The 115343-nt window shown below is 39.2% G+C and carries 92 protein-coding genes and 3 tRNA genes (2 of these 95 cut by a window edge); 53 read left to right on the forward strand and 42 right to left on the reverse strand.

What is annotated here, in order from left to right:
• On the forward strand, nucleotides 1–1463 hold the 3' portion of the coding sequence (hrpA, locus tag B6K83_RS06735) for an ATP-dependent RNA helicase HrpA (RefSeq protein WP_085284325.1). The gene continues 2527 nt to the left of window position 1, outside the view; only the last 1463 of its 3990 coding nucleotides appear in the window; its start codon lies beyond the left edge, outside the window; it ends in the stop codon at nucleotides 1461–1463.
• Between the two features lie 80 nt (nucleotides 1464–1543).
• Nucleotides 1544–1843, forward strand: a complete 300-nt coding sequence (locus B6K83_RS06740) for a PilZ domain-containing protein (RefSeq protein ID WP_085284185.1) — start codon at nucleotides 1544–1546, stop codon at nucleotides 1841–1843.
• Between the two features lie 47 nt (nucleotides 1844–1890).
• Here B6K83_RS06740 and B6K83_RS06745 read toward each other — a convergent pair whose 3' ends face one another.
• Nucleotides 1891–3081 (reverse strand): class I SAM-dependent methyltransferase, encoded by a 1191-nt coding sequence (locus tag B6K83_RS06745; RefSeq protein ID WP_085284186.1) that lies wholly within the window; start codon nucleotides 3079–3081, stop codon nucleotides 1891–1893.
• Nucleotides 3082–3238: 157 nt separating this feature from the next.
• Between B6K83_RS06745 and B6K83_RS06750 the strand changes: the two genes are divergently transcribed.
• On the forward strand, nucleotides 3239–3508 hold the full coding sequence (locus B6K83_RS06750; protein WP_085284187.1) for an acylphosphatase: 270 nt from the start codon (nucleotides 3239–3241) through the stop codon (nucleotides 3506–3508).
• A 76-nt stretch (nucleotides 3509–3584) separates the two neighbouring features.
• A complete protein-coding gene (locus tag B6K83_RS06755) occupies nucleotides 3585–4565 on the forward strand; it encodes an NAD(P)H-quinone oxidoreductase (RefSeq protein ID WP_085284188.1) in 981 nt (326 codons plus the stop codon).
• Between the two features lie 83 nt (nucleotides 4566–4648).
• Here B6K83_RS06755 and B6K83_RS06760 read toward each other — a convergent pair whose 3' ends face one another.
• The gene (locus tag B6K83_RS06760) at nucleotides 4649–5389 is read right to left on the reverse strand and encodes a PEP-CTERM sorting domain-containing protein (protein WP_139175509.1); all 741 of its coding nucleotides are present in this window, start codon (nucleotides 5387–5389) and stop codon (nucleotides 4649–4651) included.
• Nucleotides 5390–5650: 261 nt separating this feature from the next.
• Between B6K83_RS06760 and prsT the strand changes: the two genes are divergently transcribed.
• Entirely contained in the window at nucleotides 5651–8431 is a 2781-nt protein-coding gene (gene prsT, locus B6K83_RS06770) for an XrtA/PEP-CTERM system TPR-repeat protein PrsT (RefSeq protein ID WP_085284191.1), read from the forward strand.
• A gap of 141 nt (nucleotides 8432–8572) precedes the next feature.
• On the opposite strand, the gene B6K83_RS06775 is transcribed toward prsT, so the two are convergent.
• From B6K83_RS06775 to B6K83_RS06805, 7 genes are all read right to left on the reverse strand, one after another.
• Complete coding sequence (locus tag B6K83_RS06775) at nucleotides 8573–9157, reverse strand: GNAT family N-acetyltransferase (RefSeq protein WP_158088326.1); 585 nt, start codon at nucleotides 9155–9157, stop codon at nucleotides 8573–8575.
• 26 nt (nucleotides 9158–9183) lie between these two features.
• Nucleotides 9184–9663 carry a DUF6265 family protein gene (locus B6K83_RS06780; protein ID WP_085284193.1) on the reverse strand — a complete coding sequence of 160 codons (480 nt, stop codon included), beginning with the start codon at nucleotides 9661–9663 and terminating at the stop codon, nucleotides 9184–9186.
• Entirely contained in the window at nucleotides 9663–9899 is a 237-nt protein-coding gene (locus B6K83_RS06785; protein WP_085284194.1) for a DUF1653 domain-containing protein, read from the reverse strand. Before B6K83_RS06785 ends, B6K83_RS06780 begins: the two co-directional genes overlap by 1 nt.
• 20 nt (nucleotides 9900–9919) lie before the next feature.
• A complete protein-coding gene (moaE, locus tag B6K83_RS06790) occupies nucleotides 9920–10378 on the reverse strand; it encodes a molybdopterin synthase catalytic subunit MoaE (RefSeq protein WP_085284195.1) in 459 nt (152 codons plus the stop codon).
• Nucleotides 10379–10627: a molybdopterin synthase sulfur carrier subunit gene (gene moaD / locus B6K83_RS06795; protein WP_085284196.1), complete on the reverse strand. Its 249-nt coding sequence runs from the start codon at nucleotides 10625–10627 to the stop codon at nucleotides 10379–10381.
• Nucleotides 10628–10641: 14 nt separating this feature from the next.
• Nucleotides 10642–11130 (reverse strand): cyclic pyranopterin monophosphate synthase MoaC, encoded by a 489-nt coding sequence (moaC, locus tag B6K83_RS06800; RefSeq protein WP_085284197.1) that lies wholly within the window; start codon nucleotides 11128–11130, stop codon nucleotides 10642–10644.
• 226 nt (nucleotides 11131–11356) lie between these two features.
• The gene (locus B6K83_RS06805) at nucleotides 11357–11854 is read right to left on the reverse strand and encodes an META domain-containing protein (RefSeq protein ID WP_085284198.1); all 498 of its coding nucleotides are present in this window, start codon (nucleotides 11852–11854) and stop codon (nucleotides 11357–11359) included.
• Nucleotides 11855–12632: 778 nt separating this feature from the next.
• Here B6K83_RS06805 and B6K83_RS18405 point away from each other — a divergent pair.
• Both B6K83_RS18405 and B6K83_RS18410 read left to right on the forward strand, forming a co-directional pair.
• Nucleotides 12633–13349, forward strand: a complete 717-nt coding sequence (locus tag B6K83_RS18405; RefSeq protein WP_198951666.1) for an MFS transporter — start codon at nucleotides 12633–12635, stop codon at nucleotides 13347–13349.
• Entirely contained in the window at nucleotides 13250–13816 is a 567-nt protein-coding gene (locus B6K83_RS18410; RefSeq protein WP_198951667.1) for an MFS transporter, read from the forward strand. The genes B6K83_RS18405 and B6K83_RS18410 overlap by 100 nt, the downstream gene beginning before the upstream one ends.
• Before the next feature lie 288 nt (nucleotides 13817–14104).
• On the opposite strand, the gene B6K83_RS06815 is transcribed toward B6K83_RS18410, so the two are convergent.
• From B6K83_RS06815 to B6K83_RS06825, 3 genes are all read right to left on the reverse strand, one after another.
• A tRNA-Met gene (locus B6K83_RS06815) sits at nucleotides 14105–14181 on the reverse strand.
• Between the two features lie 56 nt (nucleotides 14182–14237).
• Nucleotides 14238–14314: transfer RNA gene (locus B6K83_RS06820), tRNA-Met, on the reverse strand.
• Between the two features lie 56 nt (nucleotides 14315–14370).
• Nucleotides 14371–14447: transfer RNA gene (locus B6K83_RS06825), tRNA-Met, on the reverse strand.
• A gap of 362 nt (nucleotides 14448–14809) precedes the next feature.
• Here B6K83_RS06825 and rlmKL point away from each other — a divergent pair.
• From rlmKL to B6K83_RS06860, 7 genes are all read left to right on the forward strand, one after another.
• The gene (rlmKL, locus tag B6K83_RS06830) at nucleotides 14810–16936 is read left to right on the forward strand and encodes a bifunctional 23S rRNA (guanine(2069)-N(7))-methyltransferase RlmK/23S rRNA (guanine(2445)-N(2))-methyltransferase RlmL (protein ID WP_085284199.1); all 2127 of its coding nucleotides are present in this window, start codon (nucleotides 14810–14812) and stop codon (nucleotides 16934–16936) included.
• A 4-nt stretch (nucleotides 16937–16940) separates the two neighbouring features.
• Complete coding sequence (locus B6K83_RS06835) at nucleotides 16941–17171, forward strand: glutaredoxin family protein (RefSeq protein ID WP_085284200.1); 231 nt, start codon at nucleotides 16941–16943, stop codon at nucleotides 17169–17171.
• A 3-nt stretch (nucleotides 17172–17174) separates the two neighbouring features.
• On the forward strand, nucleotides 17175–19085 hold the full coding sequence (gene uup, locus B6K83_RS06840) for an ATP-binding cassette ATPase Uup (RefSeq protein ID WP_085284201.1): 1911 nt from the start codon (nucleotides 17175–17177) through the stop codon (nucleotides 19083–19085).
• Between the two features lie 25 nt (nucleotides 19086–19110).
• Complete coding sequence (locus B6K83_RS06845) at nucleotides 19111–20877, forward strand: DUF3466 family protein (protein ID WP_085284202.1); 1767 nt, start codon at nucleotides 19111–19113, stop codon at nucleotides 20875–20877.
• A gap of 392 nt (nucleotides 20878–21269) precedes the next feature.
• Nucleotides 21270–23231, forward strand: a complete 1962-nt coding sequence (htpG, locus tag B6K83_RS06850) for a molecular chaperone HtpG (RefSeq protein ID WP_085284203.1) — start codon at nucleotides 21270–21272, stop codon at nucleotides 23229–23231.
• Nucleotides 23232–23448: 217 nt separating this feature from the next.
• Nucleotides 23449–24093, forward strand: coding sequence for an adenylate kinase (gene adk, locus B6K83_RS06855; protein WP_085284204.1), 645 nt, complete (start codon nucleotides 23449–23451; stop codon nucleotides 24091–24093).
• Between the two features lie 368 nt (nucleotides 24094–24461).
• On the forward strand, nucleotides 24462–24857 hold the full coding sequence (locus tag B6K83_RS06860; RefSeq protein WP_085284205.1) for an MAPEG family protein: 396 nt from the start codon (nucleotides 24462–24464) through the stop codon (nucleotides 24855–24857).
• A 61-nt stretch (nucleotides 24858–24918) separates the two neighbouring features.
• Here B6K83_RS06860 and B6K83_RS06865 read toward each other — a convergent pair whose 3' ends face one another.
• The 5 genes from B6K83_RS06865 to B6K83_RS06885 form a co-directional block, all read right to left on the reverse strand.
• On the reverse strand, nucleotides 24919–25395 hold the full coding sequence (locus B6K83_RS06865; RefSeq protein WP_233143841.1) for a GNAT family N-acetyltransferase: 477 nt from the start codon (nucleotides 25393–25395) through the stop codon (nucleotides 24919–24921).
• On the reverse strand, nucleotides 25396–27720 hold the full coding sequence (locus B6K83_RS06870; RefSeq protein ID WP_085284206.1) for a sensor domain-containing phosphodiesterase: 2325 nt from the start codon (nucleotides 27718–27720) through the stop codon (nucleotides 25396–25398).
• A 349-nt stretch (nucleotides 27721–28069) separates the two neighbouring features.
• A complete protein-coding gene (hisIE, locus tag B6K83_RS06875; protein ID WP_085284207.1) occupies nucleotides 28070–28690 on the reverse strand; it encodes a bifunctional phosphoribosyl-AMP cyclohydrolase/phosphoribosyl-ATP diphosphatase HisIE in 621 nt (206 codons plus the stop codon).
• Nucleotides 28684–29472: an imidazole glycerol phosphate synthase subunit HisF gene (gene hisF, locus B6K83_RS06880; RefSeq protein ID WP_085284208.1), complete on the reverse strand. Its 789-nt coding sequence runs from the start codon at nucleotides 29470–29472 to the stop codon at nucleotides 28684–28686. Before hisF ends, hisIE begins: the two co-directional genes overlap by 7 nt.
• Nucleotides 29473–29908: 436 nt before the next feature.
• On the reverse strand, nucleotides 29909–31009 hold the full coding sequence (locus B6K83_RS06885) for a WYL domain-containing protein (RefSeq protein WP_005492649.1): 1101 nt from the start codon (nucleotides 31007–31009) through the stop codon (nucleotides 29909–29911).
• 82 nt (nucleotides 31010–31091) lie between these two features.
• Between B6K83_RS06885 and B6K83_RS06890 the strand changes: the two genes are divergently transcribed.
• The 3 genes from B6K83_RS06890 (at nucleotide 31092) to B6K83_RS06900 (ending at nucleotide 32195) form a co-directional block, all read left to right on the forward strand.
• Nucleotides 31092–31388: a hypothetical protein gene (locus B6K83_RS06890; RefSeq protein ID WP_085284209.1), complete on the forward strand. Its 297-nt coding sequence runs from the start codon at nucleotides 31092–31094 to the stop codon at nucleotides 31386–31388.
• Nucleotides 31389–31490: 102 nt separating this feature from the next.
• Nucleotides 31491–31904 carry a hypothetical protein gene (locus B6K83_RS06895; RefSeq protein WP_005492647.1) on the forward strand — a complete coding sequence of 138 codons (414 nt, stop codon included), beginning with the start codon at nucleotides 31491–31493 and terminating at the stop codon, nucleotides 31902–31904.
• A 57-nt stretch (nucleotides 31905–31961) separates the two neighbouring features.
• Nucleotides 31962–32195, forward strand: coding sequence for a hypothetical protein (locus B6K83_RS06900; protein ID WP_005492646.1), 234 nt, complete (start codon nucleotides 31962–31964; stop codon nucleotides 32193–32195).
• Nucleotides 32196–32619: 424 nt separating this feature from the next.
• On the opposite strand, the gene B6K83_RS06910 is transcribed toward B6K83_RS06900, so the two are convergent.
• Nucleotides 32620–32976 carry a hypothetical protein gene (locus B6K83_RS06910; RefSeq protein WP_005492643.1) on the reverse strand — a complete coding sequence of 119 codons (357 nt, stop codon included), beginning with the start codon at nucleotides 32974–32976 and terminating at the stop codon, nucleotides 32620–32622.
• A 456-nt stretch (nucleotides 32977–33432) separates the two neighbouring features.
• Here B6K83_RS06910 and B6K83_RS06920 point away from each other — a divergent pair, with 456 nt between their 5' ends.
• Nucleotides 33433–35412, forward strand: coding sequence for a DUF2779 domain-containing protein (locus B6K83_RS06920; RefSeq protein WP_005492640.1), 1980 nt, complete (start codon nucleotides 33433–33435; stop codon nucleotides 35410–35412).
• Between the two features lie 176 nt (nucleotides 35413–35588).
• Entirely contained in the window at nucleotides 35589–36755 is a 1167-nt protein-coding gene (locus B6K83_RS06925) for a hypothetical protein (protein WP_005492639.1), read from the forward strand.
• Nucleotides 36756–36993: 238 nt separating this feature from the next.
• Here the strand turns inward: B6K83_RS06925 and B6K83_RS06930 are convergent, their stop codons facing one another.
• From B6K83_RS06930 to B6K83_RS06940, 3 genes are read right to left on the reverse strand one after another with little or no spacing between them, the layout of a single operon-like run.
• Entirely contained in the window at nucleotides 36994–37755 is a 762-nt protein-coding gene (locus B6K83_RS06930) for a metallophosphoesterase (RefSeq protein WP_085284210.1), read from the reverse strand.
• Entirely contained in the window at nucleotides 37752–38432 is a 681-nt protein-coding gene (locus tag B6K83_RS06935; RefSeq protein WP_005492635.1) for a hypothetical protein, read from the reverse strand. Before B6K83_RS06935 ends, B6K83_RS06930 begins: the two co-directional genes overlap by 4 nt.
• A gap of 22 nt (nucleotides 38433–38454) precedes the next feature.
• The gene (locus B6K83_RS06940) at nucleotides 38455–39180 is read right to left on the reverse strand and encodes an AAA family ATPase (RefSeq protein ID WP_005492634.1); all 726 of its coding nucleotides are present in this window, start codon (nucleotides 39178–39180) and stop codon (nucleotides 38455–38457) included.
• 155 nt (nucleotides 39181–39335) lie between these two features.
• On the opposite strand from B6K83_RS06940, the gene B6K83_RS06945 reads away from it, so the two are divergent.
• The 17 genes from B6K83_RS06945 (at nucleotide 39336) to B6K83_RS07025 (ending at nucleotide 71468) form a co-directional block, all read left to right on the forward strand.
• On the forward strand, nucleotides 39336–42641 hold the full coding sequence (locus B6K83_RS06945) for a serine/threonine-protein kinase (RefSeq protein WP_005492633.1): 3306 nt from the start codon (nucleotides 39336–39338) through the stop codon (nucleotides 42639–42641).
• Nucleotides 42642–42738: 97 nt separating this feature from the next.
• Nucleotides 42739–45057 carry an AAA family ATPase gene (locus B6K83_RS06950; RefSeq protein ID WP_005492632.1) on the forward strand — a complete coding sequence of 773 codons (2319 nt, stop codon included), beginning with the start codon at nucleotides 42739–42741 and terminating at the stop codon, nucleotides 45055–45057.
• 11 nt (nucleotides 45058–45068) lie between these two features.
• Entirely contained in the window at nucleotides 45069–45629 is a 561-nt protein-coding gene (locus B6K83_RS06955) for a 3'-5' exonuclease family protein (RefSeq protein WP_005492629.1), read from the forward strand.
• Nucleotides 45630–46052: 423 nt separating this feature from the next.
• The gene (locus B6K83_RS06960) at nucleotides 46053–48494 is read left to right on the forward strand and encodes a hypothetical protein (RefSeq protein ID WP_139175507.1); all 2442 of its coding nucleotides are present in this window, start codon (nucleotides 46053–46055) and stop codon (nucleotides 48492–48494) included.
• Nucleotides 48495–48610: 116 nt separating this feature from the next.
• Nucleotides 48611–49528 (forward strand): WYL domain-containing protein, encoded by a 918-nt coding sequence (locus B6K83_RS06965; protein WP_064663370.1) that lies wholly within the window; start codon nucleotides 48611–48613, stop codon nucleotides 49526–49528.
• Entirely contained in the window at nucleotides 49529–50164 is a 636-nt protein-coding gene (locus tag B6K83_RS06970) for a DUF1819 family protein (protein WP_085284212.1), read from the forward strand.
• Nucleotides 50165–50180: 16 nt separating this feature from the next.
• A complete protein-coding gene (locus B6K83_RS06975) occupies nucleotides 50181–50789 on the forward strand; it encodes a DUF1788 domain-containing protein (protein ID WP_064663368.1) in 609 nt (202 codons plus the stop codon).
• Nucleotides 50790–50822: 33 nt separating this feature from the next.
• Nucleotides 50823–54554, forward strand: a complete 3732-nt coding sequence (gene brxC, locus B6K83_RS06980; protein ID WP_085284213.1) for a BREX system P-loop protein BrxC — start codon at nucleotides 50823–50825, stop codon at nucleotides 54552–54554.
• Between the two features lie 26 nt (nucleotides 54555–54580).
• Complete coding sequence (gene pglX, locus B6K83_RS06985; RefSeq protein WP_085284214.1) at nucleotides 54581–58255, forward strand: BREX-1 system adenine-specific DNA-methyltransferase PglX; 3675 nt, start codon at nucleotides 54581–54583, stop codon at nucleotides 58253–58255.
• Between the two features lies 1 nt (nucleotide 58256).
• Nucleotides 58257–60182 (forward strand): DUF262 domain-containing protein, encoded by a 1926-nt coding sequence (locus tag B6K83_RS06990; RefSeq protein ID WP_085284215.1) that lies wholly within the window; start codon nucleotides 58257–58259, stop codon nucleotides 60180–60182.
• 70 nt (nucleotides 60183–60252) lie between these two features.
• Complete coding sequence (locus B6K83_RS06995; RefSeq protein ID WP_064663364.1) at nucleotides 60253–60549, forward strand: type II toxin-antitoxin system HicA family toxin; 297 nt, start codon at nucleotides 60253–60255, stop codon at nucleotides 60547–60549.
• Nucleotides 60542–61072, forward strand: coding sequence for a toxin-antitoxin system HicB family antitoxin (locus tag B6K83_RS07000; protein ID WP_064663363.1), 531 nt, complete (start codon nucleotides 60542–60544; stop codon nucleotides 61070–61072). Before B6K83_RS06995 ends, B6K83_RS07000 begins: the two co-directional genes overlap by 8 nt.
• Nucleotides 61062–61553 (forward strand): hypothetical protein, encoded by a 492-nt coding sequence (locus B6K83_RS07005; RefSeq protein ID WP_064663362.1) that lies wholly within the window; start codon nucleotides 61062–61064, stop codon nucleotides 61551–61553. Before B6K83_RS07000 ends, B6K83_RS07005 begins: the two co-directional genes overlap by 11 nt.
• A gap of 213 nt (nucleotides 61554–61766) precedes the next feature.
• A complete protein-coding gene (gene pglZ, locus B6K83_RS07010; protein WP_085284216.1) occupies nucleotides 61767–64493 on the forward strand; it encodes a BREX-1 system phosphatase PglZ type A in 2727 nt (908 codons plus the stop codon).
• Nucleotides 64494–64505: 12 nt separating this feature from the next.
• Nucleotides 64506–66590 (forward strand): protease Lon-related BREX system protein BrxL, encoded by a 2085-nt coding sequence (gene brxL, locus B6K83_RS07015; protein WP_074988796.1) that lies wholly within the window; start codon nucleotides 64506–64508, stop codon nucleotides 66588–66590.
• Between the two features lie 40 nt (nucleotides 66591–66630).
• Complete coding sequence (locus tag B6K83_RS07020; RefSeq protein WP_085284217.1) at nucleotides 66631–68847, forward strand: McrB family protein; 2217 nt, start codon at nucleotides 66631–66633, stop codon at nucleotides 68845–68847.
• A 2-nt stretch (nucleotides 68848–68849) separates the two neighbouring features.
• Nucleotides 68850–71468 (forward strand): hypothetical protein, encoded by a 2619-nt coding sequence (locus tag B6K83_RS07025; RefSeq protein ID WP_233143842.1) that lies wholly within the window; start codon nucleotides 68850–68852, stop codon nucleotides 71466–71468.
• 9 nt (nucleotides 71469–71477) lie between these two features.
• Here B6K83_RS07025 and B6K83_RS07030 read toward each other — a convergent pair whose 3' ends face one another.
• Together B6K83_RS07030 and B6K83_RS07035 are read right to left on the reverse strand one after the other, a co-directional pair.
• Nucleotides 71478–71933 (reverse strand): 3'-5' exonuclease, encoded by a 456-nt coding sequence (locus B6K83_RS07030; RefSeq protein ID WP_085284219.1) that lies wholly within the window; start codon nucleotides 71931–71933, stop codon nucleotides 71478–71480.
• A gap of 15 nt (nucleotides 71934–71948) precedes the next feature.
• Entirely contained in the window at nucleotides 71949–72854 is a 906-nt protein-coding gene (locus tag B6K83_RS07035) for a LysR substrate-binding domain-containing protein (RefSeq protein WP_005492610.1), read from the reverse strand.
• Nucleotides 72855–72999: 145 nt separating this feature from the next.
• On the opposite strand from B6K83_RS07035, the gene B6K83_RS07040 reads away from it, so the two are divergent.
• Both B6K83_RS07040 and B6K83_RS18415 read left to right on the forward strand, forming a co-directional pair.
• Nucleotides 73000–73866, forward strand: a complete 867-nt coding sequence (locus B6K83_RS07040) for a DMT family transporter (protein ID WP_085284220.1) — start codon at nucleotides 73000–73002, stop codon at nucleotides 73864–73866.
• 281 nt (nucleotides 73867–74147) lie between these two features.
• Nucleotides 74148–74423 (forward strand): GNAT family N-acetyltransferase, encoded by a 276-nt coding sequence (locus B6K83_RS18415; RefSeq protein ID WP_198951668.1) that lies wholly within the window; start codon nucleotides 74148–74150, stop codon nucleotides 74421–74423.
• A gap of 255 nt (nucleotides 74424–74678) precedes the next feature.
• Here the strand turns inward: B6K83_RS18415 and B6K83_RS07050 are convergent, their stop codons facing one another.
• The 10 genes from B6K83_RS07050 to B6K83_RS07095 all read right to left on the reverse strand — a co-directional run bounded on the left by B6K83_RS07050 (nucleotide 74679) and on the right by B6K83_RS07095 (nucleotide 86234).
• Nucleotides 74679–75266, reverse strand: coding sequence for a 3'-5' exonuclease (locus B6K83_RS07050; protein ID WP_085284221.1), 588 nt, complete (start codon nucleotides 75264–75266; stop codon nucleotides 74679–74681).
• 84 nt (nucleotides 75267–75350) lie between these two features.
• Nucleotides 75351–76610, reverse strand: coding sequence for a relaxase/mobilization nuclease domain-containing protein (locus B6K83_RS07055; RefSeq protein ID WP_005492374.1), 1260 nt, complete (start codon nucleotides 76608–76610; stop codon nucleotides 75351–75353).
• A 14-nt stretch (nucleotides 76611–76624) separates the two neighbouring features.
• Nucleotides 76625–77098 carry a hypothetical protein gene (locus B6K83_RS07060; protein WP_005492373.1) on the reverse strand — a complete coding sequence of 158 codons (474 nt, stop codon included), beginning with the start codon at nucleotides 77096–77098 and terminating at the stop codon, nucleotides 76625–76627.
• 696 nt (nucleotides 77099–77794) lie between these two features.
• Entirely contained in the window at nucleotides 77795–79765 is a 1971-nt protein-coding gene (locus B6K83_RS07065; protein WP_010558012.1) for an LTA synthase family protein, read from the reverse strand.
• A gap of 84 nt (nucleotides 79766–79849) precedes the next feature.
• Complete coding sequence (locus B6K83_RS07070) at nucleotides 79850–80608, reverse strand: COG4705 family protein (RefSeq protein WP_010558013.1); 759 nt, start codon at nucleotides 80606–80608, stop codon at nucleotides 79850–79852.
• 27 nt (nucleotides 80609–80635) lie between these two features.
• On the reverse strand, nucleotides 80636–81001 hold the full coding sequence (locus B6K83_RS07075; RefSeq protein WP_010558014.1) for a diacylglycerol kinase: 366 nt from the start codon (nucleotides 80999–81001) through the stop codon (nucleotides 80636–80638).
• Between the two features lie 3 nt (nucleotides 81002–81004).
• On the reverse strand, nucleotides 81005–82687 hold the full coding sequence (locus B6K83_RS07080) for a phosphoethanolamine transferase (RefSeq protein ID WP_016899341.1): 1683 nt from the start codon (nucleotides 82685–82687) through the stop codon (nucleotides 81005–81007).
• 96 nt (nucleotides 82688–82783) lie between these two features.
• Nucleotides 82784–84142 carry a DUF5916 domain-containing protein gene (locus B6K83_RS07085; RefSeq protein WP_233143843.1) on the reverse strand — a complete coding sequence of 453 codons (1359 nt, stop codon included), beginning with the start codon at nucleotides 84140–84142 and terminating at the stop codon, nucleotides 82784–82786.
• Nucleotides 84142–85560 (reverse strand): sensor histidine kinase, encoded by a 1419-nt coding sequence (locus B6K83_RS07090; protein ID WP_036953850.1) that lies wholly within the window; start codon nucleotides 85558–85560, stop codon nucleotides 84142–84144. The genes B6K83_RS07085 and B6K83_RS07090 overlap by 1 nt, the downstream gene beginning before the upstream one ends.
• Nucleotides 85560–86234: a response regulator transcription factor gene (locus tag B6K83_RS07095; protein ID WP_036953853.1), complete on the reverse strand. Its 675-nt coding sequence runs from the start codon at nucleotides 86232–86234 to the stop codon at nucleotides 85560–85562. Before B6K83_RS07095 ends, B6K83_RS07090 begins: the two co-directional genes overlap by 1 nt.
• 869 nt (nucleotides 86235–87103) lie before the next feature.
• Between B6K83_RS07095 and ltrA the strand changes: the two genes are divergently transcribed.
• The 3 genes from ltrA to B6K83_RS07115 all read left to right on the forward strand — a co-directional run bounded on the left by ltrA (nucleotide 87104) and on the right by B6K83_RS07115 (nucleotide 91462).
• Nucleotides 87104–88576, forward strand: coding sequence for a group II intron reverse transcriptase/maturase (gene ltrA / locus B6K83_RS07100; protein ID WP_085284222.1), 1473 nt, complete (start codon nucleotides 87104–87106; stop codon nucleotides 88574–88576).
• Nucleotides 88577–88889: 313 nt separating this feature from the next.
• On the forward strand, nucleotides 88890–90455 hold the full coding sequence (locus B6K83_RS07110; RefSeq protein WP_085284327.1) for an ATP-dependent nuclease: 1566 nt from the start codon (nucleotides 88890–88892) through the stop codon (nucleotides 90453–90455).
• The gene (locus B6K83_RS07115) at nucleotides 90440–91462 is read left to right on the forward strand and encodes a DEAD/DEAH box helicase family protein (protein ID WP_085284223.1); all 1023 of its coding nucleotides are present in this window, start codon (nucleotides 90440–90442) and stop codon (nucleotides 91460–91462) included. Before B6K83_RS07110 ends, B6K83_RS07115 begins: the two co-directional genes overlap by 16 nt.
• Before the next feature lie 407 nt (nucleotides 91463–91869).
• Here B6K83_RS07115 and B6K83_RS07120 read toward each other — a convergent pair whose 3' ends face one another.
• From B6K83_RS07120 to hisG, 7 genes are all read right to left on the reverse strand, one after another.
• Nucleotides 91870–93660 carry an integrase family protein gene (locus tag B6K83_RS07120; protein WP_085284224.1) on the reverse strand — a complete coding sequence of 597 codons (1791 nt, stop codon included), beginning with the start codon at nucleotides 93658–93660 and terminating at the stop codon, nucleotides 91870–91872.
• 389 nt (nucleotides 93661–94049) lie between these two features.
• The gene (gene hisA / locus B6K83_RS07125) at nucleotides 94050–94787 is read right to left on the reverse strand and encodes a 1-(5-phosphoribosyl)-5-[(5-phosphoribosylamino)methylideneamino]imidazole-4-carboxamide isomerase (RefSeq protein WP_085284328.1); all 738 of its coding nucleotides are present in this window, start codon (nucleotides 94785–94787) and stop codon (nucleotides 94050–94052) included.
• 3 nt (nucleotides 94788–94790) lie between these two features.
• Nucleotides 94791–95411: an imidazole glycerol phosphate synthase subunit HisH gene (hisH, locus tag B6K83_RS07130; RefSeq protein ID WP_085284225.1), complete on the reverse strand. Its 621-nt coding sequence runs from the start codon at nucleotides 95409–95411 to the stop codon at nucleotides 94791–94793.
• A 1-nt stretch (nucleotide 95412) separates the two neighbouring features.
• Complete coding sequence (gene hisB / locus B6K83_RS07135) at nucleotides 95413–96483, reverse strand: bifunctional histidinol-phosphatase/imidazoleglycerol-phosphate dehydratase HisB (protein ID WP_085284226.1); 1071 nt, start codon at nucleotides 96481–96483, stop codon at nucleotides 95413–95415.
• 1 nt (nucleotide 96484) lies between these two features.
• On the reverse strand, nucleotides 96485–97606 hold the full coding sequence (hisC, locus tag B6K83_RS07140) for a histidinol-phosphate transaminase (protein ID WP_085284227.1): 1122 nt from the start codon (nucleotides 97604–97606) through the stop codon (nucleotides 96485–96487).
• Nucleotides 97606–98940 (reverse strand): histidinol dehydrogenase, encoded by a 1335-nt coding sequence (gene hisD / locus B6K83_RS07145; protein WP_085284228.1) that lies wholly within the window; start codon nucleotides 98938–98940, stop codon nucleotides 97606–97608. The genes hisC and hisD overlap by 1 nt, the downstream gene beginning before the upstream one ends.
• A gap of 84 nt (nucleotides 98941–99024) precedes the next feature.
• Nucleotides 99025–99924, reverse strand: coding sequence for an ATP phosphoribosyltransferase (hisG, locus tag B6K83_RS07150; protein ID WP_085284229.1), 900 nt, complete (start codon nucleotides 99922–99924; stop codon nucleotides 99025–99027).
• Nucleotides 99925–100502: 578 nt separating this feature from the next.
• Between hisG and B6K83_RS07155 the strand changes: the two genes are divergently transcribed.
• The 7 genes from B6K83_RS07155 to fadD all read left to right on the forward strand — a co-directional run bounded on the left by B6K83_RS07155 (nucleotide 100503) and on the right by fadD (nucleotide 107671).
• On the forward strand, nucleotides 100503–100835 hold the full coding sequence (locus tag B6K83_RS07155) for a hypothetical protein (RefSeq protein WP_085284230.1): 333 nt from the start codon (nucleotides 100503–100505) through the stop codon (nucleotides 100833–100835).
• 148 nt (nucleotides 100836–100983) lie between these two features.
• On the forward strand, nucleotides 100984–102936 hold the full coding sequence (locus tag B6K83_RS07160; protein ID WP_085284231.1) for an ATP-dependent DNA helicase: 1953 nt from the start codon (nucleotides 100984–100986) through the stop codon (nucleotides 102934–102936).
• Between the two features lie 125 nt (nucleotides 102937–103061).
• Nucleotides 103062–103751 (forward strand): tRNA (adenosine(37)-N6)-threonylcarbamoyltransferase complex dimerization subunit type 1 TsaB, encoded by a 690-nt coding sequence (tsaB, locus tag B6K83_RS07165; RefSeq protein WP_085284232.1) that lies wholly within the window; start codon nucleotides 103062–103064, stop codon nucleotides 103749–103751.
• 108 nt (nucleotides 103752–103859) lie between these two features.
• Complete coding sequence (locus B6K83_RS07170) at nucleotides 103860–104240, forward strand: hypothetical protein (RefSeq protein ID WP_139175505.1); 381 nt, start codon at nucleotides 103860–103862, stop codon at nucleotides 104238–104240.
• Between the two features lie 42 nt (nucleotides 104241–104282).
• Nucleotides 104283–104933, forward strand: a complete 651-nt coding sequence (locus B6K83_RS07175) for a M50 family metallopeptidase (RefSeq protein ID WP_085284234.1) — start codon at nucleotides 104283–104285, stop codon at nucleotides 104931–104933.
• A gap of 60 nt (nucleotides 104934–104993) precedes the next feature.
• Nucleotides 104994–105848: an alpha/beta fold hydrolase gene (locus tag B6K83_RS07180; RefSeq protein WP_085284235.1), complete on the forward strand. Its 855-nt coding sequence runs from the start codon at nucleotides 104994–104996 to the stop codon at nucleotides 105846–105848.
• Nucleotides 105849–106015: 167 nt separating this feature from the next.
• The gene (fadD, locus tag B6K83_RS07185) at nucleotides 106016–107671 is read left to right on the forward strand and encodes a long-chain-fatty-acid--CoA ligase FadD (RefSeq protein ID WP_085284236.1); all 1656 of its coding nucleotides are present in this window, start codon (nucleotides 106016–106018) and stop codon (nucleotides 107669–107671) included.
• Between the two features lie 58 nt (nucleotides 107672–107729).
• Here fadD and B6K83_RS07190 read toward each other — a convergent pair whose 3' ends face one another.
• Nucleotides 107730–108467, reverse strand: coding sequence for a YciK family oxidoreductase (locus B6K83_RS07190; RefSeq protein ID WP_085284329.1), 738 nt, complete (start codon nucleotides 108465–108467; stop codon nucleotides 107730–107732).
• Between the two features lie 281 nt (nucleotides 108468–108748).
• Here B6K83_RS07190 and B6K83_RS07195 point away from each other — a divergent pair, with 281 nt between their 5' ends.
• The 3 genes from B6K83_RS07195 to tmpT all read left to right on the forward strand — a co-directional run bounded on the left by B6K83_RS07195 (nucleotide 108749) and on the right by tmpT (nucleotide 113288).
• Nucleotides 108749–111154: a VolA/Pla-1 family phospholipase gene (locus B6K83_RS07195; protein ID WP_085284237.1), complete on the forward strand. Its 2406-nt coding sequence runs from the start codon at nucleotides 108749–108751 to the stop codon at nucleotides 111152–111154.
• 394 nt (nucleotides 111155–111548) lie between these two features.
• Nucleotides 111549–112598 carry a protease SohB gene (sohB, locus tag B6K83_RS07200; protein WP_085284238.1) on the forward strand — a complete coding sequence of 350 codons (1050 nt, stop codon included), beginning with the start codon at nucleotides 111549–111551 and terminating at the stop codon, nucleotides 112596–112598.
• Between the two features lie 36 nt (nucleotides 112599–112634).
• Entirely contained in the window at nucleotides 112635–113288 is a 654-nt protein-coding gene (tmpT, locus tag B6K83_RS07205; RefSeq protein WP_085284239.1) for a thiopurine S-methyltransferase, read from the forward strand.
• A 130-nt stretch (nucleotides 113289–113418) separates the two neighbouring features.
• Here tmpT and B6K83_RS07210 read toward each other — a convergent pair whose 3' ends face one another.
• Nucleotides 113419–113685: a hypothetical protein gene (locus tag B6K83_RS07210; protein ID WP_085284240.1), complete on the reverse strand. Its 267-nt coding sequence runs from the start codon at nucleotides 113683–113685 to the stop codon at nucleotides 113419–113421.
• Between the two features lie 282 nt (nucleotides 113686–113967).
• Between B6K83_RS07210 and B6K83_RS07215 the strand changes: the two genes are divergently transcribed.
• A complete protein-coding gene (locus B6K83_RS07215) occupies nucleotides 113968–114885 on the forward strand; it encodes a transcriptional regulator GcvA (RefSeq protein ID WP_085284241.1) in 918 nt (305 codons plus the stop codon).
• Nucleotides 114882–115343 carry the 5' portion of an alpha/beta family hydrolase gene (locus B6K83_RS07220; RefSeq protein WP_085284242.1) on the forward strand. Its footprint extends 204 nt past the window's final position, so 462 of the gene's 666 nt are visible here — the first part of the coding sequence; it begins with the start codon at nucleotides 114882–114884; its stop codon lies beyond the right edge, outside the window. The genes B6K83_RS07215 and B6K83_RS07220 overlap by 4 nt, the downstream gene beginning before the upstream one ends.

Genomic DNA, 115343 nt, shown 5'->3' on the forward strand with positions numbered 1-115343 from the left:
TTTTGGCATGGTGGAAAAAGCAAAAACAAAGCAACGGCAAGTACTTAAACTTTAGCAAAGCGTTTTTATTAAAAGAAAGCGCGGTGATGTTATCGGCTAATGAATACCCTGAAACTTGGCAGCAGGGCAGTTTAACCTTGCCACTGAGTTATCATTTTAGCCCCGGTGATGTCGATGATGGTATCAGTGTTATGATCCCCGTTGGCATTTTAAATCAAATCGACAATCTTGGCTTTGATTGGTTGATTCCGGCATTAAGATTGGAGCTGATCACCGCTTTAATTCGCGGTTTACCTAAGTCGTTACGGCGCAATTTTGTCCCCGCACCTAACTATGCCCAAGCCTGTTTAGCGGCCTTGCCAAACACTGAGGAGCCTCTTACCTTAGCACTGGCCAAGCAATTATTGCGCATGACTGGCGTACGCTTGCCTGATGATGTTTGGCAAGGGGTTGAGTTAGTACCGCATCTTAGAATGAATTTTAAAGTTGTTAACGAGCAAGGCAAATTACTCAAGCATGGTCGTGATCTTGATGCTTTAAAAGACAGTTTACAAGGCAAAGTACAAGCATCAATTAAAAAGGTTGCCGATAAAGGCATTGAGCGCAGCAATATTGCTCAGTGGGACTTTGCGCATTTACCAAAAAGTTATGAGAAAAAAGTCGCGAATATCACCATAAAAGCATTCCCTGCACTAGTGGATAAAAATAAATCGGTGGCAATTGAGCTTTTCGAACATGAAAGTTTAGCGCAGCAAGCCATGTTAGATGGCGTCAGTCGCTTAATATTATTGAATATTCCGTCGCCGCTAAAATACTTGCAAGAAAAGCTGCCCAATAAAGCAAAGTTAGGTTTATATTTTAATCCCTTTGGTTCAATTAGTGATTTATTAGCAGATTGTATTGTGGCTGGATGTCAGTTTTTAGTTAAGGACTATGGCGAATTGCCACGCACTGAAGCAGAGTTTAATGCTTGTAAAGAACACGTGCGAGCAGAAATTGCCGATTGTGTGTTGAATGCGGCGATAAAAGTTGAACGGGTGTTGAGTTTAACACACCAGATTCAGAAAAAAATGAAAGGTAAAATGTCGCTTCAAGTTGTGCAATCTTATGGTGATATAAAAAGCCAATTAGAGGCGTTAGTTTTTAAAGGCTTTATTACCAAGGCAGGTTATCAACGCCTAGATGATATAGCGCGTTATTTAACAGCGATACAACGACGTTTAGAAAAACTCAATATTGATCCAAACCAAGATCGCCTGAAAATGTTAGAGCTAGAAAAAGTACAAACAGCATTAGATAAGGCGGTTTCGCAACAGCCAAAAGGGCAACCGCTTGCTGATGCTTTGGCACAAGGTTACTGGATGATAGAAGAGCTACGGGTATCACTTTTTGCCCAAAACTTAAAAACACCGTATCCAATTTCAGCCAAGCGCATACTGAATTATTTAAAAGAAAACAGTTGAACACAGACAATGATTTGACAGCATGGGTTACGGTGAGTATAAGTAAAAGAGGATAATTATAAAAACACTCTGGAGTAGCAATGGTTAATTACGATGATAAACGCAACTTTTATCGCATGATGTTAAACAGTGAAGTTACTGTGACCATTATTGACGACGAAGCTAATAGTAAAATTACAGCCACCTGTCGAGATTTAAGTGCTACTGGAATTGCAATTGAGATGGAGCATCCGTTAGAGATGAACACTGCGGTGCACATTAGTGTTCAGTCGGCTAATAGCGCCGTTCAGCCGCTGGACGTAAAAGGTAAAGTGGTTCGTGTTAAAGAAGAGAGTAGTAACTGCTATCTGATTGGTATTAACATTTCAGAGATAGATTAAAAGCGATAGTCGTAGCGAACCATGGCATTCGCTACGACTAGATAGTGTTATTCTACTTGGCAAACTAATCCTTTGAGGTAGTAACCTTCAGGATAATAAGACGCCACTGGGTGATCGGCAGCTTGATGTAAGCGATCAACGAAGTAGACATTTCTTTGCGCGTCTAGTGCCGCATCTGCCACCACTTTTTGGAATAAGTTACTCTCCATTAAGCCAGAACAAGAAAAGGTCAACAAGGTGCCATTGGGTTTAAGTAGTTGCATAGCGAGCATATTAATATCTTTATAGCCACGACAAGCACCGGTTAACTGCGCCTTTGACTCGACAAATTTTGGCGGGTCGAGAATGATCATATCAAACGTGCGCTTTTCATCACGGTATTGGCGTAACAGTTTGAATACGTCTGCTTTAATAAACTCGATATTTTTATCTGTTAACTGGTTTAGTTCAACGTTTTGCTTAGCTAGTGCTAAAGCCGTGTCAGATACATCAACATTTATCACTTCTTTTGCGCCATTTGCCGCACAATGTAAGGCAAAGGTGCCGGTATACGAAAAACAATTTAGTACGCTTTTATTGTTGGCATATTTGCCTGCGGCAAGGCGCGAGTCTCGCTGATCTAAATAAAAGCCGGTTTTATGACCTTGAGCCACATCAACATGAATTTTAATGCCATGCTCTTCAATAATGCACTCGGTCGACGCTTGTGGCTCGGTTAACCAACCTGTTACGGGTGTTAAGCCTTCTTTTTTACGCACATCAACGTCAGAACGTTCATAAATATGACAATTAGGATAGAGCTCTTTAAGGCAATTAACTAAGGTGTAACGGTGAAAATCAGCACCAGCACTGAGTAACTGACAGACAATAAAATTGTCATATTTATCTATGGTAATACCGGGTAAGCCATCTGATTCACCAGCGATTAGACGATAGCCGGTTAATTTACCTTGCGCAATAAACCAATCGCGTCTTTGCTGGGCGCTGAGCAGTTTTTTGCGAAAAAAGTCATGATCAATATTTTCATCAACATCATAACTCCAAACGCGAATACTAATTTGTGATTCAGGTGAGTATGCGCCCTTAGCGAGCCAATTGCCTTTACTATCAAAGATATCGACCGTTTCACCCAATAAGGGCTTTCCTTTAATTTTATTGATAGCTTGAGAAAAAATCCAAGGGTGTTTTCTACGTAATGATTTCTCACGAGCAACTTTTAAATAAATTCTTGCTGACATATGGCTATACTTGTATTTAACAATAAGAATTGCGCGAGTTTAGTCAAAGCTTGGCTGAGGTGCAATGTTCAATTTTAACTATTTTTCATTTTAGGCGCAGCTTGCCAATGAGAATGCCAAATAATAAAAGTAAACGGCTTTTGCTAAGGTGAATGAGATGAATGTTAGCTACATAGCACAGGTGCAAGGTAAAGTGCAGGGCGTTTATTTTCGCGCCTCTAGCCAACAAATGGCAATAGAATACGGACTTAGCGGTTATGCGCGTAATTTACCCAATGGTGATGTTGAAGTCCTGATGTGCGGTACACAAGAAAATATCGACAAAATGCTTAACTGGCTTCAACACGGACCACCGCAAGCCGAAGTTAGCCAAGTTGACGTGGAGCAAGTGCCATGGCAAGAGCATCACTTTTTTGCCATCAACTGATTTAAAGCATTGGGTTTAAGGGCAGGTTCAGGCAAAATAAAGTCGAAACCTTTAACCTTAAAAAACAGGAGCTAACTTGCGTTATTTTGCTATTAATGACCAACAGCAATTACAGCTTGTTGAAACCAGTACGCCAGAAATTGCCAATGACGAATGTTTAATTCAAGTGAAGGCAATTGGTGTTAATCGCGCTGATATTTTGCAAAAGCAAGGGAAATATCCACCGCCGCCTGGTGAGTCAACTATTCTGGGGATTGAAGTTTGTGGCGACATAGTGGCAATAGGCCAAGGTGAGAGTACAAGTCACAATGGCCTGACCCTTGGTGATAGCGTAATGGCGATTGTACCCGGCGGTGCTTATGCCGAGTTTGTGAAAGTAAAAATTGCCCATGTGATAAAAAAGCCCGATCACTTTAGTTATGCTGAAGGTGCGGCGATTGCAGAAGCGTTTTTAACGGCTTATCAATGTTTATTTACCATAGCTGATCTACAAGCAAACAGTAAAGTGCTGATCCATGCGGGTGCCAGTGGCGTTGGTACTGCAGCAATTCAATTGGCAAAACAGCGTGGTTGTCATGTTAGTGTGACGGTAGGTAGTGACGAAAAAGTAGCCGCCTGCAAAGCCTTAGGCGCTGATGAGGCGATAAACTACCAAGATACTGATTTTGCACTATGGGCAAAGCAGCATAAGTATCATTATGACGTCATTCTAGATGTAGTGGCTGGTGATTATGTAAATAAAAATATCAGTGTCTGTGCGCTAGATGGCCATATAGTTATTTTGTCTATGTTAGCCGGGCGATTCGCTGACAACATTGACGTTGCGCGAATGCTCGCTAAGCGCATAAATATCCATGCCACCACTTTGCGCAGTCGCAGTGATGACTATAAAGCAAAGTTAATCAAGGCTTTTAATCGAGACTTTAAAGCAGCGCTTGAACAAGGGCATATAAAGCCAGTGATTTATCAGCAGTTTCCATGGCAAGATGTTGAACAGGCGCACCAAGTTATGGAAAACAATGCTAATACGGGCAAGTTAATTCTTATCGTTGACTAAAGTTTACTAGTTAAGTGGTAATAAAAAAGCCCTAGCATTTGTATAAAAGCTAGGGCTATTTTTTGAAAATCGGAAAAGTTAAATTAAGACTTTTTTACTTTGGTTGTTGAGCGCTTTTGACGAGCAACGAGTCCTAACAAAGCTAAAGCCAATAGCACCATAGTTTGTGGCTCTGGTACCGTTGTTGATCCACAGTTAGATGTACAAGGCTGAGTTGTTCCACCAAAAAATGTTATATGTGATAGACCTCTCGGATTACCTTTTTTATTGAGTGGTGTTGTCCAGCTGCCACTAGTCACTGTTTTAGCTAAATTTAAGCACGCCAGTGTGAAAGTAGAGGGTTGACATGCATTACTTGCCTCTGGTGTGTTATCGACTAGCCAAAAAAGGTTGAAACCATTGCCCGCTTTTGCCGTCCAAAATTTAATCCCTGGAGAGCCACCAGTATAAGTCCATGTACCGGTTTTGTAGTTTTTCCCGACGTTACCAAAACTCCAATCGCTTTGTTGGATATCAGCTGCAAACTGGCCACTTTCTGTATAGCTAGGAGAGCTTCCATTCGTATCAAATTTAGCGATAACATCGGCTAAATATACCGTATTTCCTAAATTATCATCGATCGCTATTCTACATGCATTAAAACCATTGTAACCATTGTATCCAGCTTCGTGAAATACGGCATTTTTTTTACTACTACAATCGTTTCCGCTGAAACTCGCACTTTGTAACGAGGTAAAGGTAGCCATACTTGGCATTGCTATTAATACGCAAACGCAGGCAAGCAGAGCCTTAGACCATGTTTTAATTCGCTTATTAATGTTCACTGGCTGTCCTTTTATTTAAACTGTTTTAATAATGCTTTGTTAGTTGATGTTAACAGATTGCAATAATTGTACCCAAATAATTTTTTTATTTTAAAGCAATAGCTTATAAATTCATAGCAAGCAGAGCAATTCATTATTGTAAAATAAACTGACACTTTTTTACCACACAAGGCAATTGTTAACTTATCAGCGTTTTTAAATTGCATTTTATGGTCATTAATGCGGATAATGTCATGATACATTAGCGAACATGATTGTGATATGACAAAACTAACTAGACGTTTTATTTTTTTAGTCTCTATTTGCTTAGCTATTGGCAGTAATGCCGCTGAACTTTATGAATTAGCAAACAAAAAGTTTAATGAACACCAATACGCTGAAGCTAAAATACATATAAAAAATTTATTAAAACAAGACCCGAGCAATATTGCCGCACGCTTTTTGTTAGTTGAGTTATTACTTGCTGATGAGCAAGCCGCGTTAGCGGAAACAGAATTAAACATCATTGCAGGCTTAGGGGGAGATCACAAACAAATCACGTTGCACCGCAGCAAAACTCTGCTCATGCAAAATAAGTACAATGAAGTGCTCAGCTTATTTGACGATAATTATATTGATCAAATCTTTGCTGCAAAAATGTATGTACTTAAAGGTTTAGCCCACATAGGTTTAAGGCAACTTATTCTAGCCGAAGAAGCCTTTAATCAAGCCCTGCGCATTAATGCCAGTAACTTTGATGCTCAATTAGGTTTGGCGCAAATAAAAGTTAATCGTTTTCAATATGATGAAGCGAAAGCTATTGTCGAACAAGTGTTAGCAACGCCTTTTCCTCCGGAAAAAGCATGGTTTTTAAAAGCCACCATAGATCAGCATTTAGGTAATGTAGATAAAGCGTTAACAAGCATCAATAGTATTTTGATCAATAATCCGGAAAATGTTGAAGCATTGATCCTTAGGGCAACGTTATTATACGAGTTGAAAGATTATCCTGCGGCATTAAAAGATGCAGAATTGGTGCTAGCTAATGTTGCTAATGAACCAAGAGCGAAATTTATCCAAGCGGCTATTGCGGTGCAAAATGATGATATTGCCAGTAGTAATGCCCTTGTTGAAGAAATAGCGCAAACCTTAGCTAAAATATCTCCGTCCGATTTACAGGCTAACCCGTCGTATTTGTATTTAGCCGGTGTTATTTTTTATCAGCAAGGTCAATACACAGTCGCGCAAGACTATTTTAATCAATACTTAGCAATTGATAACTTTAATGTTAATGCCAAACTTTTGTTGGCACGAATATTAATGGAACAAGGAGACTTTGAGAGCGCTAAAAGTCTGCTGGTTAAAGCGGCGGTACAACATGGTGATAATAGTAACATACTGACGCTACTAGGAGTTTGTTACCTTGAGTTGCAGCAATTTGAATCAGCAATTGTTTACTTTCAACAAGTTAAAAGGCTAAATCCATCGGGCAGTGTAGATTTACAATTAGCGAAAAGTTACTTATCGCTTAATGAAAACCGTAAAGCAATTAAGCTGTTAAATGCAGGTGACTTTACTAACTCACAACAAGTGATTGCGAGCTTTTTGTTAGTTGAGGCTTATTTAAAAGAACAGAACGCTGATTCGGCAATAAAAATAGCCAAAAAACTCACACAACTAGAGCCGAAAAATCCAGAGTATCAACATCATTTAGGCTTTGTTTATCAGCGTGTTGGAGATTTTACAAACGCAAAGTTACACTTCCAAAAAGCATTGGAGTTAAATGATTTACATGTCAAATCCATCATTAGTCTCGCGCAAGTTACCAGCGCAATGGGCGCGCCAGAGCAGGGCTTTAGTCAACTGCAAAAGGCGTTAAGTAAACAGCCGAACGAAGTTGAACTACTAAAGGCAATTGCCAATCACTATGAACGTATGGGGCAAGATTTAGATGCCGCTAACATTTACCAAAAAGCGTTACTACAACAGCCGAATAGTGAAGCTTTGTTGTTAAGTTATGCTGCGAGTCTAGGGCGACAAGATAAATTTAAGGAAGCCATTGAAACGATTAATAGCTTTTTATTGTCTCAGCAAAAAACCGGCAAAATTTATGTGTTATTAGGGCACTTATATCTGAAGAATAAACAAGTTGCCTTAGCGATTGATAGCTATCGTGACGCTCTGAAGTTTGGGGCAACGAAATCTCGGGTTTACTTCTATATCGCGAAAGCTTTTCAAAGCGATAGAAAATTTTCCGAGGCCGTAGCGGCCTATCAAAAATCCATTGCTTGGGCGCCAACCGCATTAGAGCCGGTGCTGGCTTTCGCTAATTATTTAAATCAGCAATCTCGTTATAACGACGCCATAACTGCCTTGCTCGCCTTTGAAGGTGCCGCGAAAACTTCGCATAACTATATAGCAACCCTAGCCCACGCTTATTATCTTAATAAGCAGTATCAACAAGCAGAGCAACATTATTTAAAAATTATTCAATCTGGAGCAATCAGCACCATATCTGGTTTGGCTATGGTTTATCATGCCCAGCAACAAACTGAAAAGGCGCTAGCTTTAATTAACGCTGGCTTAAAAAGTCACCCGAATAATTTAGTCTTGCTAAGTACGCAAGCTGAAATTCATATTAAAAATCAACAATGGGCGCAGGCAGAGAATATTTATAGCCAATTAATTAGTTTAAACGATAACCAACCTATGTTATTGAATAACGCAGCCTATGTGGCTATGGTGCAAGCTAAGTATGAGCTTGCTAAAGCATATGCTACTCGCTCGGTTGAGATTCTAGACAATGTGCCAGACTCGCTCGATACCTTAGGTTGGATATATTATTTAACCCAAGATTACGCAAAAGCGTTGCCTATACTGCGCAAAGCGTTAGCCATTGATTATTCAAATGTTGAAATAAAATACCATCTGGCGATGACATTAAAAGCACTAGGACAAGAGCGAGAAGCATTTAATTTATTGCGTGAAGTGGTCAATAGCCAGTTTGAATTTACTGACAAGGCCAAAGCTAAGCAAGTACTTGATGACTGGCTTAAGTCGTAATGATTGTTAATAAAACAACCCTGCGAAACTGATTGAGCGGCGCTTGGCATCGCAGTTGGCCTAGCGCAGGGTATCTTGCCTAAGTTATGGTTAGAAACAGCGCTTTATCGCAGCAAAAACAAGCGCTGCGCTTACTATATGTTATGACAGTAACGTTTGCTTGTTTTGCCAATTAGCACGCAGTAAACCGTAATCAACCTGATCTGTCCATTGCGTACCGTTTAAATAATGCTGCTTAAAAAATGCTTCGCGGACAAAACCTAGTTTTTCCATCACCCGATAAGACGCAATATTTCTAGGATCACACTTTGCGACGATTTTAAAAAAGCCTAACTCGTTGAATAAATAATGAATTAACAGATGTGCCGCTTTAGTGCATATCCCTTGGCCTGTGACGGTTTCACTTAACCGATAACCTAATTCAGCACGTTGATTTTGCCAATCTTCAATGCGAAACACTATTTCACCCACCACGCTGTCATCTGCTTGTAAGCAAATGACTAAGCCATTCCAGTGACCGAGCGTAAATTGCCAAGGTGCAGATAATTGCTGCACCACCTTTAATACATCGCTATCACTTTCCGGTGGGCGTATGTAACGACAGTTTTCTGGGTTTTGCCGAAAAGCTTTAATAGCACTGTAGTCAGCCATAGTTGCTGGCCTAAGGTAAATATTGTCAGCTTTGAGCGTGGGTGCTAATTGTTGAGCGTCTAAGTTTACTTTCATCGTCATCGCGCTATGTATAAGACTTTTTAATTATTAATAGCACTATTTTTGACACGATATAATTGAATTGTAAAGGCTTTTTCTGATTTTCCGCTGACGGTGATGGTTACGCTATTATCGTTGTGCAACTGGTATTTAATGGTATGAGGAAAGTCATGCGCTGGGTTTTCAAAACTGAAACTTTGGCCTTGGCTTGTTTGCTGACATTGGTTGAGTTTAAAGGCAATAGGCATAGGGTTATGGGCAACTTTTGCTAAGTAAAATAGCTCACCAGACATGGCCAGTAAGCGCAGCGACTCGTGTTTATTGCTGGTGACGCCAGTGCCTGCAAAAGTATCTTCACTTAATTTTGTCCAATGCTCCTTAGTGGCCGGCTGTTGATTGTGCGTTTGCCAGTGACCCAGTAGCCAGTCTAGATCAGCTAAACTCGCGCAACTGGCCGCATAAACATTGGCACTAGTGAGCAACCATGCAGTGATAACTGCCTTGCCAATTAATTTAAGCATCAAATCAGCTGTTTGTGAGGCGAGTTGTTATCACAGACATACTTAAAACGCTTAATAACCTTGCCATCACGCTCAATGGTTTCGTCAAACATGGCCAGTGGTCTAACCCAAATGGCTCGATCGCCGTATTCGGGTTGGTAAACCACCATTAGCTCTTCGGTTTCACTGTGTTTGGCAATATGGAGCACTTGGTAATAGTTGCCTTTAAAGTGTTGGTAACGTCCGGTTTTTAACATTGCAGCTCTCGTTTGGTTATTTATTTGGGCAGTTTTTCTGACCACTGCTGAGCATGATCGTCATCGCTGGCTTTGGCATCTAACCATTTACTGCCTGCATTGGTGCGCTCTTTTTTCCAAAATGGTGCTCGGGTTTTTAAAAAGTCGATCAAAAACTCACAGGCGGCAAAAGCGGCTTTACGGTGCGGGCTAGTGACGCCGATAAAAACAATTTGCTCGCCTAAGCTTAAGTCGCCAAAGCGATGAATAATGGTCACTTTATTAAGCGGCCAGTGCTGTCGCGCTTGAGCTTCAATATCGTTTAATACCTTTTCTGTCATGCCAGGGTAGTGCTCTAACGATAAGCCTTGTATGCCAAGCCCTTCGTTAAAGTCTCTAACCTTACCAACAAAAGTGACGATAGCGCCATCTTGGTTGTCACTGGCAAGCCGTTGATATTCATCAGCCACGACAAAATCTTCAGATTGTACGAAAATCATTTAACCTCCAGTGACAGGCGGAAAAAATGCTACTTCATCACCGCTGTTTACGCTGTGTGACCAATCGGTAATTTCTTGATTTACCGCCACTAATAGGGTATCAGCGCTCATCACTTGCGCCCATGTTGCCCCCTTTTGTGCTAATTGTTGGCGAATATGCTCAGTGGTCATATTTTCCGTTACAGCTAATTGTAAGCTATCGGTTGCAAGTTGCTCGCGTAAACGCGCAAAAAATAATACCTTTATCATGAGTTAAACCTCTATCAATTGGCTTGGTTATGCAAGTAGTTACCTGATTTGCCGCCTTGCTTTTCTACTAAGTGAATATTGCTAATGATCATATCCTTTTGTACAGCTTTACACATGTCATATATGGTTAATGCTGCAGTAGAGGCAGCGGTTAAGGCTTCCATTTCTACCCCCGTTTTACCGGCAAGTTTACAAAGCGCGGTGATTTGCACGCGATTGTGCTGTGGTTGTGCAACTATGTCGACTTCTATTTTAGTCAACATCAAGGGATGACATAGCGGAATAAGTTCACTGGTTTTTTTTGCGGCCATAATGCCGGCAATTCTGGCGGTAGCAAACACATCACCCTTGTGGTGCTTGCCCTCGACAATCATAGTTAAAGTTTGCGCTGACATTTCAATGTAGGCTTGGGCGATGGCGGTACGCTCTGTGGTGTTTTTTTCTGTAACGTCAACCATATGCGCATTACCGTCGGCATTGATATGGGTAAATTTCTCGCTCATTTAATTATCTCTAAACTGTTCGCTATTTTGCGTGTTTTTCATTTGCCGCCTATCTTACCTTATCTTAGGGGGAGAGTATTAAGATAAGTCATTATTTTACTTTTTCGCTATGTTTTGTTTGTTGTTTTGCTGACGTTAAACTAAAAAACCAACTCAGTTATAATTTGATGGCAGTGATGTTAATCACCAGCTAAAGTGCAGGCACTATTGGTTACCTTGCTAACAATTAAAAATATACCGCATGAAACTGCGCTAAGCGTTTATGGTTTTTATCGTGTAATGTTAAACCCTGCGCTGAAATATCAAAATGCAGTTTGCCTTGAAAAAGTGATAAAAACTGTTGCTCATTTTGGTGAAGGTCTGGGCATGCCATTTGCGTTGTTGCCACAGCGTTAAATACTAAACTGCCGGTATTACGGCTTTGCTCAACGCTGGAATAATGGCCAAAAAAATGATTACAACCGCTAAAGCCGGTGATGCGTTGATCTTTTTGATGAAAAATTAAATGGCTTTCCCGCGCTTGGTTATCAGCCATCTTGATTTTAATACCGTCGAGCTCGACTAATCGCCAATAAGTTTCTGTGAGCGTGGCATTAGCGGCTGCTGTGCTTGCTGTATTATGGTTGTTTGTGTTGTTGCGCTCTGTAATCGTGCCACTACAGCCGAGTAAAGTCAGTGTTGCACAGGTTAAGAATACGCGTGTGAGTGTTTGACGGTTGCTCATATTTTCTCGCTATTATTGCTATGTTTAGCCTTTATCAGCAGACATTTTATCAACTTAATTACTAGCGAGCGAGAATAAGTACTAACAGGCATACAAAGCTAGAGCATTAAGTGTTTAAACGCTTGATAGCATACTGTGAATAAATACGGGCAACTATAAATTAAAGCACTTAAATTTCACTGCGGCTGCATCACTAGCAATGCTGGTATTGGCGATGTTCATAATGAGTAATATTAGTACTGGTTTGGCAAAATTTTGCGGGCTAACTATTTACAGGCACACCATATATTCAACCTCGTTATCACTCATGTTGTAGTACTTTCTTGTTGCAGCCATTGGTAGCACAAGTAGCGCGCCAAGGTGCTGACTTTGGCAAAGGTACAATTATTTACCGAATAACGGCGCTAAGTTTGCAACAATATACCGTTAAGTAATTCAGCGGGGCATTTTTAACCTTATGCTTAAGTTGCAACGGGGAAGAGATTGACTTGCTTTATGAGCTAAATTTTAGCAATCATCAATTAAAAACCTAACGTATGCGGTTATAGCGCATAGATAGCAAATCGGCGTTGAGGGGCTTTACAAGCAGCGGTTATTTGTCGCAGTTGGCTAGATAATATGAGTTTTCATTCATAGCCAATAGAGGGGAGCCGTCAGCCCAATATGTTAAATCCATTGAAGTTTACTATCATAAAACCACAACCGTTAGTGATTAGTTGCTTAAAACGCTAGTATTTGTAAGCCTTTATATCAAAATTTTATATAACAGGAGTGAGTCTTGAGCGTATCCAAGCCTGTAGTTAACGGTACAAATTATGCCACCTGGTTTTTGTTTTCTCTTATGGCCAGTGTTACCTTTATCGGAATTTTATCTGAACTTGTACCTTCGGGTATTCTCCCGCAAATGACCGAGGGTTTAGCGATAGCAGAAGCGCAAGTTGGTTTTTTAGTGGGGGTGTATGCGCTGGCCTCGGCCATTTTTGCGATTCCGCTTATCAGTATGACCTTGGCGGTGAATCGAAAAACCTTATTATTGTTTTTGTTAGTGGGCTTTACAGTTTCAAACATTGTGGTTGGGCTTAGCTCTTGGTATCAACTCATTGTAGTTATGCGTATTGTTGGTGGTATTTGCGCTGGCATTATGTGGCCAATGATTGCTGCGTATGGCGCAGCGCTAGTGCCTAAAGAGCAACAGGGCAAGGCCATCACCATCATAATGTCGGGTAATACCTTTGGTGTCAGCCTAGGTTTGCCCTTGATGACCTTGATAGGCACTGAGCTAGGTTGGCGTACCACCTTTATCGTGTTAGGTGCGCTGGGGGCAACCATAGCGCTGTTATCAGCAAAATATTTGCCCTCCATCAAGGGCGAAAAACTTACTAAAAGCAACTCACCATGGGTGGTGTTAAAAACACCCTCAGTTTTGCTAGTGCTGGTGCTAACCTTTTTATCTGTTTTGGCTCATTACGGCAGCTATACCACATCACATTATTAGTTGAAACTATTGATTTTCACGGTGGTATTAGCCTAGCGCTATTAATTTTTGGTATTGGCTCAGTGGTGTCTGTGTTGTTATCGGCAAAAGTTATCGACACACACTTGCGTGGCTTAATTGTCAGTATGTTGGCCTGTGGTGTACTGGCAATGAGCTTATTAGTGTTTCTTGGCGGAATTAATGGCCTGTCACATTTGGCGTTTTTTCTCTGGGGCTTGGCGTTTGGCCCGCTTGTGACTATGTATCAAACGGCCGTTAGCAAACAAGTGACTGATGCTAAAGCGGTGGCAACCTCAGTGCAATCGAGTGTATTTAACCTGTCTATAATGGTGGCAACATGGCTTGGCGGTTTAATTTTAGTTCACCTGCCTCATATAGGAGTGCTTGGTATTGGTTACCTATCCATTATTTGTTTCCTACCCGCTCTGGTTATTGCCTTTTTGGCAAAGCGAACGTTAACAAAATAGCAAGAATAGCACTGACAAGGTTAGCGGCTAATTTGCTTGAGGAAATGTAAAGTGCCACTAGCTTTTGGTAAAATCCGAACTCTAAACAGGGGCGAGATGTGAACTTTGAACTGTTGTACTTTTGAGTTAATGAATTTTTATTAATAGTGCAAGAGGGGACAATTTTAATGCGGTAAAAACAGCCGAATTTAGGTATTGAAGTTTTAAGTCAAAGTATGATTAATAACGCATACAGAAATAACTTTAGCTAGGGTTTTATTTAAAAGCGTGAGCATTGCAAGGGGAAATTGGTTGCGGGAGCAGGATTTGAACCTACGACCTTCGGGTTATGAGCCCGACGAGCTACCAGGCTGCTCCATCCCGCGTCCGAATGACCTAATAAATTAGGAAAGCCAAGTTATTTTAATTCCAACTTAAGAATTGGTTGCGGGAGCAGGATTTGAACCTACGACCTTCGGGTTATGAGCCCGACGAGCTACCAGGCTGCTCCATCCCGCGTCCGAATGACCTAATAAATTAGGTAAGCCAAGTTATTTTAATTCCAACTTAAGAATTGGTTGCGGGAGCAGGATTTGAACCTACGACCTTCGGGTTATGAGCCCGACGAGCTACCAGGCTGCTCCATCCCGCGTCCGAATGACCTAATTAATTAGGTAAGCCAAGTTGTTTTAATTCCAACTTAAGAATATTTAGCTTTGCATGGTTACCCGCTAAGCGAGCTTCCTTGAAAGCGAGGCGTATGATAAGGATACCTTTGCCTATTTGCAACCCGTTTTAAGATTAATTTTAGCATTTTTTTTAACTATTTTTACTTTGTTGTATTTTTGCTCTGCTTTGGTGGGAATTTTAAACGATTCGTCGTTGCTTTGGCGTTAGCGGGAAAATAACGGAGAGAAAATAATGACCAGATAGTGGTGCTAATTTGTAAAATGGCTATAAGTAAGACCTGTCTTTGTTTATAATCGCCGGCATAAATTAGATTGGAAAACCTTTATGCAGCAATTTTTAGCATTAACCTCGCCAGGTATAGAAATATTACTAGCACAAGAACTTAAAGACTTGAACGCTGAACAAGTGGTTCAAAAGCCTGAAGGTGTTTATTTTAGTGCCTCAATTGAACATAGCTACCATATTTGTTTGCATTTACGGTTAGCAACGCGAGTGTTGTTAAAAATAGCAGAAGGTGCTGCGAGTAACAAAGAGCAGCTATATGCGAGTGCCAAGGCGGTAGATTGGTCAACATTATTTTCGGTGGAAAGTACCTTTGCCATTGATTTTGTCGGTACCAGCGATGAGATCAGAAATAGCCAATTTGGCGCGTTAACGGTTAAAGATGCCGTTGTAGATCATTTTCGTGACTTAAACCAACAACGTCCGACGGTAGATAAAGCTAACCCACACATTAGCTTTCAAGCGCGGCTTTTACGCGATCAAGTATCTTTGTACCTTGATTTTTCAGGTCGGAGCTTGTTTAAGCGTGGTTATCGTGAAAATACCGGCGCTGCACCTTTAAAAGAGCATTTAGCTGCTGCCATTATTACCCGTTCAGGTTGGTTAGCCGACACTTCAAAACCATTGGTTGACCCTATGTGTGGCTCGGGCACTATCGTGATTGAAGCTGTGCTTATGGCTGCAGGGTATGCGCCAGGTATCGACAGAGCTTCGTGGGGCTTTGAACATTGGCTTGGGCATCAAGGTGATGCTTGGCAGACGGCCAAGTCAGCTGCTATTGAACACTCGCATATCGGCTTAACACAATTAAAAACCAAAGTGTTTGGTATTGACCTTGATAGCCGAGTGCTAAGAACCGCACAACAAAATGCGAAAAATGCGGGCATACAAAAATTTATCGAGTTCTCTTGTAAAAGTGCCAATGAGATAAAAAATGCCTTTGGCTCGTCGGGGACTATCTTATTTAATCCGCCGTACGGTGAACGTATCGGTGAATTACCTGAACTCGTTGAAACTTTTGCCTTATTAGGGCAAAAATTTAAGTCACACTTTGTTAATTGGCGGGTGGCAGTTTTAACCGCCAATGTCGAGCTATTGGGCATGATGAAAATGGCGAGCTTTAAACGTTACAAGTTTAAAAACGGCCCTTTAGACTGCCAATTTGCGCTGTACAACCTAGACGATAAACAAGTAGCGAGTAGTAAGGTTAATGCAGAGTTTGAAGAAAAAGATTCTGCCTTTGCTAATCGATTATTAAAAAACAAGAAAAACTTAAAAACTTGGCTAAAGCGCGAACAAATCAGCTGTTATCGCTTATATGATGCCGATATTCCTGAGTACAATGTTGCAGTGGATGTTTATGATGACCACCTTGTAATTCATGAATATGCAGCGCCAAAAAATATCGATGCTGATAAAGTAGCGAAACGATTACAAGAGGTGGTGTATTTTGCGCCGAAAGTGCTTGGCGTAGCCACTGATAAAGCGATCATTAAAACCCGAGCCAAGCAAAAAGGCAAAGAGCAATATCAGCGGGTTGAACAAACCAAGAAATCACTGATTGTTGATGAATATGGTGCCAAGTTAAAAGTGAACCTGTGGGACTATTTAGATACGGGCTTATTTCTTGATCATCGCAAAACGCGACAAATTGTTGCCAAAAAAGCGCAAGGAAAGTCACTATTAAATCTGTTTGCTTATACTGGCTCAGTGTCGGTACAGGCAGCGTTGCATGGCGCAAGCGCAGTGACCACAGTTGATATGTCAAATACCTATTTAAATTGGGCGCAAGATAATTTTCAATTGAATAACTTAAGCGGTCATAAATATCAATTTATTCAGGCCGACTGTTTACAGTGGTTGAAGAAGAATGAACAAAAGTTTGATTTAGTGTTTATCGACCCACCGACATTTTCCAACTCAAAGCGTATGGGAGAAAGTTTCGATGTGCAGCGTGATCATGTCAGCTTAATTAGCGACGGAATCAAAGCACTAGCCACGGGCGGAGAGCTCATTTTTACCAATAACAAGCGCAATTTTAAAATGGATTTTGCCGGTGTAGCCGCGCTAGGGCTAGAGGTAAAAGCGCTGAGCGAGCAAACGCTAGATAAAGACTTTCAGCGTAATAAACACATACATAACAGTTGGTTAATCACAGTTAAGGGTTAGCATTATGTCAGTTAAATTTAATCTTTATGGTAGTGAAGGTTGTCACTTATGCGAGCAGGCGTTGGCGCTGTGTTTGGCGGTAATGCCGGCAACTGCACTAGCAGAAGTTGATATCTTAGATGATGAGCAGTTACTTGAACTCTATCGTATTAGTATTCCTGTACTGGAACGTTTGTCAGACGGCAAGAAACTGTTTTGGCCATTTGAGCAAGCACAAATTTTGGAGTTGTTGTAATTTATGGAATTAGTTCGTATTTCTCAAGGCGAATTAGCCTTTGGTGAAGACAAGATTCTAGATAAGGCGGATCTTAGTATACAAACCGGCGAGCGCATTTGTTTGGTGGGCCGAAACGGCGCTGGTAAGTCTACATTAATGAAAGTATTAATGGGGCTGCAAACGTTAGATGATGGTCAAGTGCTCAAGTCGAGTACTATGCAAGTGGCGATGTTAGAGCAAGATCCCCCTGAGTCGTCTGATATCAGTGTTTTTGACTATATTGCCCAAGGGGTAAAAGAGAATGCGGATTTAATTAAACGTTATCACGCTATTGCCCATGCAGTAACCGAAGACCCCTCTGAACAAAACTTAATGAAATTAGCCAATATTCAAGAGCAGCTTGAAGTGGCGAATGCCTGGCAAGACGAACAGTTGATTGAACAAGTAATGACCACCTTGGCGCTAAATGCTGATGATAAAATTTGTGATTTATCAGGTGGTTGGCTGCGTAAACTTGCCTTGGCTAAAGCCTTAGTTACCGCGCCAGACATTTTATTGCTTGATGAGCCAACTAACCACTTGGATATAAAAAGTGTTTTGTGGTTGGAGAACTTTTTAAAAGACTTTGCCGGTACTATCTTGTTTATTAGTCACGACCGAGCATTTATTCGTGGTGTTTCAACACGCATTATTGACCTTGATCGCGGGATATTAAAAAGCTACCCCGGCGACTATGATCGCTACATTGAGCAAAAAGCTCATGACTTACAAGTAGAAACCCAACAAAATGCATTGTTTGATAAACGCTTAGCTGAAGAAGAAGTGTGGATCAGACAAGGTATAAAAGCCCGTCGTACCCGTAATGAAGGTCGTGTTAGGGCATTAGAAAAACTGCGAAAAGAGCGACAAGCTCGCCGCGAAGTGCGTAATCAAAGCAGCATGAAAATCAGCCAAGGTGAGCGCTCAGGTAAGTTAGTATTTGAGGCGGAAAACCTCACAATGGCTTTTGATGATAAAGCGATAATAAAAAACTTAGACTTATTGATCACTCGTAATGATCGCATCGCTTTTATAGGTGCCAATGGCACGGGTAAATCAACCTTAATCAAGCTGATCATGGGCAATTTAGTGCCAAGCAGTGGGAAAATGCGCTCAGGGGTTAATTTAGATATTGCCTACTTTGATCAACATCGTGACGCTTTAGACTTAAATAAAACCGTACAAGAAATCGTTGGTGAAGGTAAACAAGAAGTTGTGGTTAATGGCAAGCCTCGCCATGTACTAGGCTATTTACAAGACTTTTTGTTTAGTCCAAAACGTGCTCGTACCCCTGTACGCGCCTTGTCTGGCGGTGAAAAAAACCGTTTGTTGCTCGCAAGGCTATTTTTACGCCCCAGTAATTTACTGATTTTAGATGAGCCTACTAACGATCTCGACATTGAAACTTTAGAGTTATTGGAAGAAGTCGTTGCAAATTACGCTGGAACCGTTATTTTAGTCAGCCATGATCGTGATTTTGTTAACAATTGTGTGAGCAGTTGTTTATATTTTGATGGTACAGGGCATATCAGCCAAATAGTGGGTGGTTATGATGATGTTGATAGTTATCTCGAACTTAAAGATAAACAACGTCAAGCCATGAAACCGGAAACGGAAAAAAGCAAACCAGTAGAAAAAAAACCGCTTGTTAGCGAAAAAGTTGAACTAACCAGCAAGAAAAAGCTCTCTTATAAAGAGCAGCGAGAGTTAGCATCACTACCGCAAGTAATTGACGAGCTTGAAAGCCTGATCGCTGATTATCAACAACAAGTAAATAGTGCTGACTTTTTTAGTCAAAGCACAGAGCACACCAGCACCATATTGAACCAGCTAGCCGAAAGCGAGTCGAAACTCGAGCTTGCATACGCTAGATGGCAAGAATTAGATGATTAATAACGAAAGTGAGTTTAGTAGTTAGATGAGAAAATTTGTAAAAACAATATTAGCATTAGGTATGACTAGTGCATTAGGATTGCCCGCCGCTAATGCTGCGACATACCAAGTGATTGATAAAGGTAATGTCTCCTCATTAAAATATACCTACTCCCAACAAGAAAATAACAATGGTGAAGCTGCTATTTCAGGCACTGGCATATATAATTTTCCCGTGCAGTTTCAGTATTTTGATGAAGACGACTATGACACGATTGTCGCCTTAGCAAATCGAGATCATGAAGCAGTACATGACTTAAATGATATTGAAGACGAAGCCGCACTGCGAGCGGGTACGCCAACGGCTAACGACTTATCTTGGGTATTACGATTTTTGCAAGCGCGAGCAGGTAATTCGTTGTATCAGCAGTTTGGTGATATTTTTGCCATGACTAATTTTAATGGTCAAACTGAATTATTTAATGTTTTTGATACAAACCTGCCGGGCACAGAGCTGTTTACTCGCTCAACCAAAGAATATATTGAAGGTATTACCAATGAAGGTTGGGTGTATGGTAGTGCATCTGCGCCATATTTACCGCTCGACTTTACCGAAAGCGATGGAGAGCAAGTGACGCATTGGGTACGCAGTTTTACCACCCGAGGTTTTTTCTCGCCCGATGGTGGTAATACCATTATCGAAATTGTACCACCGAGTGAAACTGAGTTGCCAGAAGATCAACGTTTTGGTGGCGAGTCGGCTATTTTAGATATTAGTGATTCACATTATGCGGTTGGCTATGCCAGTACCAGTATTGATAAAAATGGCATTGACTTTATTACCGATGAAAGCGGTGGTTGTGCTGATCCAGAGCGATTGAAAGATGTTCCGTTTGAGGTTTGTGTGCAAGGTGTGGTGGAAAATATTTACAACACTGAGGCCTTTAAATGGACCATTGATGAGCAAGGCGTTGTGACCTCGGAAGCACTAGGGCAATTAGTAACTCCACACCCTGATGATGAACGTGAATATATCAACTATGCGCAAGCGGTAAATAATCATGGCGTGGCTGTTGGTTTTGCTTATGGTTGGTGGGATGAAAACGAAACAGAGCCAAGTGTTAACGAACGTCGTGAACTCTACGCTGTGGTTTATAAAGATGGTGAGGTTAAAGACTTTACTGATGATCACAGCGAGTATTTTCGCTCAAAAGCCTATGATATTAATGACGGCGGTATCGCGGTAGGGCATGTAACCACTTATATTAATGGTAATTTACGCACTAAGTTTTACCATGTTGACACCAATGCTGACACCATGGCTATGGTGTTACCGACCGACTTTTTCACAGGCAGCTCCAGTACGGCTCGTGCTATTAATGAGGCAGGGAAAATTGTTGGCGAGGGCGAAGTAGAAACGCATAACGACAATGCCAGTACACCGCGAAGAACCCACGGCTTCTTGTATGATATCAGCACTGAAACCTTTACAGATTTAAATAACTTTTTGAGCTGTGATAGCCCCTATACCATTATAGAAGCTCGCGATATTAATGATGCCGACGAGATTTCAGCGACTGCCTTGGTACGGGTACCACGTCATGATGCCAAAGGTGAATTAATGTTTGATGAACAAGGTGAGCAACTATTTGAAGATGTGGTTCGCGCTGTTAGCCTTAAACCCATTGCAGGTGAGATTGAAAACTGCAGTGAAGTTGAAGAAAAAACAGAAAGAAAGGGCGCAGGTTTAGGCTTAAGCAGCTTGTTTTTGTTGGTACTAGTGGCGTTGCGTCGTCGATTTCATTTAGCATAAGTACTGATTAAGTACATTTAATAGTCATTGGCCTGATCGCGCTGTTCCAATTTGCGGTCAGGCCTTTTGTTTTTTTGTCTTTTATCCTCACCAAAGTCGCCACCCAATAGCGTTATAAATCCTACCTTAGCGCTTTCAGTAATACTAAGCGTTAATGCTCAATAGCTAGCACAGCACACCAGCTGAGCCAAGTTTAAAAAGTGTACCTAGCCTAAGCACAGAATTTTTAGTCAGCAGAGGTAAGCTTGGCTATTAAGCCAGATTTTTTTTAATTTTTTGCTTGAAATTATTTTCCCTACCCCCACATGTTTACTATCGAGTGAGTATTGAATGATATTTAATACTGACAATAAACCATCATTTTTATGTTCGTTAGAGTAGGAAATATTCAGATGTCTGAGACAGGTCAAAAAGAAGTTCATGGTTTTCAAACAGAGGTGAAGCAGTTGCTTCAGCTTATGATCCATTCACTTTATTCTAATAAAGAAATATTTTTGCGTGAGTTAGTATCTAATGCTGCTGATGCATCAGACAAGTTACGTTTTAAAGCCTTGTCCAATGCAGACCTTTATGAAGGTGACGGTGAACTGCGCGTGCGTGTTAGTGCCGACAAAGAAGCGAATACTGTGACCATTTCTGATAATGGTATTGGTATGACGCATGATCAAATTATTGAGCACTTAGGCACGATTGCTAAATCCGGTACAGCAGAGTTTTTCTCTCAACTGTCTGGCGACCAAGCGGCTGATTCTCAATTAATCGGTCAATTTGGTGTCGGTTTTTACTCAGCATTTATCGTTGCAGATAAAGTTACTGTACGTTCACGCGCTGCTGGTGTTGATGCCTCTGAAGGTGTTGAATGGACATCTGAAGGTGAAGGGGAGTTTACTACCGCCAAAATTGAAAAAGCCAATCGCGGTACCGACATTATTTTACACCTAAAAGAAGATGAAAAAGAGTTTGCTGATGAATGGCGCTTAAAGTCGATTGTTACTAAATATTCTGATCATATTTCAGTATCGGTTGAAATGTTAACGCCAGAAGTGCCTGCGGTTGAAGCAGTTGCTGAAGTTAAAGATGAAGACGGCAATGTAACTACACCTGCGGTTGAAGCGCGTGATGCGATTCCTGCGAAATGGGAAGCGGTTAACAAAGCAACAGCACTGTGGACGCGTGAAAAAGCAGACGTAAGTGATGACGAATATAAAGAGTTCTACAAACATGTTTCACATGATTTTGCTGATCCTATGTTGTGGGAGCACAACAAAGTAGAAGGTAAAACTGAATATACTTCGTTGCTTTATATTCCATCAAAAGCACCGTTTGATATGTACAACCGTGAAAAGCAACATGGCTTAAAGCTTTATGTACAGCGCGTATTTATTATGGACGATGCTGAGCAGTTTATGCCAACTTACCTGCGTTTTGTTAAAGGTTTATTAGACTCAAATGACTTGCCGTTAAACGTTTCGCGTGAAATTTTACAAGACAGTAAAATCACCCAAGCGATCCGTAAAGGCTGTACTAAACGCGTATTAAAAATGTTAGAAAAACTCGGCAAAAAAGACGCTGAGCAATACCAACTGTTTTGGAATGAGTTTGGTCAAGTACTAAAAGAAGGCCCAGCAGAAGATATGGCTAACAAAGATGCCATCGCAGGGTTATTACGTTTTGCCTCAACACATGCTGATACCAGTGTCCAAAGTGCATCATTAGCGCAGTATGTTGAGCGCATGAAAGAAGGTCAGGATAAGATTTACTATGTGGTTGCAGATAGCTTTGAAGCGGCAAAAAACAGCCCACATTTAGAAGTGTTCCGCAAGAAAGGCATTGAAGTCTTGTTAATGTCAGATCGCATTGACGAGTGGTTAGTGAGCCACCTAACTGAGTTTGATGGTAAGCAACTGCAATCTGTGACCCGTGGTGGTTTAGACCTAGGCGATATGGATGATGCAGAGACGAAGGAAGCACAAGAAAAACTTGCACAAGAGTTTGACTCTGTGATCACGCGCATCAAAACCGCACTCGAAGGTAAAGCCAAAGACGTTAAAATTTCACAACGCTTAACGGATTCTCCTGCCTGTATTGTTGCAGACGAGCATGACATGAGCAGCCAAATGATGAAGTTAATGCAGTCGGTAGGTCAAGAAGTACCTGACGCCTTACCGATTTTTGAGATTAACGCTGAGCACGAATTGATCAAGCATGTTGCAGATCAGCAAGACGATACGCAGTTTAATCAGTGGGTTGAAGTGTTATTTGAACAAGCCATGTTAGCAGAGCGCGGTAGTTTAAAAGATCCAGCAAGCTTTGTGGCGCGATTAAACAAACTGATGCTAAGTTTGACTCAGTAATTAGTGCGTAAAAAAGCAGTCAATCTCTAGGCAAGAGCTGGGCTATTGGCTGCAATATAGAAAATCGCTAGGGTCGTTAGACTTTAGTCAAAAAAAGGAGCTTTTTAGCTCCTTTTTTGTCTTTTTACTTCGCTTGCTACTTGTTTGCAACCCTTTGAATATGTATAGTGTTTGCTCTTCGCAAAACCAATTCATTAATTAAATAGGGTTATACTCAATGCGCATTATTTTATTAGGTGCACCTGGCGCTGGTAAAGGTACTCAAGCACAATTCTTAATGGCTAAATTTGGCATTCCGCAAATCTCAACCGGTGATATGCTGCGCGCGGCAATTAAGGCTGGCACTGAGCTCGGTAAGCAAGCCAAAGCCGTAATGGACGCAGGGCAACTCGTTTCTGATGAATTAATTATTGGCTTGGTCAAAGAGCGCGTCACACAAGATGATTGTAAAGCGGGTTTCTTATTAGACGGTTTTCCTCGTACAATTCCGCAAGCGGATGCCATGAAAGAAAATGGCATTGATGTCGATTATGTGATTGAATTTGATGTGCCTGATGAAGTTATTGTTGAACGCATGTCAGGTCGCCGTGTACATGCAGGCTCAGGTCGTGTTTACCACATTGTTTACAACCCACCTAAAGAACAAGGTAAAGATGATGAAACTGGCGATGAGCTGCTAGTACGCCCTGATGATGAAGAAGCGACAGTGCGTAAGCGTTTAAGCATTTACCACGAACAAACTAAGCCGCTAGTTAACTACTACCAAGCTGAAGCTAAAGCCGGCGCATGTGCTTATATCACTATTGATGGTACACAAGCGGTAGAAAAAGTTAACGCCTTACTTGATGAAAAGCTAAGTTAACTTAACGCTAACCGCCAACGCGCATATTTCATACTAGCAAGCGTTTAGTGCTTAACAATAAAAAGGGATCGCTGAGATCCCTTTTTGTGTTTCTAAGCTGGTAAAACTTGTTATCGTCTGCAAGTGTTATGTTGCAATAGCAACCTTGCTAATTTTCTAAGTCGTTATCCACTCATAATGGCAAGTGTTTTCTTGAATTGCTGCTATCAATAGCTTGTCATTGTGGGTATGATTTATTTCTATAATATTGATATCGAAACTAAAATCTCTAATTATTAAAAGTATAACCAATACAACATTGTCATTGTTTTGCATTCAGTTGAATGCTTGCAAAGCGCTTACACGCCATAAAAACATGAGGGACAACTATGCTACAACTTTCAATTACCGGCTTTTACGCAAGCTTATTAGCACTATTATATTTAGGTTTAACCATTAATATCATTCGTTTACGCTTGAGTTTACAAATAGGAATTGGCTCGGGTGGCAACAAAGTACTGGCAGCAGCCATTCGTATCCACGGCAATTTTGCCGAATATGTGCCATTAGCACTCATTTTATTAGCTTGTTATGAGCTCAATAATGGTGACGCTACTATCTTGCATGCTATTGGCGCATTGTTGATCATTTCGCGCGTTTTTCACGCGATAGGATTGAGTAAATCAATCGGAGCATCATTACAACGCCAAATCGCCATGTTGTCTACGTTTGTAGTGCTGATTGTCTTGGCGGTAGTTAATATTCGCTTATTTATTGTTGCCTAAAGACGCAGCCACTTTAGTGTCACCGCCATGCTGATATTTTAATGTTGGCATGGTCGGCTTGTTAATTTTTCAGCATTGCAATGTGCGGAATATCATCTTCTAAATACATCTCACTAACGCGGGTAAAACCATGTTGATTATAAAACGTTTCTAAGTGCTCTTGCGCTGATATTTTTAACTGTTCTTGCGGAAAATTTTGCGCGCAAATGCTTAAACCGGCGCTGATTAGTGCATGGCCAAGTCCTGTGCCTCGTGCGCTTTGAGCAGTAACAACACGGCCGATACTGACATAATGCTCATAGGTTACGCCTTTAGGTAAGATACGCAAATACGCCACCATAACACCATTTTGATAGCAAAATACATGACGGGTTTGTGGATGGCGGTCGTACTCGTCGATGTCGGCGTAAAAACAGCACTGTTCAACAACAAAAACGTCAATACGCAATTTTAGCAAGTCGTATAACTCATTGGTGTTAAGCTCGGAGAATGTTTTGTTTTGCCAATGTATTGTGGGCTTGCTGGTGTCTCTCATCATTTAAGTTTTGCTCTGCTCTTGAATTAATAGTTGCTCAAACTCTTGTTGCTTCATCGGCTTAGCTAATAAATATCCTTGTCCTAAATGGCAGCCCGCCTGCATAAGTAATTGCTTTTGTTGCTCGGTTTCTATGCCTTCTGCGATCACATCAATGCCAAGTTTATTGGCCATTACAATGATCGCCTGACAGAGTGCGGCATCTTTATTGTCAGTAGCCATGTTTTGTACGAAGCTTTTGTCAATTTTTAAATAATCAATAGTGTAATTTTTAAGGTAAGAGAAAGAGCAATAGCCAGTGCCAAAATCATCAATGGCTATGGCAACGCCCTGTTGACGCACTTGATCTAGTACTGAGATCACTTGACTTTGATTTTCCATTAACAAATTTTCAGTGATTTCTATGGCGATTGCTTGCTGCTCAAGGCCCTGTTTTTTCAATAACTCGGCCCAGTTGGTTATTTGTCGGCCTTGGTTGCGATATTGTACCGGCGAGGTATTGATACTGATCATTAACTCGGGACAATAATGCTCGCGCCAGTGTTTTACTTGTTGTGAAACTTGGTTAAATATCCAGTCGCTAATGTCACATATTAGACCGGTTTCTTCAGCTAATGGTATGAAGTCTAGTGGTGAAATAGCACCAATTTCAGGGTGCTGCCAACGAATTAACGCTTCCGCTTTAATAATTTTATTGTTGGTTAAGTCCACGATGGGCTGATAAACCATATGGAATTGTTGTTTGTTCAGGGCCGAGCGTAAATTTTGTATGATTTCCATACGCTTTAAAAAGTCTGTGCGCATTTGCTCGGTAAAGTAATGAATACTATTGCGTCCTCGTGCTTTTGCTCCATACATAGCTTGGTCGGCATTTCGCAACAAGGCGTCAATATTGTCGGCATCGTTAGGGTAAAGTGCAATGCCTAAACTCGCCGCGCAGTAAACACTTTTTTGCTCTATTTGATATGGTTGCGACAAGCTACTTAGCAGTTTTTGCCCTATGTTATCAATATCGGCAGTGCTATTAGTGCCCACTAGAATGATGACAAACTCATCGCCACCTAAACGCGCAACGATGTCATTTTTTCTCAAACAGCTTTTAATGCGTCTTGAGGTTTGAATTAATAATTTATCGCCGGTGCTATGGCCTAACGAGTCATTAACATCTTTAAAATTATCAAGGTCTAGCATGACAACGGCGAGCTGACTTTTGTCGCGTTGTGCATTGGCGATAGCCGTCATTAAATGTTCGTGCATTAAGTTGCGATTTGGTAGCAAGGTTAAATTATCATAATTGGCTTGTTGCCATATGATGTTATCTGCGCGTTCGCGTTCAATCGCTATGCGGGCAATATTGGTAATTTGCTCTATAGCAATAAAGTCACGCTTAGTGGGGGTGGCCACTTTCTCATGATATAAGGCAAAAGTGCCGAGCAATGTGCCATTGCTGTCAATAATGGGTTCAGACCAACACGCTGCGATATTGGCTTTTTTAGCGAGATCTTTCCAAGCGCTCCAGTATGGATGGTTGGCGATGTCGCTAACTATAACGCGTTTTTTGGTGAAGGCCGCAGTGCCACAAGAGCCGGCACCATGACCGATAGTCATGCCATCTACTGCCTGGTTAAAAAAGTCCGGCAAACTTGGCGCTGCGCCAAGTGTTAAGTGTTTACCTGAGCCATCAAGTAATAAAATACTGCCTCTTACATTGGGAAATTCATACTCAATTTCTTTGACAATAGCGGATAATATTGTTGTTAGCTTATTGGAACTGGCAATTAACTCTAGCAGTTTATTGCGGCTTTGGCTTAAGGTGACATTATCACTAAGCAGGCGGTTTTTTTTCTGCATAAACATTGAAAATGCCAAGGCAAATAAGTTTGTCAGTACTAAGGTGATCAGTATGCGATAGAGGTTGACGGTATCAAGCTGTTGATTTGCGATAAAAAAAACATTGACGATCATGATGCTGTTAAAAGCACCACCAAGCAATGCGGGTAGCAGATAAAAGCTTGCCACAACGGCGGGAAAAGCCCAGTAGATGAGGTTCGCGCCTTTTAAATATATCGCTGCCAAAATAATGATTTGAGTAAATATGGCTAACAAGGCACTAAAAATGGTGGTTTTGCGGCTAAACAACAAACCAATAAAAATACATGATAGGCCGAATATGGCGGTCGCGGCTATGAGTTTAGCGAGTTGATCTTGTAATTGAAAACCGAAAATTAAAAACGGTAGTAGCCCTAACGTTGCCGTTGCGGTCAAAGTCAGGAGAATTTTATCTTCAAGAGAACGATTGATGAATTTAGCTTTCAACTTAGCTTTCATATCAGCTTAACTTCTTATTCATAGGGGAAGTTACTCGGCACATAAGACATAATTATAAGTTACTAGGCTAACATAAGAAAATTTACCTTTCATGTAGTAATAATAGCAAGCGAGACAAAAAACAGAGTCATAATATTGATGTAATTGCACGATATTAGCGGGTCATTGCTACAACCCAAGTTGGCCTTTATCCGTTCTATTGCATCATTTTACATGCTAGAACCGATAGACGTTAGTTTTGCAAGCTAACGGTGTCGAGTTATGTTAGGTGAGAAACGCACATCGTTATTTAGTTTTAATGATGTGCGTTTTGTGTCAACACTCAGCTAGAACTGGCTAGGGTTAGCTGTTATTTTTGGTGCCGAGTTTGTAGCACCGCCATGACTTCACTTAAATTAATGTTTTGATCTTGCAGTAACACTAAGGTGTGGTAAAACAAGTCCGCACATTCACCGAGTAAGTCTTCTTTAGTTTCAGCAACCGCCGCTAATGCCACCTCAACGCCTTCTTCGCCGACTTTTTGGGCTATTTTAGTGGTGCCACGAGAAAATAACTGCGCAGTGTAACTCTCTGCTGGCGCGTCATTTTTGCGACTGGCAATCACTTGCTCAAGTTGACTAAGAAAGTTTTGTTGGCTGATAGTTTGCTCAGCAAAACAAGACTCAGTGCCTAAATGACATGTAGGGCCTTGCGGCCTGCAGGCAATCAGTAAGCTGTCTTGATCGCAATCAGTAAGCACTTGGCTAACCAGCAAGTAATTGCCGCTGGTTTCCCCTTTACACCATAGTGCTTGTTTAGCGCGACTATAAAAAGTGGCGCGGCCAGTAGCTAAGGTTTGCGTTAAGGCGTCAATATTCATATAGCCTTGCATTAACACGGCGCCAGTATCTTGATGTTGAATAATGGCGGGGATCATGCCGGCCATTTTATCCCAAGCCAGTTGCGCGATATTGTCGGGTGTAATTAGCATAATCTGATCTCAACTTTTTCATTTTTAAGGGTTTGCTTTAATTCATTAATGGCGATGATGCCTTTATGAAAAACACTAGCGGCTAACGCGCCATCAACGTCAGTTTGTTGAAAAACATCAACAAAGTGTGATATTTCACCGGCGCCACCTGAAGCAATTAATGGCACATGACATAGCGCTCTGACTTGGCTTAGTTGGGGAAGATCATAGCCTTGGCGAACACCGTCTTGGTTCATGCAATTAAGCACTATTTCACCGGCGCCGAGTTTTTGTACTTCTTGTAGCCAATCAAGCGTGCGCCACTTTGTTTTTTGCGTGCGCGCTTCATCGCCGGTAAATTGATAAACTTGGTATTCACCAACGCCGTTATTGGCGTCTTGATTAAAAAAGCTATCAATGCCGACCACAATACATTGCTGGCCGAAAACATCAGCTAAACGTGATATTAAACTCGGATCTCGTAACGCAGGCGAATTAATGGAAATTTTATCCGCCCCCATCATCAATATTTGCTTAGCATCGGCTTCAGTTTTTATGCCGCCGGCGACACAAAATGGGATATCGATCACTTGGGCGATACGACTAACCCAGCTTTTATCCACCACGCGATCATCTGAGCTAGCAGTAATATCATAAAAAACCAATTCATCAGCACCCGCTTGTGCGTACTGCTGTGCAAGCGGTACTATATCGCCGATAATTTCGTGATTGCGAAATTGCACGCCTTTGACCACTTTACCGTCGCGAACATCTAAACAAGGAATAATACGTTTAGCTAACATAGTGTCACCATTAGTTTAATCTTTTGATATTTAAGGGGTATTTCTTTTTCGGTTTTTGATTTTGATTTAAAATGGATACACATAGGCTACACTTAATATATTATTTATCTAATAATGTTTGAATAACAATTCAACGTCGCATTGCTGAAATCGTCACATTTATTGAGTTTGACTAGGAATATAACGCATAAGAAGCAGTTAGTTAATACATAAGTGTAATAACTGTTATCATTATTCTTAATAACAAAACTCAGCTAATTATAAGGGGAGTGGGCTTATGTTTTCTCGACGGTTTGAATCCTTAAGTCAGTAAATCTTTAGGCTAGTTATTTCTGGCTGACAGATGTACCTTCGCAATTAAAAGTTGATAGTTCTTAAATTCACGAAAGTGTAGATTCGAATCAAGTAATAATTGTTCAAAAAATTCAAGTTAAGACTAATTTCTAGTCATGGCTTTCGGGCTAGCAGATACTATTAATTCAGAGTTGGTTTGGACAGTGTAGGCTTGCACTAAGCTAGCGGCTCTTCGCAGCATTTCTCGTCGCAAGAATTCAGGCTCCAAAACAACGATGGAATCTGAAAATCCACTTAAATAATTTGCAATAAAGAAAGGATCTGGCTCTTTTCTATTGAAGTGAATTGGAAAACTTAACTCCATTTCAATTAGCCAACAGTCATCAGTCTTTAATTTAGTAAAAGTCGCTTTATCAGCTATAGAGGTGGCTTCAAAATTACTTTTAACCCATGTATGGCAAATAGCTGAGATCTTTTCTCTTGTTTCATATTCTGTTTTTTTGACTTCAATAAACTGCTCTTTTGACGCAGTTAAATCATGCAATTTGCCTATTTCAAAATATCTCGTCGTATTAGTATTATGCTCATGAGCCAGTACTTTTAAGTGTTGGTTTAACAGTACAATTCTTTGAGGCGATAAGATTAATTCTTTTGCATCAAAACTCTTGTGAATTGATTGGTAATTAGCAGAAAAGCACTGTTCTTCAAATGTACAATCAAATACAAACTGCCAAGATTTTCTTTCTTCAATTGTGGCTGACTCGTGATCTAATACGCTATGCATGTCATAACCCATCGGATTGAAATCTATTTTAGACAAATATTTTGTAAGCTCTGAATGGTCTAATACTTCTTCAGCTCTTTTGAATTCAGTTTGTAACGCTGAAAAAATATGAGGAGGAATTAGCTCCGGCAGATATTCTTTAATAAACGCAAATGCAAACGCTCTTTCTTCTGACATTTCAAACTGTTCAACAGCATCATCTTTGTCTTTTTGTGAGGTCCAGTAATATAAATAAGCATTTCCCTTTTTTACTCTACAGAGTCCTTCTCCTTCATCATCTAGTATAGAAGTGATAATTCGAGATGCGTTTTTCTTGAAAGAATCAAAAGAGTCTTGGCTTTCTTTTCTAAAGCTAGACAGTCGGTTTTCAATTAAATCTTTTATTTTAATTGCCTTATCTTCACCGACACCAATGCTTCGCACGATCGCGTTTCTAAATTCTGAATTCGATGACTTCATACAAGTGAGTAAACCCTATAGGACAAGTGTTGTCTCGATATTCTTTTAAAATGCCACTAATGTCAATCGAGGAGTAACTTTTATGCTGTCTGAACAACTATTAAATGTCATGAAAATGTTTTGTGAACTCTCGCTTTATCAAGACTTTTCAACGAGTACAGAAATTACAAATGTGATTAATCAACTTTCATTAGGGCAACTAAATACTAATAGAGAAAAGTACGTTATTTCATGCCTGATCCTCTCAGTTCAAGAAGCTTTAGAATCAAGTATACAAAAAGCAGCTGACTCAGCAGTCATGTCTGACCTGACGAAACTGGTCGATGAACTCAAGCAATTTCAATCAACATTACTTTCTGAAGAAAGGGTGATGCACTAATGAAAACTTCCAATCAAGACCTTATTAGATTATTTCACATTAAACGATGTGGACACACCCAGATTGACAATGATCAACATTTAAATATTTAGGAGTGCTTTTATGCAGTATCAACCAAAAGAAGTCTATATTGGGGGCTTTAACCCTGTTTATGAGTGTGTTCAAAACGGCTTTTTCCTAATTGGTGCGGGTAAACTTGGCGTTATGTTTTCTATTGTAGTGATGAGAGGAGATACTCTATTTTGGGTTAGTGCTTTTATCGGAACCATTACACTGCTGAGAGCAAAGCGCTGGTATGATAAATGGCAGGATCGAGAGCTTCGAATCAAGTGTATCGATATTAACTATATCGAAAGATTAAGTGACGAAACTGCGCCTAAATACAAAAAACAACAAGCCATCACAGCTATAACGAATAGAGCTTCGAAAGTATGGTGGAGTTATTTGCTTTTCTTTACTCCTCACATTGCTTTATTAGGCTTTTGTTGGTGGCTGCTTGATGCTTGGGGAGCTTAAGGGTAGTAGCATTTTCTCTTTTGCTGAGAAAATACTCAAATAACGATAGGGTGAATTATGGCGAATCTATTAATTATAGAGTTTAGTGAAGAGGCGACTGAAAATTACTTAAGACTAGTAAGTCGAAAATCTGAAGCCGAAGTTGAAATGGATATGGAGCCATCTGGTGTTAAGCTAGAAATTGATATTGGACCTGCACATTACGGTTATGAGGCTGAAGTTGCAGGTAAGTCTATAGGTGAAGTCTTTGTGAAGCTTGAACATACAGGTTCACCTAAATTAAAATCATAAGATTTCCCACTTTTGGGTAGCAAAATTCCGGCAGGCTTGGCCTGCTCCCGAACCTAGTTTTTGGCCTGTTGGGTTAGTCACTGAATAAGTAAATTTTCTGCATGTTTGGTATAAAATACCTCGTTTAGAATCTTCAAAGTAATCTTCTACATTCACGTTAAATACGTAGCATGTATCTATGTTCGTCCAAATATATTCTTGATCTGGTTCGCCTGATTGGAAAACTCTTGAGAGCTGTTCGAAATCCTAATGCCCAAAAGCTTCATATTGGTCTATTTTGCCGTCGAGATTGTCATCAATGGCGCCATTTATTGGGCCTCTGTTGTATTGTTTAACCTTGCTATATACATCGGCAGGTAAGCCACAGTTAGAGTTGGTAATTGCACAGCCAGAAATGTTTAGAGCAAGTATTATATAGAGGCATTTATGCATCCTTTTCCTCCTGAAATACTACTATGTTTAACCCTTTCTGAATCAAAAACAGTTCAAACTGAGTAACTAAATAGTGATAAATTTGAGACAAGCTACCAACAGCGGCTATTGATTCAACGAAGTTTGAGTCGTTTCCTGAAATGTCATGTATTTCTGCTTGTGCTCTAAAGAATAGATAAGATTTTTGACTTTTAGCCTTATCAATTTGAATATCTGAAATAGCTAACCTGTAACTTAAATCTTCAGAGAATAAGACTCCTGTTTGGGCTATTAACAGATAAGCTGAAGCAACCGTGCTTGGCTCAATGCTAATTAAAAAGTGTTCTTCATTAACTGTTTCGCGATTCATTGATTCACTCATTTATAATTTAACTGTTTAAATAAGCCTACGGAAAAGTTAGGACGCTTTTTGTCCCAATAGCCAGCTAATCTTTTGTTTTGGGAGGTCGCTATGACTAATTTAGAGTTATGTTTAATTTGGGCTGGAGATCACGTAATTCACAGTAAAGTTGAATACGATTTTCATATAGAACAAATCAAACTTTCACTATTAGATAAACAAAAAGATAACGAATACAGTTTTCTCTTTTGGACTTCTGCCTGTGAAGCATTCGAGATCAAAAATGACTTACCACGACGGATTCATGAAGTGTATTCAAATGCATGGTGCTGAATGTCACATATAACTTTATGAAGAAGTTGTAGTTTCACTGTAAATATTCAAATTTTTATGGTTAATTGGGACGTTGCGTGTCCTAAGCTAAAAGTACACTTATGGAAAGACTTGATTTAAGGAAGTATAAAAATGAGCCAACCAAGGTATTTGACCAAATCACGATTTAAGTTAGCTACTGAGTGTCCAACTAAACTGTTTTATACGGGCAAAAAAGAATACTTGGATAACAAGCTTGATGACCCTTTTCTTGCCTCATTAGCTGATGGCGGTTTTCAGGTGGGTGAATTAGCTAAGTGCTATTACCCAGACGGTCATGACATAACTTCTTTAGATTATGAAGAGTCGATTCAGCAAACTAATGAGCTATTAAAGCAAGAAAACGTCGTCATTTTTGAGCCAGCCATTCGCTTTGGCAACTTATTTGTTCGTGTCGATATTTTAGTTAAGCAAGGCAATGAGTATCAGCTTATTGAAGTTAAAGCCAAGTCATACTCTGCTAAAAAAGATAAAGACTTTCTGAATAAGTCTGGAAAGTTAGACTCAAAGTGGAAACCATACATTTTTGATGTGGCGTTTCAAAAATACGTTTTAAAACAGGCCATACCCGGTGCGCTAGTTAGCAGCTATTTAATGGTTGTGGATAAAGACATGCCTTGTCCAGTTGATGGTTTAAATCAGAAGTTTAAATTAACTCGTGATGACAGAAACAGACGCGGTGTGTCTGTTTCTCATTCGTTATCTGCCTCGGATTTATCAGTAAAAATTCTCAAAAAGGTCAATACCGACAAAGCAGTTCAAATTGCTTATGAAACCGAATTGCAAACTGGTATGCCAGTAGAAGGCTTCATCCCTAATATCGAAGTACTAGCAGAGCAGTATTCTAACGATGAAAAGGTGATGCCAGTCATCGGCTCAAAGTGCAAAAGTTGTGAGTTCAAATGCTCGGAAGAAGATGAAGCGAATGGCTTTAAAAGTGGCTTTAAGGAATGCTGGAAAGAGCAACTTCATTGGAGTGATGAAGACTTTAATGAGCCTACGGTATTAAGTATCTCAAACTTTAGAAGTTCAAACCGCTGTATCGAAAATGGCAAAGTAAAGCTAAAAGACCTTTCTCCAGAAGACATCAACTACGAAGAGTCATCAACACCTGCACTTACATTAAAAGAAAGGCAGTGGCTTCAAATAGAGAAAGTACAAGAAAATGATTCAAGTGTGTATGTTGATGTCGATAGCATGCGAAATGAAATGGCCTCTTGGACTTACCCTCTTCACTTTATTGACTTTGAAACTTGTGCCGTTGCCATTCCTTTTTATAAAGGAATGTCGCCATACGAAGGCATAGCGTTCCAGTTTTCCCACCACATATTACATGAAGACGGTCGTGTGGAGCATGCAGGTGAATTTCTTAGTTCTCAGGTTGGTGAGTTCCCAAACTTTAATTTTGTAAGAGAGCTAAAAGCTCAATTAGAAAAAGACAACGGCACCATCTTTAGGTACTCAAACCACGAGAATGCTTATCTTAATATGGTTTATCAGCAATTAAAGTTGTCTGCTGAATTAGATAAGGACAAGCTTTGTGACTTTATTAAGTCAATCACTAAGTCTTCCAACAATAGCAAAGACAATTGGTTGGGTGACAGAAACATGGTCGATCAATGGGAGCTGGTAAAGAAATATTATTATGACCCTGCCACAGGTGGCTCAAACTCTATTAAGGCAGTACTACCTGCGATTTTAAATAGTTCTAAATTTTTACAAGAAAAATACGAACAACCTATTTATGGGACTCATGAGTTGCCTAGCTTAAACTTTAAAAATAAAGCTTGGATTGAACTTGATGACAACGGAAAAGTGAAAGACCCATACAAATCACTGCCAAAAATGTTTGCAGAAGCGTCTGAGCATGACATAGAGCTACTATCAGAATCTGATGAACTGAATAATGGCGGTTTGGCTTTAACTGCATATGCAAGGCTCCAGTTCACTGAAATGTCTGATTATGAAAGAAAGGAACTTGAACGCGGACTATTGATGTACTGTGAGCTAGATACTTTGGCTATGGTGATGATCCAAGAGGCTTGGAGGGAGATGATTAATGAAAACAAATAGAGTCAGAAAGAAGATACTGGCTTAACTATAAAACCGTGGCCAATATTAGTTGACCACTACAGTAACGTTTACCAACTAGTTAGATGTGTATAGTATGGGACATTGTATGTCCTATTAGCTTTGTACTATGCAGACAAATAGATTAGTTAGCCAACACAAGTTGGCAGGAAGTAATAATGAATAAAAAAGAGTACTTAAATCAACCTGTGGTAAAAGAGTTTACATCTTACCTGTCTAATTTAATTGATGGGAACGAGTATTTTAAGCATGAGTATTATTGGTATGATGAAAAAAAAGACATATATTTCGATTCTTTTCTAGATGCATTATATAAATATGAATGGCCATTTAGGTATACAGATCGATTTATTAACGAAGTTAAAACTGGCAAATCGTTACATGATAATAAAACTTGCTTAGAAAGCTTTAGCAAAGGTTTGGTTTCAGCTATAGGCAATGGAGATCTTAAAGCATGCCAAAATTATTGTTTAATGATTTTAGATTGGGGAGGCGTCCTCTATCAGAATGAAGATAAAATATTATCTTTAGGCTCTATACTTCCAGAGTATCTAGCATGTTGCATAAGACTGTTTAATGGTCCAGATACTACTTGTAATGATAAATATAAAGTATCTGTTAATGGTGAATCCATTGATGTAATCATGAATGCAGGGTTTACAAAAATATATTCGCTAATCTGTTCGAGTTTTATTATTTATGATGGTCGAGTAGGCGGGGCGCTGGGATACCTAGAAACGAATTTTTATAAAAAAACAGGTAATGCACAAAGTAAATTATTAAGCTTTCATTATGGCTCTGCGAGAGGCAAACAAATTCGTAACCCGTCAGTAAATAATTTTAAATTCTCAATTCTTTCAGCTGGCAATGTTCATACTAGAGATAACTTAAAGGCCAACTGGCTTTTGGCTGAGGCACTTGAAAATCAAACTAGCTTGAAAGGTGATAAGGCTACGTTAATACGAGATATTGAGTGTGCACTATTTATGATCGGATATGATTTTCCTGAATTAAAACCCAAAGATGAAAGTAAAGACAAGGTAGAGAACTATAGTACTCGCTCAAGCTCTAAAGATTCAAAAGTAACAGCAGATTTAGTTAGAACATTTGCGTTACAACTCATTAAGGAAGGATTAAAAACACGAGCATCTATTGAGTTTACTTCCAGTGACATTAAAAAGGAGCTAGGTGGCGACTTAACTGCAATATGTAGCGCTCTAAAAAAGCCAACGTTCTTCTACCAATCTGGAGTTACTCTTGAAATAATTGACACTCCCCCTTCCGGCTTAGGAAAAGTAACCTATAGGGCCAAAAAGGCAGCTTAAATATTAGGATTCCCCCATGCAATAACGCAATTTATAAAATGAGTAAATTCAAGTTGGGACAATGTTTGTCCCATTTTTTTTATTGTTCTGTATTGGTTTTACAAATCGAGGTTAACGACATGTCTAAAAAAATTAATACTTTTATTGCACTTTTAGCAGGTTATTTGATGAAGAAGATACGTACTGGATTTCTGTATTCACAATCTATCTAATTTTTATTCAATTAGCAGTTACTAAATCAAATCTCAACAACGTAACCACAATCGAAATTATAGTTTTCTAGACTGGAGTAACCGCGTTGATTTGAAATTATTCTCGTATCAGCAATTTGATAGTTTACATTGTGATGAGTGTGACCATGTGCCCATATATCAATTCTATCTGTATATTTTTTAATAAACTCTTCTAAATTAGAAGAGAATGCGGCCGAAAGTAGGTCGCTTTGGTATTGTGTTGGCGTTGATTGAGGAGAAGGAGCGTGATGCGTAATCACGATATTTCTACCTGTATTGCTATTTTTTAATTCGTTTTCTATGTAATTTATTGAATTATTAAAAAATGCGATGGTATCAGATACCTTAAGTTTTTTGTATTTACCGTTATCATTTATTGTAATGTGCTGAAAGTCATTCATTTTAGCACCCGCATCAAATATGCATTCTTGTTTCTTCGACTCACCAAAGAGTTTGAAATCGGTCCATAAGGTAGAGCCAATAAATGTAACGCCATCTATTTCGACACTATCGTTGATTAATACATGAACATTTGAGTTTTTAGATTGTTCTTTTAGTTTTCTATTAATCGATTGGATATTTGAACCATAATATTCATGATTCCCCGGAATGTAGACTACCGGCAACTCAAAGAAATCTTTAGCCCACTGTATGCCATGGTGTTTTGAGTGTATATCACCCGCTAAAATGACCACGTCTGCGTCAATTTTAGGTGGGGTCCAAACCTCAAATTCATTATGAATGTCTGAAAATAATGACAACTTCATAGTATAATTCCTTTAATTAGTTCTGCTGTGCTATTAATAAGAAGAGGATCTAGTGTAAATATTGCTGTAAACCAATAGGTTGCAAGTAATGAAAATAGGTAATTAAATACATTTGCAAGCTTTCTATCAGATAATGTTGCCTCAGAGGTTATTTGGGCAAACACAGCTGTCACAAACCAAAGAGCAAAATGGTAGCCATGCACCTCAAGGTTGAAGACATTAAACTCCCAATAATATGCCGTTCCCAAGGCCAATAGAGAAATGCTACTCAAGAATTGAGTAGTGGCTATAATATCCGGTGATTTTTGCAAATCACCATTGTCGTCTATTTCTCCCAACAAATGCATAGATGAGGCAGTCAATATAAGTAAAAAGTATAGCGCAAGTGCCAACCAGCTTGGCCAATCCCAGTGCGAAGCAGCCCAATAAACACCAGAGATAATAATCGCTAAACCTAATAAATTAGGTACTAGGGCTAGAGCAAAGAAAAGTGTAAGGCCTGATCCAACTAAAAGAACTGGATCAGCACCTAAACCTGTTAATAGCATGACAGCAGCAACAAATAACTTTCCAGCGATTGATAGACCCATGAAGCCATTAATTGCCACTGCACCGATTATGTTTCCAGCGGCAGCCCCTGCGTTTTCTAGCTGATTAATTTCTCTGTTGTATTTCATCCTGACTCCTAGTCAAACCTTATTACATCAATACAACATAGAGGTTGTGGTGTTTCATAGTTAATGCGGACAAATCGTGAACGGCACAAAGAATTGAATACTCATTTTCTTTAAACACGTCGTCATAACCATCCAAGTCACTGATGTAGGGAAAATAAGAATCAAGAAATTCCTTTAACGACTTCACATGTTCTGCTGCATTGAGGTGTGGGGCATGAATATCAAAATCTTCATCGTCTAAAATCAAAACGGAAGCAGGTAACGCTTCTTCTCGTGAAATTGTGTCAAAACCTTCAAGTCTTGATACTGGTTCATATTTATCAAACATGGCTTTAAGAGTATCTTCAGGAATAAATTTACCTGTTTCTTGATAACGCTCGCGACACGTTTTTAAAATGAAGTATTCCTTGTTTTTAAATACAAACTCAATCGCATGAAATTCAGCGTTAGGGTAATGTTTAAAAATCTTTTGCCGATTTGCTTTAGTAAGGTTGGTAAGATCCCAAACAATGTTTTTATATTTTTTTGACTCTTGAACCGACTTAAAAAACAATGATCTTTGCTCGCGGCGGATAGGGTGGTTGAATTCGAGTTCAAAGAACTCTCTGTAAGTTAAATTATGGTCGTTAATTATTTTTTCTACGATGTCATCCGAAGATACGACATAATCAAACTTACTCCGTTGAACAAAGGTAGATTTACCTGTGCATGCCGGCCCAATTAGAACTGTTACTTGTTGTTTAGTCATTTATAAATTTCCTCTTTAAGTTTCTAATTAGTAGCTTACCTTTGGTAGCTGATACACCCGTCGTTGGAAAATTAAATTTATATTTACTCATTGTTTATAAAGACAAAAACGTAAAAATATGATAAGTTGATAACTTAAATTATGGAGTCGCTTTTATGAATGAATTAGCTAGAATCGCGTATGAATATGAGAACTGGCAGAAGGGGTATTTACATGAAAGCGGCGAATCAATTTCCATTGTTCAAGCGCAAATTTTAAAAGACGTTTGGATATCCATTACTCAGGCTGAATTAAGTCACAAAACAGATAGCAGAGACTACAAAAGGGATCGATCAAAAGGTGTTGAGTTATTTACTGCGCTGTTACTTCAATCTCTTGAAGCAAATCAAACATCATATTCAAAAGAGTTAGCTGAGCAGGTTATTAAGTTTATCGATCACCTTATGCGTGAAAAGCTTGATAAGCGATTTCAATTCAATAAATTTATCAACGAACTTAATAAAAACCTAAAGCAAGACAAAACCACTGCTGAGCTAATTATTTCTATCATTGTTAATAATGCCAAAGGAGATCATAAACTTACGGCTGTCAATGTAACCAACACAATAGATTTAACCTTTGTTCATGAGTGTATGAAGCTATCAAGTATTGCATCTTACTCAAGTGCTAAAACCAGTAACAAAGTACGAGACTTAACAACAGATGAACTGGTATTTGAGACTCAAATACGGCAGTTAATATTTAGCTTTCTTGATACTTTAAACTTTTCCAAAGTAGTATTATTACCTAAAGCACTATTGTTTTATCATCACAGAGATTTAACGTCACAGCAAAGAAATAAAATTGAAGGTTGGCTAAGTAGTAGCGAGTGCCAAATTTTGAAACAGGTGTCTTACGCAGACTTACTGAATTTAACTAGCGTTATTAACCTAAAAGATAAAATTAACCAATTACTTAACGATGGCAATTCTCAAAATAAGCCATATACTGAAATCCTTAATGCGTGCCTCACTTGTTTGCCAGCTCAAATAGTGAATAGCCAGAGCTTCACTGCTAATAAAACACAATTCGAAGCTGAGTTTACTCAGCTAATCAACGTTCAGCTATACAGTGTACTCACACTCAACCCAAATACTATTGTAAATGTTGATCTGATTGCACGTCGTGCATTGTATTTATCATCACTGATAAATCTATTGGAATATACTCAAGTAAAATCCGGTTTTGACTACATTTTTAACAAAATTGAGCATAACTTTAACTCATTTAAAGCGGGAACATTTAAAGTGGCTAAAGTCTGGATTTTATATTTGTTGGAGCGTAATGAATATACTTGCAATGGCTTTGCACTAGAGGATTGGTTAGAAGCTCGGTTTAGATATTTTGTGCAAAAGAACCAGCTCATATTTAAGCTCAGTGAACTAAAAAGTAATAAGGCGCAATTCAAGAACTTATCAGAAGACAATATTCGCTCGAAAAGAATTCAAGACAGCTTGTCTGGCAAAATAAATGAAGATTTTGTTAATTGGGTTGAGAGCCATGGTGGTGATGATATTTTCGACAATCGAAACATAGAGGCTATTACTCAGCAACTAGCTAGCCAGTTAAATTTAAGTAACGTTGACAAATTATCTTTAGAACAAGCCGTTACGCATGATGATAGTTATTTCGAATATTGGTGGAATTCAGTTTTTCAAGGACAAGATAAAAATATCTTTGTGACAGAGACAATTATTGATGCATTTCAAACTTTTCCTAAAACGGATAAAAGTGAGGACGGCTTTAAAATGCAACGCACTCGCTGGAATCGAATAGTGTCACAAGTTGGTGGCGCTAGTCCCAAAGTGTATAAACGATTTAATACTGTTTTTTGCAATAGCATTGACCCTTTAGAAAAGCATAAAGTCGTGACCAGTCGAAATAATTCACTTGCGTTAATTAATATGGATAAACGTTTAAATGGCCGTTACAAAGTTATTAATAAACTCGGCTCAGGTGGTAATGGTTATGTAGTTAAAGCCGCGGATAATAATCTATACCGTGAGGTTGCTATTAAGCTCAATGCCACTTCAGAGTTCACTCACCCAGAAGTGTTTAAACGAGAAGCCAGAATACTTGCTACTCTTAAACATGAAAATATTATTCAGGTCTATGATTTTATTAGTGTTGAAAAGTCCATTTTTTCAAGGCATATAAATGCTGATGTTTATGGTTTAGTCACTGAATACCATTTTGGTGCAATGACTCTGGACAAGTATTTGGCCAACAACACTCTGAGCAATGATCAAAAAATTACGTTATTTCAACAAATTTGTAATGGTGTAGCAGCGGCTCATGCAAACAATCTTATCCACGGGGATTTAAAGCCAGAAAACATTATCGTCACCAATGAAGGCGTCGCTAAGTTGATCGATTTTGGTTCAGCGAGTTATGAACATTTGTCTAAAGCAAGCTCAGGCTCACTGGAATGGTTAAACCCGGATGTATTGATTGGAAAACCGCTCCAAAAGTCCTCTGATATATATGCTTTAACTTTACTGTTATTATTTATCTTAGAGATTGATTTTACGGGAGTTGCGGAGGCTGATGAAATCAAAGACCCATTTCTATTTGGGAGTAATGAACAGCAGCAAAACGAAAGCACAGCAGATGAAATAGAAAGCATTGTTACTCAGAAAGCTGAGAAGCATAACGCTAACCACGGTACTTTGTTTAAATTGATACTAGCTAGCCATTATTTACTTGAACAAGGCTGGCACTTTTCTGATGCTGAGTGGCAAAAGTACAACTTAGATAACGGTAAGCCTGAAGAAGCTGAAAAAGAATACTTTATGATTAATGGAATTGGTAGTAAGGCAAATCAATTCCTAAATGCGCTTCACGCAAATGTTTACAAAGGATTTGCTTCGGAACAAAGAGTTAAAAGTTTGATAGAAACTCTGCTCAAAGGGCTGCTGACTTCAGCTTTAAACCAAGAGCTTAGTTATCAAGTTCAACAACAAAGTTGTAAAAAGAGCAAAGGTGTAAAGTTTAACAGTAACTATTTAGATCATGCTTTAATAAAATTAGCAGAGCAAAGTAATAATAAACCACTTGAAACCATCGAAACGGTTGAACAATTAAGTGTAGCTAGTTACGTCTTACTAGACGCCTCGGCAAGTCATGTTAATAATGAAGTTGTGTTAAAACCACAGCTTTTTATCAATGGCCGCCTGTTAACTAAACCTTATTTACAAAGCATACCAGAAGTTTACTCTGTTGATGATCCGCGAATTCAAAAAGTAATTTGCAAATTCAATTCTGTTGGAATGGATTACCTTTTTACTGATGTTATTGTTCAGTTGCATGATGGTTCACCCGCCAGATTATGTATCTATAATGACGGCGTATATATTGATAAGCAGTTCCATCGATTGTTAGATGCTATTGAGCATGCCAAAACTATCGATCTAGTTGCTTAGTGTCAAAATATGATAATCGGATGTATTATACAGTTTCCAACGGTGGGTGCGTAATGGTGAAGTGGTTAAATAATCCTATTAATACAGAGGATTATTTATGCAAAATACTTCATCAAACAAGATCACGATTAAATTAGATAAAGAAATAACGTCATTAGACTTTATTAGAAACTATCACCCTGTTGTAATTAGGCATGCACTCTCAAATTTCCCAAATTTAGATCTCGACACCTGTCTGGCTTACGTTAGCAATAAGACTGTTATCCGATATCTACTGTTATGCGATGTTAACGATGTCTATTCGTTAAAAGATAAATACAAACGAAATTTAACAACTGCGACACCTTCAAGTTGTAAGTTAGAAGTCAGTAAATTAAAGAAAGCACTTCGAAAGTCCAAAAACATTTTATTATCGCGAGGACAAAAGCTAGCGGTAGGTTTAAATTGTAGATCATTCTCTGACATACGAGATCTAGCGGAATATGGGTACGAAAATTTAAAAAATGTCTTACCCTCAATTCCTGATTCGGCATTAGCAGACCTTATCGGCTTTCAAGACAACACTGATTTGTTGTTAGAATGTTTACCAGCTAGCCGAATTAAGACGATTAAGCAGTTATCGCAAAAGCAAATGGGGATAAATAAAGACACGCATTCAACCTTAACATTGATAGCATTTGAGTTGAAACAATATTTGTTAAAGCCAGATTTATATGGTTCAGATCCTTACACTTTTACTTTGAAAACCTACCAAGAAAAAGTCCTTGAATTTTTATACATGATGCCTGAAGAAGTTAGGAGACTTGGAATTTCATCAGTAAGGGATGAATGGGTTGTTGCTGCATTAAAGGTGTTAGAGCCATTCGAGCAATTTAGGTTTTTGTCCATTTTTGAAAACGAAACCGCCAATCGAGTCTTTGATTTATATAAAACTAAGCCAAGTTTTCATGAAGTGGGTTTCAAGTATTTAAATAAAATAGTTAAGGCGATTTGTGTCGGTGCTAAAGCATACAAGCTTAAACAAGAATCGGTACCGATAGACTTAGAGGAATCCAAAATACCATTTAACTTCCATAGGTTGAATGACTATAGCTGGCAAGTTTGGGAAGAATTAATTGACGACGTAACCGAGAAACTAATTTATTGTGCGACTTGTTTTTGTCGCAATGATGTATCGATGAACAATTTTAACGACTTCTTAAAAGCAAAAGATCGTCAGATAAATTACCAGAAATTCGATAACACGATTGAAGTCACTGAGATTGAAGCACTGGATTTCCAAGATAAGATTATTGGTGAGTGTGAGCGTATAAAAGCGTTTATTGATGACGTAAACTTTTCGGCATTAGAAAATGAAATCATGAAATTTCATGGCATTTCAGATGAATCTTTGGAGCGAGTTCCCGTAACACAAGAACCAGTACTATACCCCGATGAAGAATGCTCTGAGCCAGAGACAATCGAAGTCTATAATCACGATGATCTAATGACAAATATTATGTTGGGATTAAAAGAGCATGACGAAAAAATTTTTAATCAGATCCAAGCTAAAGGCAATAAAAAACGCATAGTTAAAGTTCCGTCTGACTTTATAGTTCGATTAAACGACCTAGCGACTAGTTTTCCAAATTGCGCTCATATTGTTGAATATTTAAGAGGGGTCATGACAGAAGCGTTTCTAACATCAAAACCGATCAATTTGCCCGTAATCAATCTTGATGGCGAGCCGGGGTGTGGAAAATCACAATTTGTCTTGGAGTTTGCTAAATTATTTGAACTTGAATCTACCTCTCTGCCGGTCACATCAATGGGGGATAAATTTGAGTTAATTGGTGCGCATCGTACTTGGAATAACGCTTCTATTGGAGCTTTCGCTAAGGCAATGTTGCTTGACGGTGAAACTTATAATCAATGTTTTTTGATTGATGAACTCTGCCAAGTTAAAAATTCCGGCGAGCGTAATTTAGTGCCAACGTTGCTTGGCTTTTTTGAATCAGAACAACGAAAGAGCTTATTGGAGAATTATTTAGATGTGGAAGTTGATTTTTCAGGCTTTATTATTTTTACAACAACAAACAATATCGAGAACTTAACACCTGCTTTAAAATCCAGAATCGTTTCTTTTACAGTAGAGAAACCTTCGCCAGAGCAAATGAAAATCATTGGCCAGAATATATACCAAAAACATATTCAAGAACGTGGTCTTCAAGATATTCTATCCAGTGAAATTCCTGAAAAATGCCAGCACCATTATCTAGGCGTTGTACCAAGGCAAGCGAAGCAAATTATTGAATCTGCGATTAGAAAAGCCATTCAGCGCTATGATGTAAACAATCCTAGAACTATTTGCTTGAGCATTCATGACTTTGTATCAATTATGAATAACCAGTCAAATCCTATTGGCTTTATTCATTAAAGGTGGCTGTTATGAAAATTTTTGATCCTAGATTTTATGGCAACTTAAACTCGTCAAATTTTGATGTGACTGGAAAACTGATCACTATTGATATTGAATCATCTGGCATTAGTAAAAACGGATACCCAATTGAAGTTGGTTGGTACAGTAAGGATTCCACAGGCTCATTTCTCATTAAGCCCGAGCCAGATTGGTTAGAGAATGGATTTTGGTGTAAATACGCAGAAAGTCATGTGCACGGTATTACAAAAAAAATGTTGTTGCGAAAGGGGATTGATGTCGTCTCTGCGGCTAATATGTTAAATGAAGTTTTAGGGGATAGTGTCGTCGTATGTGATGTCGTTGAATTCGATGGAACATGGTTAACACAGCTGTTTGCTAAGGCGAATGTTAACCCTAGCTTTAAACTGATAGGTCATATTGAATTAATCGATTTTAAAAAGCGTACCGGATGCCATTTAATAAAATCATTTTCGGAACTACAGAATACAGTTAATAAGACGCACAGAGCACAAGATGACGCTAAGCAATTACATGAAAACATGCTCAAAGTCACGGAACATATTGCCTAAATAGTTCAATTCATTCACGTCGGAGTTATAAAGTGTTTATTAATATACTAATTAAAACTCCGACGCTTCTATAACCTTTTAATACTAAGCTCACCAAGAACCCAAAACCAGCAATAAGGCAACACAACGCACAAAAACAGTAGCAATTGCGCACACCGTGCGGGGATTAATTTATTTTATGGAATCCTAGTGCTAACGCACTTTATAGTCCTATCTTGCTTAGATAAATCCTAATTCTAAAACTGATATTATTTTCCAACGATGGGTGCCCTGTCGCGACAGTTCAAAATACAGCAACTTGAAGTTGGATAATTCATTTAAATCACGTCAGAGTTTTAATTTAGTTATTTATACAGAAAAAAAACTCTGACGCGGGACGAGTTACTTTCAGCTTCATTAATAACAAATTATTGGAGATGTGTTTTGAAGCAAGTTAAATATTTATGTATAGCAAGGTCAGGTGTTGTATTACCAAATAGTGTCGAAGCAGAACATTTTTATCGTGAAGATTTATCGATGTTTTTGGCCGAGCAATTAAAGCGCCAAACGTTAAGTGAGATAGATTATGTATTGGTTGTAGGTGAAAGTGATGTCGTATTTGGCGCTGAGTTAGCAATTCAATATGGTTTAACACTTTCAGTTTACGGGTATGAATATGATTTTCGCGATCATAAGATTGTTGATACGAATAAAGAGCAAGTATTAAGAGAATTGCTGTCCGTATCTAAAGAACCCAAGTTATTTACTCAATCATTAAACGAACTGCTTAATAAATTAATTAAAAAAGTTCCATTACAGCTGTCTGAAGTACAAGTCGAAAAACTTATTTTAGCTGCTACCCCGCAGGCACTAAACATAGGTGGTGAGAAGGCGACTGATGTAGCAAAAAGAATGGTTATGGATTTCTTCGAACAGAAGAAACGAGAAGTCAAAGACTTAGTTTCACCGCGTTTGTCAGATCAAGTAAAAGAAATATGTCTTAGCTACAAAAATGAGCTAGTCGAATATATCAAAAAAAATCCCGGATTTTATGTTCTTAACGAGCATATGGGAGCAGGTAAAAGTCAAGATGTGATCATTCCACTCTTTAATGAGTTTTCTTCAACTGATCTAAAACCTATTGTCATTACTCCGACTATTGCGTTAAGCACCCAACTCATCAATGACAAACGAAATTATCAGCATCAAAAAGAATTAGACGTTTCAGATCTAAAGGCTGTAGCCGCTTGCGTAATTTCAGCGACTGCCAACTGGAAATATCAGAAATACGGCAAAGACTCAAAAGTGTGCTTAATTGAAGAATTTGAGGAGTGTGAATCGGCTATTTGTTCTACAGAGTTAATGTACCCGAAAACTTTACATCGTTGCTCTGAAGCTATGGAACAATGGCAGAGGATATTACAAACGGAGACTGTGGTTATAGCCGATGCCATGTTTTCAAATTTTAGTGCACAGCAAATCGTAAAATCAGGGCGTTCAATTACTATTGTAAAAAACACAGATCAAGCTAATACGCAAAACAAGAAATTAACGGTTTTCCCTTATCAGAAACAGTTAAGTAAATTGGTGGACTGCTTAAATTCTGGTGAAAGAGCTATTGCTTTCTGTGACGGAAAACATAGTTATAACGGTAAATTTAATACTATAGCCAATGTCATAAAAGAACAAACAAATGTTAAACCTATAGTCGTGGATAGCGTTTTCATAAAAAAAGACCAACCGGATTATTTTTATGATTTGACAACTCGTATAGAAGAGCAGCCTTGTCATATATTTTCTCCGGTAGTTACGAGTGGCATTAGCGTTGTTACTAACAAAGTGAATTCCGTTAATATCTTTGCTTGTCACACTTTACTACCTACACAGCTTGTTCAAAGTTCTGGGCGTTTCAGAAAGTCGCAGGAAATAATTATTTCTTTTGATAAACGGTCGCGATTCACGACTACAGACAAGAAACTGATTTTCAATGAATTGGCCTATAAAGCCTATGAAGAACAATGTTCAAGCGATCTTTCAGCTTTATTTAAGGATAAACATTGTCAGTTGGTGCTAGACCGTATCGCCCATAATCGCCGAATGAAACTAAATTATGTTTTTACAACATTACAGTTGTTTGAAGAAATGGGTTACGAAATCACCCTAGAAGACATAAAGGATGATAGTGAAGCTATTAGCAAACTCATTAAAAGATTATTCAATCAAAACAAAAGCAAGTTTATTGATGTTGCCGCTAATACTGTCTACGACAAGACGGAGCATGACTTCTTAAAAAATTCATTTGAAATACTAACTAATGAAGAAAAATTTAAACTTCAAGTTTATGAATTGCAGAGATTTTACAACCTTAAAACATTTGATTGCGTTGACTCAGCTAGACGATTAATAGAATTTGATAAAGGCGGGAAAAGCCGCAGGCATCTTGAGCATATTCGAGTATTACAAGGTGGATTTTGTCCAATAGAAAATCCTAAATTGGTTGTTATTCAGAAAATATTTAAACACATTTTTAGTATTCTCAATGTTGATGAAGTCAACCTAACAGCAAACTATAAAATTGATGATATCGATAAACTGGCACAGTACATAAAAACAGCAAAAATAGAGGGCTACAAAGTCAGAAATGAACTTATAGCGCTTGGTTGCTCAACAGATATCGCAGGGGAGTATAAAGATAGAGGATATTTAACTCGGGGTATCCTAAATGTTTTATTTGGTCAGGTACAGGACTACATAAGGGTAGGTTCAAAAGACAAGTTAGGCCATAGACCTGTCGACTTTTATTTCTTGCTTCCTAATAAGAGTGAATTAACCAAAAAGTATTTTGAGCAAAAATATTATTCAAAAGCATTACATTCAAGCAATTAGCGAATTGCTTAAAAAGTCTATCTAGATCAAACTTAAAAGTTGACGCATTCTTAATTTGTAGTACATTGTGGTAATCAAATTGATTATACCAGTGTCATACAAATAAAAGTGCGTATATGAGCTTCATAAGAGAAACCAAAGAGACCGAAAACATAGACAACCTGAGCTTTGCTCAAAAGCAAAGGCTGTCTTTTATAGACTTCTCACTTATGTTCAAAGGAAGCGTGAATCGTAAAGAATTGACCGCCAAGTTCGAAATGGGGATGGCCAATGCGACTCGCGATCTTGCGGTTTATAAAGAGCTAGCACCAAATAACATCGATTTTGATCAAAAAGAGCGCACATATTTTCAAGCGAAAACCTTTAAACCACTTTTTAGTTATGATGCTCGTCAAACCATGGCGAAGCTGTCTAACAAAATCAGCGATGGTTTCGACGGTGTGTTAGAAATACCATTTCCTGTTGATGCACCGTATCAGCTCAATGTCCCAGATATCTTTATTGTCGCGAAAATCGTACAAGCCACTTTAAAGCAAAAGCCGATCTCGATCATTTATACATCATTAAGTTCAGGCTCCAAGGCAAGGGAAATAGTACCTCATACCATAGTTGATAATGGCCTTCGTTGGCATGTTCGAGGGTTTGACAGAAATTCAAAGTCATTTCGTGATTTTGTTCTGACTCGTGTAACTAAAGTAACTATTAAAGCAGATACGCCAAGCGCAGAAGAAAACAAACTCGAAGATCACCAGTGGATGCGCATGATGCCACTACAATTAGTGCCTCATCCAAATAATGTGAAGCACCCAACTGCCATAGCACTTGATTATGGTATGACCGAAGGACAATTAGACATAACTATTCGAGCGGCTATGGCAGGATATTTATTAAGGCGTTGGAACGTCGATTGTACAGCTGACGCTGAGTTGGTAGGTGCAGAGTATCAATTATGGTTAAAGAATCGAAAAGCCTTGTTTGGTGCAGAAAATCTTACAATTGCCCCCGGCTACGTACCAGAATTGGAAGAATTATAAATGACTTCAACTAATAACCCGTTAAACAAACACGCCATCAAAACACACAAGGACTACCTTGGTGATTTAATTGGTGGCAGTTTAATGATCAAAGAAAGCCAAATCGTTGCTGAATTATTACTTAAAAAACCATCTCAAGAAGAATGGTTAGATGCAATCGTTAACCGAAATATATTACAAAAACGTTCCGATGCGTCAGCTAAACGTAACGCTGCGACTATAAAAAAACGTATCGAAGACTTGCCAGATGAATATCTTGAGCAGGTAGCATTTGGTAGCACGGAGCTTTCGACTCAGCTGATGTTCGCAGCAACGTTAATAAATAGCACTTTGTTAGCTGACTTTATGCGAAATGTCGTGCTCGACGCAAAACGTATGTTTAGAGAAAGCCTAGACGTTGGTGACTGGGAATCGTATTGGGAAGACCGTTGCCGTCTGTTTCCTGATCTAGCTAATATGTCTGACGCGTCCACTTATAAAATATCGCAAGTTGCCTTTAAGGCCATTGCTGATGGTGGATACATAGAAACAACTCGTAATAAGAAGTTACAAAATGTTTATCTGCTGCCTGAAGTTAGGCAATTGCTTCTGTCGATAGACAGAGAGGATATTATTGCAGCTATGGAATTAATCTAAGGAAGGATACGTAACTATGACGACCTTTAGTACAACGAAACAACATAAGAACTTGAACGATAGACTCGATCAAATTCTACCTAAGATCGAGAGTCAAGATTTCCTTAAGAACCAAGGTTTAGGAAATGAAATTGGTTTTTATGTTTTTGATTATCCAGCTGAGTCTGAGTTAACGGTAAGAGAGCACTTGGCGTTTATCACAGACAAGTTAACAAAGCGCGGACGCAATTTCGCCAGTATCAATTTATTTGAAGCGATTCTGGAATTATTGGACTCGCGGAATCTTACCGAGCGGGCATTCAAAGTACAAAAAGAGCGCGGTGACGATGCACTGTTTAATGCACTAAAAGGCCCACTTGAACAAAATCGTGTTGCCAAATTCATTGCCTCTAAAATCGATCTTAGTGCAGATAATCAAGCTCAAACAGAATTTATATTATTACACGGTTTAGGCAGTGCATGGCCAATTATAAGAGGCCACGGTCTGTTAAATGCCTTACATGCAAAAGTAGGCAATGTACCAACTGTATTGTTTTACCCCGGCGAATACGACGGAACTGCACTAAAACCCTTTGGCCGTATCGAATCAAATAACTATTACCGAGCATTTAAACTCGTTCCATAAATGGACGTTTGAGTTAAGAAGGATAAAAAGAAAATGCAAATTAAAGATTTATTTATAAAAGACATAAACCGCCCAATCAATGGCGTAGTTAAAGCAGATCAATTAGAAAGTAACACTGTCTTTACCGAACTAGATGAGTACGTCATCACCAAAGAACTCGCGACTCATTTTGAAGAGTTTTTTGATGCTTATATGCCATCCGTACGCGACCCTAAGAAAAAAGCCGAATCGGGTAAAATCGGCGTTTGGGTAAGTGGTTTCTTTGGCTCAGGTAAATCGCATTTTATTAAAATTCTTTCTTACTTATTGCAAAACATCAAAGCAACGAATGGCGAGATTGACAGATCAGCCATTGAGTTCTTTAAAGACAAAAACCTTGATGGTTTTTTACTTGGTGAAATTGACACAGCCGTAACCAAAGAAAATACGGTGATCTTATTTAACATTGACAGCCGAGCGAACACCGATGAAGGTGTTGATGCCATACTAAAAGTTTTCCTTAAGGTCTTTAATGAGCAAATGGGCTTTAGTGGTGATCACCCGCACATCGCACATTTAGAGCGAGAATTAGATCAACGCGGCGTATTCCAGCAGTTTAAAGAAGAATTTAATACCTTAACTTCATCCAATTGGCTTGAAGAACGCGATGCCTATGACTTTTATCGTGACGACATGGCAGAAGCGTTAGGTAAAGTGACTAACCAATCAACTGAATCGGCTCGTCAATGGGTAGAACAGTTAGAAAATAACTTTACGCTCGATATCGCCAATTTCTGTAAATGGGTTAAAGAGTATTTAGACGCTGACTTAAATCGTCGTGTTTTATTTTTTGTTGATGAAGTAGGTCAGTTTATCGGTAACAACACACAAATGATGTTGAAGCTGCAAACCATTACAGAAAACCTCGGCACTATTTGTGAAGGCCGAGCGTGGGTGGTCGTTACCTCGCAAGAAGACATCGACTCTGTTATTGGCCACATGGCAGGCTCCAAAGGCCATGACTTTTCAAAGATCCAAGGTCGTTTTGAACGTCTATCGTTATCAAGTTCAAATACCAGCGAAGTTATCGAAAAGCGTCTGTTATCTAAACTAGAGCAGGCTCGTCCGATTTTACAAACCTTGTATGACCAAAAAGGCGATATTCTTCGTAATCAACTAGCATTTGATAGCACAACTACCGCAGAGCTAGCCAATTACAAAGACGCCACCAGTTTTATTCATAGCTACCCATTTGTGCCGTACCACTACAATCTAGTGCAAAAGATATTTGAAGCAATTCGTAAGGCGGGGGCAACTGGTCTTCACCTGAGTCGTGGTGAACGGTCATTGTTAGATGCCTTCCAAAGTGCGGCTAAACAAGTTCGTTACGAAGAAGTGGGCGTCTTAATCCCTTTGTATTACTTTTATCCAGCAATTGAAAGCTTCTTAGATACGTCCGTTAAAAAAGACATCGATCAAGCAGCAGAAAAAGAGTCAATTTCAGACTTTGCGCTAAATATTCTCAAAACACTATTCTTGATCCGTTACGTTGACGTAATCAAATCGACTATGGATAACTTAGTAACCTTGTGTGTTAGCAAGGTAGACGAAGACCGTTTAACGTTAAGACGTGATATCGAGCAAGCACTCAATGCACTTGAAGCGAACTTGCTTATTGCACGTCAAGGTGATGAATACATTTTCTTAACTAACGAAGAAAAAGAAATTGAGAACGAGATCCGCGAAACCGAAATTGAATTATCGGATGAAACTAAAAAACTCAGCGATTTAATTTTTGATGATGTACTGCGCAGAGATAATATCTATCGTTATCCTGAAAACAAACAAGATTTTCCGATTAGTCGATTCTGTAATGGCATGCCGCGTGATGGCTCACAGGAAAATGACTTAGTAGTTAAAATCATTTCACCTATCGATCCGAATTACAGCGAATATGATTCTACGGTTTGTGCCAATCAATCGCAGGACGGCCTTTCTTCAGGTGGAGCAGGCGCCATTATCATTAAGCTTGCTGATAACAACAAAGTTTTCGATGAAATTCGTACATTTATAAAAACCGATAAATTTTTACGCAGAAACACAGGTAATAGGCCAGAGCAACAGCAGTTGTTGCATCAAAAAGGTTCTGAAAACCAAGATCGTAATCGCCGGGTTAAATTAGCCATTGAAGATCTGTTAAAAGATGCGGAATTCTATGCTTTAGGTTCACAACAAAATCCAAAAGGTGGAGCAATCAGCACCATCCTACAAGAGCTATACAAGTATGTTATCGAAAACACCTTCAGTAAATTAAAACTGGTTAAACCGTTTCCGGGCGATATTCGCAGAGAAATTCAAAACACCTTAGTGGCTGATGATATCGGTCAAATTGGTCTAGATCTGCAAGGCCAAGAAGCCAATCCACTTGCCGTTCTCGAAGTCGAAAAATTTATTTCGCTTGGTGATGATGCAGGAAGGCCAATCACAGCGGAAGACATTGTAAAACGTTTCTCAAAACGACCTTTTGGCTGGAACGATGAAGAAATTGTACTGATCATTTCTCGTCTAGCATTAGCAAACAAAATCTGCTTCCAAAGCCGTCAGCAAGACGTCTCGTTAAAGAACGCTTACGATAACTTAATGCAAGTGCGTAAACGTGCAGAGCTTCGAGTTCGTCATATAAAGCAGCAGTCAGAAGCAAACCTAAAGCGTGCCGCGAAATTGTTTAAAGACGTATTCCAAAAGAATGCGGCTGATAGTGAAAAAGAGTTGTTTAACGATGCGAAATCTAACTTTGCGACTATAAAAGGCAAGCTAGATGCGTTCGCCAACAAAGCCTCTACTGGTCATTATCCGGGAGTGAGTGAAATTGAAAGTGGCCGAGTGTTATTGGCCGGGTTAATTGAAACACAATCCAGCTTCCAATTTATTGAGCAATTTCTTGCATGCGAAAATGACTTGCTCGATTTTGAAGAAGACTATCAAGATATAGAAGACTTTTATGAAACCCAATTTGCAACTTGGCAAAAGCTTCAAAGAGCGCTAACTATTGATTTTGATAGAAACCGTACTGCACTAGAAAAAGACAACGATGCTTTAGCTGCATTGCAAAAGCTCGAAAATATCTACAACAAACCTCGCCCATATCGAGAAATTAAAGATATAGAGCCGTTAATCGAGTCAGTAAGCAAAGTTAATGATCAACTGCTACAAGAAAAACGAGCGCATGCAAAATCACGCATTGAGCACCGTATTGAGCAAGTGCAAAAGCAAATTACAGCGGCACACGTACCAAGCGAGTTAAGCAATAGAGCATTACGACCACTGCAATTGGCTTTACAAAGGCTCGATGGCTTAAGTGGAATTGCTGAGATCTTACAAGAACAAGCAGATTCGATTAATTTAGAAGAAGACGCTTATGATTTGATCAATAAGCACATAGAAGATCAGCAAGCGTTAGCAGCAAAACAAGCTAAAGAAGAAGCAGCAGCAGCTGCATCTAATTCAACTTCGGATTCAAGCGCTAACCCAAGCTCTGTGTCTACTTCTAACACAGGAAGTGGCGGCTACGAACCGTCAACGACTGAGCCTCAACAAGTAGCAGAGCCAGCGGTAAACACGCCAATTCCGAAAAAAATCGTGTCTATCGACACCGCGAGCATTATTCGCGATGTTAATGCCACTGGCGTCATTGAAACCGAGCAAGACATAGACGCTTACCTTGCTGCATTAAAAGAAAAACTCACTGAGTTAGTTAACAGCAATAACAAAGTGCGCATTCGTTAATCAAGGAAGAGTTAGAGGCAAATTACATGAACACGAAAAATTTAAAAGCATACGCACCTAAAGCACGTAGAGAGTTTATCGCAGCAGTTAAAAAGCGTGCTGCCCAATTTGGCATTTATGAAGATCGCATCGAAGAAGTACGCATAGAAGGTGGCGCTTCCATTATTGAAGGTCGTGCATTTACTCGTAAAGAAGGTGAGCAGCGCAAGAGATTAGAAAGCAAAATAGCTGAACGAAAATCTGCGACTTATCAAGAAAAGTACGACATGTTCATCCGTGAAATGGCTTACACATGGTTTAACCGACTTGCAGCTATTCGTTATATGGAACTGCATGATTATTTTGACCATGGTTTTCGAGTGCTTTCCCCTGCAAAGAGCAATACGAGTAACCCTGACGGATTACCTGAAATTCTAAGTCATGCGTCAGATGTAGCTGACAGTTTAGCGTTAGATAAAAGCCATATCATAGAGCTACAGTTAGCCGGTGATAAAGAAGAAGCGCTATACCGGGAGTTACTGCTGGGTCAATGTCATCAACTAGCTAAAATAATGCCCCAGATCTTTAAAGGCTTAGGGTTTGAGGCATTGGATGACGCTACCGAGCTGCTACTACCAAATAATTTAACTAAAACAGACTCTATTCTAAAAGGTCTAATCAACGACATTCCAGAAGAAGATTGGCAAGAGATAGAAGTCATCGGTTGGCTTTATCAGTTCTATATTTCAGAACACAAAGATACTGTTATTGGTAAAGTGGTTAAATCAGAGGATATTCCAGCGGCTACCCAGTTATTCACCCCTAACTGGATCGTTAAATATCTAGTTCAAAACTCAGTTGGTAGGCAGTGGTTGGCTACATATCCTGATTCAGAACTAAAAGGCAAAATGGAATATTACATTGAGCCAGCCGAACAATCTGACGAAGTGATTGAACAGCTAAAAGCCATTACGCCAACAAGTATTGACCCCGAAGAAATTAAAGTACTCGATCCCGCTGCTGGTTCAGGTCATATCTTGGTTGAAGTCTATGAGGTATTACGTGAGATCTATCTTGAGCGAGGTTACAGGCTTCGTGAAATTCCAGAGTTAATCCTTACCAAAAACATCTACGGTTTAGACATAGATGATCGTGCGGCGCAACTTGCTGGCTTTGCCTTAATGATGAAAGCCCGTGAAGACGACAGACGCATTTTCCAACGGGTTGAAGACGGTGAAGTATCGCTTAATGTGCTTTCATTACAATCAACCGAAGGGCTGGACATCACGACGATATGGAAAGGATTAGATTTAGAAGGCAATCAACAAATTGGCTCAACAGGTGGGCTTTTTGACGAATCCACCGACGTCATTCCAGCGAATGCGGGAATCTACAAAGAATACTTTGGATTACTGCAAACACTTAAAACAGCATTTCTACAAGCCAAAACTCTTGGCTCGTTGATACAGATTGATTCTAAGCATTTAGATAACCTTCTTTCACTTAAACAGCTTTTATTAAAAAAATTAGCGAACTCTGATACCCAATCAAAACCTGAAGTAGAAAAAATACTGCCTATTGTTAACCAAGCCATTGTGCTTGCTCAAAAGTATGATGCGGTATGTGCAAATCCGCCATATCTTGGCTCAAAGGGGATGAATGCGGATCTTAAAGAGTACGCCAAAAAGGAATTTCCTAATTCTAAATCGGATTTGTTCGCTGTATTTATGGAGAGAGCCTTTGGTTTATTAACTAGAAATGGTTATAACGCACAAGTTAACATGCAATCTTGGATGTTTTTATCAAGTTACGAAGCGCTACGAGATTGGTTATTGGATACTAAAACCTTTGTAACTATGGCTCATCTTGGTGCAAGAGCATTTGGGCAAATTTCAGGCGAAGTCGTTCAAACCACTGCTTGGATTTTAAATAATATTTACGTTGAATCATACCAGCCTGTATTTTTCAGGTTGATTGACGGAAATGAAACTGAAAAGCGCACAGCATTGGCAAATAAAGAATGCAGCTACAACGAAACAAAGCAAAGCGACTTTAAAAAAATCCCCGGAAGCCCTATAGCTTATTGGGTTAGTAATGATTTTAAGAATATTTACAAAAACAAATTTGTACAAGACGTTACTATTTCGGATGGTCAAAACAAAACAGGAAATAATGACAAATTTTTGAGATTTCATTGGGAATTAGACAGAAATGATATAGGGATCGGTCATAAGTGGTTATTTTACGCAAAAGGAGGTGGATTTCGGAGGTGGTATGGTAATCTTTTAGAAGTTGTGAATTGGTCTTCAAAAGCAAGAGAGCACTATAAAAAGGATAAAATTTGTAGAATTATTCCGGAATACTTGTGGTATGAGACTGGTATAACTTGGGGCTTGATTACGTCATCGAAGCCTACTTTTAGGTATTTACCTGACTACGCAACTTTTGATGTAGGTGGTTCGTCAGTATTTTTCAAAGATCCAAGCGACATAAATTATGTACTTGGTCTTTGCAATTCGTCTGTAGCTCTGCAAGCTTTAAGAGTAAGTAATCCAACTTTAAACTTTCAAGTAAAGAATATAAGAGATCTCCCCTATCTAGAATTAACAAATAAACTTTTGTTGTCTGATTTGTCTGAGCAAGCTCAGGAAATATCAAAACAAGATTGGGATAGTAAGGAAACATCTTTTGAATTTAAGTTTTTTCCTCTTGTCAGCGAAAATCCTAATGTCAAATTGGCTGAGAGTTTTGCTGTTATTGCAAGTGTTCAAAAAAAGCAGACTTCTGATCTTAAAAATATTGAAGAAAAGATAAATGAATTATTCGTCTGTGAATTTGATTTAAGTGATGACATCGAAACCTCAGTACCAGTTGAGGAAGTTAGCCTCTTTGCAAACCCTAGTTTTAATAATGTTCAATTTGAGAATGAATTTGATTCTCGAAGAGCAATGCTTGCACCTGAACTAATTAGCTATATCTTGGGTTGTATTATGGGACGTTACTCGATAGATCGAGAAGGACTAGTTTACGCTCATTCTGGCAACGAAGGCTTCAAAGAGTTAGAAGCCCAAGGCGCATATAAAACATTCCCTGCCGATGATGACGGTATTATTCCATTGGCATCAGAAGAGTGGTTATTTGATGATGATGCAACTACTCGTTTTAAAGAATTTGTTAAAACCGTGTGGGGCGACGAGCACTTATCTGACAACCTAGAATTCGTAGCCGAAAGCTTATGTTTACATGCGCTTAAACCTAAAAAAGGTGAAGTTGCTATGGATACAATCCGCCGTTATTTCTCAACGCAATTCTTTAAAGATCATTGCAAGACCTACAAAAAACGACCTATTTACTGGCTATTTAGCTCAGGTAAAGAAAAAGCTTTTGAGTGTTTAGTCTATCTTCACCGATATAACGAAGGTACGTTATCTCGTATGCGCACCGAGTATGTTACACCTCTCATGGGTAAATACGATGCGCAACTAGCAAGACTCTCAGACGACATGGTTAACGCAACCGGCTCAGAAGCTCGCCGTATTGAAAAGGAGATCAAAGCGTTAGAGAAAAAACAAGCCGAACTCCGCACCTTCGACGAGCAGCTAAAACACTACGCCGAAAAACGCATCACTCTCGACCTAGACGACGGCGTAAAAGAAAACTACGGCAAATTCGGCAACCTACTAGCAGACGTCAAAGCCATCCACGGAAAGGCGGTGAAGTAGCATGAAGTTACAAAGTTTAAGCGATATCTTTGAAAAGCGACTGTTGCGCATACCTGATTATCAACGTGGTTACGCATGGTTAGAACATCAGTACAATGATTTCTGGGAAGATATCCTACATCTAAATATTGATAGAGTTCATTATACTGGGGTTATTACGTTAGAACCTGTGCCGAGGGATATATGGCGTAAATGGGAAAATGATGAATGGATCATTGAGGGAGTCGGCTTTAAACCTTTTTATGTGGTCGATGGGCAACAAAGGTTAACAACCTCAATGTTGCTTATGCAGGCAATCCTTGAATCTGTTGATACCGACACGCTTTTAAATTATCAATCTCTAGAAACTATTAGAAAGCAGTACATTATTAATAGGGCTGAAGATGGCCTGAGAGAAAGCTTTATTTTTGGATATGAGAAAGATAATCCAAGCGACGAGTATTTAAAAACAAAAGTTTTTGGAGTCCATTCACACAGCAACCAATATCAAGAAACGCTATACACGCAAAACCTATCTAAAGCTAAAGCGTTTTTTAAGGAAAAGCTGAGTGAATTAACTACAGATGAAATAGCGGTTATTTATAAAAAGCTGACACAGAAGTTTAAATTCAACTTGTATGAAATTGACGATGAAATCGATGTGTATGTGACTTTTGAAACAATGAATAACCGAGGAAAACCATTAACAAGTTTAGAATTATTAAAAAATCGTCTTATTTACCTTTCGACACTATTTAAAGAGCACGAAGGTCATGCGGTGCTTAGAGCAAAAATAAATAATGCTTGGAAGACTATCTATGAGTATTTAGGGAAAAACCCAGAAGCACCTCTGAGTGAACATTTATTCTTACGTAACCATTGGACGATGTATTTTAAATATACTCGACGTAAGGGTGATGACTATATTAAATTTTTGTTGGATGAAAAATTTACAGCAAGAAATGTTACCCATCCTAAGAAAGAGGAAGACAGGATCTCTGTTGAGGAAATCGACAAGTATGTAACGAGCCTTCAGCAATCTATTAGGCCTTGGTTCTATATGCATAACCCTTATTTTCCTCTGCCAGAGTATACTGATGAGCAAAATAAGCTGCTGCTTGATAGACTTCACCGTTTGAGTTTCAGGGCATTTAAACCATTGTTGTTGGCTGCATATGTTTCCCAACAGAGCGTAGAGAAGGTTAATTTATTACTATCAGCGGCTGAAAGATATAACTTCACTTTATTCACTTTGAGCCAAAGACGTTCCAATACTGGTGATACTGAGTTTTTCTCAATGTCTCGTGATTTAATGACCAAAAAAATAACCATTGAATCAATTGTTGCCTCCATTACAGAGTGGGTCGATAAATATTATGACCCCAATCGTTTTCTTGCATATATCTCGGAAAAATATGAATTAGGTAATCATGGATTTTTTAAGTGGGATGGAATTAGATATTTTCTTTATGAGCATGAACAATGGTTACGTTCACGAGGGAAGCAATCGTCAAATAAGTTGTCGTGGGAAAAACTCTCTGCTACTAAAAAGGATAGCGTAACGATAGAACATATTTTTCCTCAAACTCCAAAAGATCCTTATTGGCTCTCGCGCTTTGGCACTTTTAGTAAAGAAGAAACACAATTTGTTGCACACTCTTTAGGTAACTTAGTTCCACTGAGTAGAGCTAAAAACTCTAGTTTGCAAAACGATAGTTTCGATTTAAAGAAAAATAACGGTAATGGTGTAGGGTTCTACAACGGGTCTGCTTCAGAAAATGAACTAGCTCAAAAAGAAGAGTGGTTGCCCGAATCAATTTTAGAACGCGGATTAGAGTTACTAAAATTTATGGAAGAAAGGTGGGATATTGTAGTTGGAGATAATGATTTTAAAACCAATTTGTTACATCTAGCCTTTTTGAATGACAAGGAGGAGGTCACGATTTAGTTGTTGCATATTGTGTTTTTTAATGCAAAAATTTGCAAACTCTAAATAGTGACACTATATATGGTGTCAGATGCCTAAAGAATTATATGATGAAGTAATAACCACATTTCAGAATGCTGGTGCAAGTATGAGGTGCCAACAAGCGAAATCCTTGTTGGGAGAGTTAGGCTTTAATGTCAAAGATGGCCGCAAAGGGGGGCATAAGGTTTTTACTCATCCTCATTTAGAAGGTTTTACCTCAGGTTCACTTAATTGTGATCACGGTAGAAATCCAGAAATTAAAAAGCCTTACATAAAAAAAATAATAAAGGTATTAGAGAAGTACGAGAACGAACTCGTAAAATACTTGGAGAAACGAGATGGATAGTGAAAAAATGTTTGATGCAAGTCTATACAATATCACTGTACGAAAAGGAAATTTTGACGGCGAAGTGTTCTTTGAAGCTAAAGTAAAAGAATTACCCGATGTAGCCGAATACGCAGAAACTTACGAAGAAGCATATTTACTTGCGATTGATACGATTGAAACAACTGCTGAGGCTTTAGCTGAACAAGGTAAAGTCATGCCAGCTCCTATTTTAGAAAATGACGACTTTAGTGGGCGAGTTACCTTGAGAATGCCTAAAAGTATGCACGCTGCGTTATCATCATGGTCGGAAAGTGAAGATATTAGCTTAAACCAACTACTTGTTAATTGTTTAGCTTTTAACTTGGGTGAGCAATTTGGTGTATCTCGAACGATTCACAGTATCAAGTCGTCTATTGGTTCCTTGAATCAAACTGATTATATGCACTTGGAGTCGCAACCAAGAAGAACCAATAAAGTTGTTCCAATTAAGCCCATTGTATTAAATGAGAATGTTATGGAGAATCGGTACTATGGGAGTTAGTAGTAATTTTCAAAAAGCAAAAGACTCACTTCAATCTCATGATATTTATATAAAAAATACTCATTGTTTCACGCATAATGATTTTGATCCAAAAAGAACTGATTTTGATAATTTAGTATATCAATTCATGCATGTAGTTAGAGGTTCTGAAGTTTTTGGTGTCCAAGATGAAGACGGAAGTGAAGAACATTTTTTTAAAGTTTTTGTGGATGTGGGTTGTCGCTTTATAAAAGAAGAAGATAAAGAGAATAAGGACTCAGAACCTGTAGCTCAAATTGAAGCGAGCTTTTGTGCAGAATACCAGATGCTTGACAAAGAAATAGATGAAGATTCATTAAAAGTTTTTGCGCTTCAAAATGTTAGCTACCATGTTTGGCCTTTCTGGAGGGAACACTTAATGAATATGTGTAACCGTTTAAATCTTCCAAAAGTTGCATTACCGACAATGCAAGTGAAGCCTCAAAATGGTAATACAGAATAATTTAATTAAATTAATTGAGACATTTCCATTTGCTAAAAGCTTAAAATTTTCTTTTATTTTTTGCTTAAAGGCTTCTCGTCATTATGAGGAGTCTGATTTAACATTTTCAACACACGCTTGCTCTATTCGCTACACTTCACCCATACTTTCTTGCTGTGTTCTATGTTATTCCTCAAACCAAAAGTAAAGCCGAAATGTTTAAAGGCATAAGAAATGAATTTAGAACAAATAAAACAAGGCATCTTAGCAAAATTTGATAGATGCCGATTAGTATTCTGGCAAGATGAAGAGATTGAGTTTCAAGAGCAATTACCGGTAATTGAAACTGAATTTGAATCATCAGGTGTCGAGCTTATCAAGTTGGATGAATATTCGCACTTTGAAGTCAAGCAACGTGTTGAGCTAAAAGAGCCTAACACTCAATTCTTACTGTATAGTAATAAATCTCTAAACGAACCAACGCGTGATTGGCTTTACGATATTCGCCTTTATGCTGAGCATTTTTATGCTGATTCAAGCTCAATGATATTAAATGAACTTGGTATGCGTATGGAGTTTCGCCAAGACATTAGCCGCTATAAAAAGTTTTTTGGTAATCAGCAACGTTACAGCAAACTTAAGAAGTTATTACCTGAAGGCGCAGATAAGCAAGCACTAGAATTAGCAATGGTTGCGGTAGTTGCTAAGGTAGAATCCGTTAGTTTTACAACCATACTACATCAATTAATTTCACTATTTGTTGAGTCTCCAAATAAGTGCGATGAAGCCATTACTGAATTAGAGAAATTTGAATTAACCAATATATTTTGGCGTCACGCGGTTGAAGAATTTGGTTATATTGCTTTAGGTAATTGGGTTAGCGATGAAGATACTGAACAGCCAGTTGCCAATGTTAAAGACCTTATAACTAAACTACTAGTAACCGATTGTTACCATGGTCTACAGGCGTCTGGTGTTTCAACTAGTAAAACAGATTTTGCTACAAGTTTATCTGCACATGTATTACCACTTTCTATTGATTCCGAAAGCTTTGACAAGCTTCCTAAGTCTATTAGAGAACTAATAGGCAATGCAGCTGCGAAGCGAGCAGCTGTGGTTAGTTTTGTTTCTTCTTGGCGCGAAAGCCGTACTTTGTCTGCATCGTACAACGACATAGCTCAAGAAGTTGCTGATGAATTAGAAATAAAACACAAGTTAGCTGAGTTTAAAAATCCGAGTAACTTCATAAATGTTGAGACCTTCATTGAAGTTGAACAGCAGTTGATCAAATTAATTGCGACAGACTTACAGGCTTATTCTGCTAATGAAATCAGTGATTGGGTGTCGACTAAATTATACGGCCATTGGTGCAGTGTCGATAAAAATTATCAATACCTGTTCGCTTCTCTTCGCGCTGCAAAAGAGTTCTACGACTTAAGAGATAAGTACTTTGATGGTTTTTATTTCGACAGTGCGAAGGCTCTCTATAAAGCCTACGAATCAGAGCTTTATAAGTTTGATCATGCCTATCGGATTTTCTTTGAGAACTTTATCAATTTACGTAAGAACAATGGCGGTGACTTATTACAAAGTTTAGGTTTAGTTGATGATATTGAAAATCTTTATGTGAATTGGTACTTGAATGACTTAGCCATAGCATGGGGTAAATTGGTTGATAGCGAGAGTCTTCTTGATAATTGGAAGATTGTAGGCGTTCATAATCAACAACACTTTTATCAACAAGAAGTGCGTGGCCTATTAAGAAATACTCAAGCCAAACGTATTTTTGTGATTATTTCAGACGCTTTACGCTATGAGGTTGCTCACGATATTTATCAGCGTATCAGTGATGAAGGGCGTTTAAAGCCTGAATTAAAATCTCAGCTAGGTGTTGTTCCATCTTATACCCAACTAGGAATGGGAAGCCTACTTCCACACCAAAAGTTAACTGCGCATTTAGGTTCAAAAGTAGAATACAAAGCTGACGGTATTTCTGTACATGGTCATGACAACCGTCAAAAGGTGTTGGCAAAGCATAACGGCGTTGCTTTTAAAGCCGATGAGGTTTTCAAGTGGACAAGACAAGTAGCCAAAGAGCAAATTGGTGAATCTGAAGTTGTCTATATTTATCACGATATGATTGATGCCATAGGCGATAAGCAAAGTACTGAAAATCAGACTTTTGAAGCTGCACAAGATACGGTTGTTGAATTAATCGAGTTGATAAAGCGAATCTTTAACCGTTTAAATGGTAGTCGAGTGCTCTTAACAGCTGATCATGGCTTCTTATTTAAAATGACCGATTTAACGGATTCAGATAAAACCGCTCATAAGTCAAAACCTAAAGGCGCAATTGAAGATAAAAAACGTTATGTGATTGGTTCAAATTTGCCTTCAGATGATTTTTATTGGACTGGGAAAATAGCCAATACAGCTGGAATTGACCCTACTTTAGGCGATGATGCAGAATTTATTGTGCCTAGAGGTAGTAATCGATTCAATTTTGTAGGCGGTGCTAAGTTTATCCATGGTGGCATTATGCCGCAGGAAATTTGTGTTCCTGTGCTTCAAGTTCGTGAGCTTGATATTAAAGCACAGACAAAATTAGCTAAACAAAAAGTTGGTGCTGTTCCTTTACAGAACCCAATTAAAATCGTTTCAAATATCGATAGGATCTCATTTTTACAAACAGACCCTGTCGGCGATAAGTTTAAAGCTCGTAAGTTGGAACTTTGGATTGAAGACCCTTTTGGTAAACAGGTGAGTTCTAAAGAAGAGCATATATTTGACTCAGTTTCAGAAAAGCTCGATGAACGTAAACGTAACATTCAAATTAAATTAGAGGGCAGCGGCTTTGAACGCACGGTAAGTTATAAATTGATAATGGAAGATACTGAGAGTAAAACCAAAACAACACACTCCGTTATTATTGATTTAGCCTTCGAAGATGATTTTTTTTAGGGGATAGCGCAAATGGAAAATGAACATTTAGATAATAGTAACATCACAAGTAATGAATCCTCTCAAATTCGAAGCGCTGACCTTGACGATTTAATGACGACTGAATTTAAAGGTCGTGTTGTTCGTAAAGATTTAACAAAACAGTTAAAAGAAGGTGCGAACGTTCCGGTTTATGTACTTGAATATTTATTGGGCATGTACTGCTCTTCAGCAGAGGATGAGTTAATCCAAGAAGGGTTGAAGAACGTTAAGAAGATCTTGACGGAAAACTATGTGCGTCCAGATGAAGCTGAAAAAGCCAAGTCGTTGATCCGTGAAAAGGGCACTCATAAAGTCATTGATAAAGTAACGGTAAAACTCAATCAGAAAAAAGATATCTATGAAGCGAGTTTATCAAATATTGGAATTAAAGATGCCGTTGTTCCTAATAAAATTGTTAAAGAAAACGAAAAGTTATTAACCGGTGGTATCTGGTGCATTATTACGGTGAGTTATTTCTATGAAGAAGGTCAGAAAACATCGCCGTTCTCTGTATTTAGTTTAAAACCAATCCAAATGCCTTCAATGAATATGGATGAGGTGTATCAAGCTCGTCGTAAGTTCTCAGTTGATCAATGGATAGATTTGTTACTTCGTTCAATAGGTATGGAGCCAGCTAACCTTGAACATAGATGCAAGTGGCACTTAATAGCTCGCATGATCCCATTTGTTGAGAATAACTATAACGTATGTGAACTCGGTCCTCGTGGCACGGGTAAGTCTCATGTTTATAAAGAATGTTCTCCGAATTCATTGTTAGTTTCAGGCGGTCAAACTACGGTAGCTAACCTGTTTTATAACATGTCTTCACGCCAAATTGGTTTAGTTGGTATGTGGGATGTTGTTGCCTTTGATGAAGTCGCAGGTATTCGTTTTAAAGATAAAGACGGCATTCAGATCATGAAAGATTACATGGCGTCTGGTTCTTTTTCTCGTGGCCGTGATTCTATTGAAGCAAAAGCCTCTATGGTGTTTGTTGGGAATATCGATCACAGCGTTGAGACATTGGTAAAAACTAGTCACTTATTAGCGCCATTTCCAGATGAAATGATCGACTCAGCTTATTTTGATCGCTTCCATGCTTATATTCCGGGCTGGGAAATTCCTAAAATGCGCCCAGAGTTCTTTACAGACCGATTTGGACTGATAACAGACTACTTAGCAGAATATATGCGTGAAATGCGTAAAACCACGTTTTCAGATGCAATCGATAAGTTCTTTAAGTTAGGTAACAACCTTAATCAACGTGACGTTATTGGTGTAAGAAGAACAACATCAGGTTTGCTTAAGCTTCTATATCCAAATGGTGAATATACAAAAGAAGATGTACGCACATGTTTAACTTATGCTCTTGAAGTGCGTCGTCGGGTAAAAGAGCAACTTAAGAAAATTGGCGGTATGGAATTCTTTGACGTTAATTTTAGTTATATCGATAACGAAACGCTTGAAGAGTTTTTTGTCAATGTGCCAGAGCAAGGTGGCTCAAATCTAATCCCAGCAGGGGTCACAAAGCCCGGAGTAGTGCACTTTGTTGATCATGGCGCTTCTGGAAAATTAGGTGTTTATCGTATTGAAACACAAATGACACCGGGCACAGGTAAACATTCAACATCGGGATTTGGTTCAGATACGAGTGCTAAAGAACAAGTACGCGTTGGATTTGAATACTTTAAAGGTAACTTAAACAGAATAGCCGCTAATTCTCGTTTCTCTGAGCATGAATTTCACATACATTTTGTAGATTTACAAACATCAGGAAATAGTCACCAAGCGAGTTTAGGTGCATTAGTAGCATGTTGTTCAGTATTACTTAATAAGCCTGTGCAAGAGCAAATGGTGGTATTAGGCAGCATCACACTTGGTGGCGTAGTAAACCCAGTTCAAGATTTAGCATCAAGTATGCAGATAGCGCTGGAGGCAGGTGCAACTAAAGTGTTACTGCCTATGGCATCAGCTAGTGATATACCTTCTGTACCTGCTGAAACATTCACCAAGTTCCAAGTAAGCTTTTACAGTGATCCAGTGGATGCTGTTTATAAGGCTCTTGGGGTGCAGTAATAATAAAAAAAACTAAGCTAGATACAAGGATTAGTGCTCTATGAATGAAGTAATATATTCTAAGGAAGAACTAGAAGACCTTTCTGAAGCCGAGTTGTTGGATATTTTAAAGCAGTCTTGGGGTGTGAATGACAACAAAATTGAAGTTTGGGGAGAGTTACCAGCTCTTGGAGACACTACTTTTGGTTTCCTAAGAAATCCTCATTTAGTTTCAACGGGAGATAGGTTGTATTACCCAGTACAAGGTGTAGAAATAGAGCCTTGTAGTTTTTTTATGGCACCCCAAGATGCATCAAGCTGTGGTTCAAAAAAGCACAAGCGTTTCGTCCGTTGCGAATTGGAACTATCTCCTGAATCAGAGCGCCGAAAACATAGAAATCCATTAAGTTTATGCGTGAAAAGTGGTACTGGAGAAAATCTTCGTTATTTGCCTAAAGAAATACCGTTAGAAATTTTAACAAACCCCAATTCAGAAGAGGAAATTTCTCAGCTTATCTCAAAATCTATATATGACTTTTATCATGAAAAAGCGATGGGAGATCTAGATGAACTTGTAAAGAAAGAACAAAGTGAATTTGAGCTAAAAATGGCTCAAAAAGAAAGAGACGCTACCCAATCTCTTGAAATTATTAAAGATAAAATACAAGAAAATGAAGAAAAGCGTGATACTGCTATAAAGCTAGTCGAAAAATTAAATAGCAAGCAAATTGAGCTTGATAAAACTATTAGTAAATTAGCTCAAGATAAAGCAACTAAACAAACTGAAATTCAAACACTGGTCGCCAGCTATACAAGGATAGAAGCAGAAATGAATAATAAAATTAAGCGATTAAAAGAGTATGTAGCTGATAAAGCATTATTTTTAAAAACGTTTGAATTTATCGATGAAGAAGTGTTGGAGCTTTTTATACAGGAAAGCCAACCTTCAAGTGTTCAAGTCGAAGGGATTTCGTTTAATGATATTTTAAATGGTGACTACCAACAAGCTGTATCATATATCCAATCATATTTAGTCAGCCAAGATATTCTATATCCTCGTCATATAATTGAAAATTATATGACTTTGTTAAGAACTAAAGATCTTGTCATCCTTGCGGGAGATTCCGGCTCTGGAAAAACTAACTTAGTTAAATCTTTTGCTAAGGCTGTTGGTGGAAAATCAATTATTGTTCCTGTAAAGCCTAATTGGACAAGCTCTGAAGATTTATTAGGTTATTACAATCCACTTGAAAAAAAATATTTAGCCACACCATTTTTAGAGGCAATGATTGAAGCAGAGCAAAATCCAACAATACCTTATTTTATATGCTTAGATGAAATGAATCTTGCGAGAGTAGAGTATTATTTTGCTGACTTTTTATCGCTCCTTGAAACAAGAGATGAGTCGCCTGAAATTACACTTTACTCTGAAGACGAATCTTCTCATGTTCTTTCTGAGCTAAAAGCCGTTGTAGATATTATTCAGTCTACAAAGGAGAAATATAGCAAAGAAGGTGTAATTAGCTTTATTGAATTACTCAAAGATGAAACATTAAATAATCAGCTTAGATTAGCGTTTGGCTTTAGTGATAAGGATTCGCTTATTAAATATCATAGTGAGATAAGACGCATGCTTTCGGGAGTTATGAGTATGCCTTCCTGTATTAAAATGCCTGCCAATCTGCATATCATAGGGGCTATTAATATAGATGAAACGACACATTATTTATCACCTAAAATTCTAGACCGTGCACATATAATGCGGTTTGAGTCTCCACTCCTATCAAATTGGGATGAAATATTAACTCAAGTCGAATCATACGAATTCGAGGATACCTCAAAGCCATTGCTTTTTAATATAGACCAGCTTGGTTATCGAAATAATTATCCTAGATTCGATAGAGATAACGCGTTTTGTAAACTCTTTGTAGAGTTAAATAAAGATTACTTTCACAAGCTTGGTGTCGAATTTGGTATGAGGACCATTCGCCAAGGCTTAAATTATCTGGAGCTTTTCCAAGAAGTAAACGACGACTCAAGTATGGCGATCAATAACTTTATGCTTCATAAAGTGTTGCCAAAATTTACGTTTGATGGAAACAAGTATGTTGGAGAGCAAACCAAATTAGAATTAGTTGATAGAGTGTTTGTTGAAAGGGTTAAATCGTTATTACCTAATTTTGAAGAGTATAGTGAAGTATTTTCAGCAGTTCACGCCATTGAAACCGTTGTAAAGAATGCCAAGGCAAATGATGGCGTTGTTAATTTCTGGTCTTGAACGTGAAGCCTCAATTTGAAATAAAATACATAGAGCTTAAGTGGTATGACAAAAATACTTTAGTTAAAGTAACTGAGTCTTTAAATGCCCTTAGTGTGGAGTATGATTCTGTAAATCAATGCTTCACGACAGAAACCACAATTTATCCAAAACTTGATGAAATTAAGCGAGGCCAACTCGCTATTCGTGTTTTAAATGTCGAAGCTAGACAACCATACATTAATTTGCCAAACAATGATAAGAAGCTTTTAACTCAGATTAAAGATCCAGACACTGGCATTTATTGGTGGATACTTAAAGAAAAGTGGGTAAGCGAGCAAAAACAATGGTTTGGAATTGCGCCGAATATTGTTGGAACTTTAAAGTTTTATATAACTAGCCAACTTTGTGAGGTCGAAATCAATGGCTCTGATTTTAGTGTTGAACAATTAGAACAATATCTAAGGGTTTTCAAAAATGATTTATGGGAACTTATTCTTGATGACAGTAGTGCCGTACAGGCAAATGCAAAGCAAACAAATGGTATAGGTGTTAGTGAAGAAGTAATTGAGTGTATCAATAAAATAGTTAATGCAGCTCAAAAAATATTGGAAACACCAAAAGTTGAGCTTCGAGAAATTCAGGCCATAAAGCCAAGAAAATTGGTGAAACCAGTTAATCGTACTTTTATGGAGATGGTTTCGAAATCTAATCAACGTTTTCTAACCAGTAGAGCGACCCAACCCTCATATAATGTGCCAGAAAATAGGTATATTCTTTTCGCTTTGGAACGATGCGGCCGCGTTCTTAAACAAATTGTTATTCTTGCCCAGAATAAATCACAACGATTCTTGGATACAGCTAATAAACTAAAAGGGCAACTTGATTCTTTTGACACTAGCGTGAAAGTCAATCGCGATTTAGTGGTAAAAGATTTAGAAAGGGTTAGGGAAAGAACAAAGCTAGAATACTGGCAAAAGAAGTTAAATCTCAAGATACAAGACAATGACATTCAGCTAACGACAACAAGGTGTTCACTCGATTTATATTTGCATTTAGAGAATAAAACACAACAAAAGGATGGTTTTTTTGTTCTCATATGGAATGGTGAGAGCTGGGTAAAGCCAGATAATAAAAGTGGTATTTTAAGTTTAAGGAATCGTTATCAGGTACTATTAGAAGTATTAGAACCGGGAGATACTCTGAAATTTAATTGTGATTACAATTATCGCACTAGTGAACGTGCCGTTTTATTTAATTTGGATAACGTTCACTCGATTGAATTGATAGACTGTCAATCGATTCAAAAAGCAAAAGAAGCTTTTGAAAAAGAGAAGCTTATAGGTAAAAGTTTGGCGAAAAATGGTTGGGTAAAACCCTTATCTCATCAAGAAATTGAGGAGCAAAATAGGGAAAAAGCCTCATTACTCAATCGAATTAATTACTACTCACAAAATCAAGAATTATCAGATTATATATACAAACGAATAGAACCTAAGTATCGAGAACTAAGAAAATTTATTCAACATATGAAAAGGCTTGGAATCATGCCTTCGTCTAATTTCCCGAACTCAATGACATTCGTTCAAAATATTAATTATCAAGCCGTACATAATGGCTATAAAGTACTAAGAGGTATCACTAAACTTACAGATGATGAGCTTTTATTAAACCTTGAACTGATAGATAATATGGGGCTAGTTAATATGCCGCTGTTATACGAACGCTGGACCTTTATACAACTTATACTTGTTCTAAAAAACTCGTTTAGGTTTGTTCCACAGAAGGATTGGAAATATAAACTTATTGAAGCAGTAAAGTCTAACAAAACAGATATTAACATAAATTTAATTAATGATGAGGCAAAAAGGTACATTTCGCTTTGGTATGAAAAATCTTTATCAAATAATAAGCGACCTGATTTTATTTTGGATCTGACGTGGTTTTCCCATAATATCGACGGTTCTAACGAGCGCCATTTTAAACGCTTTGTATTAGACGCGAAATTTTACGATAAACTAACATTTGATAGAGCGGGAGGAATGCTTTCAAAAATTAATGAGTTATTCGACGGTAAAAATTATAGTGAAAATAATTCAAATCCTGTATTTCTTATTCACCCCTGTAATAACCTAATTGAACATCCCATTACTGCACAATCATGGGGGAAACACAGTTTCCTTGGAGAGCTAAACAATAACGACGATGTTAATCTTTTTTCTCATGATCGGGGTGCTGTTTTTTTAAATCCTATAGATCGCTCGCTTTACTCAGACGAATTACAACGCTTATTGGGTATGTTTCTTCAGTATAAGTTAGAGGATGCTAAAACTAGCGATTTGGATAATGACAGCAGTCAAGCAGTCCCCATTTGTATCAGGTGTGGCTCTAGTGACATCAAAAACTTAAAAAAGACTACTCGCTATCGAAATAGGCATGGTGATTGGGTTGAGCGTACACCTAAGTCGGTATGGATGCAGTGTTGTGAATGTGAACAACTTCAAATATATAATCACTGCGCTAGCGATAAAAGCAGTACTCGTTTGATAAAGAATGGCCTTTATTGGAGCTATCATTCAGCAAGAGCGCTCGAGCCATTTAATATGAAGTGTCCTAGCTGTGGTGAATGGGGCGCATGGTAATATTACTTTCTATTTTGAGAATTTCTTTTGACTATCAATAAATACTCTTCCCATCACATACGGCATTAACTTGATCATATTATTCGCATCATCAATTCCACGGTGATGCGAGCCGGTGTGAGGGATTTTCGCAAGTTTTAACGCTCCGGCCATTCCTTGTCTTTTGCGTACTTTTTGAGTCTTTGAAAATTGCTTTTTAATATTCAGGTGTGGTGATGTAATAGGGTATGGCAGACTATGAAAAGCACAGTCTTGTTCAAATTGCTGTTTGTCATACTCTCCCCAGCTGCAAAACAGGTAGTTATCGTAATTGCCTAGCCACTTTTGGAAAGTGTTAATTGCTTCTGGGTAATATGGTGCATGATCAACATCGTGTTGAGTGATGGTTGTTAAGTTCGTACAAAAGTCGGTTAGTTTAGGGTGTCGTTGCGGTTGAATAAACGTGTTGAACTCATCTAGCTTCAACTCTGATTTAAATAGCTAAGCTGATTCCAGTTCATAACACTGCTGTTTAAGCCAACGACCTAATTTCATAATATCAGGTTGCCTAGCTCGTGTTTCCTTATAGACAAAATAGAATTTATCTCCGGTAATAAGTTCGTGCATAGGTATGCGCACAAGACTTTGCTGGCGATCCTGATCATCCATCATGTAATTACTAATGAGGGTAATTCCTAAATTATATCGAGCCGCTTCAGCGGCAAGTAAGACATGACTAAATTGATTAATTTTGACGTCTTTAGGTAATTCAAATTTACCACTCATACACCAACGTAACCAGTCGTCACCAAGACTTTCATTTGTATCTGAGTATTGTACTGATAATAACGGGTGTTGCCATAATGAATCAGGTAGAGGCTTATTTCTTAACTGCTGCCAAAGCTTTTTTCCACACACTGGATAAAGTTTTTCAGTAAACATGAATTGATTGACAAAGTTACGTTCCGGTGGATTCATTGTAATAAAACAATCCGTAAATTGGTCATTATAATCCGGTTGATCCCCGACCATATTTAAAGTTATTTCTATTTCTGGGTGCTGATTTCTAAAATCTTCTAACTTCGGTATCAACCAGTTCACCGCCACAGAGCTATATAAAGCCAAACGAAGATTGCCTGATTCCCCGTGACGTATCATTTGACTGGCATTTGATAGATTTCCTAATGAGTTAGTCACTTCTTCAAAGTAACGTTCCCCGACCTTAGTCAAGGAAAAAGAACGCCCCTGTCGGTTAAACAGAGTTTCACCCAAATAGTCTTCGAGTAATCGAACTTGGTGACTAACCGCACTTTGAGTCACATTGAGGTGCTCAGCAGCTTTGGAAAAGCTATTAAGTCGCGCAACAGCTTCAAAGCATTGCAGGGCACGTAAAGGAGGCAACTTCATTATAAATTTAGCTCATACTAAAAAAATTTTAAACATTATACATCATATAAGGTATGGAATACGCTAATCATATAACCGTTTTACAAACGTAACTCTATTAATTCAGTTCCATTGACATTTTCTAGAATGTAGCAGGAGTAATGAAATGCCCAAAATAACTGTCGGACTCGCGATGACATTACTTATCATCGGAAATATAATTGGTGTTTTTTCTGATGCTTTGATAAAAACTCTGCCAGCAGATACTGCCATATACCAATTTGTATTATTTCGTCAATTGACCGCAGTGCTGATTTTACTTCCATTTTGTCTATTCAGTAATAAACAAAGCCTCTTAGCTGGCCTCAAATGGCACTTTATACGTGGCCACATTTGGTTATTAGGGGCAATATTTATGGTATTCGCTCTGGGCGCTCTGCCGTTAGCTACCGTAAATGCTATTTTCTATACAGCGCCTTTGCTTATGCTGCCGTTAGCCATGATATTGTTTCAGGAAAAGCTGACTAGCCACTCAATTGCTGCTGCTGTTTTGGGCTTTATCGGCGTACTTATCGTGGTTAAACCAACACAAATTAATTGGGCAGCGATTGCCGCCCTTGTCGTCGCATTGACTATGGCTGTAAATAATTTATTGGTTCGTAAATTACCTCAGCATCATAATGTGTTCCAAACTTTAATGCTCACCAACCTAGTAGGTATCCCAGCCGCACTTGGGTTGGCGTTATGGGAAGGCAAACCTTGGAACTGGACTCCAATGTTAACGGCAACAGGCTCAAACACTTTTATCCTAATTTATGCTGGTATATGTGTAATGGTATATAGAGCAATCGAAGCCAGTAAAATTTCCAGTGCCGAATACACTGGCTTATTAGGTGCTGTAGTTGTAGGGGTGCTGTGGTTCGATGAAATACCGGACCTGAGCTTGGCTATAGGATCTTCTTTAATTATTATTCCGCTGATTTGGTTAGCCAAGGTAGAAGCAAAGATAAAGCAAACAAGTAAAATAATATAAATGATAAAGTTAATCTAACTTTCCAACGTGACCGCGTTTGGGAACGAGCGTTTAACAGCACTCCCAAGTGGGATAAATAATAACTAGTTAATTTTTGGAATATTATGACTGAAAATAATTTGATATTTTGTAACTATAGTAACCCTTATTTAGAAGACTGTCTTAAGCTGTTCGATCAAAACTGTCCGAAATACTTCGCTACAAACGAACGTCAGGATTATATTGCGTTTTTGCAAAAACAGCCCAAACAATACAAAATTGGACTTATTCACGGATAGGCCGTGGCTGTCTTTGGGCTGGATATCGATCCTAAAATAAACCGTGCTAGTATCACTTGGATTATGACTTCTCCACGGGTGCAGGCTAATGGCATCGGAACGGCAATGATGTCTTACGCTAATAAAATGGCAAAGGACAGTAACATGAAAGTTATAGATATCGCCGCCAGTCATCTTTCAGCTCCTTTCTTCGAAAAATTTGGGGAAAAGACAATTAAAGAAATCACTGATGGTTGGGGCCTAGACATGCACAGGGTTGATATGGAATTACTACTATAACAATTCAATGACCGCTATTGGCCGATTAACTGACCTAGGTGTGGTGTGAGTTGGCTGTCCGTAGATCGCTCATAGCTGCCTGTCAGATTAAGTCCCAACCTATTCATAGAAACTGTAAGATCAGATATGAGCTACTACAAAGAATGTACTACAAAGAATGGCCTTTATTGGAGCTATCATTCAGCAAGAGCGCTCGAGCCATTTAATATGAAGTGTCCTAGCTGTGGTGAATGGGGCGCATGGTAATATTACTTTCTATTTTGAGAATTTCTTTTGACTATCAATAAATACTCTTCCCATCACATACGGCATTAACTTGATCATATTATTCGCATCATCAATTCCACGGTGATGTGAGCCAGAGAACGGAATTTTCGCAAGTTTTAAGGCACCGGCCATACCTTGTCTTTTACGCACTTTCTGAGCTTTTGAAAATTGCTTTTTAATATTCAGGTGTGGTGATGTAATAGGGTATGGCAGACTATGAAAAGCACAGTCTTGTTCAAATTGCTGTTTGTCATACTCTCCCCAGCTGCAAAACAGGTAGTTATCGTAATTGCCTAGCCACTTTTGGAAAGTGTTAATTGCTTCTGGGTAATATGGTGCATGATCAACATCGTGTTGAGTGATGGTTGTTAAGTTCGTACAAAAGTCGGTTAGTTTTGGGTGTCGTTGGGGTTGAATAAACGTGCTGAACTCATCTAGCTTGGTAAGTGAGTCGGCACAAATTAAAACAGCACCAATTTCGATCATTTCCATTTCGTTTACTGGAAAAGAGTTATCTTTACAACAAGTTGCTTCAACATCAATAATTAAAAAGTATTTAAATTTATCTAAATCCATCATTTCCCTTAATGTTGTGTGGCGCAATTATAGCCTTTAACAAATAATTTAGAAATATCGATTTAGTCAAAGGCGTAAACTTAACTAAAATGAAAACGAATTTTCGACATCTCCATCTGTTGGCTCTCTTAATCTTTTTAAGTATGGTTTTAGCTTTTCGAATGCAATTTGTTTTTCTCTATCTTTTTTTGCTAGCCACAAAAAATACAATGTCAATAATTTTCGTAAAATTCTAGAAATTGAAATTAATTGCTCAATTTCATGTTTTTTCATGCCTTTGAATGAGTTGCGTATCCATATTCCGCCCAGTGCTGCTCTTTTGTATTTTGAACGTCTCTTTCTATCAGTTAGTTTTATCTTAAATGTTTTGAGTAATATCAAATTGGGGGCATATGATGGTTGCTGTGGTAATTCAAAGTTTTCAATTGCACTGGTTACTCTCTTTTCAACATTGTTAAATTCGATAATAAGATTGAGGTCGCGGCTTATGTTATATGAAACACCTCGTTTCGAAAGCTCACGCCAGCTATATCCTATTCCAAGTTTTGAACCAGATATTTTATAATTTTCAATTGAAAACGAGACACCTCGCACCTCATCCCGTCTTGTTTGTATGAAACAGCCAATACCGACGTCACCTAATCTCGTTATAAAATCGAGTAGTGAAATTTGAGGGTTTTCTCTCAATATGGTATCAATTTCGCTGCGAATAGTTTGAACCTTAGTTTTGTATTTAGCGTTATTAACTTTTTTACCGGGGCCGTCAGTATAGGGGTTGTGGTCGTGTTTTAAGCCAAACATTTTTTCTAATTCATTGCGGATCATTGCGGTCTTTTTGTAGCTGTTACTAAGAACTAATCGTCTATGAGGTGCCGAATTGGAAATAGCACAACATGCTAGATGAAGATGCTGGTTTTTAGTGTCTTTGTGTAATACGGCGACCCAGTGATGATCAGTAAAACCCAACTTTTTAGTTAGTTCATCTGCTAAAGATTTCCATTGAACAGAATTTAGTGACTCTCCTTCAGGAAGGGACACCACTATATGCTCAATTGGGTGTTTTACACGCTTGTTTTGATTTTCAGCATTGAGAAACATGTGGATGGTTGGGGCTAAATCTGCTTCCTTACCACTCAGTTTGATAAGTCTTCCATCATTAAAACTGATAAGTGGATTTTGCAATAATATACTTGAGCTGTATCCTATGAACTCTATGGTTTCGTTTGTTAAATCGAATTGATTGCTACTTCGAGTGTGTTTAGTTTTCCCGAAAATATAATTAATCAACCTACCAACTCTTCCTTGATTATTGCTTTTTTTTGACTTTAAATATTCGATGATCATTGCCGTTCTCGCCTTTAACGTAACTTCTCTTTTTCGTTTACTAAGTTTTGTAGTTGCTGAATTGTCAAAGTTTCAAAAGCAATTTGCTGAATTGAAGAGCTAAAATTATTTGTTAAGAAGTATTGCCAAACATTAATTTTTTGAGATGTGTTATGAACTAGCTGCATTGACTCAACAAGATATTTTTCTTTATCTCTATTAGATAAGAATACATTTTGATCTAATAGTGCTTGATCTAAGTGATTTATTAGCTTTGAGAATGAGTTGTGTAATGACCTTAATTGGGTCGCAACTTCTTTATTCATAACAGGAAGAGGAGGGGGGACAAATTGGTTATTTTTAACTCTGTCCAGAATCACGTCTCGGACAAAGTGGCCGATGGTGTGATAGTCTGATTTATAAAAGGCATCATTTACAAGTGCAATCTCTTGCTGATTCATTTTTGTGCCAAGTGAACTTTTTCTAGTATGTTTATTTCTTTTGGTCATAACTTTACCTTTATTAGTTATGACGAAATCAATCCTCGTTTAAATTAAACTTATTGTATCTCCATAAGACTTCGTCTTATTTTATTATTTACTTTTGGTTGCATGAGCAACTGTTTTTTAGATTTGTCGCGTGAGCGACAACAGGGGTTAAATTGAGTAACTTTTACGACAGTAAAAATAGTTACTATTTAACATACCCTGCCATGACGGCCTATACCTATAATTATAACTAATTCACAAGGTTAAAAATAGTAACTTTTTGTTTTAAATAGAAAATAAAATTTCATCAAGTATTTATTCTAAGTTTATTAGTTAGATATGAACGAACTTACTAAAAAATTATTTTTTCCGAATTTACTGTGTAAATTGTTGATACTATCTTTTGGTAAATATAGAGTTTATTGTTAAGGCTAAGGTCAAAAAATAAAACAGGGAACATATAAAGTGTAGTAATATAAAGTGTAGTAGCTCATATCTCATCTTACAGTTTTGTTGATTAGGTTTAGACTTCACCTGACAGGCAGCTAAGAGCGATAAAGAGACGGTCGGGTCAACTCGTTTTTGGACAGAAATGAGTTAGAGCCAACGGACGGCTCTGTGCCATTTTCGGTCTTTCGACTGCAATATTACATCTTAAAACTAATTGCGACTACAGATGTTCACCATCTCATTTTTGATTAAACTTATCGTTGAGTATTATTTTCCCTGCTGAGAATACCAATAGTTTTTATACGCCAAACTTCCCCACAATACATGGGCCAATGCAATTTCTGAAGTATCATGATTAACATCTATTGGTGATAGTGTGTTGAGTTCATAATTATATTGAAAGTTCAAAGGTGCTTTACTTGGCTGAAGGATGGTTACTTCATCATTAACCATATAAGCAAAATTCTCTGCATACTGCATCATAGCTCTATTAGAAGCCGTTGGAACTGTTAGGTCTTGACCTAACATTGGTGAAATATTCTCTATACCCATTAATGACAAAAGAGTTGGTGCTAAATCGATTTGACTGACTATTCGTTGATCTAAAGTGGGTTCTTTACCTGAGTTTAGGATCACACCCGGAATATGGAAATTGTTAATAGGAACAAGATCTTTACCCATTGCTCTTGCATCATGGTCGGCAACAACGAGGAATATTGTGTTTTCCCAATAGGCTTGCATCTTTGCTTTTGCAATAAATTGTCCTAAGGCATAATCTGCATATTGTATGGCTTTATGGCGCAGTAATTCTTTGTCATCATACTTCGTCAATTGTTTATCGCTATACTGGATAGAGGTAACAATACCGTCAGGAATTTCAAATGGATCATGGTTACTTGACGTAAATATGAAGCTAAAAAATGGTTTTCCTTCGTTATGAAGCTTAGTTAACTCAATATCAGCTTGATTAAACAAATCACCATCGCTTGCCCCCCAAGACGCTACAAATTGTGGGTTTTCAATATCATTAAAGTCAACAATGTCTGTAAAACCGTTTCCTAGAAAGAAGCTTTTCATGTTGTCGAAATGACTTTCTCCACCATAAATAAATTGAGTCTCATAACCATTTTCTTTTAGCAGAGATGCAATAGTAAAGAAGTCCTTTTGCGATTTGTCTAACTTAACTACTGCCCTAGAGGGAGTTGGAGTAAAGCCAGTTATAACCGCTTCAATACCTCTAACGGAGCGAGTGCCTGTTGCGTATAATCGTTTAAATGCCCAACCTTCTTGATTTAATTTATCAATTTCAGGTGTCAGCGGGATTCCACCAAGAGATGATACATATTGGGCACCTAAGCTTTCTTCAAGGATAATTACCAAGTTTTTTGGTTGCCCCTTAAAGCTCGGAGAGCGCTTACTTAAAGTGGGTAAGTTATCGTTTTTGAAGCTGTCTAAAGGTTGTTTTGACTCCTGACGAACTAGCTCAATAACTCGATCATCTTCCATCTTGCCATACAACTTAGCTGCATTTTTTTCATCACCGAATTGATTAAGCGCATAAGCAACACTGTAGGTCGAATTTAATGTAAGTGAATTAACTAGTGGGTCAGTGGAAAAGTACACTAAGGCAGGATTGATTGGTCTGTGGCCTAATGTCCCTCGTGCAGATAAAGCAATTATTACAAAAAGCATCAAACAAGAAACCAGCCTACTTCCGATTGCTGCGTTATCTTCTTTTACTTTGTTAGAGACTACGTGATCAGTAAACTGCCATATTTTTTTAACAGGAAATAGCAATAGAGCAAACACTATCAATATTGTTATCAAATGACCATTCACCAGCATTTTAGACACTTCATCAGGATAAGCTAGATATTCAATAAATAGCCTGTTTGGTCTAAAGCCGTATTCATTGATAAATGCGGGCGTTGCTAATTCAAAAAACAATATGCCCATAAAGCAGATCAAAAACCAAATTCGCAAAACCAATGACCAATATTCTTGAAATCTAGTTTTTGACACCCAAGGGTGCAATAACGCCGGGATGGCGCATAAGTAACCTACGCTACTTAAGTCTATACGAAAGCCATTTGTGATTAGGCTCCATATACTATTTAAGTCATTAAATCTATCTAATTGCCAGATAGCCAACCCTGTTCGTACTAAGGTTAGGAATAGCATGACAGAAACAGAGAATAGTAGGAATGGTCTGATAAAGCTGTAGATAGAAGTAAACATCGCAATTCTTTTTAGTGAATAACACGATGTTTACTGTATTAGGTTAAACTTAAGAATTGCTTAATTAAAACTGATAATTAGACATTAATGTTGTTTTAAAGCAGGTCGTTGAGGTAGAAGTATGATCAAAACTACTATTACAAACAGTAGTGTCGCGGTAGCTGAATATCTACTCAATTCCAAACCACCGTGCGCAACAGGCTTGTCTAAAAAGTCACCAACAACCGCGCCTAAGGGACGAGTCAAAACAAATGCAAGCCAAAATAACATTGTTCTAGATACTTTAGTGAACATATATAGGGTTAATACAATTCCTAAGCCTGTACTGAAAATATATGCAGCTCCAATATAACCCAATCCAGCAGTATCAGCAGTCCAGTCTCCCAGTGCAGTCCCAAGTGTTTGAGAAAACATAATGGTTAACCAGTAAAACGATTCAGCTTTAGGGTTGTCAATAGAAGAAACACTGATACTTCCAATTGTTCTATACCAAATAGCTAATGTAATAATTAAGAGAGTAGCTAATAGAGTTGAACCTCCTAAATACCCAATTCCCAACGATCTATCGGCAAAATCAGCAAGTGTTGTCCCCACTGTCGTTGATGCAATAATAGTGATCCAATAAATAAACGGGCTAAATTTTGTAGATTTTACTTGCATAATAACAGCAGCAATAAAAAAGGACATAAAGATTACAGTTCCAACTAAATAGCCCAAATTCATTGACATTGAAACAGCATCACCACCTGTTTCACCTAACGTAGTCGCGAGTATTTTTATTATCCAAAACCCTATTGTTAATTGAGGTACTTTTATCAGAGCATCGTTAAATTGTTTATTCATATAAAATTCCTCTATGTGAGTATGTCATTAAAAAAGAACTACCAACCAAATACATATAGCAATCACTATACTCACTAATACTGCGGCAGACCCTAAATCTTTCGCTAAACCTGACAGTGGGTGTATTTCGAAACCAATACGGTCAACGACTGCCTCTATTGCAGTATTTACTATCTCGGTAAACATAATGAACAGTACCGCAATGATAAGTATGAGTTGCTCTTTCAGTGTAATATTGAACAAGAAAGTTACGGGGATCGACAATATGAGCAACAGTAACTCTTGTCTGAATGCGGCTTCATTCCTTAGGAGCCATTTGAACGCTCTAGTTGAATTTAATGTTGCGAGATAAACTCGATTAAAACCTTTAGGCTTGTTTTCACTATCAAACACGGATTAGTTTACTCCTTGAGAAATTGTTGGTGACTTTGCATTTGCTACGGAAACACCATTAGTACAATGATTAAAAGGGTTGTTTTTAGGTTGATAAACTTTTGACTTTACTTGCATTTCAGCAAGTAAAATATCGAATACGTTGTCATGAGATATAGGCTGTTCACTAATTTTATTTAAACAATCTAACTTGGCTTTGTGATGTAATTTATCCCCCCAATAAATCAATGGCACTTTTGTTTGTTCTTCTGGTGCAAATGCGTAAGGTAAACCATGTAAATACACGCCACTTTCGCCCAAAGATTCACCGTGATCAGAAACATAAATCATTGATGTTTTGATATTGTTCTCATTGCTCAATGCTGCAAGTTCTGTGATGATTTCTGACAAGACTAAATCAGTATAAGCAATAGTGTTGTTGTAGGTATTAACCAGTTCCTCTTGACTACAATTTTGGATATCACTACGTTGACAGTCAGGAGAAAATACTCGTTTATCTTTGGGGTAGCGTCGGTAGTAAGTTGGTCCATGAGAGCCGATCATATGAAGTACTATTAGTGTATTGTCGCTTTTCAATGAATGAAGTTTCTTTCTTAATTCGTCAACCAGAACTTCATCGAAACAGTACTCATCATCACATAATGGATTTTTACTATTAGTAGAAATCTGCTCCGTTTTTACCCTTGAGCAAACGCCTTTGCAGCTACCATTATTATTGCTGATCCAATACACTTCAGCTCCTGCCAAGTGAATTAAATCAACGGCATTTTGTTGTGCTACCGCCACTCTTTTCTCGTAGTTGTTTTTGTTTAACCTTGAAAACATACAAGGTACAGATACCGCGGTTGCTGTTCCACAGGAGGTAACATCTTTAAATGAAACAACGCCTAAGTCTTTAGTTAGGCTATTGGTCTGCTTTTCATAACCATTTAAAGAAAAATTTTGGGATCTTGCTGTTTCACCTAGCACTAAAACAGTAATACTTTTGTTACTATCATCATTTTTAATGGTTGGAGACGTGTCTAACAGGCTGAATTTTAACGGAGGATACAAATAGTTTTTTCGAACATATTTTACTGTTGAATCAATCAAGGCATATGGCGTTAGATAGCCCACTAAATCGCGATTATTTCGGCCAACAGATGCATAGTTTGAATAAAATACTATTGCAATTAGAAATATTACACCGACACTGCCGCTAAGTAATTTTATCCGTGCGAGCAATTCCCCGACAAAAGAACTATAGGTCAATTGAACGTTGGCAATAAGAAGTGAAGGTATTACTCCAAAAAATAGAAAGAACAATATTGCGGAGAAGTTAAAATAAGAAAATGCTTCAGCCGTATCCGTTTCAACTGTATTTTGGATCATGCCATAATCAAAAACTATACCGTATGTCACAGTGCTATAAAAAAGAACAGACGACAATAAAACCAATAAGATGAGTAGTGGTTTTGTTATCCATCGAAAGGATAAAAAGCATTGAACGAAAATAGACAATGCCAATAAAAAAACAGGGACAGACAGTAAGAAAAAAAGATTGTAAGATTCAAGGGCTGTAACCACTGTCGTTATTTTACTTAAAAATGGGAAATTCAAAACTAAAGTGATGTATACGCAGGTATAAATCACTAATTGATTAGTTGTGAGCTTAATTTGGTTTAAAAAATTGATAATTTTGTACACTTAACTTACCTTAGAAAGAATGTAATGCTTTTTCATAAAGACACCTCTTATGAGTATGGCTTTATGGTAATTTTGTTAACTTAAGATTTGCTTAGTTCAAACTGATAAATGGCATCCATAGTAAAAAAGACTAAACTCATGGTTATGCTGCTCGGATGGCTCTGTACTTCCTGTTAGCCACCAACCGAAATCGCTCGTTGTTTCAGGTCCTTGTTCTATATCAGATCTGATTATACCGAAATTTAGCTCAGCACTATCTGAGTATGCATAATTGAAATCAGACTCAATAATAATTGCATTTCGCTCAATGCTGGGCGTATTAACCCTATTAAGTGAAGCGCCAAATTTGTTAGCTCCTAAACGGTACTGGCCTCTTAACAACCAAAAATCTCTACCAGATTTCCCGCTATCGGCACTTTCAAATGCAGATAAAAGCCCAAAATCTAATTGTTCACTACTTATTGTGTATTTAATTGCAGAATCCAACTCACCTGAATAGTCTTCATCATAATATGACTCCCCGCCAATTCTTGGCGTATGTACTACTCTTAGAGACTCTGGCCCGGAAACTTCAAATAAACTTTGATTATCATTGAAAAAAGGTCGTTTTTCCGAGAAAAAGCTTTCTATGGCTGAAAAATTAACGACTAACTCATCTGATTCGACCTGACCAAAGTCCGGGTTTATTGTGGCACTTAATTGTTGGCTTTTAGTAGGTTTCCAAAAAAGCTCCGCCCCTATATCAGTAGAGTTTTTGTTGTTTGCAATGTCTCGATTGGCCGAAATGTATGGAAAAACATCTAGGCTCGACTGATTGTTGATTTCAACTTTTTGTTTGTTGAAGTTTGTCAAAAAGCTATTCATTGAAGCGTTTGCCGGAATTGATGAATATGTAGCATTAGTGGATTCATCATAACGCGTAATAGAAAGGCCGAATTCATTCTGCTCTTGAATGGCAAAAGACATAGCAGTCCAAGGGATATAAATTTCAGTGCTCCACGAATCGGTAAATACTTTAGTTTTGAAGTTCCATTGATTGCCCCAATCTAAATCTAACTCTTTATTTTGCTTATAGATACCATCATAATAATATCCTTGATGATTGACTGAAAATACATAACTCGTTTGCTCGGTATTATTCATATCTATCATTAGTTGAATATGATCATTGGTAAAAAGCGAGTCGTTTTCTTGTGTCCTTACTCTTAATGGTTGCTTAGTTGTTGCCACAACAGCTATGTATATGCCGTGGTCAGTTGTTATTATTTGATAAGAAAAGTTGCTCTCTACCTTTGTTAGCGTTTGTGGAACAACTTGGTAATTAACTGTGTTTCTCTTCGCGCTTTGCCAACCTGAATCATTCAGAGAGCCATCAACGACAACTTCAGTTGCAAAGGCAATACTTGAAGCAAACAGATAAAGAAGTTGTAAAGAAGCGTTAAAAGACTTGTTCATTACAGCGATACAGTAAATGTTATTTTCTTCTCAACTAGCGATATTGAAACAGTTGCTCCAATTTTTTCACAGTAGGATTTTACTATTGCTAAACCTAATCCAAATCGTTCTGTTGATGTTCTTGATTCGTCTTTTTGCCATAAAGGATCAAAAAACAATTTAAGCTCATTTTCTTGATAATTTTCGTAGCAGATATTTGAAATTTTGATTAAAGCATTTCTATTATCAATTTTTGATGTTGTTATCTCTATTGCTGTATTAGTTGGACTGTAAAAAATTGCGTTATTAATCAAATTTGATAACACAGTTTCTAATGCAAATTTGTTGGTCTCAACTATCAATAAAGGGACATCGAGATGAAATTTAATCTCTCTGTCTTCTGAATTTTCTCTAGCGAGAATATTTCCAATTAGTTCGGTTAAGTTAATTTTGCTAGTTTCTAACTCATGGCTACTACTACTTTTTTGTAATAGCATGATGCTACTAACGATATTTTTTAAGCGATAGGATATTCCATGGACATCGCTTGCAAGGTTATCTGATATTTCCTTTTCATGAGGAAACTTTAAGGCAACTTCGCTCAAACTTATAAGCTCTGCAATTGGTGTTTTTAATTCGTGAGCAATGTCAGAAGCCATTCTCTGCTCTCGAATGTACAGAATATGATTTTCTTTAATAAACTGATTAACGCCTTCAGCTATCGGAACGAGTTCTTGCGGTAAAAATTCTACTGAAACTTCCGGGTTTTTAGAGTTTAAACTTATTTTTCTTAGCTGCTGACTGAGTTCACTAATTGGTTTTAAACTCCTAGAAACAACAAGTTTGACAATTATTCTTATAATAAATACGGAAAATATAGATGTGAAAATAAAAATAATATCAACAAACCAGTGGATATAGTCTAACTCTTCTCTACTTAGCGCATAGGCAAGTTCCATTGGTTGTTGATTCTTTGCAAATTCTTCTCTGCTTATACCGAGTATTTCACGAATGTCAGAGTCAACCTGAGGAAAAAACTTTGTATACAGCATCCTGCCATTTCTACCGTCTGGTAATACGGTATCTTGAATAATAAATTCATGTAGTTTTACATCTAATCTAGAGAGAGCTTTTATTTCAAAAAGCTCTAGAGTGTCAGATCTCTCAAATACTTCGCTTTTGTACCAAAGTTGGTAATATTCAGGGTTTTCTTTGCCTTCAAATTCCGGCATAAACTCCCCAGCAAAATCAAATTCTATTCCGTTTTCATCTTCTTCAACTAATGTTTCAAGTAGTCCAACTTTGTTGATCATGGCTCGGTCAAACTCATCACTAATCCATGTATCAACACTGATATCAGTTGCTAATAAGATACAAAATAAGAGTAATGAGATTGAAATTGATAGATAGCGACTTAGCTTTTTATGAATTGAATTCATTAATGACTCTCAACGAAGTAGCCAAAGCCACGCTTGGTTTTAATTGGAAGCTCGTAACCAATAGCTCTTACTTTTTTCCGAGCAGAAGAAAGGTGAGCCTCTATAGAATTTTTTGCAATCGCATCATACTGCCCGGCAAGATATTCGCTAAGCTTTTCAGGAGAAATTACTTTTCCTTGATTGGTAAACAAACATTCAACCACTTTGTATTCATTGGGTGTAAGTTGAGCATCCGTACCACCACATTTTAATTGTTTTAAATGCAAATCTAATGATATTGAGCCAATGTTGACACTGCTGTCATTTACATTCAATGTTCCCCTGCGCATAAGACAAAGTAATCGAACATGTAGCTCGTCAAACGAAAAAGGTTTAGTAAGGTAGTCATCAGCACCGTTGAGCAAACCGTCAACTTTATCTTCAGTAAGGTCTTTCGCAGACAAAATTAATACACGGATATCTTTTCCTGCCTGACGAATTGCCTTTAATATTGAAGTACCATCGACAGAGGGCAACATTAAATCAAGAATTAATAAAGAATAATCACCAGACAAAGCCATGCTTAAGCCTTCAGAGCCATCGCCAGTGTCATCAACAGTGAAACCAAGATTGGATAGTCCAACTCTTAAACTACGCCTAAGTGAAACTGAATCTTCGATAATTAAAACTTTCAATGATGCATGCCTTTGAGTAAATATTATTCAGAATATCGCCTTAAACTTAAGTTTAGCTGAATTTACACTTAATTTATTTAAAAGCTATTTCGTTAAAGCTCTAGCTTTCCCTCTAAGTTTTCAGATTCTTTTTGTGAAAAATCAATTTTAAATCACAAATTAGAGTATTTAAGTTAACTGAACATGGGGAAATAAGAGGCTTAATGTCCGTTTTGTAGATATATTGATACAACTCAAACATAAAATCAGTGTCTCAAATTCGCTCATTTGCGACGCTCGACTAAACTCGTTTTGGGGCGTGCGACGTGAAGTCGTATGAAGCGCTGTTCACCGCTTAATGAGTGAACCATCTGTATCACCAGATGATCCTAGGAGCCTGAATAAAGTAGCGGCTCTGACAATGTAACGAAGGTTGGTATGCGCCAATCGGGATCTTAATCGTGAGAGGACGATCCTCCTGATAACCACAAATCGGGTGAGTGCTAGGCAGTCAGTATGATGAACATAAGTGAATCCGCGTAAGGTGCGTTATACGATGAAACAGCGGAAGTGGTTAATACGCTGTAGCCAAAAGGCGCGAGAGTCGGAAAGAGATTGCCCCATGCTCTTTCGTGATCACTGAACTCTCCGCACTATAGCGGGCATCTAACCTGACATTGCGCAACATACGGAACACGGTAAGCCTGTATCACTCCCTTTGGGAAAGCTTATATAGCCGATAGTGATGCAGGTAGAGGATGTTGGAGAAAGCAAAGGCTGGATTGTAATGATGCAGATACAGACGTCTGTCTGGCACGAAAGTGAGCTGACTTCCGACTGGTCTTCCTTTGCAAGAGAATTTGAAGAACTTTATTCAAGGAGAAACGCAAATGATGATTTCAAAAGAGATTAGTGCCTCTCCTGACAGTGCTCAATGGCAATCCATAAATTGGAAAACTGTTGAGTCACACGTTTTAAAGCTTCAGATGCGTATTGCAAAAGCAACAAGAGAAAGTAAACACGGCAAAGCGAAAGCGTTGCAGTGGATACTGACTCACTCGCATTCGGCAAAACTTCTTGCTGTTAAGCGAGTATCACAAAACAAAGGCAGTAAAACGCCCGGAATAGACGGCGTCATCTGGAATACGGATACGCGCCGCATGAAAGCAGTCAATCAATTGAGCAGAAAGGCTTATCAAGCCAAACCGCTCAAGCGTATCTACATCCCTAAGAAAAACGGCAAGCTCAGACCTTTGGGTATCCCGTGCATGGTCGATAGAGCGCTACAAGCGCTTCATCTTCTTGCACTAGAGCCTGTGTCAGAAACACTTGCTGACCCAAATAGCTACGGCTTTCGGCGCAATAGAAGCACTGCTGATGCTATTGCTCAGTGTTTTCTCTGTTTGAGTAAAAAGCAATCCGCGCAATGGGTTCTTGAGGGAGATATCAAAGCCTGTTTCGACAAGATTGGGCATCAATGGCTTATGAATAATATAGCTGTAGATAAACGAATGTTGGAACAATGGTTAAAGTCTGGTTTTATGGACAAAGGGCTGTTCTATCGCACTGACGAGGGAACACCACAAGGCGGGATCATATCTCCAACCTTGATGCTGATGACTCTTGTAGGTCTTGAGCAACGCATAAAGTCCACCGCACTTAAAAATGGGGCGAGAGCCAACTTTATAGGATACGCCGATGATTTCGTCGTCACTTGCACTTCAAAGGACGTGCTGGAGAACGATATCAAACCGTTGATTGCTGACTTCTTAGCACACAGAGGCTTAACGCTCTCCGAAGAGAAAACGCACATTACTCACATTAGCCGTGGTTTTGACTTCCTAGGCTTTAACCATAGGAAGTACAAAGGAAAGCTGCTCATTAAACCGAGTAAATCTAACACGTTAATATTTCTGAGTAACTTGCGCGAACTCACTAAAAAGCACGCAACCACCCCCGTTAACGATCTAATCAAGTTGATAAATCCGAAACTCAGGGGCTGGTCGAATTACTATCGACATTGCGTTGCCAAACAAGTATTCGGATATGTGAGTCACAAACTATTTCTAGCGTTATGGCATTGGGCTAAAAGGCGTCATCCAACAAAATCAAAAACTTGGATCGCCATGAAGTACTTTATCAACCGTCGAGGCCAATGGCAATTTCACGGTTGGCAGAAGAGCATGAACATGGATTGTCAGTTTAATCTATTTCAAATAGCTAAGGTGCCAATAGAGAGACATGTGAAAATCAGGAGTGAAGCTACGCCTTTTGATCCTTTATACCAAGAATACTTGGCAAAGAGAAAAGCAAAGAGGCAATGCCGCAACTCTTGGAATGAACCTAATCTCTCTGCTTTATAAGTTGCTGGGTACCAATTAGGTGCCTTCGTGAAGGCTTGAGCCGTATGCAGTGAAAGTTGCACGTACGGTTCTTAGGAGGGCGACACTTGGTAACAGGTGTCGTCTATCCGACAAAGGCGAGTTATGTTCATAACCCGTCGAAGGACAAAAACGTTTCAGAGCCGACAAGTAGCTCCGTGCTAAAAAATAAACATTATGATGTAATTCGTTTTTAGCTCTTCGTGCAATAGGTAATTCAGCGGAAGATCACTTATAACTTTGAGTAATGTATAGTATTCTGGTTAAAAAATATTCATGGCAGGTGATTATTACAATGACGTATATTTTGAAAACAAAAATAAAAAACTTTAAAAAATTCAGGGAGTATGAGGTTCAATTTGACCCCAAAAGAAATATTCTAATTGGGGATAATGAAGCAGGAAAGAGCACTATATTGACGGCTATTGAACTTGTATTGAGTGGCAGCAGAAGTAAGGTAGATAGCTTGGGTATCGAAGCTTTGCTTAATGTTAGTGTTGTTTCTGAATTTCTAGCGGGTGAGAAGAGTATAGACCGCCTTCCGAGTCTTCATATTGAATTATTTCTAAATGAAACAGATAACCCAGATCTCAACGGTAGAAACAACAGTGATGGAATTTATGCTGACGGGCTTCAATTGATCTGTGAACCGAACGAAGAGTTAAGCGCGGAGATACGGCAAGTTTTGGATACTGAAGGTGATAACTTTCCTTTCGAATTTTACGTTGCCAAGTTTATTACGTTCAATGGGGATGCATACTCCAGTTATCGGAAGTTTTTGCGCTTTTTGTCTATTGATAGCACTCAAATTAACAACGAGTACGCAAACAGTCAGTATGTAAAAGCCATGTATGAAGCGACCGTAGAGCAACCTGTCCGTTATAGTCTAATGAATGAATATAGACAGCAAAAAAGTGCCTTCAGGGATACCCAGCTAAATGTGATTAATGATGACTTAGAAGGCTACGATTTTGCTATCCGCTCTGGCTCAAAGTTCAATTTGGAAACTGATCTAACACTAACAGAGGAAGGCATTCCTATTGAAAATCGTGGTAAAGGAAAGCAGTGCTTTATAAAAACAGCGTTTGCATTGAGAGAGCGTGATGAAGGCAAGAGAATCGATGTCTTGTTACTAGAAGAGCCTGAGAACCACCTTAGCCACACCAGCATGTATAAGCTAATTAGTCAGGTAGAGAAGGCTCATGATAATCAGGTGATAATTGCAACCCATAGTAGCTTAATTAGCTCTAGATTAGATTTAAGAAAGTCGATCTTACTGAATAGTGCAGCAATCAGACCTGCTTCCTTGACAGACCTCACGAGGGATACCGCTAAGTTTTTTGCGAAAGCCCCTAACCATAACATCTTAGAGCATGTCCTTTCTGAAAAAGTAATTCTTGTTGAGGGTGATGCGGAATATATTCTGATGGAGTGCTTATACGAGCGAATGAAAGGTCATGCACCAAGCGAGGATGGTGTTCATATAATCTCCGTTGGTGGTACTAGCTTTAAACGATATATGGAAGTTTCTAAGTTGTTGAATATTAGGACGGCGGTGATCCGTGATAATGACAGTGACTATCAAAAAAACTGTATAGATAATTATCATGATTATCAAGCAGATTGTATAACAGTATGCGCTGACCCAGATAACACAAGAACAACTTTTGAAATATGCATGTATCAGGATAATAAAGATATATGCGACGGCTTATTTTCAGGCGGAAGAATCCAATTAACACCTCAACAGTATATGTTGAATAACAAAACTACCGCAGCATTTAGGTTACTTGACGAGAAGGCGAATGAAATCACTGTACCTCCATACATTAGAGAGGCCATTGAATGGATAAGCGAGTAGTACTAGCAGTTGCAGGATCGGGGAAAACACAACATATAATTGATAAATTAGGTATAAATAGTCGTGCGCTGATTGTTACTTACACTGTAAATAATACTACTAATCTAAAAAAGCGTATTTTAAAAAAATTTGGAGTAATGCCTAAAGGTGTGCGTGTTTACACCTATTTTTCATTCCTAATGTCGTTCTGCGTGCGACCAATCGTTGGTAACGACGTTAAGATAAAGGGGATTAGCTATAGTGAACCGCCTAAATTTGCGAAACGCAACACTCACAGACATTACTTCAGCCAAGGATACCGACTTTACCATAGCCGTATTGCGAAGATGATGATGGATTGTGATGGTGTGTCTGATATCTCTGAGCGTATAGAAAAGTATTTTGATTTCTTTTGCGTAGATGAAGTTCAAGATTTCGCAGCTAATGATTTCAATTTGCTTTGTCAGTTGTCGAAAATGGATGTGGAGGTATTATTCGTTGGTGACTTTTTCCAACATACTTTTGATACTAGCCGAGATGGTAATATTCAAAAAAAACTACATAACAACTATGAAGCATATCTTACCAAGCTCAAAGATTCAGGATACATAATCGACTTAGATACACTCGCTCACAGCTATAGATGTAGCCCTACAGTTTGCAGGTTTGTTACCGAGCAAATTGGCATCACAATAAACTCCCATCGACAAGATGAAGTCAATATTGCCCTAATTGACGATACTGAACAAATTAAAAGATTATTCTCTGACGATTCCATCGTTAAATTGTTTTTTAAAGAAAGTTACAAGTACGTTGGAAGGACTGACAATTGGGGAAATACAAAAGGCTTGGATGATTTCTCTGACATCTGCATAGTTCTAAATCCGACCACATTCACAGCCTATACAAAAGGACAATTGGCTACTTTGGCACCATCGACGTTGAACAAGCTATATGTAGCTTGTACAAGAGCTAAAGGTAATGTGTATTTTGTCTCACAACGATTACTAGACGGGCACAAGAAATAAGTTAGATTTTATGCCCGCTTTTAACTCAAAGCAGACCTTTAGAGCATTTACGTTAACTCCTTTTAGGGCTGAAACGAGTTGATCATGAATGACTGTTCATGGCACATATGCGACAGTCAGATTTGATTGAGTTCTATTATTCGAGTCTGACAGATCGAGTTAAGACTTTTTCATATAAAGCTTTTTCATATAAAGCTTTTTCATATAAAGCCATATGTTACATGTCAGTTAAACTGAAGTGACACAGATTTATAAACATTACAATTTCATTGTTTGATTTGTGAAATAAACCAATTCCTTTAATACTGTTCACTCTCTTTAAATTTTTGCAACGACAAAATAAGACGTAACCAACTCTAACTGGCGTATTATTTTATCGCAACAAGATTGCGGAGAATGACAAAATACTAATCTCCAGAAAAATCGGAATCCTCAAACTCCGCAAACTCATTAGTCGTCAGTTCAAGTTTTTTGTATATGTTAGGGTTAAGGCTTTTTAATGCTAAAGCAATTCTTATTAGATCATTAGTTTTTTTACTCGCGTCTTGGCCATATTGCGCGGTTAATTCGTTTACTATATCTTTATCAATATTTACATTTGAACTCTCAATTGTTTGCTTTGATGATTTTGGTTGGATCGAGTCTGGAGATATATAGCTGTTTAAATAGTTAGCAATTTTCTCACTAGCATCTAATAATACTTGCCTATGTGTTTTAATATAGCCGCTTGTAACGTCGAAATAGTTTTGTGTATGGAACACTAATCGTTTTAATGTATAGATATTGATTTTGACTTCATTGCCGTATGTAAGAAAGGTTTTTCTGTATATTCCAGTCGGATAGAACCTAATATTGGCTAGCTCTTGAATTTTTTTCTCATAGTGATGCTGATTAGGTTTAATGTGATCATTTTCAAGTACATTAAGGAATACATGATTGTGATCATAGTCATGTCTGATTTTAATTTCTCCTTGTTTCGCTTTATTTATTTTATTGGATTTAATTTTTCTCAGCTCTTTGATAACCAACTCAGCTTGTTGATTTAATGGAACACGATAAATTGGTTCTCCATTTTTAAGACGCTCAGCGGCCTCTTTGTCATCCCATGACACAACTGTATAGGTTTTATCGTTTTCTGAAATAGTTTCAATTTGATCCCATTGAATTCTTGCAACATCCCCCGGTCTCCAGCCAGTCCAAAACATGAAACGTAAAAAGTAATGTGCTCTGACTGCTCCGGGAATAGGTATATTGGTATACTTCATTTTAGGGTAGTCGTCTCTAGTCTCATTTTTAAGAGTCTTTAGTTGCATAATGGCTTGGTAATGGGCTGCAATATGTTCTGTATCTAGACTTTCGTGACGTCTTTTAGCTTTACCGCGTGGATTGTTCCACCGCCCTCGAGCACGGTTCATGATTTTTATAGGGTTACGCTTAATATAATGCTCGTCATCCTGTTTTTCATTTACTATATCAATGGCCGTATCATATAGTGAGCCTAAAAACTGAATAACTCTATCGCCTTCTGTAAATGCCTTGTTATTACCGTGGCCGTGATTGTTAGTAATACTTTTATGGAAGCATAGAACTGCTTGGGAGGTAATGTCGTTTAAGTCAGCATCTAAAAGGCTTTTTAAATTATCGGTTTTACCTTTGAAAGTATTTGTATTGACCAATTGCGACTCAGCTTCTACATCCTGCCATTTTTGTTTTCTTTTTATGTGGATGTAGCTCAGAACATCCTTTTGACGCTCATATCTATCTCGCGTTTCTTTTTGAATTGTTCTGTTGTCCATGTATAAATCGTACGCATCTCGAATTGTGTAAACTCTGTTTTCACGTTTTTCTTTTTCAAGCTCTTCATACGGATCTTTTCCTCCTGCCATCCAAGAAATAAACTTGTAGGCAGTTTTTCTTGCTTCAAATAGGTCTATTTCATTTGCTTTGCCAATAACTCTTTTTTTTGCACCGCCTGAGGCTCCCCTTATTCTTTTTTCGACGAAATAGGTAGCATTACCAGAAGGGTAAACTCTAATTCGCAAACCGCTGGCTGATTGACTCGTGTCCTTATAAACACGCTCTTCCTCTACTGGGTATTTCGAGGTCAAAAGTTTTTTTATGTTGGTATGAGAAAAGGAAAAATCCTCTAGTTGATTTCTTGGAAAATACGGTTTGAGGTTACTTTCTTTATTAGCCACCTTAGCTCCTTATGAGTGAATAAATAGTGAATAGAACCTGCATAAAGTAGCCTTTTTGCAGAGTGTCATAGGATACATATAGGAGACACTTGGTATTTATAATAGTGAATTGGAGACGTATAGGCTACATTTTTTATATTATTAATCTAATAGAAAGGATAGAGCTTACTACTTGGTTATAGCTGTAAGCTCTTTAAATTATTGGGTTTTTGATGCTTTTGTTAGGTTTTATTATTTCTTATAAATATTTGATATCATTTGGACAAGGGATAATACGTTTAGCTAACATAGTAATAACTCCTGAGTTTTGCCGCTGCGCTTTTGAGTCGCCATAGCTAAATCGAGCACTTTGCTCTCGCTAACATCAAGACAAGAGGCTATAGCTTCAATTATGCGTTTGACCAACATGCGATTGCCTCCTCTAAAGTAAATTTACCTTCTAATAATGAACGGCCAAGAATAACGCCATCGACGCCAGTTGGGATCAGCGCTTTAATATCCGCTAATGAGCCAATGCCGCCCGATGCTTGCCATTTTATGCTGGGATATTGCTGACATAATTCTTGATATAATGCGACATTGCTGCCGGCTAAGGTGCCGTCTTTACTGATGTCAGTACATAACACATGGCGTAAGCCTGCAGCGATGTAATCGTCTAATAAGCTTTCTAGATTTACGCCACTGTCTTTTATCCAACCATGGGTCGGCAGGGTTTTATTGCCTTGTGCGTCAATTTTAACATCCAAGGCGAGCACGATTTTTTCACCGCCGAACTCCTCAAGCCAGTTGCGCACTAATGCTGGCTCTTTAATGGCAAGCGAGCCGATAACCACGCGATCTGCGCCTAACTCAAGTAATTGTTCAACATCGGCTTTACAACGCACGCCGCCACCGACTTGAATGATCATGCTGTCATCTTTGACTAAGGTTGCAAGCAACGCTAGCTGACGTTTGCTGCTATCTTTTGCGCCATCTAAGTCAACAAAGTGCATAACCTTTGCCCCGGCTTTGGCATAGGCTTGTTGTCGCTCTTTGGCACTAAATTGATACTGAGTTTTTTGTTGGTAATCGCCTTGATATAAGCGCACCACTTCGCCGTTGATTAAATCGATTGCTGGGATCATCATCACTTACATCTCCAAGAAGTTTTTGATTATTTTGCTGCCCAGCACGCTCGAGCGTTCTGGGTGAAATTGACAACCAATAAAGTTGTCTTTGGCAATGGCGGCAGAGAACTCGCTGCCATAGTGACAACGCGCGATGGTGTATTGTGATACTGGCGCGGCAAAACTATGCACGAAGTAGAAATAATCTTGCGCGTTAATACCGGCAAAAACAGGGTGGTCGTCAACCTGAGTTAAGGTGTTCCAACCCATATGGGGCAGACGTAAACCGCTTGCTTGCAAAGGCATAATATCGGTCGCAATTACCCCTAAACATGGCACTAGGTCATTTTCATCGGCGCCTTCAACTGAGGTGCGTGCCATAAGCTGCATACCTAAGCAAAAGCCTAAAACCGGTTGGGTCAGTTGTTGCAGTGTGCTTACTAAACCTTTAGCGGTTATGTTTGCCATGGCATGACGAGCACTACCTACGCCGGGTAAAATCACTTTATCGGCATTGTTAATGATATTAATATCATCAGAAATAGTAATGGCAAAACCTAAACGTGCTACGGCAAACTTTACCGAGGCTAAGTTGGCACAGCCAGTATCAACAATGACAAAGTTAGTTGACTGATTTAGCTGCATACTACAAACATCCTTTGGTGCTGGGTAAATCTTCACCTTTTATCGCGATGGCTTGACGAAAGGCACGACCAAAGACTTTAAATAAACTCTCCACTTGGTGATGGCAATTACCCTCTGTGGTTGACAGGTGCAAGGTTACCGCCATTGAATCCGCGAGTGAGCGGAAAAAATGCGAAACCATTTGTGTTGACATTTGCCCAACACGGTTATCAGTAAATTGTGCGTCAAAGGCTAACCACGGACGACCTGAAAGGTCGATAGCACATTCTGCGCGACATTCATCCATCGGCAGTACAAAACCAAAACGGCCAATACCACGTTTATCCCCTAAGGCTTGTTTCAGGGCTTGTCCTAAGGCTAAAGCAGTATCTTCCACGCTGTGGTGTTCATCAATGTGATAGTCGCCATCCACATTAACATCCATGCTAAAACCGCCGTGTGCAGCAATTTGCTCTAACATATGGTCGAAAAAGCCTAAGCCGGTGTTAATCTTGATATCACCAACTTTATCTAGGTTAATGGCGACATTAATATCAGTTTCTTTGGTGGTGCGGGTGACTTGTGCGGTGCGTGACTGTGTCAATAGCTGATCGGTGATATCGTTCCAGTTAAGCGATATTCTGTCGTATTTTAAACCTTTTATCCCCATGTTGGCCGCAAGCTGTATGTCGGTATCACGATCGCCAATGACATAAGAGTGAGCAAAATTGACTTTACCTTGTTGCAGGTAATCACTGACAAGGCCTAATTTAGGTTTACGACAATTACAATTATCAGCGTCGAAGTGCGGGCAAAGCAGCACCTGGTCAAAATTGATACCCTGAGAAGAAAATAAGTCCATCATTTTCTGATGAGGCAAATCAAAGTCGCTTTGTGGGTAACTTGGGGTGCCTAATCCATCTTGGTTAGACACCATGACTAAACGAAAGCCTTTTTTTTGCAAGGCAATTAAAGCAGGAATAACGTTAGGCTCAAACACTAACTTTTCTAAACTATCGACTTGTTTATCGCTTATCGGCTCTTCAATTAAGGTACCGTCGCGGTCAATAAATAAAATATTTTCTTGATTCATCTTAGTTCTCTTTTATTGCTTTGGGCGCAGTTTTGTCGGCAAAACTATCGCTCAGGGTTTGCTGTAATAAGGTCAATTCTTCTGCGCTGCCAATACTAATGCGTAAACAATGGGCAAGGCTTGGTTGTTTGGATTGATCGCGTATTAAAATGCCTTGCGCCACTAAACACTGAAAAATATAGTCTTTTAGTGCTTGGTTTTGACAACGAAATAGCAGGAAGTTGGCATCAGCGTTAAACACTTGCTTGCACCAAGGCTGCTCGCTTAACCACGCGCTTAACTGTGCTCGTAAATTATTGGTTTCTTGCACGCGGGAGCTCATTTCTTTAAGGCCCGAGGGGGCTAAGGCCGTACTGGCGATATCAGCCACCGGCGCGGCGATAGGGTAAGGCGCGATCACTTTACTGAGCAGGGTGATAATAGCGGGGCTTGCCAGGGTAAAACCGCAGCGCAAACCCGCTAAAGCAAAGGCTTTTGATAGCGTTCTTAAAATAACTAACTGCGGATATTTAGCCAGCCAGCTCAACACGGTTTGCTCAGGGCAAAACTCAATATAAGCTTCATCCACCACGACAATGGCAGATTCGCTAAATAGTTCAAGTGCGCTTGCTATGTCTTGCTTTGACAGCAGATTACCCGTTGGGTTACCTGGCGAGCATAAAAACACCACTTTCGCACGGCCAACTTGGGTGCGTAGCTTAGCTATATCTAAACCTAACTCGCTTGTTAACGGCACGCTAATAATACCAGCGCCGTGATTTTCTGCGCTGATGGCATACATGCCATAGGTTGGCGGACAAATAATGATATTGTCTTGATAGGCTTGGCAAAAAGCGCGAATGATCAACTCAATGCCTTCATCGGCACCACGAGTTGCTAAGATATGCGCTTTGGTTAAGCCGCAATAGTCGCTATAGGCGTTGAGCAAATTTTCTGGTTGAAAATCAGGGTAACGATTAATGTTATCGCCGTTAACTTGATAGCGGCCTGCTCCTGCGGCTTCATTGGCATTAAGCCAGACTTGGCCTTGGCTTGCAGCACCGCTGGCAAATAGACGACGGGCTGATTGATAAGGCACCATCGCAAGCAGCTCTTTTCGAGCCAGTTTGTTACTAATACTCATTATGACTCCGCCTTGTTGTTAAGCACTTGGGCTAAAGGTGTCTCTAAGCGAATAGTGACCGCGCGTTGGTGCGCATCTAAGCCTTCAGCATCGGTAAGCTCACAGATACACTGGGCCAAATTACTTAAGCCTTGACGGCTAATTTCTTGTACTGTGTAACGTCTTGAAAAGTCAGCTAACGATAAACTGCTGATCACTTTTGAATATCCGTACGTTGGCAACACATGATTGGTACCACTGGCATAATCACCGGCCGACTCTGGGCTATAAGCGCCAACAAAAATTGAGCCGGCATTGCGCAGCTCAGTTAATAACTGTGGGGCATTATCGGTTTGTACAATCAAGTGCTCAGGGCCATAACTATTGGATACTGTCACGGCTTGAGCTAAATCTTTCGTTAATATTAACCGGCTTTGCTTTAGCGCTTGGCGGGCAATGTCTGCTCTTGATAAGGTTTTCAGTTGCTCAGCTAATGCCACTTGCACGGCTTCGATAAGTACTTGGTTATCCGAGAGTAATATCACTTGGCTATCGACACCATGCTCGGCTTGCGATAACAAATCGGCGGCGACAAAACTGGCATTAGCATTGGCATCGGCGATCACCAGTACTTCTGAAGGGCCGGCCGGCATATCAATGGCAAAGCCATTGACTTGTTGTGACAGCTGTTTTTTCGCTTCCGTGACATATTTATTGCCTGGGCCAAAAATTTTATTGACCGGCGCTATAGTTTCAGTGCCAAATGCTAAGGCCGCACAGGCTTGTGCGCCACCAACACGGTATATTTCATCTATCTCACAAAGCGCAGCAGCCACCAGTATTTCATCGGCCAATTGACCATTTTTATTGGGCGGACACACCAATACTCGGCGCGGGCAGTTTGCCAATTGTGCCGGTACCCCTAACATCAACACGGTAGAAGGCAGGGAGGCGCTACCGGCAGGAATATATAGCCCAACACTTTCAATCGCCTCAGTTTTTAAGGTACAAACCACACCTGGTGTGGTTTCAACGCGAATATCGGCGCTAACTTGTGCTTGATGAAAACGTTTAATATTGGCATACGCGCTGGCGATGGCGTTGAAACGCGTAGTGGTGAGTCGTTTTTTTGCCGCCTCAACTTGTGCTGCGTCGACTGTTAAAGTGTTGAGTTTTACGCCATCAAACTTTTCAGTAAAGTCGTATAAGGCGTCATCGCCATTTGCTTTGACTTGTTTAATAATATGACTGACTTGTTGCGACAACAAGGCACTTTCGCTGATGGCGGGGCGCGCAAGCACGGCTTGACGCTCTGTGTGTGATAACCTTGACCACTGGTATATTTCGTTGTTCATAGTTTGGCTACTTTTAATAATTTCATCTCGAAAAACGTGTTTTAAGTTCTAAGCGACTGAGCTCAACGCGGTTAACTTGCGGTATTAACCCATCATCTTCTCAATTGGCATCACTAAAATAGAGTTACACCCTAAAGCATTAAGTTGCTCCATGGTTTCCCAAAAAAAAGTTTCTGTGGCAACCACATGCACTGCAACTAGGTCGTCACGGCCCGCTAATGGCAGTATGGTTGGCGTTTCTTTACCCGGCATCAGCGCACTAACTTGCGCGATTTTATCTTTGGGGGCATGTAGCATAATGTATTTGCTTTCTTTGGCTTTCATCACCCCTTGTATGCGCGGCAATAAGGTGTCTAAGATCGCTTGTTTTTCAGCGGGTAAAGCAGTGACGGTTTGAATTAATGACGCTTTTGAGCGAAAAATCTCTTCCACTTCTACTAAGCCGTTCGCTTCCAGCGTGGCACCGGTTGACACTAAGTCACAAATACCATCAGCTAAGCCAACCCGTGGTGCGACTTCGACCGAGCCTTTTAGCAAACAAAACTCAATATTAATCCCATTGGCTTTGGCAAAACGATTCAGCAGTTGTGGGTAAGTGGTGGCGAAACGCAGACCATTAAGACTATCAATACCTTGATAATCAAAGCCTTCTGGCATAGCAATCGATAATCGACAGCCGCCAAAGTTTAAGCCCGTGGTGCGAATGTATTGTGATTTTTGTGCCATTAAGGCGCGCTCTAACGCGGCTTCTTCTAAAGTATTGTCGCCAACGATGCCTAAGTCACAAACCCCGTCCATGACCAAACCTGGAATATCGCTACTGCGTACGCGCATAATGTCAATCGGCATATTGGCAACGTGAGCCAGTAAGCGGCGATCCGAAACATTGAGTTTAAGACCACAGCGCTTTAATAGCGCTTGGGTGTCGTCGCTTAAGCGACCTGATTTTTGCATAGCAATGCGTAAGCGGGGCTCTGGTGTCATCATGTTATCCTTTTAATTCGTCAATTATGTTAATTACTACCTTGTTAAAGGCTTAATAAAAGCTGCAGTGCTCAGATCTTAAATTGCTGAAAAAATATCCTGTATATACAATTTCAAGGCCCTAAAAATGCGAAAACCCCCGAGAGAGATGAACTCTTTCGGGGGTTTATAAATTAGTTTTTTATTTATCTTACACCGCTGAAAGGTTCATAGCCCCTCAGCGAATAAACTTGAGCAGCTAATCCGTGTGATGGTGATGATGATGGATGGCGATCAAGTTCAATATCATAGTTTAAATTCTCTATTATCTTGTTTAAATAGGTGTAAGTTTTAAGCTTTTTGTTATCGCTATTTTTAACAACGAAAACCTAAATTAAAGTGATTACTTTAATTTAGGTTTTTACATTACGATTATTTTTCACGCAGAGCAAGCGCTTAATGAAAATTAGCTATGATTTTTTGAACTAAGCTAGTGTTTTTCCGATCTAACAAATTTAAAGCTAACTCGTTATAACTAAAGCTGCGGCTATATTGGCCGATAACAGAGAATACGGCAGTGATTTTAATAGGGGGCAGTCATGGATATTTTTACTACCGCATTAACGCGTGTTGTGCCTGTGCCAATTAAGCCGGCAGAGTTGAAGGTAAAAGCGTTGGCCAAGTCGGCGGCAGAACAAGGAGTTTCTGATGATGTACAAGGGTTAGAAGATCACGAATACTATTATCAAAAATCGTCCGATCAAGACTCAAGCCGTCAATCAAAGCAGCAAGCAGAAAAACAACAGTCAGACAATAGCGACCTTGACGCCAATGCCAAGATAAATCAACAAAATAAGCAAGATACTGACCCCAGCGCCGACGTCATCAGTAAAGACAAGGATGGAAAACCGCACTTGGATATTTATGTTTGACGTGATCTTGGCCATTGTTAACGGCGCTTTACCGCAGCATATTGCGTAAAGGTACTATCTTAAGTAACGCGTATCGTCTGGGGATTTGTTCTGTTAATTTTTCTGATGATGATTATAATGAGCGCAAATTTATTAATGTCTTATCGCCATGAGTGCTGTCGAACACGCGTTTTCACATCAAGGGGCCTTAGCTAAAGCTATCCAGGGCTTTTCTCCGCGTCAAGCTCAACTTGATATGGCGTTGGAAGTGGCCAAAGCGATTGAGCAGAAAAGCTCATTAGTGGTGGAAGCCGGCACAGGTACAGGCAAAACCTTTGCTTATCTCATTCCGGCTTTGCTTGCCAATAAAGCGGATGCAGAAAACCAGCACGGACAAAAGAAAATCATTGTCTCGACCGGCACAAAAAACTTACAAGAACAACTCTTTCATAAAGATCTGCCATTAATTCGCAAAGCGCTGGCCAGCAATGCCCAAATTGCATTGCTAAAAGGGCGTGCCAACTATCTATGTTTATATCGCTTAGCGCAATATCAGCAATCGCGCGGTCAGCTTGATGCGCAAGCCTTAGCAGACTTTGTTAAAGTGCGTTCTTGGGCCAATGGCACCCATAGCGGTGATATCGGTGAGCTGGTGAATGTCAGTGAAGGCTCGGCGGTTTTTCCGTTTGTTACCAGTACGGTGGATAACTGTTTAAATAAAGATTGTCCCAATATTGATGATTGTTATTTGATCAAAGCACGAGAAAAAGCTATTGCTGCCGACTTGGTGGTGGTAAACCATCATTTGTTTTTTGCTGACATGGCGTTAAAAGACACCGGCTTTGGTGAGTTAATCCCAAAAGCGGGTGTTATGATCTTTGATGAAGCGCATCAAATTGCTGATATTGCCAGTGAGTATTTTGGCGAGGCGTTTTCAACTCGACAGTTACTCGAACTTTGCCACGATGTGCTACAGGTTTATCGAACCGAGTTAACCGACGTAAAACAATTGGCTAAGGCGGCGGAAAAACTGTTAAAAGCCAGTCAAGAGTTTCGCCTGCTATTTAATTATGACCCCGAGCGTGGTAATTGGCGCGAGAAGCATCAACAACAGCGCTTCGCTCATGCTTTTGCGCTATTAAAAACCGATTTAGACTTTCTCTATCAAGTGATCAAATTGTGTGTGTCACGCAATGAAGCCATAGACAATTGTTTTGATCGTGCGGTGAACTTATTAAGCCAATATCAAGTGATGGCCGATGTTAATGCTATGGGCATGAGTTTTTGGTATGAAACCACACCACGTCATGTGGTGCTGCATAAAACGCCGCTATCGGTAGCAGATAAATTTGGCGATTACGTCAAAGACTCAGGCGCGGGCTGGGTATTTACCTCAGCAACTTTGGCGGTTGATGGTGCTTTTAAACACTTTGCAAGCCATTTGGGCATAGAGCATTCGGCAAGCTTATTACTAGATAGTCCCTTTGACTATGCCAAGCAATCGCAGTTAGTGATCCCACGCTATTTGCCCGCCGCCAATGATAGAAATCGCGCGCAAGCCCTTACTGAGTTAGCAATACCTTTAATTACCGCCAGTGCTGGTGCTTGTTTTATGCTTTTTACTAGTTACCGAGTGATGCATCAAGTCGCTGAGTTGTTAGCTGAGCGTATTGATAATCCATTGTTAGTGCAAGGACAAATGGGTAAACGCAAACTGCTAGCTGAATTTATCGAGCACGAAAGTGCAATCTTACTGGCCACCGCAAGTTTTTGGGAAGGGGTTGATGTACGAGGTGATAAGCTGACGTGTGTGATCATAGATAAACTGCCGTTTGCTTCACCGGATGATCCGCTACTACAAGCGCGTAGTGAAGATGTTAAGCGTCAAGGCAAAGACCCTTTTGCGCAAATTCAGTTGCCGCAAGCGGTGATTGCATTAAAGCAGGGCGTTGGCCGGTTAATTCGTGATGTCAGTGATAATGGCGTGTTGGTTATTTGTGACGACAGGCTAGTGAATCGACCTTATGGTCAAGTGTTTTTGAAAAGCTTACCAGAGATGAAACGCAGTCGCGATATTGAGCAAGCGGCAAAGTTTCTCGCATCATTAGTTGAGCAAGCCTAAGCTGTCGTAGGGCGCAATTTAAATTAAGAAAAAAGCGTCTTTACGGCAAAGAGGGCAGATGCAAGGTTTAAATAGTGATAAACTCGCTCACTTAACAATAACAGTAATTTTATAAGGTGTTTGACGTGAATTTCTTGGCCCTTGATGCCTCAACTGAAGCGTGTTCAGTCGCGGTAAATGTTAATGATAAACAATTTAGTGAATATGAGTTATGTCCACAATCTCATAGTTTGCGTTTATTGCCGATGATTGACAGTGTTTTACAGCAAGCTAATCTTACCTTAGCTGAACTTGATGGTATTATATTTGGGCGCGGTCCAGGCAGTTTTACCGGGGTACGCATTGGTATTGGTGTCACGCAAGGATTAGCGTTTTCAGCGCAGTTACGCGCGCGTGGGGTTTCCACTTTGCAAGCGATGGCGCAACAAGCTTACCAGCAATACGGCCAAGATAAAGTCATTGCCGCAATTGACGCCCGTATGGGCGAAGTCTATACCTGTTATTTTGCGGTGGATGCCTCTGGCATTATGCAAGCCAAAACGGCAGAGGCCGTATTAAAGCCTGAATTAGTCGCTCAATATTATCAAGACTTAGCACTACCCGTTTATGGTGTTGGCACTGGCTGGGATGCCTACCCAGAACTAGCGACATTAAAAACCAATGTCGGCACTCCAGATATTTTATTCCCTAATGCTAACGCTATGTTAACCATTGGCCAAGTAGACTTTCAACAGCACAGTGTTGATGCAGAAAACGCACAACCTAAATATGTGCGTGATACCGTGTCGTGGAAAAAATTACCTGGGCGAGCATAGTAAAGCCGTAAATTAAAGTTGTAAGTAGTTAAATACCAAGCTTGAGCTTAACGATTAAAAAATGATATCCGCTAGCGACTAGCGGTGAAATTTGGTAGATTAGAAGTTATGCAAATTAATAACGCGAGCAATATAGCCTCAAGGGTGAATACCCAAGGCAACAAGATTTCGATACCCGCACAAGAGCAGCGGTTGCAAAATAGCGCGCGTGAAGCATTGGCTGCTGAGCAAAATCAAGATAAAAAAGCACAAGCAGCTAGCGATAATCGACAACGTCTAGATATTGATGAACAGGCGATTAACGCCATTACCCGGCAAGAGCAAGGTACCTTTACGACTACCAACGCGCAGCAACAAAATAAAAATCAAAACAGTTACGATAGCCCGTCAACGCAAAATCAGTCAGCCGTTGCAGCCTACCAATCTGTTGATACTATTGCCCAACGCGATAATATTGAGCAGATCTTTGGTGTTGACCTATTTGCCTAAAAATGTTGGTAAAATGCCGCTGTTAGCACTGAAAAATTCCCTATGAGCCTTAGTAAAAAATATCAATTTTGGCTGATGCTATTAGCCGCCATCATTATTGTGCAGTTGCCTTTGCTTGCTATTCCGTTTAAATGGCTTGAAAGCTATTTTCATGAGATCAGCCATGGCTTAGCCGCACTATTAACGGGGGGGGAAATCGTCAGAATTCAACTTTTCCCTAACGGTGCTGGTTTATGTACCACCCGCGGTGGTTCGGTATTTTTTATCAGCTTAATGGGCTACGGCGGCGCTATATTATGGGGTTGCTTGTTGTTTATCATGGCTAATCGACACCGCCGACTTGCCCAAGGCTTTGCCTTGTTATTAGTCTGCCTCTTTGTTGCCAGCATGCTGTTATGGGTGCGTGATTTATTAACGTTATTTATTGTTGCTGTGTTGCTGCTTTTAGTGCTAGCAAAATTAAAATATTCATCAACAAAATACCTACAAAAATTACTGCAAATGACAGGGTTGTTGGTGTTACTAAATAGTTTAATGAGCCCGCTGTATTTGCTCGATGGTCAAGCAAAAGGTGATGGTGCTGCGTTAGCAAGTATCACTTTTATTCCAGAGTTTGTTTGGGTTGCAATGTGGTTTGCTTTGGCGTTATTTGCCACCTATCGACTGAGTAAAGTTACTTCACAACCAGGTTAGCTTTTGTCTGCTAGTGTCGACAATTCCGTTAATTTTCAGTCAGTGTCAGAAAGGACTTTTATGTTATTAACCGCTTCGAATAACGCCGTTGAATTTACGGTAAATGGCCGAAAAATATCGGGCATTAGTTATGGTAATGCGCAGCAACCACTACTGTTATGTTTACATGGCTGGCTCGATAATGCGGCAAGCTTCTTGCCGTTAATGCCTTACTTGGATGACTATTATGTCATTGCAATTGATTGGCCTGGTCATGGTTTGTCAAGTCATCGCAGTGCTGATGCCCATTATCACTTTGTTGATTGGGTTTATGATTTAGTGAGCTTGTTTCAAGCGCAAGGTTGGCAAGCTATTGATATTGTCGGTCATTCAATGGGGGCTATGGTCGCTTCAGCTTTCGCTGCGGCATTTCCTGAATATGTTAAGTCGTTAACCTTAATTGACGCTATCGGCTTTATAACCACCAAACCCGAGGCAACAACCAAGCAGTTACGAAAAGGCTTACTGAGTCGGTTGCCGCGCGCTAATAAAGTATTGAAGTATCACGCGAGCTTAGACAGCGCAATCAAGGCCCGTGTATCAGTATCTGATTTAGATTATGATAATGCTCGCCTGATTGTACAGCGTGGTATCGAACAAAATGAAAACGGTTTTAGCTGGCGCTCTGATAAACGCTTGCGTATGACATCAGCGTATCGATTAACTATGGCACAAGCAAAGCAATTACTAGCATCGATAACTATGCCGGTGCAATTACTTTATGGTAGCCAAGGTATGGCAACGTTAGAGCAGGGGATCGCTATTTTTGCTCCGCAGCTAAACGACTTGACACTACACAAACTTGAAGGTGGTCATCATGTTCATATGGAACAAGCTGAGCAGACTGCTAAGCTAATAAAAAACTTTGTGCAATAATATTATGCAAGGATTTTAGGCTAAACTTTCATCATTTAAAGGTAATTAGGCAACTGCCGTATCTGTAAATTTAAACATGTGTTTAAATTTACTGGATCGACCAGTGAAAATTTGGTAAAACGGGTCATTGATATGATCTATAAGAATTAAAAAAGAGGAAAGGCACTGTGGAAAAAATCTGGCTTGAGAAGAGTTATCCTCCCGGCGTTCCATTTGAAATTGACCCAGATAAGTATGCTTCACTTGTGGATATGTTTCATAAATATACGCAAATGTATGCTCAGCGAGCGGCGTTTATTAATATGGGCGCGGAGATAAACTATGCAGAACTTAAGCAGCAAGCAACCGCCTTCGCCGCCTATCTACAGCAAGATTTAGGGCTGGTTAAGGGTGACAAATTTGCCATTATGGTGCCTAATTGTTTGCAGTATCCGGTGGCACTTTTTGGTGCCTTATTGGCAGGGTTAACCGTGGTCAATGTTAATCCGCTATACACGGCTAGAGAATTAGAGCATCAATTGAAAGACTCTAATACTAAGGCAATTTTAATCATTCAGAACTTTGCCAGTATTTTAGAGAAAGTTATCGATAAGACTCCGGTTGAGCATGTCATATTGACATCACTCGGTGATAGACTAGGTACCATCAAAGGTGCGATTGTCAATGGTGTCATTAAGTATGTTAAGAAAATGGTGCCAGACTTTCAGTTAACTCATGCCGTACACTTTAATAAAGCGCTAGCAAAAGGCAGTAAGCAAAAATTTACCCCAGTAACGCTATCTGGTGATGACTTAGCATTTTTGCAATACACTGGCGGTACTACAGGGGTTTCAAAAGGGGCAATGCTAACCCATCGCAATATGGTGGCAAACTTAGAGCAAGCCAAAGCGGCTATTAAACCGCAACTTGATGAGGGCAAAGAATTAGTGGTTACAGCGCTGCCGTTGTATCATATTTTTGCGTTAACCGCGAATTGTCTAACCTTTATTACCTTAGGTGGAACCAACTTACTGATCAGTAATCCGCGTGATATGCCAGGCTTTGTTAAAGAGTTGGCAAAATACCCATTTACCGCCATTACCGGGGTTAATACCTTGTTTAATGGGTTACTCAACACTCCAGGCTTTAGTGAGCTTAATTTTAGTAGCTTAAAATTATCGTTAGGCGGTGGTATGGCAGTGCAACGCCCAGTCGCTGAAAAATGGGAAAACGTCACAAAAACTCGTTTACTGGAAGGTTATGGTTTAACCGAGTGCGCGCCCTTAGTTACCTTGTGTCCTTATAATCAAGAGAAGTATAACGGCAGTATTGGTTTACCAGCATCTTCTACGGATATTCGTATTGTGCTAGAAGATGGCAGTGATGCGGCGATAGGCGAAGCGGGCGAAATGTGGGTGAAAGGGCCGCAAGTGATGAAAGGCTATTACAACCGCCAAGAAGCGACCGATGAGGTATTAAAAGATGGCTGGCTAGCAACGGGTGATGTTGCTGAAATGGACGAAAATGGCTTTTTTAGAATTGTCGATCGTAAAAAAGATATGATCATTGTTTCCGGCTTTAATGTCTTCCCTAATGAAATTGAAGAAGTGGTCATGAGTCATGAAGGTGTACTAGAAGCTGCGGCAATTGGTATTCCACATGATGTTTGTGGTGAGGCAGTAAAAATATTCGTTGTTCGCAAAGACCCGAATTTAACCGACCAAGCCTTGATCAAACATTGTCGTGCTAATTTAACTAACTATAAAGTACCTAAATTAGTTGAGTTTCGCGACGAGCTGCCGAAAACCAATGTTGGTAAAATATTACGGCGAGAGCTACGTTAGTTAGTAAAACCAAAAGACCAACTCTTGTTGGTCTTTTTGTTTGCGGTTTTTAAAAGCGCTACTGCGCGTTTATTCTTTGGCCATTTACTTCTTTACTGTCATCAGACATTAAATAAACATAGAGTGGCATTATCTCTTCTGGCGTGGCAAGTGTTGTTTTATCTTCCGCTGGGTAGGCACTAGCACGCATCGTAGTATTGGTAGCACCAGGATTAATGGCATTGGCTCTAAGTGGGCTATTGTCATACTCATCTGCGATAACTTGCATCATACCTTCGGTGGCAAATTTTGAAACACTATAAGGCCCCCAGTAGGCTTTTCCTTTGTTACCGACACCAGAAGACGTGAATACCAGTGAAGCATTGTCTGCTTTTAACATCACGGGCAATAGTGCTTGAGCAAGCAAAAATTGTGCGTTGACGTTAACTTGCATGACATCTTGCCATATTTGTTGGTGAATTTGATGAAAAGGCGTTAACTCGCCCAACATCGATGCATTAAGCAAGGCACCATCTAATTTGCCAAACTGGCTGGCGATAGTAGACGCCATGTCCGTATAATTTTGCTTAGTTGCGCCTTTTAAGTCTAACGGCACTATGGCTGGCTCAGCGTAGCCTTTAGCGACTATCTCATCATAAACACTTTCTAGTTTTGCAACTGTTTTGCCCAATAAAATAACCGTGGCACCTAATTCCGCGTAGGTTAGGGCTGCTTGGCGGCCGATACCCGCACCAGCGCCTGTCACTAAGATCACTTTCTTCGATAAAATTTGTGGCTTTATTGTGTAGTCAAACATAGGAATATTCATTGAAAAAGTTTGTGAGTAATTCTACTACTTTTGCCACTTGGCTGACGAGTGTTTTTGGCAGGAAACTGACCTTGAATAATAAAAACAGACAATAAATCAAAATATCACTAGCACTTGTTGTATTCTTGAGTTAAGTTTGACTGGTCGAACAAGTTGAAATTCATGCTAGGATAAGTATAAAAATCAACGCTAAAAGTAAAAAGATAATAAATATATGCTTTTGAAAATTATTGAGTATATAAATAAAGATTAGCCTGTGGGGAGATAAAATGAAGAAGCTAGTACTGAGTCTCGCCATTGCCAGCACATTAGGTTTAAGTGCTTGTGATGACGAAACCATAAAAGATGTTGAAAACAATGTTATTGAAAATGATTCTGCAGTTACCGCAAGTGCGCGTGTTAAGTTTGACCCTAGTGCTGGTGCTGCGGGACTTTCTATTCCGAATGATCTAATTTTCTCTGGCACCCAAGATGGCACCTTAGAAATACCAGTGGCTGACCCTACGGATGGCTCTGATCCCTTTGTAGCTATCAGTGCGCTTGATGGCTGGTCTATTTCACAACCGTTTACGCTAGCAATTGAATTTCCCGCCGGTAGCTCTTTAAATGCCGACACTGCCTCTGAACCAGCATCGGTCCGCATTTTCGAAACCGTTATGGGCGGAGACCTAAATGATGAGGAATGTGCAAGCGTTACGCGCGGCTTAGCCTGTAAAATTGTTGGTGAACTTGTTTTTGGTCAACACTTTGTCACGCAAAAGTCAGGTGATAATGTTGTGGTAGTGCCGACTCAACCATTAAAACCCGAAACTAGCTACCTTGTGGTAATGACAAACAACCTTCGTGATAGTAACGGTAAAGCTGTTGCTGCCTCATCAACTTATGAATTAGTACGCCAAGATATCAACACTTTACCCTTAGGTAATGAATCACAGCTGCAATTGCAAGGGGTGATTAATAGTTATGAAGCCGCTGTTGTTGGCGCGGGTGTTGATAAAGATAGCATTATATATAGTGCTGCAATGACGACACAATCAACAAGTCGAGTTTTATCTACTGTTAAGTCGCTTATGGCGGCAGGTGTGCCACAAATGCTGGCAAATGCGCAGCAAGGTATTCCTGCGATTGGTATTGCCGATACCGGCATGTCAGTGGCCAATGTTTTAGGCGATCGAATTCCTGCCGAGTTAATACCTTTATATTCTGCCGCCAATTACCTGCGCGGCTCAATTACATTACCTTATTATTCCGCTGTGCCATCCGCTGAAAATCCGTTAGCACCGGTTAACGACTGGTGGCGTGCCCGTTGTGATTCTGGCGCTACTTTGGCCGGCTTAGCGGCGGCAAACCCAGCGGCGATACCGCCAGGACCATTAGATGAAAATGATGGTTTTTGTATGAACTTTGGTTTACGCGATTTAAGCTCAGTTGCAGCCATTGATACCGAGCGCAACTTAACCAAGTTCAACCCCATTCCCGCAACTAGCGCCATGATGCCAATTGATGTGCAAATGACCACGCCTGATATTGCGGTGGCCAATGCGGTGCGTGCTAGCATGAACTTACCCGCATTAGCAGAGCCTGAAAACGGTTGGCCGGTTGCAATGTTAGTGCATGGCGTTACCTCAACTAAAGAGCAAATGTTGCCAATTACCGGCTTATTGTCGTTATATGGTATCGCCACAATCGCCATTGACCAACCACTACATGGCAGCCGTGGTTTTGACCTAAACGGTGATGGTACTGACGAGATTAATACTAGCGAAATATCGACACTACATTATGTTAATTTAAAAAGCATGTTAACCATGCGCGATAATACGCGCCAGAGTACCGCTGATTTACTAGGCTTGCGTTTAGGCATGAACTTTTTAGCGGGTGTGGACAGCGACGGTAACTCGATAAAAATTGACCCCAGCCAAGTGCACCTTTTAGGTCACTCTTTAGGTGGTATCTATGGTATTAATGCGGTTGGCTTAGCGAATACGCCACTAAACGAACAGGTTGATGGTTTATTTAACATCGCCAGCACGTCATTAGCGATGCCAGGATTAATGTTAGCTAACTTTGGTATGAGTTCACCAGCATTTGAAGGACTAGCAAAATCAAACTTAACGTTAGAGTTATCGCCAGAATTTGCTGCAGCCGTGGCGCAAAATCTACCGACAGATTATAGCCAAGAGCAATTAAGTGCTTTCTACTTTGCGTTTTACGACAGCTTAACTGCAGAACAAAAAGCTACTTTAGATGCCGGCTTTGCTCAATTTACTTTTGCTGCTCAAACGGTAACTGATTCAGGTGACCCTATCGCTTATGTGCAAACATTAGCCGCAACTCAAACACCAACACATTTAATTGAAGTGGTTGGCGATGGTGCGGAAAACCTTGCTGACCAAGTCGTTACTAATACTGCGCCATTTACTCCTATGGGTGGCACAGAGCCCATTGCCCGTTTACTGGGTTTAGCCGGCGTAAGTGAAACCACTCAAGGCTCAGGTATTGTTCGTTTTATTAACGGCCATCACAGCTCAATCTTAGATCCACGTCCAAATGCAACGTCACCTGACGCTGCGCTAAGTGCACGTGCAACGCAAGAAATGCAAACGCAAGTCGCTACTTTCTTTGCCAGCATGGGACAATTGATCAAAGTAACAGATAGTGCTGTAGTAAAGTAAAACCAGCACGCGAGTTATTAACTAAGCCCTCAATTTGAGGGCTTTTTTTTTATTGCTCGTTTTTTTAATAGCTTAACTATATTTTAAAGCTTGCGCCGTGATTAAATCTGTTGTAAATGGAATAAACGTTAACCCTGAATGATCAATAGACCCTAAAGGTAAAGCGTTGCCTGACATAATATAAAACATTAATCTTACCAAATATCTGTGCTAGGAATGGGGAGTTTACCTGGTATTGACTATAAGAGGTTTATCTTTAACGATAAGGTTTTATAATGCAGTAACTTACCCCATATCAAAACTAACTTTAAATAAAATTATTGAACATTATGATAGTGAATCGCGTGCCAATGTGGCAAATTCAGCGCGAGGAAATATCGATTAGGAGAAAACATTGGAATTTTTGTACGAGTACGGACTATTTTTAGCGAAAACTATTACCTTTGTCGTCGCCGTTATTGCAATTATTATTGCCATAGCGTCATCGGCGATCAAACAGGGCAGTAAAAAAGGCGAATTAGAGATCACTGACTTGTCAGAGCAATTTAAAGATGTTGAAGAAGAGATCAGTCAACATCTACTGAGTAAAGAAGCATTAAAAGAAAAAGAAAAGCAAGATAAAAAAACGGCCAAAGAAGAAGCAAAAGCCGCAAAGAAAGCGGGCAAAACCGACAGTAAAGACAGCACCGAATTGCCACGTTTATTTGTGGTCGACTTTAATGGCAGTATCGATGCAAAAGAAGTCAGCTCGTTGCGTGAAGAGATCAGCGCCATTTTAACCGTGGCCACGCCAAGTGATGAAGTCTTGGTGCGCCTAGAAAGTGGCGGCGGTATGGTACATGGTTATGGGTTGGCTTCATCGCAACTGGATCGCGTGCGCCAGCATAATATTCCACTAACGGCATCAGTAGATAAGGTTGCCGCCAGTGGTGGGTATATGATGGCCTGTGTTGCCAATAAAATAGTGTCGGCACCTTTTGCTATTATTGGCTCAATTGGCGTTATTGCTCAAGTACCTAACTTCAATAAACTGTTAAAGAAAAATAACGTAGACTTTGAACAATTTACTGCTGGTGAATTTAAACGTACGGTCACTATGTTTGGTGAAAATACTGATAAAGGGCGAGAAAAGTTTACTGAAGAGCTAGAAACCACCCACACATTATTTAAAAATTTTGTTACAGCACATCGTCCTAGCCTCGATATTAGCAGTGTTGCAACGGGGGAGCATTGGTTTGGCACGCAAGCAAAAGACTTAGGTTTAGTTGATGAGCTGCAAACCAGTGATGATTACCTGCAAACTCGCGCTAAGTCACACAAAATAATACAAATTAAATATGCGACAAAAAAGGGGCTTGCGGAAAAACTGTCAAAAGCTGCTTCGCTGTCATTTGAAACTTTACTCAGTAAAGTTTGGCAAAATAATCGAATTTTTCCAAGCTAATGAAATCGATGCATAACCAGGCATTAAGTTAAGATTATGGAAAATAGTTTTTGGCATAGTTGTTGGGAGCGCAATAGCTTGGGATTTCACCAAGCAAGCGTACACCCATTTTTACCGCAATATTTTGAGAAGCTGCGTCTAGCAACCGACCAACATGTTTTTGTACCTTTATGTGGTAAAAGCAGCGATATGGCTTATTTAGCGCAGTTTTTTCAAGTAACAGGCAGTGAACTAAGTGAAATAGCCTGTCGTGATTTTTTTAGCGAGCACCAGGTAGCCTATCAGCAAGCCAAAGTCGCGCCATTTAAGCGCTTTGATGCGGATAAGCTAACCTTGTGGCAAGGGGACTTTTTCCAATTGACCAGCGAGCACGTTGCGCCGGTTGATTGGATTTATGATCGGGCAGCATTAATTGCACTCCCCTTAGCCATGCAGCAAAGCTATGTTGAACATTTGAAACAATTTTTTAAGCCAAGTACGCGCTTGTTTTTACTAACGCTAGAGTTTCCGACTGAACAGTTAACCGGCCCCCCGTTTGCCGTTAATAACGCCGATGTAGCGCATTTGTTTACTGGCTTTAACGTTGCCTGTATTGCAGAGCGGGAGCTAGAAAACAAGCAATTTGCACAACGTCGCTTTGATGTTGATTACTTGATTGAAAAACTTTACATAATAAGTTGGAAAAACTAATTACTTGGCGTTCAAGCTTCAATAAAAAGCAAAATCACGTCACATTTTTAAGATAACAAAAAAGGTGCTCTTGGCACCTTTTTTGTCATTAATTCTAGAGAAATTAATTATTTTTACCGCTATAGCGCTGTTATTCCGCTAATCTTGTCATTTTTTCAACACGATTCGGTGTCTTCTCAAACTGGCCGCGATTCATGGCGACTTGAGCACGCGCCGTTTTTTCGATAGGGTTGAGCGCTACGGTATTTAATTTGATTGATTGTGCTAAATGTTGCTTGGTTATTTCTACTAATTCAACCGCGTCAATGGCTTGTACTTTAACGAGTTGAGTTGCTTGGCTGTTACCAGCAATGAGAGCGAACATCGCTGCCACTGTTAATTTTAAAATGTTGTTCATAAGTCACCTGTAATAAAACGTCAATAGTCCGTATAGATGTTTTGGGACTCTTTCTTTCTGCTTACAAACAAGGGTTGGGGGCTTGTTTGATTTTGCCCAATCAATTCGGGATAAAGATGAAGTCCTTCATCTATGTCGAGTATATTACGTTAATGCTGGCAACTTTTAAAATGACAAATTATAATGTCATTCATTAGAAAAACTAATCCGACATGATTATGTGAATAATATGGTGAATTATGCAACTTTATCTTTTTAATTTCTTGGTTTTACAGGTGGCTAATGGCTAAGAGACTCCCGCCATTAAACGCTATTAGGGCTTTTGAAGCTTCAGCGAGGCAATTGAGCTTTACCCGGGCAGCTGAAGAATTATTCGTCACTCAAGCGGCAATTAGTCACCAAATAAAAGCGTTGGAAGATCATTTAGGCATAAAGTTATTTATGCGTAAAAATCGCGCCTTGTTGCTAACAGAAGATGGCCAATCCTATTATCTCGATATTAAAGATATTTTTAATAACTTACATGAAGCAACTGAAAAACTATTAGCGCGGGGTGAAAAAGGCGCAATAACAGTGAGTATGCAACCAAGCTTTGCCATTCAATGGTTAGTGCCAAGGTTAAATAGCTTTAATTTAGTTCATCCTGATATTGATGTTCGGATTAAAGCCGTTGACCAACCAGAAAACTCACTAACTGAAGATGTTGACTTGGCAATATATTATGGTCGCGGGCGTTGGAGTGGCATTCACGCTGAGCAATTGCATACCGAATATTTAATTCCTGTCTGCTCACCGTTGTTATTAACCGGTAAAAAACCTTTAGCTAAGATAAGTGACTTAGCTGGGCACACACTATTGCATGATACTTCAAGACGTGACTGGAAACGTTGGTTTAAATTTGTAGATGCAAAAGCCAGCAATGTAAATCATGGGCCTATTTTTAGCCATTCGGCGATGGTGTTGCAAGCGGCAATACATGGCCAAGGTGTAGCCTTAGCACACAGTGTTTTAGCTAAGCCTGATATTGATGCTGGCCGATTAGTTTGCCCGTTTAAAGAGGTGTTAGTGAGTAAAAACTCTTACTATATTGTTTGTAGAGAGCAGCAGTTAGAAATCGGTAAAATCGCTGCCTTTAGGGAGTGGGTATTGCAAACCGTCGCAGATGAGCAGTCGCTAATTGATGAAGAGAACATCATATGAAAGAAAGAGCCAGCACCATAACTAGCCAACTAGATAATGTTGAAAATGCCAAAGCTATGGTGGTATTTGCGCATGGCGCAGGTGCTGATATGCACCACGGCTATTTAGATGCACTGGTTAGCTTGATGAATGCACAGCAGCTTGCGGTATTGCGTTTTAATTTTCCGTATATGGATAAACGCCGGCTTGACGGCAAGCGACGTCCGCCTGACCGAATGCCGGCGCTTATTGATTGTTATCAAACAGTTTTAGAGGGCATAGATACACAGTTACCGCTTTATATCGCTGGCAAATCGATGGGAGGACGTGTTGCCGCAACGCTGGCGAGTGATAAAAACCTAATTGATGCTAAACAGCTGCGCGGTGTTATCTGTTTAGGTTACCCGTTTCACCCGATCAAAAAGCCTGAAAATTTACGTTTAGCGCCTTTGCAAGACACACAGCTACCCGTGTTGATA

Source organism: Colwellia chukchiensis (assembly GCF_002104455.1).
Taxonomy (GTDB): Bacteria; Pseudomonadota; Gammaproteobacteria; order Enterobacterales; family Alteromonadaceae; genus Cognaticolwellia; species Cognaticolwellia chukchiensis.

Excerpts from the sequence above, each read along its gene's own strand:
- B6K83_RS06740 (WP_085284185.1), top strand. The coding sequence starts at position 1,544 with ATGGTTAATTACGATGATAAACGCAACTTTTATCGCATGATGTTAAAC.
- B6K83_RS06745 (WP_085284186.1), bottom strand. The coding sequence starts at position 3,081 with ATGTCAGCAAGAATTTATTTAAAAGTTGCTCGTGAGAAATCATTACGT.
- B6K83_RS06750 (WP_085284187.1), top strand. The coding sequence starts at position 3,239 with ATGAATGTTAGCTACATAGCACAGGTGCAAGGTAAAGTGCAGGGCGTT.
- prsT (WP_085284191.1), top strand. The coding sequence starts at position 5,651 with ATGACAAAACTAACTAGACGTTTTATTTTTTTAGTCTCTATTTGCTTA.
- B6K83_RS06775 (WP_158088326.1), bottom strand. The coding sequence starts at position 9,157 with ATGAAAGTAAACTTAGACGCTCAACAATTAGCACCCACGCTCAAAGCT.
- B6K83_RS06780 (WP_085284193.1), bottom strand. The coding sequence starts at position 9,663 with ATGCTTAAATTAATTGGCAAGGCAGTTATCACTGCATGGTTGCTCACT.
- B6K83_RS06785 (WP_085284194.1), bottom strand. The coding sequence starts at position 9,899 with ATGTTAAAAACCGGACGTTACCAACACTTTAAAGGCAACTATTACCAA.
- moaE (WP_085284195.1), bottom strand. The coding sequence starts at position 10,378 with ATGATTTTCGTACAATCTGAAGATTTTGTCGTGGCTGATGAATATCAA.
- moaD (WP_085284196.1), bottom strand. The coding sequence starts at position 10,627 with ATGATAAAGGTATTATTTTTTGCGCGTTTACGCGAGCAACTTGCAACC.
- moaC (WP_085284197.1), bottom strand. The coding sequence starts at position 11,130 with ATGAGCGAGAAATTTACCCATATCAATGCCGACGGTAATGCGCATATG.
- B6K83_RS06805 (WP_085284198.1), bottom strand. The coding sequence starts at position 11,854 with ATGAGCAACCGTCAAACACTCACACGCGTATTCTTAACCTGTGCAACA.
- B6K83_RS18410 (WP_198951667.1), top strand. The coding sequence starts at position 13,250 with ATGGGTGGTGTTAAAAACACCCTCAGTTTTGCTAGTGCTGGTGCTAAC.
- rlmKL (WP_085284199.1), top strand. The coding sequence starts at position 14,810 with ATGCAGCAATTTTTAGCATTAACCTCGCCAGGTATAGAAATATTACTA.
- B6K83_RS06835 (WP_085284200.1), top strand. The coding sequence starts at position 16,941 with ATGTCAGTTAAATTTAATCTTTATGGTAGTGAAGGTTGTCACTTATGC.
- uup (WP_085284201.1), top strand. The coding sequence starts at position 17,175 with ATGGAATTAGTTCGTATTTCTCAAGGCGAATTAGCCTTTGGTGAAGAC.
- B6K83_RS06845 (WP_085284202.1), top strand. The coding sequence starts at position 19,111 with ATGAGAAAATTTGTAAAAACAATATTAGCATTAGGTATGACTAGTGCA.
- htpG (WP_085284203.1), top strand. The coding sequence starts at position 21,270 with ATGTCTGAGACAGGTCAAAAAGAAGTTCATGGTTTTCAAACAGAGGTG.
- adk (WP_085284204.1), top strand. The coding sequence starts at position 23,449 with ATGCGCATTATTTTATTAGGTGCACCTGGCGCTGGTAAAGGTACTCAA.
- B6K83_RS06860 (WP_085284205.1), top strand. The coding sequence starts at position 24,462 with ATGCTACAACTTTCAATTACCGGCTTTTACGCAAGCTTATTAGCACTA.
- B6K83_RS06865 (WP_233143841.1), bottom strand. The coding sequence starts at position 25,395 with ATGATGAGAGACACCAGCAAGCCCACAATACATTGGCAAAACAAAACA.
- B6K83_RS06870 (WP_085284206.1), bottom strand. The coding sequence starts at position 27,720 with ATGAAAGCTAAGTTGAAAGCTAAATTCATCAATCGTTCTCTTGAAGAT.
- hisIE (WP_085284207.1), bottom strand. The coding sequence starts at position 28,690 with ATGCTAATTACACCCGACAATATCGCGCAACTGGCTTGGGATAAAATG.
- hisF (WP_085284208.1), bottom strand. The coding sequence starts at position 29,472 with ATGTTAGCTAAACGTATTATTCCTTGTTTAGATGTTCGCGACGGTAAA.
- B6K83_RS06885 (WP_005492649.1), bottom strand. The coding sequence starts at position 31,009 with ATGAAGTCATCGAATTCAGAATTTAGAAACGCGATCGTGCGAAGCATT.
- B6K83_RS06890 (WP_085284209.1), top strand. The coding sequence starts at position 31,092 with ATGCTGTCTGAACAACTATTAAATGTCATGAAAATGTTTTGTGAACTC.
- B6K83_RS06895 (WP_005492647.1), top strand. The coding sequence starts at position 31,491 with ATGCAGTATCAACCAAAAGAAGTCTATATTGGGGGCTTTAACCCTGTT.
- B6K83_RS06900 (WP_005492646.1), top strand. The coding sequence starts at position 31,962 with ATGGCGAATCTATTAATTATAGAGTTTAGTGAAGAGGCGACTGAAAAT.
- B6K83_RS06910 (WP_005492643.1), bottom strand. The coding sequence starts at position 32,976 with ATGAATCGCGAAACAGTTAATGAAGAACACTTTTTAATTAGCATTGAG.
- B6K83_RS06920 (WP_005492640.1), top strand. The coding sequence starts at position 33,433 with ATGAGCCAACCAAGGTATTTGACCAAATCACGATTTAAGTTAGCTACT.
- B6K83_RS06925 (WP_005492639.1), top strand. The coding sequence starts at position 35,589 with ATGAATAAAAAAGAGTACTTAAATCAACCTGTGGTAAAAGAGTTTACA.
- B6K83_RS06930 (WP_085284210.1), bottom strand. The coding sequence starts at position 37,755 with ATGAAGTTGTCATTATTTTCAGACATTCATAATGAATTTGAGGTTTGG.
- B6K83_RS06935 (WP_005492635.1), bottom strand. The coding sequence starts at position 38,432 with ATGAAATACAACAGAGAAATTAATCAGCTAGAAAACGCAGGGGCTGCC.
- B6K83_RS06940 (WP_005492634.1), bottom strand. The coding sequence starts at position 39,180 with ATGACTAAACAACAAGTAACAGTTCTAATTGGGCCGGCATGCACAGGT.
- B6K83_RS06945 (WP_005492633.1), top strand. The coding sequence starts at position 39,336 with ATGAATGAATTAGCTAGAATCGCGTATGAATATGAGAACTGGCAGAAG.
- B6K83_RS06950 (WP_005492632.1), top strand. The coding sequence starts at position 42,739 with ATGCAAAATACTTCATCAAACAAGATCACGATTAAATTAGATAAAGAA.
- B6K83_RS06955 (WP_005492629.1), top strand. The coding sequence starts at position 45,069 with ATGAAAATTTTTGATCCTAGATTTTATGGCAACTTAAACTCGTCAAAT.
- B6K83_RS06965 (WP_064663370.1), top strand. The coding sequence starts at position 48,611 with ATGAGCTTCATAAGAGAAACCAAAGAGACCGAAAACATAGACAACCTG.
- B6K83_RS06970 (WP_085284212.1), top strand. The coding sequence starts at position 49,529 with ATGACTTCAACTAATAACCCGTTAAACAAACACGCCATCAAAACACAC.
- B6K83_RS06975 (WP_064663368.1), top strand. The coding sequence starts at position 50,181 with ATGACGACCTTTAGTACAACGAAACAACATAAGAACTTGAACGATAGA.
- brxC (WP_085284213.1), top strand. The coding sequence starts at position 50,823 with ATGCAAATTAAAGATTTATTTATAAAAGACATAAACCGCCCAATCAAT.
- pglX (WP_085284214.1), top strand. The coding sequence starts at position 54,581 with ATGAACACGAAAAATTTAAAAGCATACGCACCTAAAGCACGTAGAGAG.
- B6K83_RS06990 (WP_085284215.1), top strand. The coding sequence starts at position 58,257 with ATGAAGTTACAAAGTTTAAGCGATATCTTTGAAAAGCGACTGTTGCGC.
- B6K83_RS06995 (WP_064663364.1), top strand. The coding sequence starts at position 60,253 with ATGCCTAAAGAATTATATGATGAAGTAATAACCACATTTCAGAATGCT.
- B6K83_RS07000 (WP_064663363.1), top strand. The coding sequence starts at position 60,542 with ATGGATAGTGAAAAAATGTTTGATGCAAGTCTATACAATATCACTGTA.
- B6K83_RS07005 (WP_064663362.1), top strand. The coding sequence starts at position 61,062 with ATGGGAGTTAGTAGTAATTTTCAAAAAGCAAAAGACTCACTTCAATCT.
- pglZ (WP_085284216.1), top strand. The coding sequence starts at position 61,767 with ATGAATTTAGAACAAATAAAACAAGGCATCTTAGCAAAATTTGATAGA.
- brxL (WP_074988796.1), top strand. The coding sequence starts at position 64,506 with ATGGAAAATGAACATTTAGATAATAGTAACATCACAAGTAATGAATCC.
- B6K83_RS07020 (WP_085284217.1), top strand. The coding sequence starts at position 66,631 with ATGAATGAAGTAATATATTCTAAGGAAGAACTAGAAGACCTTTCTGAA.
- B6K83_RS07035 (WP_005492610.1), bottom strand. The coding sequence starts at position 72,854 with ATGAAGTTGCCTCCTTTACGTGCCCTGCAATGCTTTGAAGCTGTTGCG.
- B6K83_RS07040 (WP_085284220.1), top strand. The coding sequence starts at position 73,000 with ATGCCCAAAATAACTGTCGGACTCGCGATGACATTACTTATCATCGGA.
- B6K83_RS07050 (WP_085284221.1), bottom strand. The coding sequence starts at position 75,266 with ATGGATTTAGATAAATTTAAATACTTTTTAATTATTGATGTTGAAGCA.
- B6K83_RS07055 (WP_005492374.1), bottom strand. The coding sequence starts at position 76,610 with ATGATCATCGAATATTTAAAGTCAAAAAAAAGCAATAATCAAGGAAGA.
- B6K83_RS07060 (WP_005492373.1), bottom strand. The coding sequence starts at position 77,098 with ATGACCAAAAGAAATAAACATACTAGAAAAAGTTCACTTGGCACAAAA.
- B6K83_RS07065 (WP_010558012.1), bottom strand. The coding sequence starts at position 79,765 with ATGTTTACTTCTATCTACAGCTTTATCAGACCATTCCTACTATTCTCT.
- B6K83_RS07070 (WP_010558013.1), bottom strand. The coding sequence starts at position 80,608 with ATGAATAAACAATTTAACGATGCTCTGATAAAAGTACCTCAATTAACA.
- B6K83_RS07085 (WP_233143843.1), bottom strand. The coding sequence starts at position 84,142 with ATGAACAAGTCTTTTAACGCTTCTTTACAACTTCTTTATCTGTTTGCT.
- B6K83_RS07090 (WP_036953850.1), bottom strand. The coding sequence starts at position 85,560 with ATGAATTCAATTCATAAAAAGCTAAGTCGCTATCTATCAATTTCAATC.
- ltrA (WP_085284222.1), top strand. The coding sequence starts at position 87,104 with ATGATGATTTCAAAAGAGATTAGTGCCTCTCCTGACAGTGCTCAATGG.
- B6K83_RS07110 (WP_085284327.1), top strand. The coding sequence starts at position 88,890 with ATGACGTATATTTTGAAAACAAAAATAAAAAACTTTAAAAAATTCAGG.
- B6K83_RS07115 (WP_085284223.1), top strand. The coding sequence starts at position 90,440 with ATGGATAAGCGAGTAGTACTAGCAGTTGCAGGATCGGGGAAAACACAA.
- hisA (WP_085284328.1), bottom strand. The coding sequence starts at position 94,787 with ATGATGATCCCAGCAATCGATTTAATCAACGGCGAAGTGGTGCGCTTA.
- hisH (WP_085284225.1), bottom strand. The coding sequence starts at position 95,411 with ATGCAGCTAAATCAGTCAACTAACTTTGTCATTGTTGATACTGGCTGT.
- hisB (WP_085284226.1), bottom strand. The coding sequence starts at position 96,483 with ATGAATCAAGAAAATATTTTATTTATTGACCGCGACGGTACCTTAATT.
- hisC (WP_085284227.1), bottom strand. The coding sequence starts at position 97,606 with ATGAGTATTAGTAACAAACTGGCTCGAAAAGAGCTGCTTGCGATGGTG.
- hisD (WP_085284228.1), bottom strand. The coding sequence starts at position 98,940 with ATGAACAACGAAATATACCAGTGGTCAAGGTTATCACACACAGAGCGT.
- hisG (WP_085284229.1), bottom strand. The coding sequence starts at position 99,924 with ATGACACCAGAGCCCCGCTTACGCATTGCTATGCAAAAATCAGGTCGC.
- B6K83_RS07155 (WP_085284230.1), top strand. The coding sequence starts at position 100,503 with ATGGATATTTTTACTACCGCATTAACGCGTGTTGTGCCTGTGCCAATT.
- B6K83_RS07160 (WP_085284231.1), top strand. The coding sequence starts at position 100,984 with ATGAGTGCTGTCGAACACGCGTTTTCACATCAAGGGGCCTTAGCTAAA.
- B6K83_RS07170 (WP_139175505.1), top strand. The coding sequence starts at position 103,860 with ATGCAAATTAATAACGCGAGCAATATAGCCTCAAGGGTGAATACCCAA.
- B6K83_RS07175 (WP_085284234.1), top strand. The coding sequence starts at position 104,283 with ATGAGCCTTAGTAAAAAATATCAATTTTGGCTGATGCTATTAGCCGCC.
- B6K83_RS07180 (WP_085284235.1), top strand. The coding sequence starts at position 104,994 with ATGTTATTAACCGCTTCGAATAACGCCGTTGAATTTACGGTAAATGGC.
- B6K83_RS07190 (WP_085284329.1), bottom strand. The coding sequence starts at position 108,467 with ATGTTTGACTACACAATAAAGCCACAAATTTTATCGAAGAAAGTGATC.
- B6K83_RS07195 (WP_085284237.1), top strand. The coding sequence starts at position 108,749 with ATGAAGAAGCTAGTACTGAGTCTCGCCATTGCCAGCACATTAGGTTTA.
- tmpT (WP_085284239.1), top strand. The coding sequence starts at position 112,635 with ATGGAAAATAGTTTTTGGCATAGTTGTTGGGAGCGCAATAGCTTGGGA.
- B6K83_RS07210 (WP_085284240.1), bottom strand. The coding sequence starts at position 113,685 with ATGAACAACATTTTAAAATTAACAGTGGCAGCGATGTTCGCTCTCATT.
- B6K83_RS07215 (WP_085284241.1), top strand. The coding sequence starts at position 113,968 with ATGGCTAAGAGACTCCCGCCATTAAACGCTATTAGGGCTTTTGAAGCT.